Genomic DNA, 115343 nt, shown 5'->3' on the forward strand with positions numbered 1-115343 from the left:
TGATACTAGGCGGTGACGGCGACGACTTTATCCACGGCGGCGCCGGTGATGACATCCTCTACGGTGGGCTGGGTAATGATACCTACCTGTACGAGCTGGGCGGCGGCCACGACACCATTATTGAAACTCGTGGGGATTCCGGTACAGATACCTTGCAGTTTAGCGAGGGCATTCGCCCTGGCGATATCAGCATCAGCAAGGACGGCAATAACCTGCTCTTTCGAATCGGCAGCACGGGCAGTATCAGCATTGCCAACTGGTTCAATAGCCTGAATGACGAGGCGCACCGTCTGGATGTTGTCCGCTTTGCCGATGGTCGTTCCTTTAACCTGGCTGATCTGCAGTTGGCCACCGGTGAAACGGCAACGCTGGAAAGCCTGCTGGGCAACGGGATATTGATTGGCGATGCTGCTGAGAACACCCTGCTGGGCAGTGACGGGGACGACTGGCTGGATGGCGGTAGCAACAACGACATCATGCAGGGCGGCAAGGGTGACGATACCTACGTGGTTGATTCCGTTGACGACGTGGTGATCGAACACGCCGATGAAGGGATTGATACGGTTGAAAGCAACGTCAGCTACACCCTGGGTGACAACGTCGAAAACCTGACGTTGCTGGGGCCTCAAAACCTGTCCGGTACGGGCAACGAGCTCGACAACATCATTCGTGGCAACTCGGGCGACAACTATCTGGACGGCGGCACGGGTGAAGACACGCTCATTGGCGGGCGCGGCAATGACACCTATGTGGTGAACAGTGCGGGTGACCAAGTGATTGAAAAGCCCAATGAGGGTTTTGATACGGTTATCTCTTCAATTGACTATACGCTGGGCGACAACCTGGAAGCCTTGACGCTGGTGGGCGATGCTCGGGTGGGCAAGGGTAATGAAGCCAATAATGTCCTGACCGGTAATGAGCTGGACAACGAGCTGTACGGCTACGATGGGGATGACATCCTGGATGGTGGAAAAGGTGCTGACCTTATGGTTGGTGGTGCGGGTGATGATACCTATATCGTTGATAATGCAGGAGACTTGGTTGTAGAACTGGCCAATGAAGGCATTGATACAGTCAAGTCATCTATTAATTATCAACTGACGGATCATGTTGAAAACCTGACCCTAACAGGACAAGGCAATCTGACCGGTGAAGGCAACGAGCTGGATAACGTCATCATTGGTAACTCGGGCGATAACACGCTCTATGGTTATGATGGCGATGACACTCTGGATGGTGGGGCCGGCGCAGACATTCTGATCGGCGGGCGCGGTAACGATACCTACATTGTGGATAACGTCGGCGACCAGGTGATTGAACTGGCCGATGAAGGCATTGATACCGTTCAATCCTCTATTGACTATACGCTGGTGGATAACGTTGAAAACCTTACCTTGATTGGTCAAGGCAATATCAATGGCACCGGTAATGAACTGGACAACGTTATTACGGGTAACCACAGAGACAATATCTTGACCGGTGGTGCAGGCAAGGACACTTTGATCGGTGGAAGAGGCGATGACACCTACATCCTGACAGCCGACGATCGTGAAGACATTATTATCGAAAAAGCTGGCGAGGGTACGGATACGGTTATCAGTCATTTTGACTATACGCTGGGCGATAACCTGGAAAATCTGGAGTTGGCCGGTGCTGCGACTGAGGGCACGGGCAATGAGCTGGATAACAAACTGGTTGCCAACGATCTGCATGCCAGCACGCTGAAGGGCCTGCAGGGCGACGATGTGTATGTTGTCAGGCACGCGGATGACCAGGTTATCGAGGCCGAAGGCGAAGGGACTGATACGGTTATAAGCAGCCTGGACTGGACGCTGGGTGCCAACCTTGAAAACCTCACGCTGACCGGTACAGAAGACTTGCAGGGTGAAGGTAATGAGCTGGACAATATCATCATTGGCAATGATGGCGACAACACGCTTTATGGTTATGACGGCGATGACAGGCTGGACGGCGGCGGCGGTGTCGATACCTTAATTGGCGGAACAGGGGATGATACCTATGTTGTCAACCATGTGGATGACCGGGTTGTCGAGCTGGAAAACGAAGGGATTGACACGGTCGAGGCCTCTGTAAGCTATAGCCTGTCCGACAATGTGGAAAACCTTGTTCTGACCGGGGAAAACGCCATTGATGGTACAGGTAATGAACTCGACAATATCATTACCGGCAATGATGCAGACAACGTACTGGATGGCGGCGCCGGCAACGACCAGCTGTTTGGCGGCAAAGGCAATGACACTCTGTATGGTGGTGCCGGTGATGACCTGCTGGATGGCGGCGAAGGCGCGGACTTTATGGCCGGAGGCACCGGAGACGATACGTACATTGTTGATGATGAAAATGATGTGGTCGTTGAAGAGGCGGGTGAGGGTACGGATACTGTTATTGCGTCGGTTTCCTACCAGCTTACCGATCATGTCGAGAACCTGAGCCTGGTAGGTGATAAAGACCTGAATGCCACAGGAAATGATCTAAATAACCTGATTATAGGTAATGACGGCAACAACATCATTGATGGTGGCTTGGGTGATGACATCATGCGCGGCGGCAAGGGCGATGATACTTATATTGTCGACAGCAGTCATGATGTGGTTGAGGAAAATGCAAACGAAGGCTATGACACGGTCATTGCTTCTGTTGACTACAAGCTTTCAGACAACGTTGAAAAACTCATTCTGACGGGCACCGCAGACCTGAAAGGTAGCGGAAACGCTTTAAATAACGAGATCATTGCTAACGATGGTAATAGCCATCTGGAAGGTTTTGCAGGCAACGATATTTTAACTGGTGGCATGGGCAACGATATTCTTGATGGTGGCGAGGGTGCCGACATCATGCGTGGTGGTGCCGGTGATGATATCTATATCGTTGATGATGTGGGTGACCAGGTCATTGAATACGCCAATGAAGGTAACGATACGGTTATTGCTTCGATTGATTACGAGCTGGGTGACCATGTTGAGAATCTTGAACTGGTAGGTGACAGCCTGGTCGGAAAAGGTAATGCGCTGGATAACCAGATCAAGGGTAATGATTTGGGTAACCAGCTGTATGGCGGTGCCGGCAATGACACCCTGATTGGTGGTGCTGGTAATGACTTGCTGGATGGTGGTACCGGAGCCGATACCATGATGGGCGGTGCAGGTGATGATGTGTACATTGTTGATAACGTCAATGATGTGGTCATCGAACACGCTGACGAAGGCGTTGACCTGGTGCAGGCATCCGTTGATTACACACTGACAGATCACGTAGAAAACCTGACCCTGACTGGTAGCGGTCATATCCGTGGTACGGGCAATGAGCTGGACAACATCATTACCGGTAACAGCGGCAATAACACCTTGGAGGGCGGTGCAGGTAACGACACCCTGATTGGCGGTGCCGGTAATGACCTGCTGGATGGTGGTACGGGCGCTGACATCATGCGTGGTGGCACGGGCAACGATACCTACATCGTTGATGATGTGGGTGATCAGGTGATCGAGCTGGCGGGACAGGGGACAGATCTGGTGATGGCCTCGATTGATTACACACTGACTGCCAACGTGGAAAACCTGACCCTCATGGGTGAGGAAGATCTTAAGGGTACGGGTAACGAGCTCAACAACATCATCATCGGTAACGATGGAAACAACGTGCTGGATGGTGGCGCTGGCAACGACCAGTTGTTTGGCGGCAAGGGCAATGACACCCTGATAGGCGGTGCCGGTAATGACCGCCTGGATGGTGGCGAGGGTGCTGACCTGATGATGGGCGGTACTGGTAATGATACCTATGTAGTTGACCATGTTGACGATGTGGTGGTGGAGCATGAGGGCGAAGGCATTGACCTTGTCGAATCTTCAATTACTTACCAACTCACGGATCATGTAGAAAACCTGACCCTCACCGGCACAGCCAATATTGACGGAACTGGCAACGAACTGGACAACATCATCCGGGGGAACAGCGGTCACAACATTCTGGATGGTGGTGCCGGAGATGACCAGCTATATGGCGGGGCCGGCAATGACACCCTGATTGGCGGGGCTGGTAATGACTTGCTGGATGGTGGTACGGGCGCTGACATCATGCGTGGTGGCACGGGCAACGATACCTACATCGTTGATGATGTGGGTGATCAGGTGATCGAGCTGGCGGGACAGGGGACAGATCTGGTGATGGCCTCGATTGATTACACACTGACTGCCAACGTGGAAAACCTGACCCTCACTGGCACAGCTGATATCGACGGAACGGGCAACGAACTGGACAACATCATCCGGGGGAACAGCGGTGACAACATTCTGGATGGTGGTGACGGAGATGACCAGCTATATGGCGGTGCCGGCAATGACACCCTGATTGGCGGTGCTGGTAATGACTTGCTGGATGGTGGTACCGGAGCTGATACCATGATGGGCGGTGCAGGTGATGATGTGTACATTGTTGATAACGTCAATGATGTGGTCATCGAACACGCTGACGAAGGCGTTGACCTGGTGCAGGCATCCGTTGATTACACACTGACAGATCACGTAGAAAACCTGACCCTGACTGGTAGCGGTCATATCCGTGGTACGGGCAATGAGCTGGACAACATCATTACCGGTAACAGCGGCAATAACATCTTGGAGGGCGGTGCAGGTAACGACACCCTGATTGGCGGTGCCGGTAATGACCTGCTGGATGGTGGTACGGGCGCTGACATCATGCGTGGTGGCATGGGCAACGATACCTACATCGTTGATGATGTGGGTGATCAGGTAATCGAGCTGGCGGGACAGGGGACAGACCTGGTGATGGCCTCGATTGATTACACACTGACTGCCAACGTAGAAAACCTGACCCTCACGGGTGAAGAGGACCTTCAAGGTACGGGTAACGAGCTCAACAACATCATCATCGGTAACGATGGAAGCAACGTACTGGATGGTGGATTGGGTGCAGATACACTTATCGGTGGTTTGGGTGATGATATTTACTTCGTCGATAATATATATGACGTGGTGATAGAAAATGCCGATGAGGGTATTGATACAGTTATTTCTACTGTCAGTTACCAGCTGTCGGACTACGTTGAGAATTTGACCTTGTCCGGAAGCGATAATATTAACGGAACAGGAAATGAGCTGGATAATATTATTGTAGGAAACTCGGGTGACAATACCCTAGACGGAGGAGCGGGTAACGATACGTTTGTTTACCATAAAAATGGTGGTCACGACCGTATCATAGATAATCAAGGATATGACACGCTGATCTTTAAAGATGACATTAAGATTACCGATGTTGAAGGAGTTCGGGTTGGTAATGATCTATTGATTAGTCTTGATGACAGTAGTGGTTCAGTTCGACTGAAAAACTGGTATATCAACCAGGAAGGGGTGCGCCGCGTAGAGTTTGCTGACGGCACCATTTTGGTTGACGAACAGGTGGACTGGTTGGTTAACCAGCCTCCCATTGCTAATCCGGACGAATTAACCACCTATGAGCATGAAAAAGTTGCGTTAATCAAAACGGCTGAAGTGTTAGCCAATGATTACGATATTAATCCGCAAGATGTGCTTTCAGTAACGAATGTTTTTGAATCCAGTCTTGGCGTTAAAGTTCGGCTGGAAAATGACACGATTATTTATGACCATGAAGAGCTGTCTAAAAATTTGGCACACGGTGAAACATTGACTGACACCTTCGATTACAAGGTTGTAGACTCACGAGGGGCCTCATCAGTTGGCACTGTAACAATGACTATTATTGGTCAGAATAATGCACCTGAAGTTGGAGAACAGTTGGCTGACACCAGTCTGTATGAGCTGGCACCCTTGGTGTATGAAATTCCCAAAGGAGCCTTTACGGATAGTGACAATAACAGCAAGATTCAGCTTTCAGTAACGCTAGCTAACGGAGATAAACTCCCGGATTGGTTGACATTTAATTCGGAAACCGAAACGTTACAGGGTATTCCACCGTTTGAAGAAGCCTTGGGAATACTTGATATTAAGGTTACTGCAACAGACGAGTATGGGGACACTGCGTCACAGGAATTTGCTGTTAAGGTTAATTCTTTAATAAATCTGCCGAATGTCTTGATTGGAAGTAATCGGAGTGAGCTTCTTTTAAATATACGTAATCCCAACGGGGATAATATTATTTATGGCCTCGGTGGAAACGATACCATAATGGGCATGGGCGGAAACGATATTCTTTCTGGTGGTGCAGGTAACGATATTATCTATGGTGGAAGCGGTAATGACATCATTCATGGAGGGACGGGTAATGATATGTTATATGGAGACTCAGGTAATGACCGGTTGTATGGTGGTACTGGCAACGACTACTTAAGTGGTGGCAGTGGCGATGACTACCTGAGCGGTGGTGACGGCGATGACCTTCTGTATGGTGGCACTGGCGATGATATCCTGGATGGTGGTGCCGGTAACGATAAGCTCTTTGGAGGACTGGGGAGTGATACCTATATATTTGGCAGGGGATATGGACATGACACAATACAAGATTTTGATATAAGTTCAAAAAACAAAGACATTATCAAGTTTAAGGAAGACGTTGCTCAGTCCGATCTGTTGTTTACCAGATCTAGACAAGATTTAAAAATCAGTATAAAAAATACAAATGATGTATTAACTGTTGAAAATTGGTTTGCAAGCAAGTTTTGGCAAGTTGAAGAAATACATTTCAGTGATGGTGCTGTGATTACAAACACGCAAGTCCAGCAAATGATTAATGCAATGGCCGGTTTTTCTACACAATCTGCAGCGGATACCGCCTCATTTACAGAAACGAATGGAGATAATTTGCTTTTAACCAATATGGCCTCCAGCTATTGAGTGGATAGCTAAAGCCCTCGTACGTATTAATGTGCGAGGGCTTTTTGTTATTTTAAGTAACCTAAAGTCTTAAATGATCAAATGAAAAGTTGTTTTGAGCCGTATCAAGGCAATCTTGGGATTTACAATATAGCCAGGTGGATACGCTCTAAAAACAGTTTGCATGAACCGGAGCGGTGCGATTACCAGGTCAGTGTTCCTGTGAATCACATCTACCTTCGATAGTGCGGTGAGCTAAAAAATGTCAAACTCTACTTCGCTCCAATCGTTGTCTATTATTGCACAGTATCACGGTATATCAGTTGATACTGATGATGTTGTACACCGTTTCGGTGAAAGTGGCCAGAAGGTGCTGAGTCGTCAGTCCTGGTTACTTGCCGCAAAAGATATTGGGCTGAAGGCCAAATTAATTAAAAAAGATATTGGCCGATTAGATATGGTCGCTTTGCCAGCCGTTGTCTGGTGCGAAGATGGTGAACACTTTGTTTTAGCGAAAATAGATGATGAACGATTTTTAATTCAGGATTTAATGTTAAATAAACCATTGGTCTTGGATAGGGAGAGTTTCTCAAAAAGGTATTCGGGTGTATTGATTTGTGTTTCTTCCCGCGCTTCAATATTGGGAGAGCTGGCACGATTTGATTTTACCTGGTTTATTCCATCCTTGGTGAAATATAGAAAAATCATTGGCGAGGTTATGTTGATATCTGTTGTTGTACAGATGTTTGCACTTATTACGCCTCTGTTTTTTCAAGTAGTTATGGATAAAGTGTTGGTGCATCGAAGTTACTCAACACTTGATGTGGTAGCTATTGCGTTTGTAACGGTTACCATTTTTGATGTCGTGCTGAATGGTTTGCGTACATATATATTCTCGCACACGACCAGTCGAATTGATGTAGAGCTGGGAGCAAAGCTGTTTCGCCACATGTTGACATTGCCAATTAGTTATTTTGAAAGCAGGCGTGTAGGTGAAACGATTGCGCGTGTACGCGAGCTGGAGCAAATTAGAAACTTTCTTACAGGACAAACCTTAACATCGGTTATGGATTTGATGTTTTCATTTATATTTATTGCGGTCATGTGGTATTACAGCGGAGCATTGACGCTTATTGTGCTGGCTTCTTTGCCATGTTATGCGCTGTGGTCTGCTGCTGTAAGTCCTATTTTACGTGCAAGGCTTAATGAGAAATTTGCACGTAATGCTGACAACCAGGCGTTTTTAGTTGAATCTGTGTCTGCTATAGGGACAATTAAATCAATGGCTGTTGAGCCACAAATGACACGACGCTGGGATCAGCAGCTTGCCGCTTACGTAACATCAGGATTTAGGGTGGTACGGATTGCTACAATTGGTCAGCAAGGTGTTCAACTTATCCAAAAATTTGTCACGATAGCTATTTTGTGGCTGGGCGCTCATCTTGTTATTAAAGGGAGTTTAACGGTCGGGCAGCTCATTGCCTTTAATATGCTGGCCGGACAAGTAGCTGCGCCGATTATTCGGTTGGCACAACTCTGGCAAGACTTTCAACAAGTGGGGATTTCGGTTGCTCGTCTTGGGGATATTCTAAATACTCCAGTTGAAGCCGCTAAATCGCGTCTAACGTTGCCCCCTATTCAGGGGGATGTTGAATTTGAAAATGTTAATTTTCGTTACCGGCCAGATGGCCCGAAAATAATAAAAGATATGAATATAAAAATTGGTCGTGGAGAAGTTATCGGTATTGTTGGGCGCTCAGGTTCAGGTAAAAGTACACTTACCAAACTGGTACAGCGCTTATATATTCCTGAGTCTGGGCGAGTGAAGATTGATGGAAATGATCTGGCTTTGGTTGATCCAGTATGGTTACGTCGACAGGTGGGTGTCGTATTGCAGGAAAACATATTATTGAATACCAGTGTTCGTAATAATATTGCTTTGGTTGACACGGGACTGCCAATGGAGCGAATTATTGAAGCGGCTAAACTGTCGGGCGCACATGATTTCATTATGGAGTTAACAGAAGGCTATGATACGGAAGTTGGTGAACACGGATCAACGCTGTCTGGTGGGCAAAGACAGCGGATTGCTATAGCGCGAGCACTTATAACAAATCCACGTATTTTAATCTTTGATGAAGCCACCAGTGCTTTGGATTATGAATCTGAAAGGGCTATTATGAAAAATATGCAGCTGATTTGTCGTAATCGTACAGTGTTCATTATTGCCCATCGGCTGTCGACCGTTCGTATGGCTCATCGAATCATTGCGATGGACAAGGGTATTGTTGTGGAACAGGGAAGTCATGATGAACTACTTAAGATAGAAAACGGCTATTATCGTTATTTAAACCAGTTGCAAGCAAATTAAGGGACTGGATGATGAGTAAGGAAACCAGTCAATTGACAGCCGTTAAATTACTTCTTTTACGCTATTGGCAAGTGTTTATTAATGTGTGGGCCATACGAGACAAGCTTGATCCACCTAAACGTAAAGATGATGAGCTTGCTTTTTTACCAGCACATCTTGAGTTGGTTGAAACACCTGTTTCTGTTGCTCCAAAATGGACAGCAAGATTAATTATACTCTTTGTTTTTTTTGCTTTGATATGGTCTGTGTTCAGCGAGGTAGATGTTGTCGCTACGGGTCAGGGAAAAATCATCATTAGTGGGTATAGCAAAACTATTCAGCCATTAGAAAACTCTGTAGTAAGCGCTGTTTATGTTCGTAATGGACAGGATGTCAAGAAGGGAGAGCCGCTGATTAGATTGACAGCCATAGGGAGTGAATCAGATCTCGAACAAGCCCGTACATCACTGAAGTCTGCATATCTGGCTAAGTGGCGTGGTGAGAATCTTGTTAAGATTTTAGAGATTAAAGATATTTCAAATATCGGCACTTTTATGCATCCGAGAGACTTGGTTGTTACCAGCGATGAAATTGATGAGTCAAAAAATCTTTTACTGAATCAATTTTTAACATGGCAGTACAAAGATCAGCAGCTTGATCTTTTAATGCAACAGCGTAACGCTGAAATTAATACCATTAAAACTCAGCAACAAAAGGCAAAAAGCTTGTTGGAAATTGAACAGGGTAAACTTGAAAATCTGGGTGATCTATATGAAAGTCGATTTATCACAGAGCACAGTTACTTGGAACAAAAGGCTACTGTGCTGCAGCTAGAGGCTGATGTAAAAACTAACTATTCAAAAGTTACTGAAATAGAGAAGTCGATAGCTCAAACCCACGAAGAACGTATGACTAACACGCAAGCATTGATTTCTGAAACTTTAGACTCTATCCGCCAAGCTAATGAAAGTATTAACCAAGCAAGCTTTGAAGTAGAGAAAAATCAGCAGCGAAATAATTTGATGTTATTAACGAGCCCAGTTGACGGTACGGTTCAGCAGCTGGAAACACATACGATTAATGGTGTTGTGACAACGGCTCAGCCGTTAATGGTAATTGTTCCTAAAGAGGATTTTTTTGAGGTTGATGTACTAATTCAAAATAAAGATATTGGATTTGTTCGCAAAGGGCAGGGAGTGATAATTAAGCTAGATGCATTTCCTTATACTAGGCACGGCTATTTGACAGGCACGATAAAATCTATTAGTTATGATGCCATTGAGGATGAAAAAATGGGGCTGGTGTATTCATCACTTATTAGTCTTGATAAGCAACGGCTTAATGGCTCTATTAAGCTGACGGCAGGGTTGTCGGTGGTTGCGGAAATAAATACAGATAAAAGAACAGTTATTGACTACTTGCTTAGTCCGTTGAAAACTAAAATAGATACTAGTTTTAGAGAGCGTTAATGTGCGTAGTGTTCTAGTTCTTCTGAGTGTGGTATGGGCTAACTGTTGTTTTGGCTCTGAGCTAATACAGGCTTGGGAGTATGCTTTAAGTAACTCATCAGAAATACAGGCTGCGTCTGAAAAACGCAATGCCGATTATGAAGCGAAAGCACAGTCATTGGCGCATTTGCTACCATCATTGCGAGGAAATACTTATTACCAGGAACAGCCGCAAAACAATGCTGACGACTCTGCGATGCAAGGCTGGGGTATTGAGCTAACTCAGGCATTGTTGAATGTGACCAAGTGGCATCAATATAAAAAAGGCACAACCCGCTCTATGATTGCAGACCTTGAGTTACAAGATCATCGTCATCAGCTTTTAACCAAAGTGACGCAAGTATATTTTGATACACTGCAGTCAAAAAAAGATCTGGAGCTAATAAAAAAAACAAGAGAATCGATGGCGGCCCAAGTTGTACAAACTGAAGCTTTGTACAAAAAAGGAGCGGGCACAATTATTGATTTTTATGATGCGCAGTCAGCTTACGAAGCAATTTGTGCCGAAGAAATTGCAATACATAATAAACTTAAAATCGGCCTTGGACAGTTATCTAGCATGACAGGGTTTCCGTATAGAACGTTACAGCAAGGCAATATCGTTATGAGGGCTGTGGATGTGTCAACTTTTGAGTATTGGAAACAAAAAGTATTAAGTGGAAACTTTGCTCTCCAAGTAAAGATGGAACTTGTTAAAGAGGCGGATTACGATGTTAAAGCTGTTAAATCTCAACACTTGCCTACTATTGACTTGAATCTTGGCTATCGGGATAACATACATAAACGAAATGTCGCTGGCTCAGGGGGAGTAAGGTATTCTACTCGTGGAAATTATATTGATGTTCGTATGACTGTTCCTTTGTTTAATGGTGGCGCAATGACAAGTCAAACACGGCAATCCGTTGCTTCACGAGAATTCTTGCGTCATGAGTATGATAATGCGATTGAAAATACTCTGCTGGATATGGAAAGACTGTTTCTTGATGTCAAGAGCAGTCAGTATCAAGCTAAAGCATTTACACAGCTTTGTGAAACAAACAATACCAAACTTGAAGCAACTAGAATTGGATTAACTGCTGGGGTGAGAACGCAGATTGACCTTATTAATGCTGAAAGAGACTATTTGGAGGCACAGCGTAAGCTGGCAGAAGCGCAATACCAATTTGCTTCAAGTTATGTCACTCTTCAGATTCTGTCTGGCGAAATTGAACTGTTGAAAATACAAAGCATTATGAATTAATTTAGAGCTGATTACGTGTTATGCGAGCCATTTGGCGCTGGACTGCTCGCTTATATCTATACGAGCAAATTTCGTACAGGCCGTTTTGTTACAAAGTTTTTTGAGGGTAAAAAGCATGGTATCAGATGGCAAACGAATGCTGCTCGATACCGGTTTCATCCAGTTGCAGATACCAGCCGTGGCTATCCCAGTCGCCAAGCACAATGCGCGTGCCGGTCGGTAGGTTATGAGTAGCTGGACGGTGAGTGTGCCCGTGAATCAGGGTGCGCACGCCATGACGCTGCATGGCCTGTTCAACTGCTGCCGCATTGACATCGGTTATCTCGGCGGCCTTCATGCGGGTCTGGCTGCGGCTTTTGGCGCGCAGGTCGCCGGCCAGTTTTCGTCGGGTTTTCAGTGGCAAGTGGCGCAGGATGAAGAGGCTCAGCGGGTTGCGCAGGATGCGTTTCATGCGCTGGTAGTCATGGTCGTCGGTGCACAGGCTGTCGCCGTGCATCAGCAAAATGGACTCACCGTTGTGCTGGAGCAGGGCCGGGTCCTTGAGCAGCTGGCAGCCGGCTTGCAGGCAGAATGCGTTGCCGATCAAAAAGTCGCGGTTGCCGTGCATCAGGTAAATGCGCGTGCCGCTGTCGGCCAGCTGTTTTAGCGCAGTGGCAACTTGTTGCTGGAACGGGCTGATGGCGTCGTCGCCAATCCACACCTCAAAAAAATCACCCAGAATATAGAGGGCGTCGGCCTGTGGTGCGGTTTCCTGCAAGAAACGGAAAAACGCCCGGGCAATGTCCGGGCGTTGTTCGTGCAGATGCAGATCGGAGATCAGCAGGATCATCCGGGCTTAGCCCTCGACCACTTCGGCCTTTTCGATGATCACGTCTTCGGCAGGCACGTCCTGGTGGCCGGCACGGTTGGTGGTCTTCACTTCCTTGATGGCGTTGACCACGTCCATGCCGTCAACCACTTCACCGAACACGGTGTAGCCCCAGCCCTGCAGGGTAGGGGCGGTGTGGTCCAGGAAGTTGTTGTCCTTCACGTTGATGAAAAACTGGGCGCTGGCAGAGTGCGGCTCCATGGTGCGGGCCATGGCAATGGTGCCGGTCTTGTTGGACAGGCCGTTGTTGGCTTCGTTCTTGATCGGTGCGCGAGTGCTCTTCTGCTCCATGCCGGGCTCGAAACCGCCGCCCTGGATCATGAAGTTGCTGATCACGCGATGGAAGATGGTGTTGTTGTAGTGACCGTCCTTGACGTACTGGGTGAAGTTGGCCACGGTTTCCGGAGCCTTGTCAGCAAACAGCTTGAGGGTGATTACGCCATGGTTGGTGTGCAGTTTGATCATCGTCGGGTTCCATCAATCATAAAAACGAACGGGCTGTCGGAAGAATGACAGTTTTGCGCTATGATAAGCCCTTTGTACATTTTAGCCTACCCCTGTGCGCAGCCAGCGGGGGTTCACCTGTTTAAGGACATCATGAGCAAGCCAGAATCTTCGGTCACTGTTGCCGCCAACTTTCTTCGCACCATCATCCAGGAGGACCTTGAGTCCGGCAAACACGGCAGTGTTGTCACCCGTTTCCCGCCGGAACCCAATGGTTATCTGCACATCGGTCACGCCAAATCCATCTGCCTGAACTTCGGCATGGCCAAGGAATTTGGCGGCGTTTGTCATTTGCGCTTTGACGACACCAACCCGGAAAAGGAAGAGCAGGAATACATCGACTCCATCAAGGACGACATCCACTGGCTGGGCTTCGACTGGGATGGTCCGGTGCGTTACGCCTCCGACTACTTTGAACAGCTGTATGACTGGGCGATTCACCTGATTAAAACTGGCAAGGCGTTTGTGTGTGATTTGTCGCCAGAAGAAGGCCGTGAATACCGTGGCAGCCTGACCGAGCCGGGCAAAAACAGCCCGTTCCGCGAGCGCAGCATCGAGGAAAACCTCGACCTGTTCCAGCGCATGCGTGCCGGCGAGTTTGCCGAAGGCGAGCGTTCGCTGCGTGCCAAGATCGACATGACCTCGCCGAACATGAACATGCGTGACCCGGTGCTGTACCGCATTCGCCATGCCGAACACCACCAGACCGGTAACAAGTGGTGCATCTACCCGAGCTACGACTTCACCCATGGCCAGTCCGATGCCATCGAACTGATCACACACTCCATGTGTACGTTGGAATTTGAAGACCACCGCCCGCTGTACGAGTGGTTCCTGGACAACCTGCCGGTACCGGCCAAGCCGCGCCAGTACGAGTTTGCCCGCCTCAACCTGAACTACACCGTGACCAGCAAGCGCAAGCTCAAGCAGCTGGTGGACGAAAACCATGTGTCCGCCTGGGACGACCCGCGCATGTCCACCATCAGCGGCTTCCGTCGCCGTGGCTATACCCCTGCGTCCATCCGCAATTTCTGCGACATGATTGGCGTCAACCGTGCCGGCGGCATTGTCGATCTGAGCATGCTGGAGTTTTGCATCCGCGAGGATCTGGACGCCAACGCCAGCCGCGCCATGTGCGTACTCAACCCGGTCAGGGTGGTGATTACCAACTATCCCGAAGGCCAAACCGAGCAACTGGAACTGCCGCGTCACCCGAAAACCGATATGGGCACGCGCACGCTGCCGTTCTCACGTGAAATCTATATTGATGCCAGCGACTATGAAGACGAGCCGCCCAAGGGCTACAAGCGCCTGTCGCCCGGCGTCGAAGTGCGTCTGCGTGGCAGTTACGTGATCCGCGCCGACGAAGCGATCCGTGATACCGACGGCACGCTGCTCGAACTGCGTTGCAGCTATGACCCCGACACCCTGGGCAAGAACCCGGAAGGCCGCAAGGTCAAGGGCGTGATTCACTGGGTGCCGGCCGCCGAGAGCGTCGAGTGCGAAGTGCGTCTGTACGACCGCCTGTTCAAAGAGCCGAATCCAGACAAAAACGCCGAGGGCGAAGACGTGCACTTCCTGGAAAACGTCAACCCGGACTCGCTGGTGGTGCTCAAGGGCTGCCGCGCCGAGCCGTCGCTGGCTGATGCTCAAGCAGGTGAAGGCTTCCAGTTCGAGCGCGAAGGCTATTTCTGCCTGGACAGCAAGGACAGCCAGCCCGGTGCACTGGTGTTCAACCGCACCGTGACCCTGCGTGATTCCTGGGGAGCCAAATGACACAATACATCTACAACACCCTGAGCAAGCAGAAAGAACCGCTCAGGCCGCTGGTTGACGGTCAGGTACGCATGTACGTCTGCGGCATGACCGTGTACGACTACTGCCATATCGGCCATGCCCGGGTGATGGTGGCCTTTGACGTGGTTACCCGCTGGCTGCGCCGCAGCGGCTACGATGTCACCTATGTACGCAACATCACCGACATCGACGACAAGATCATCAACCGTGCCAACGAAAACGGCGAGCCGTTTACCGCACTGGTCGAGCGCATGATCGCCGCCATGCACGAGGACGAAGCCCGCCTCAATGTGCTGCGCCCGGATATCGAGCCGCGTGCCACCGGCCATATCGACGGCATGTTCACGATGATCCAGTCCCTGATCGACAAGGGCTATGCCTACGCACCCGGCAATGGTGACGTCTATTACCGCGTCGGCAAATTTGCCGAATACGGCAAGCTGTCGCGCATCAAGCTGGACGACCTGCGCTCCGGCGCCCGGGTCGAGGTCGGCGAAGCCAAGGAAGACCCGCTCGATTTCGTGCTGTGGAAAGCCGCCAAGCCCGGCGAGCCAAGCTGGACGTCGCCCTGGGGCGAAGGCCGTCCCGGCTGGCACATCGAGTGTTCGGTAATGTCCACCTGCTGTCTGGGTGACACCTTCGACATTCATGGCGGCGGCCCGGACCTGGTGTTCCCGCACCACGAAAACGAGATCGCCCAGAGCGAGGCGGCCACCGGCCAGACCTATGCCGAAACCTGGATGCACGCCGGTGCCGTGCGGGTCGATGGCGAGAAGATGTCCAAGTCACTGGGCAACTTCTTCACCATCCGCGAGGTGCTGGAAAAATACCCCGCCGAGGTGGTGCGCTACCTGCTGGTGTCCAGCCATTACCGCAGCCCGATCAACTATTCCGAAGACAGCCTGAAAGAAGCCAAGGGTGCGCTGGAACGTTTCTATCTGGCGCTGAAAGGGCTGGAGCGGGTCGAGCCGGCCGGTGGTGAAGCCTTTGTCGAGCGCTTTGCTGCGGCGATGAATGACGACTTCAACACTCCCGAGGCTTGTGCCGTGCTGTTCGACATGGTGCGCGAGGTCAACCGCCTCAAGACCAGCGACATGCAGGCTGCAGCCGGTCTGGCCGCGCAGCTGCGCAAACTGGCCGAGGTGCTGGGTGTGCTGCAACTGGAAGCCGACGAATTCTTGCTGGCCGGCAGTGCAGATAAACTGGCACCGGCCGATATCGAGAGCATGATCGCGCAGCGTCTGGCCGCCCGTGAAGCAAAGGACTGGGCCGAATCCGACCGCATCCGCGATGAACTGGCGGAGCAGGGCGTGATTCTGGAAGACAGCAAGGGCGTGACCACCTGGCGCTATGCCTGATCCTGCAGGAATGGGCTTAGCCTGATCAGTAGCGATTAACCCGGGATTAGCCCCTGACAGACAATTATCAGGGGCAAGCCCTTCGTACAGTGCTGCGGTTCGCGCGTATTTGGTACGGTTGAGCAACAAGAAAAACCAAGAAGGAATAACCATGCGTTCGTTGATTACAACAGGCGTTGCCGGCCTTTCACTGGCAGCCTGCCTGGCCTGGAGCCCGACATTGCTTGCTGACGAGAACTGGCAGAGCGATGACTGGAAGTACATCAGTGCAGAAGACCCCTGGGAAAACTGGAACCGCAAGGTATTCAGGTTCAACGACACCCTGGATACCTATGCCCTGAAACCGGTGGCTAAAGGCTACCAGAAGATCACGCCCAAACCGGTACGCCGCAGCGTGCGCAATTTCTTCGGTAACCTGGGCGAAGGCAAAAATCTGGTCAACAACCTGTTGCAGGCCAAGTTCCATGATGCCGGTGTGGATACCGCGCGCTTTTTGTTCAACACCACGTTCGGGGTGCTGGGCATCTTTGACGTGGCCAGCAAAATGGGACTGCAACGCAATGACGAAGACTTTGGTCAGACCCTGGGCAAGTGGGGTGTGGGCAGCGGGCCTTATGTAATGCTGCCGCTGCTTGGCCCGAGCACATTGCGTGACGCGCCGGCACTGGTGCCGGATGCCTACAGCACAGTGTATCCGTATATCAGACAGGACCGTCCACGCTATGGCCTGGCTGCCGCCGATGTGGTCAGCAAGCGGGAGAGCCTGCTCAGTGCCGAAGAGCTGGTATCCGGCGACAAATATGTCTTTATGCGTAATGCCTGGCTGCAGAACCGCGAGTTCCGGGTCAGGGATGGCAATGTGGTCGACGACTTCTAGTCCTCTTGCCGGCTGACTGCGGTTGCCGCACTCAGCCGGTTCCCGGGTGCAGCTGTTCTGCCAGCCTCAAACGACCCTTTGCTTTCGTGCGCGAGCGCAGGGCTCGTCGCGTCGGTCACTCTGTGATTGTGCAAGAATGACCAACTGCAACAACTTGACCGGTTAAAGCATCTTCTCGATGTGCAACCCGAGGACATGCTCATTGCCGTCAGCCGGTTCGCAGCGCACTACCGTGGCGGTGGCTTTGAGGCCGCTAAGCGAGCTGTGCTGCGAACCGATCTCCACCTCGACCTGCTGACCGGCGGCAAGCTGGCAGGCCGCGCGCAACTGCATGCCGGTACTGGACAGGTCGATGCAAACGGCAGGGATACTTTGGCCGTTAACGTACAACACTGCCTCGCTGTTCAGGTTCATGCGGATGAAATCACGTTTTTCGTCATAATCACGCAAGCGTTCACTCATGTCTGGCTCCGGAGCTGGGCAAAACGGTGCAGTATTTTCCGCTTGTCGGCAGAGCGAAAGCCGTTGACGTAGCGGTTGAATCCTGCGGTTGATAGGAGTACCTTTGCCGCATCTTAAAGCAATGAGCGGTTCATGACAAAAACCAGCATAGCAACCTGCACTGCAGACACGGCCATGCCGGCCGGGCTCACCCTGGATGTCCTGCTGGAAGACCAGAGGGCGGGGCGCTCTCTGCAGGAACATATACGTCCACGCAGCGGCAGCGTGCTGAGCGGCATCAGGTTTGACCACAGCATCATGCCGGCGCTCTACATGAGCGGTGATGCGGTGGATTTCTTCAGCCTGCCCGACGGGCGCATTTTGGCCTATCTGCTGGATGTATCCGGGCATGGCACGGCAGCTGCCTTGCTCAGCATGTTCATCAAGAGCACCGTGCGCTACAGCCTGGCCATGCAGCCGGGTGCCACCGCCGCTTCCGTGTTGTCTGATGTCAACCAGGCCTTGCTGGACGCCGACATGCGCAAGTATGGCACCATGCTGTGCATGATTTTTTCACCCCGCGACAACAGCCTGCAATGGAGTCACGCCGGGCATACGCCCCGGCCGGTACTCTGGACTCGGGAAGCTGCACAGCTGCTGCCGGGGCAGGGCCAGCCGGTCGGGCTGTTTGCCGGAGCAGACTATGCAAACCAGCAGCTGGAACTGTCACAGGAGTTTGCCCTGTGCCTGTTCAGTGACGGAATTCTGGATGCCCTGGCTGGTGATGATCTGGCCAGCAGGGAAACATCACTGGTAAGCTGTGTAACCCGGCATGGTGGCGACTTCACACAGTTGTGCAACGAATTGCTGACCAGTGACATGCACCCCGATGACCGTTCCGTTTTTGTTATCAGCAGGCCAGGACATGAGTAGCGGAAAAATCAGGTATGCCGTGCAGGATGGCAGTTTCATCCTGAAATGCAGTGGCGATGTGCGCCTGACGTATTGTTCCGTTCTGAACGATACCATCGAACAAAAATTCACCCGTGGGCGCTTTCAGTCCGTCATCATTGACCTGACCGAAGTGGACAGCATCGACAGTACCACTCTGGGGCTGCTGGCCAAGCTGTCGATCCTGTCGCGGGAAAACTTCGGCATGCTGCCAACCCTGGCCAGCACCAATCCGGACATCAGCCAGCAGCTGGAGGCCATGGGCATGTGTCGGGTGTTCAATATCGTACACACGCCGACGCCCTGTCCCGAATGCCTGACCGACCTGCCGGAACAACCCCAGGACCAGGCTGTGGTACGTGAACGGGTGCTGGAAGCGCACCATATCCTGATGGCGCTGAACGAGTCCAATCGTGAAGAGTTCCGCGATCTGGTCAGCATTCTGGAAGGCACCGGCAAGAACTGCTCAAACGCCTGAGCCGGTATTTATAACCTTCCATGCCAATCACCTGTTTCTGCCTGTACGAATAAATTCGTACCTACAGGTGTTGTCACGCCACATGCATTTCCGTAGGTGCGAATTCATTCGCACACGTATTTCCGGGCCTGGTCATGCCGGGTTTGTCCGGATAAATCCGGACCTACAGTAGCACCCCGTAGGTGCGAATTCATTCGCACATTAAAACCTCAAGTAATCAGGCAAACAGTGCTTCCAGCTTGCGCTGGTCCACGGCAAAGGCGCGGATGCCTTCGGCCAGTTTTTCGGTAGCCATGGCGTCTTCGTTGTGCGCCCAGCGGAAAGCGGCTTCGTTCAGCTCGATGCGTGCCTCGCCAGCCTGTTCCGCTGACAGCAGGCGCGGCAACGGGCCATCCAGTGCCGCCAGCTGACTGATCAGCTCGGGGCTGATGGTCAGGCGGTCACAGCCGGCCAGCGCCTCGATCTGGCCCAGATTGCGGAAGCTGGCACCCATCACCACGGTGTTGAAACCGTTGCTCTTGTAATAGCGGTAAATGCGTGACACCGACTGCACACCGGGATCGTCCAGCCCGCTGTAATCCTGACCGGTGGATTTTTTGTACCAGTCATAGATGCGGCCAACAAAGGGCGAAATCAGAAATACCCCGGCATCGGCACAGGCTGCAGCCTGTGCAAAGGAGAACAGCAGCGTCAGGTTGGTCTGGATGCCCTGTTTTTCCAGGCGCTCGGCCGCGCGGATGCCTTCCCAGGTGGAGGCGATCTTGATCAGGATGCGCTCCTTGCCCAGCCCTTTGGCCTCGTATGCCCCGATCAGCTGAAGGGCAGCGGCGTAGGTGGCTTCTTCATCAAACGACAATCGTGCATCGACCTCGGTGGAGATGCGACCCGGAATCAGCCGGCTGATTTCCAGCCCTACAGCCACGGCAAAAGCGGTGGCTGCCTGCCCGGCATCACCCTCGTGCCCGTTGCGTGCCTGCTGCAACAGGCCGGCATACTGCTCCTGCTGCGCCGCCTTCAGCAGCAGCGACGGATTGGTGGTGGCGTCCTGCGGTTTGAGGCTGGCAATCAGGCTGACATCGCCGGTGTCGGCAACCAGGGTGGTGTATTGCTTGAGCTGTTCGAGTCTGGAGGTCATGGCGGTTGATCTTCTGGTCGGGTCAAAAATTGCCCGACAGATTAGCAGCTGGACCGGCCTCGCGCCATAGCGCCCGGAGTCGCAATGATGACGTGGTCAACGTCCCTGCAACACCTCGATGGCCTGATCGAATACCAGCAGCGGGTTGTCGGTGCGGTGGATATCTGCAGACAGCAACTGGCGAAAACGGCGGGCACCGGGAAAACCCTGTGCAATGCCCAGCAGGTGACGGGTGACATGCACCACCTTGCCGCCGTTGCTGCAATGACGCTCGATGTAGTCGCGCATGGCCAGAAGCACCTCGGTACGGGTTTGCGGACTGTGACCGGGCAGACCGTACAGGCGTTCGTCCACCTCGCGCATCAGCCAGGGGTTGGCGTACACCTCACGGCCCAGCATCACGCCATCGAAGTGCTCAAGGTGCTGCTCGCACTCATCCAGCGTCTTGATGCCGCCGTTAAGGCTGAACTGCAGGGCGGGGAAGTCTTCACGCAGCTGGCGGGCAATGTCGTAGCGCAGCGGCGGCACATCGCGGTTAGCCTTGGGTGACAGGCCTTCAAGGATGGCAATGCGCGCATGCACGATGAAGTGCTTGCAGCCGGCCTCGGCCACAGTGCCGACAAAATCCACCAGCTCTTCATAGCTGTCACGGCCATTGATGCCGATGCGGTGCTTTACGGTAACCGGAATGTCTACCGTATCGCGCATGGCTTTCACGCCATCAGCCACAAGTTGCGGATGGCCCATCAGACAGGCACCGATCATGTTGTTCTGCACCCGGTCGCTGGGGCAGCCGACGTTGAGGTTGATCTCGCTGTAGCCCCATTGCTCGCCCATCCTGGCGCACTGTGCCAGCTCCTGCGCATTGCTGCCGCCCAGCTGCAGCACCAGCGGGTTTTCGCTGGCATCAAAATCCAGATGGCGCGGCGCATCACCGTGGATCAGCGCACCGGTGGTGACCATCTCGCTGTACAGCGTGGCATGCTTGCTCAGCAGGCGCAGAAAGTACCTGCAGTGACGGTCTGTCCAGTCCAGCATGGGGGCAACGGCAAAACGGCCGGGAAAAGGGGAGTCTTGAGTCATGACAACAAAAACATCAAAGATGGAAAGGTGCGGATTGTAGCACTGTTAGGGTTTTCAGCAGACTGACAGCACGCTCAATGCTCGGAAGTCCGCATGGCTTAGCTTCGTTTGAACGGTTGATTTGTTTTTAAAGGGTGTTCTTTTGCATAAGTTGCTGGCACAAAAAAGCCCGTGCGGGACGGGCTTTTGAGAAAGGGTTGCTGACTTTAGAATTTGCTGTTGGCAGCCTCAAGAACGGCACACTGACGCCGAGAAGCAGCGGCAATAACCTTGCTGTACACCTTCTTCTTGTCTTTTGACTTGGTGTTGCGGAGGAAATCAGAAAGTGGGGACGACGAAGCCAGCTGTTCTTTGGAACCAAACAGTTTCATGCTCGACACTCCATGGATTAGGGTAGTTGAAGCGTAAGGGCTTCAAGGGTATAGCGCTCAGGGACGTGATGATCAATCGAGTCCACGTTGCCCTGGTAGAATTGCAGGCCATTGTCCATATTTTTGACGACCAGGTCCACAGTTATTTGGCTTCCGAAGTTTGCTTTCAGGCAGTTAACCGCTTCCCTTGCTGCAAAATACTGTTCGATGAAATGTTCTTTCAGGATTCGTCTCCCTTCCATGGCCTCACGGGCCTGGACAAACTGCCAGGCCAGAAAAGGGTCTTGATAGACATATAGAATAAGCACTTCGCGGCCTCTGCCCAGGCAGCGTTCGATGTTGTGGGAAGCCTTCTGGAAGTTGCTAAGGGTGCCATCCAGAATAAAGCTCTGCTTCTGTTTCAGGGCCAGGTCGAATACCTTTTCAACCAACACACTAACTGCCGGCTGAAAGATCCAGGAGTTAGAGCCATCGTAGCTTTCAAACCGGGTTCTGTATTGGTCAGGATCGACCAGTAGAACACTATCCCCTTTGTCTTGGGCCAGTATCTCCGCCAAAGACTCGGATACTTCCGTTTTTCCTGCGCCGGGTGAGCCAGCCATGAAGATGGTTACCGGCTTTTTCTCAGGTGGAAATTTTTCCCTGTTCGTTTGAGCACGGCCAAAAGACTTCTTGTTGCGGCGCGCCCATGCCAGTGCTTCTTGCTGGAGCCTAGTTTCGTCTGTGGTCATCATGAGTCCTTCCTGGATATTTTTCCTTGTGCGTTCAGCAAAGCCAAGCTATGGCTATGGACGAAATAGCTGGCTATGCCGGGATGATAGCAAAAGACAGCAAATACTAGTGGCTGTCAGTTCCAGCCAAACAGCCGTTGCAGGTTGGCACTGGTCTGGCGTGCCAGCTGCTTGGCTGGCATATCCAGCAGCTCATCTGCCAGCAGGCGGCACAGCTGTGGCAAGTGCTCGGGGCTGTTGCGCTGGTTGGCGGCGAAGGCGGGGGCCATGTCGGGGCTGTCGGTTTCCAGCACCAGCTGTTCCAGCGGCAGACGGGGCAGCAGGGCGCGCAGCTTGCGGGCGATGGGCCAGCTGTAGGCACCGCCAATGCCGAGCAGAAAGCCCAGCTTGCGATACTCCAGCGCCTGCTCATGGCTGCCGTTGAAGGCGTGGATGATGCCACCACGGGCTACCGGAATGCGTTTGAGGGTGGCAATCACCTCGGCATGGGCCTTGCGTACATGCAGGATCACCGGCAGCTCGAACTCTTGTGCCAGCTTCAGTTGTTCCTCGAAGTAGAACTGCTGTTGCTCTCGGTCGAGATCGGTCAGTTGCCAGTCCAGTCCGATTTCACCGACGGCGCACAATCTGGGGTGCTGGCGGCGTTGCTGCAGTTGTTCACGCAGTGCATCCAGGTCTTCCGGCTGGTGATCGGTCAGAAAGTAGGGATGCAGTCCAAGCGTGCCGTAGCAGTCGTCATGCTGTTCGACCACCTGCCACAGTCTTGGCCAGTATTCACGACTGATGGCGGCCAGCACAAAGCCCTGCACACCTGCCGCCCGGGCACGGGCCAGCACTTCGTTGCGGTCGGCATCAAAGTCGGGAAAGTCCAGGTGGCAATGGCTGTCGATCAGGTTCATGGGATTGTTACTTTTTGATGTCAGGTTGAATGATGGTCACAGCAGCAATGAAAATGGTTCCAAGCACGACAGCACCAACGGTTAGAGCGCCATCGGCAGCTACAGTAACAGGGGTCAGGGCAACACGACCAGCCAGGGATGTGCGGCGATATGAGCTGACAGTGACCGGAATTTCGTAAGCAGTTTCAAAACGGGTAGCGGCGCTGTTTACTTCTTCACTTGCCTGGTAAATCTTGCCGTCAAGCTGGAGTTTGAGGTGAGCGGGGGATGCTTCGCCCTCAGTCTGGTGCTTCAGTGCCTGTTGCAGGGCGATGATGTTGTTTCTCAGGTCACGACGGCTGGATGGAGACGGTGTGGCATCGGGGTTGGCCAGGGTTTCGCTGGCGATGTCGTGCAACTCCTGGAACAGCACGGTATCGCTGCCGGCCGGGTCAAGCTGCATGTGAATTGTGACTCTTGTCGTGGCCTTGTCACCGTTGATCGAGGCGCTGTCAGCACTGTACTGGATGTTTTTGTCTCCGGTGTAACGGAAGGCGTGCACAAACAGGGGGTCGGCCTTGAAAATGTAATGATAGTTTTGAGCGATAAAAACCAGAGAGGCATCATCTTCAGTGATGAAGATACCGTTGACGGTTTCGGTAAGGCTTTCAAATCTGGTTTTTCCGTTCCATAGGTCACTGGTGGTTTGAGTGCAGGCGCTGCACGACAGCACGATCAGCATTAACAGGGCGATTGTCTTTTTCACGGGAGCACATCCTTTTGCGTAATGAGCTTTTGATAACCGGGGTTTGCCGGCTGATGATAAGGAAAAACAACACGGCAGGGTATTGCAGCTTCAGTTCCATGATCACAGGCCGATATAGTGCCAGTAGCCTAAATTCCTGCAGGAGGGCATAACCATGTTGAATCCCGTATCCCGTCCAGTCATGCCTGAAGTCGGCAGCATCAAGCGTGACCAGGCTGTTGCGCCAGCCACTGGCAACGAAGAAGCGCAAAAGGCCGCTGCCAGCAGCCGCGAAGGCCAGAAGGCACAGCTCAGCGCACAGATCATGCAGGCGTCGATGGATGTATCGATCAGCTCCGGCAACAACTCGCTGGCGTTGCTGTACCGCAGCGCGATCGACAGCATCAACGAGCACCTGGCGCCGGCGCTGGGGCCTAATGCCATCCAGAATGCCATGGGCCAGGATAACAGCCCCGAGGGCACGGCCGGCCGCATCCTGTCGATGTCCACCGGTTTTTACGAGGCCTATGCGGCGCAGCGTCCGAACGATGATCCTGAAGAAGTGCTGCGGGACTTTGTTGATGTCATTCGTGGCGGCTTCGAGAAAGGCTACAACGAAGCCGTCGGCATCCTGCAGGGGCTGGGCGTGATGGGTGAGGGCAGTTTTGTCGCCGAGGAAATCGGCAAGACCTTCACGCTGGTGCAACAGGGCTACGATGATTTCCTCGAAAGCATGCTGGCCAGACTAAAGCCCGCTGAAGCTGAAGGCTCGCAAGAACCCGCCGGCGCTTGATGCAGTCAATCAGGAGTCGGCAAACCTTTCATTGAGCTCTTTGGCCGGTGTGCCCTGACCCAGGGCGTCAAACCGGCCCTGCTCGGCAATCTGCCGTGCCGCCTGTAAAAAACCATTCCAGGCGGCGCGTGCCAGGGCACCGCCGACACTGATGCGGCGCACGCCCAGACTTTCCAGCTCTGCCACTGACAGGTCGGAGTCCCAGCCGATCAGTACATTAACCGGCTTGGGCGCTACTGCCCCGATGACGGCGGTGATCTGTTCGCGGGTACGGATGCCGGGAGCGTACAGGCAGTCGGCACCGGCTTTTGCATAGGCTTGCAAACGGTGCAGGCAATCATCCAGGTCGGGCATACCGACAAAGAAATGTTCGGCGCGACCGGTCAACAGTACCTTGCTGCCCGAGGCATCAATGGCTTCGCGGGCGGCCTGCAAGCGTTCCAGTGACTCTTCCAGCGGACGCAGCGGCGCATCCGGGTTGCCGGTGGAGTCCTCGATGGACAGACCGGCCACGCCGGTTTCCGTGGCGCGCAATACGTTGCGGTAAACGCCTTCGGCGTTGTCGGCAAAGCCGCTTTCAAAATCCGCATTGACCGGCAATGAGGTGAAGGCTGCCAGTTGTTGCAGGTGTTCCAGTGTCTGTTCCAGTCCCAGATGGCCGTCGGCGTGGCCGCGGCTCCAGCACAGCCCGGCGCTGGTGCTGGCCAGTGCCTTGAAGCCCATCTGCTCAAGCGCCCGGGCGCTGCCCTGGTCCCAGGGGTTGGGCATGACAAAGCAGCCGCTCTGGTGCAGGGCATGGAAGGCGTTACGTTTTTCCTGTGTGTTTTTCATCGGATTTCCCGTTTTTATTGTTGTCGGAATAATCGCATGATGGCACAAACAGGCCGCTTTGCCTGCCTGGCATGCTCAGGGCGACAAGCGTGCCATATTTGATCGAAAGAAAAGCCGCTCCGGAATATCTCGATGGCCGCGTACCCCTCAGAGCATGACAGCGCCGGAGCTGGCCACCTGTAGCTGCCGGGGTGCGACTCAGCCCTGCTGGTGATTGGCCACGCCAAACGGGATATGCACCATCGGAATGACCGCCTGGCCGGCTTCCAGATGGCTGAGCTGATCGTCAAAAAAGATGTGCGGCTTGAGCACCTGCAAAATGCGCAGCTTTTCCATGCCGCCGAGAAAAAACGCCTCGTCCGTCTCCACACCCCAGTCACGCAGGGTGGTCAGCACCCGCTCGTGGGCCGGAGCGCTACGGGCGGTGACAATGGATACGTTGAGTATCTTCTTCCCGCCGGGGTTGGCGCTCAACAGCTCGCGCTCCAGCCGTTGCAGATGCGACAGTTTGAGAAACAGGTCCGCGAGCGGGCCGGGCGAGTGGGGGATGGCCCGTTTTTGCTGCTCATGGGCCTGAAAACCGGCCAGATCACTGCCTTTATAGACTGCCTCCGACTCGTCATCGGCAATCACGCCGTCAAAGTCGAACGCCACGCGCAGCTGGTGATCGTTCTCGTCATCCTCGATGGTGCCCGGCAGCACCAGCCCGGCCGGGAAGTTGCTGGCAATCGCCTGTTGCACGTCCGGCTGGTGCGCACTCAGGAACAGCGAGGCATTGAAGGCGTTGATGAACTCGTGCGGCGAGCCGCCACCCATGAAGGCGGCGCGGGTGATGTCCAGCCCGTAATGCTCGATGGAGCGGAACACGCGCAAACCGGTTTCCGGCGAGTTGCGTGACAGCAATACCACCTCCACCGGCAGCAGCTCGGGAAACACCTGGTTGATCGACAGAAAACGGCGGATGAAAGGGAAGGCCACGCCTCTTGGTAGCGGATCATCAATGTGTGCCTGCTGGTGCTCACGATAGGCGGTCACACCCTGACGCTCGAAAATCCGGTTGGACTCCGACAGGTCGAACAAGGCGCTGGAGGCAACGCCAACAACCAGTTTTTCTTCGATGGGATAACTCATGGTGGCTCCTGTCGGGCAGTGGGCGTGCAGGATGTGCGGACGCATTGGCTTTCGAGCGGTCAGGTGCGACAACAATACCAAAGGCGGCAATTAAAAGCGCTTGACTTTTCGCTGTCAGGAGCAGTACCAGAATCATGTTGTGCACAAGGCTGGCAAAGTGTCCGGTTTTATGCTTGCCGGTAGCGCAAGCATAACATTTTTGTGACAAATAAATCGTAAGTCATTGATAACAGGTTTGAAATTTTTATTGGCTATTTTTTGAGCAATCTATACTGAGTCCTTGTCTGGCAGCCTTTGGCAACATCTGCCGCCAGCTTGTTCACAGGTTTATCCACAGGCGTTGTGGATGAACCTTCCGGGCCCGGATGCCACGGGGCATTGTGGATATCCGGGCCTGCCGAAGTGCCTCAATCAAGAAGATTTTTTGGCCGCGTGGCGGACTAACACCAGGCATTTGTCTCAAGAAAGCCGGCTTACACAAACCTGTAACATGAAAATGGCAAAGTGGGCACGAAAGTCGGAGGGCCTGTCAGCAAGGAACCTGCAAACAGGAAGTTTACCGGGAGCGGGCAGCAACACGTCGGGGCGACTGGCAAGAGGCGTCAGACAAAATATCTACTCTGAGCATATAAAAAGGCAACAAGGTGTCCATCATCGCTACCTTTAATACTCCAGCCAGCACCTGTGCAGAGCTTTGGCCGGTGACCAGAAAAATCCTGGCCAAATTGATGTTGGCCAACACTCCCGTAGAACATATAGAGCCTCGTAACCCGGCTGATTTGTCGGGTGGCGACCGCATTTGGTATGCGCGGCAAAACCGGGCAGACCAGCTGGTTGGTGGTCTTTATATGCTTGTGGAGCCCATCGGCAAACGTATGGCAGTGAGCCTGCATGAAATCGACCAGGTTGGCAAACCAGTCATGCTGACCAACTTTCTATACCTTGATGATACGGCCAGGGACGCACAGCGTGCGGCCTTGCTGTACATCACCTTTATAAATGATGAAGAGGATTTACCGGCATGAACGTCGTAACCCCCAAGTCTGCGCGGTCATTTATAGATGAATCCCTGTTTTCAGGGGAGTTTCACAATAAAAAATCGAAAATCTCCTGGTTCAAGGCAGGGCGGCGAAAAAAATTAAATTCAAGCGTGGTTGCAGAAATACTGGACAGGGCCGCATCCGGGTTTTGCAGTGAGCAGCCTGCTTGCAGTGAAGCGTTCGCTCAGGCGATGCGTGCAGGTGTTGTGTTGCTGGCACATACAGGCGGTTCCTGGGCTGTTTACGCCTGGAAGGATCAGCTAAGTGACCCCCGCTGCGAAGCGCCCGGAGCTGTAGCCGTGGATGTGCTTGGCAATATCTGGCAGGCAACCGGCGGCAATGAATATGAAGGGGCAGAAGCCTGGGAAGTGTTGCGCACCGCTGCCTGAGGCAAGGCATCAGCGCCACGGGTGTGAGAGTAAATTCGCACCTGCACAAAGAAGGGCAAACCTTGTTCCGTGTGTTACGGATTACACCCCTGTAGGTGCGAATTTATTCGCACAAAGCAGCCGCTGGCGTCGAGGGTGCTGCCCCTGTTGCCAGCGGTCGATAAAGGCGGTGGTCTGTTCCGGGCTGTAGGTCCAGCTGTCCATGTAGGGGTGTCCTTGTGTGCTGTGCGGTTAAAGGACTGGATTGTGCCATGTTTGTGGCATTTGGGTAAGGAAGCCGGCCCGTGATGCGGCGTGCTTTATATGGCTCAGGCAGCGCTGCCGGAGCAGTGCCTGCATTTTGCCTTATACGACCTTGGTGGTAAGATTGTTAACAATCTATGCGACCAGTGTTGACAGGCTAGCGGTGTTTCCGTAGCTTTGGGCCTAAATAAACGCCCAGGTGTTAACAATATGCAGCCAGCTGCTTCAGAAACTGTCGACAACCTTGCCGGGGAGAGCCATACCCTGTCCGAGCAGGTGTTTCGTACCGTGCAGGCGGCGATCGTCAAGGGCGATATTCCGCCGGGCAGCAAGATTTCCGAGCCGGAGCTGGCGCGTACCTATGGCATCAGCCGGGGGCCGCTGCGCGAGGCGATTCACCGGCTGGAAGGCCAGCGCCTGCTGGTGCGGGTGCCGCATGTCGGGGCGCGGGTGGTTTCGCTGTCACACCGGGAGCTGATCGAGCTGTACCAGATCCGCGAGTCGCTGGAAGGGCTGGCGTGCCGTCTGGCAGCGGAGAACATGACCGCGCAGGAAGTGGCCGAGCTGCGCGAAATCCTGGCCACGCACGAGCGTGATGCAGCGTTCCAGGCCGGCATCGACTACTTCCAGCAGGAAGGCGATTACGATTTTCATTACAAGATCATTCGCGGCAGCCGCAACCAGATGCTGGCCAAGCTGCTGACCGAAGAGCTGTACCAGCTGGTACGCATGTACCGCCTGCAGTACTCGGCCACACCGAACCGGCCACAGCAGGCGTTCAAGGAACACCACCGCATTCTTGATGCCATTGCCGATGGCGATGGCGAACTGGCCGAGCTGCTGATGCGCCGGCATATCGCAACATCCAGACGCAATGTCGAGCGACATTATCAGGCCAGCAATGGCACTCCATTATCTGTACGAGGTAAATCATGAGCCGTAAAACTCCAGGTCAACTATTCCGTGACGCCGTAGCCGAAGAACATCCGTTGCAGGTGGTGGGTGCGATCAACGCCAACCACGCGCTGCTGGCCAAGCGTGCCGGCTTCAAGGCCATCTATCTGTCTGGCGGCGGCGTTGCCGCCGGTTCGCTGGGCCTGCCGGATCTGGGTATTTCTACTCTGGACGACGTGCTGACCGACGTGCGCCGCATCACCGACGTGTGCGATCTGCCGCTGCTGGTGGACGTGGATACCGGTTTCGGTTCGTCCGCGTTCAACGTGGCGCGTACCGTCAAGTCCATGATCAAGTTTGGCGCTGCTGCCATTCACATCGAGGACCAGGTGGGTGCCAAGCGCTGTGGCCATCGTCCAAACAAGGAAATCGTTTCCCAGCAGGAAATGGTCGACCGCATCAAAGCGGCAGTCGATGCGCGTACCGATGACAGCTTCGTGATCATGGCGCGTACCGATGCGCTGGCCGTTGAAGGCCTGAACGCCGCGCTGGATCGTGCTGCTGCCTGTGTTGAAGCCGGTGCCGACATGGTCTTCCCGGAAGCCATCACCGAGCTGGACATGTACAAGGTGTTTGCCGACCGCGTGAAAGCGCCGATTCTGGCCAACATCACCGAGTTTGGTGCCACTCCGCTGTACACCACCGAGCAACTGGCCTCCGTGGATGTATCACTGGTGCTGTACCCGCTGTCTGCATTTCGCGCCATGAACAAGGCGGCGGAAAACGTCTACACCGCTATCCGTCGTGACGGCAGCCAGCAGAACGTGGTGGACACCATGCAGACCCGCATGGAGTTGTACGACCGTATCAACTACCACGCCTTCGAGCAGAGCCTGGATGCGCTGTTTGCGCAGAAGAAAGGTAACTGAGTTGCGTCATCACCCGGCCTGGCCGGGTGACCTCCAGCTGGCCTGATCGCCACGCTGGAAACCGGAACAGGCAGGGGCAGGGTGCTGCTCCTGCAAACCGAAGTTGTTCTACGGAACACACAATGAAGTAGTAAGCATCATTATAAAAATCTAGAGGATTACACTCATGGCTGAAGAGAAAAAGAAAGTACTGACCGGTGCCGGTCTGCGCGGGCAAATTGCTGGCCAAACCTCACTGTGCACCGTGGGCAAGGAAGGCGCTGGTCTGACTTATCGTGGTTATGACGTGCGTGACCTGGCCAAGAACTGCAAGAGCTTTGAAGAAGTTGCCTACCTGCTGTGGTACGGCAAGCTGCCCAACCAGGCCGAGCTGGACGCCTATGTCGAGCGCCTGAAAGGCATGCGCGATCTGCCGCAGGCTCTGAAGGAAGTGCTGGAGCGCATTCCTGCCGACGCCCACCCGATGGACGTGATGCGTACCGGCGTATCCGTACTGGGCACCCTGGAGCCGGAGCTGAGCTTCGACCAGCAACTGGATGTGGCCGACCGCCTGCTGGCGTCCATGCCGGCCATGCTGCTGTACTGGTACCACTTCAGCCACAACGGCAAGCGCATCGACTGCATGACCGACGAGCCGGATCTGGCAGGCCACTTCCTGGCGCTGCTGCACGGCAAGTCACCAAGCGACCTACACCGCGAAGTAATGAACGTGTCTCTGACCCTGTACGCAGAGCACGAGTTCAATGCTTCTACCTTTACTGGCCGTGTGTGTGCTTCCACTTTGTCTGACCTGTACTCCTGTGTAACCGGTGCCATTGGTTCGCTGCGTGGCCCGCTGCACGGTGGTGCCAACGAAGCGGCTATGGATCTGATCGACCGCTTCCAGACTCCAGACGAAGCCGTTGCCGAGCTGAAAGCCATGATGGAGCGCAAAGAGCTAATTATGGGCTTTGGCCACGCGATCTACCGCGAGTCCGACCCGCGCAACGAGGTGATCAAGGGCTACTCCGAGAAGCTGGCTGACGAAGTGGGTGACAAGGTGATCTACCCTGTGTCCTGCGCCATCGAGAAGCTGATGTGGGACGAGAAGAAGCTGTTCCCGAACGCCGACTTCTTCCATGCTTCCGCCTACCGCTTCATGGGCATTCCGACGCCCCTGTTCACGCCGATCTTCGTGTGCTCACGGGTGACTGGCTGGGCTGCGCACGTGTTCGAGCAGCGGGCCAATAACCGTATCATCCGTCCGAGCGCGGATTACATCGGTGAAGAGCAGCGTCCGGTGCCACCTATTTCCGAGCGTTGATGGGTGGTGATTGAGGCTGCCTTTGTTGAGTAGGTGTGTGTATGTGCGGCGGTTCATGTTCCGCAAAGTCGCCGCAAGTACGTCCATGTAGGCTCTCCGGCGACATCCATGTCGCCGAAGCTTTGCTCCACATGAACCGCCGCACTGAAACATAGTGCAAGCGGCAGCCTCAATCTTGTGGAAAGAGTAGGGCGGGCGTTGCCCGCCTGAATTCCTGGCAGGAATTCTTTTTGTGACATCCGCGTGGATGTCAGACAAAGAGTTCTTTGACAGGCCTTGCGTAAATAAATCAGGCCTGCAAACGACAGTCACACCTTTTGTGCACTTGTTAGAAACGTCATCCCGCGCGGAATGACAGTGGAGCATGCTTTGAGCGTGCGAACTGCACAAGGTTTGTGGTGTGGGGTGGCAAGTGGAGCAAAGCCTCGGCGACATGGACGTCGCCGGGGAGCCTACATGGATGTATTCACGGCGTCTTTGCGTAACTTGCCACCACACACCTGACTCGAAATTTGAATCACCCTCGCTGGAAGTAAAAACATGACTATGAATACCCAATACCGTAAAAACCTGCCCGGCAGTGTGCTGGATTTTTTTGATACCCGTGAGGCTGTCAACGCCATCGAGCCGGGTGCCTATGAGAAGCTGCCTTACACCTCGCGCATTCTGGCCGAACAGCTGGTGCGTCGCTGCGAGCCGGCGGCGCTGACTGATTCGCTCAGGCAGCTGATCGAACGTCGCCGTGACCTGGACTTTCCATGGTATCCGGCGCGTGTGGTTACCCATGACATTCTCGGCCTGACCGCGCTGGTCGACCTGGCCGGCCTGCGGGACGCCATTGCCGCCAAGGGTGGTGACCCGTCCAAGGTCAACCCTGTGGTGCAGACCCAGCTGATCGTTGACCACTCGCTGGCCGTCGAGTGCGGCGGTTTTGATCCGGATGCCTTCCAGAAGAACCGTGACATCGAAGAGCGCCGCAACGAGGACCGTTTCCACTTCATCGAATGGACCAAGACCGCGTTCGACAATGTCGATGTGATCCCGGCCGGTAACGGCATCATGCACCAGATCAACCTTGAAAAGATGTCACCGGTAGTGCAGGTCAAGGATGGCGTGGCCTTCCCTGACACCTGCGTCGGTACCGACAGCCACACCCCGCACGTGGATTCGCTGGGCGTGATTTCCGTCGGCGTGGGCGGCCTGGAAGCTGAAACCGTGATGCTCGGCCATCCGTCCATGATGCGCCTGCCGGATATCGTCGGTGTCGAGCTGACCGGCAAGCGTCAGCCGGGCATTACCGCCACCGACATCGTGCTGGCCTTGACCGAGTTTCTGCGCAAGGAGCGTGTGGTCGGTGCTTACGTCGAGTTCTTCGGTGAAGGTGCCGATAGCCTGTCGATCGGCGACCGTGCCACCATTTCCAACATGACTCCGGAATACGGCGCGACTGCCGCCATGTTCTACATCGACCAGCAAACCATCGACTACCTGAAACTGACCGGACGCGAGCCGAAGCAGGTCGAGCTGGTTGAACAGTACGCCAAGCACACCGGCCTGTGGGCGGATAGCCTGAAAACCGCCGAGTACGAGCGCGTGCTGCGCTTTGACCTGTCCACCGTTGGCCGCAACATTGCCGGTCCATCCAACCCGCACGCCCGTGTTTCCACCAGCGATCTGGCAGCCAAGGGTATTGCCGGTAATCTGGACGCAGCCCGTGCGCAGGAAGCCGAAGGCCTGATGCCGGATGGCGCAGTGATTATTGCTGCCATTACCTCCTGTACCAACACCTCCAACCCGCGCAATGTGGTGGCGGCTGGCCTGTTGGCGAAAAAAGCCAACGAGCTGGGGCTGACCCGCAAACCATGGGTTAAATCATCTTTTGCACCCGGCTCCAAGGTGGCAGAACTGTATCTGAAAGAGTCCAACCTGTTGGGAGATATGGAAAAGCTGGGCTTTGGTATCGTCGGCTTTGCCTGCACCACCTGTAACGGCATGAGCGGTGCGCTGGACCCGGTGATCCAGAAAGAAATCATCGACCGCGACCTGTACGCCACCGCTGTGCTGTCCGGTAACCGCAACTTTGACGGGCGTATCCACCCGTATGCCAAGCAGGCGTTCCTGGCTTCGCCACCGCTGGTGGTAGCCTACGCCATTGCCGGTACCATCCGCTTCGACATTGAGCAGGATGTGCTGGGCGTGGTCGACGGCAAGGAAATCCGCCTGAAGGACATCTGGCCGAGCGACGAGGAAATCGACGCCATCGTGGCCAAGTACGTCAAGCCGGAGCAGTTCAACCAGATCTATATCCCGATGTTCGACATGGAAGCTGCCGAGAAAGCGCCAAGCCCCCTGTACGACTGGCGTCCGATGAGCACCTATGTGCGTCGCCCCCCATATTGGGAAGGTGCTTTGGCCGCACCGCGCACCATGAAGGGCATGCGTCCGCTGGCGCTGTTGCCGGACAACATCACCACCGACCACCTGTCGCCGTCCAACGCGATCATGATGAACTCGGCGGCCGGTGAATACCTGCACAAAATGGGCCTGCCGGAAGAGGACTTCAACTCCTACGCGACCCACCGTGGTGATCACCTGACCGCCCAGCGTGCGACGCTGGCCAACCCGAAACTGCTCAACGAAATGGTGCGCAACGAGGACGGCAGCGTGAAGCAGGGCTCGCTGGCCCGTGTCGAGCCGGAAGGCCAGGTCATGCGCATGTGGGAGGCCATCGAAACCTACATGAACCGCAAGCAGCCGCTGATCATCATCGCCGGTGCCGACTACGGTCAGGGCTCGTCCCGTGACTGGGCCGCCAAGGGCGTGCGTCTGGCCGGTGTGGAAGTGATCGTGGCCGAGGGCTTTGAGCGTATCCACCGGACCAACCTGGTCGGCATGGGTGTGCTGCCGCTGGAGTTTAAAGAAGGTGTTAATCGTTTGACTTTGAAGCTGGACGGCACCGAGACCTATGACGTGGAAGGCACACCGGCACCGCTGGCCGACCTGACGCTGGTAATCAATCGTGCCAATGGTGAAACAGAGCGCGTGACCGTGACCTGCCGACTGGATACTGCCGATGAAGTACAGGTGTATGAGGCGGGTGGGGTGTTGCAGAAGTTTGCCAAGGATTTTTTGGGGGAGTGATTTTTTAGCTTTGGTGCTGGGGTGACTGGCGTGACACTACGCAAGGCTGACGCTGTCAGTTTTGAGCAAGCTCAATCCTGCCAGCTGATGCCTTGCTCCGGTCACGCCAGTCACCCAAATTCGCACCGCGCTGATGGGGAGGAGGTGGCACGGCGCTGCCGTGCTGCTGTCGCAAGTTGGGTTTGCACTGCGGTGTTGGGAGCACGGGTTAGACGCTCCGCAAGCTGACGCTGCCAGTCTTGAACAAGTTCAATCCTGACAGCAAGGCTTGCTACGGTCTAACCCGAACTCCAATACACACCTTGCGCGCGGGAGGGAGTGTGGCACGGCTGCGCCGTGCTGCTGTTGCGTGTTCTGGTTGAGGTTTTTGTGTTGTGTGCTTGTCATTGTGAGGCGCATAACACAAGCGAACTGGCAGACAAGTATGGAGTTTCGGTGTCTGGCATGACCGGAGCAAGCATCAGCTGCCGCGTCGAAGCTTGCTTCGGCGTGGTAGCGTCAGCTTGCGGAGTGTCATGCCAGACACAAGCTCTCTCTTCCCCCTCCACCCCGAAAATTGCGTCTTGCACAAAATTCGCGGGGCGGGCCGGGTGAGGCTGTAGCAAGCATCAGCAACAGGCTTGAGCTTGCTCAAGACTGGCAGCGTCAGCTTGCGGAAGCCTTAACCGGCCATCAGCCCCAAACACAAATCTCCAACCAGCAATTGCACGGAAAAATAATCATGTCTTTTGTACCTCAAGTTAAAGTTCCTGCCACTTATATGCGTGGTGGCACCAGCAAGGGTGTATTCCTGCGTGTACAGGATCTGCCCGAAGCAGCTCAACAACCCGGTGCAGCACGCGATAATCTGCTGCTGCGCATCATCGGCAGCCCCGACCCCTACGGCAAGCAGATCGACGGACTAGGCAACGGCAGCTCCAGCACCAGCAAAAGCGTATTGCTGAGCAAGAGCAGCCAGCCAGGGCACGATGTCGACTACCTGTTTGGCCAGGTCTCCATCGACAAGCCCTTTGTTGACTGGAGCGGCAACTGCGGCAACCTGACGGCTGCGGTGGGCTCCTTTGCCATCAGCAATGGTCTGGTCGATGCCGACAAGATTCCCGACAACGGCATCTGCACCGTGCATATCTGGCAGGTCAATATCCAGAAAACCATCATTGCCCATGTGCCGATCACCAATGGCCAGGTGCAGGAAACCGGTGACTTCGAGCTGGACGGCGTGACCTTTCCTGCGGCCGAAGTGCAAATCGAGTTTCTCGATCCGGCTGATGGCGAAGGCTCGATGTTCCCCACCGGTAATCTGGTGGACGAACTGGAAGTGCCCGGTGTCGGCACCCTGCAGGCGACCCTGATCAATGCCGGCATTCCGACCATTTTCGTCAATGCGGCAGACATCGGTTACACCGGTACCGAGCTGCAAAGCGACATCAACAGCGATAACGCGGCGCTGGCCAAGTTCGAGCTGATCCGCTCCTACGGCGCGGTGAAGATGGGGCTGATCAAGGATGTGTCCGAAGCGGTTGGCCGCCAGCATACGCCGAAAGTGGCCTTTGTCGCCCCGCCAGCCACCTACACCTCATCCAGCGGCAAGGAAGTGAAAGCCGAAGATATCGACGTGCTGGCCCGTGCCCTGTCCATGGGGCAGTTGCATCATGCCATGATGGGCACCGCAGCGGTGGCCATTGGTACGGCGGCGGCGATTCCCGGCACGCTGGTCAACCTGGCGGCCGGTGGCGGTGAGCGTAATGCGGTGCGTTTCGGTCACCCGTCCGGAACCCTGCGCGTCGGTGCCGAAGCCATTGAGGAAAACGGCCAGTGGCTTGCCAAAAAAGCCATCATGAGCCGTAGTGCCCGCGTGCTGATGAGCGGCTGGGTGCATGCGCCCGGCGACTGCTTCTGAGTGAATTCCGGTCAGGGATGACCGGTTTCAGGTCTTGAAGGCCCGGGCCAGTCGCACACTGGCCCGGGCCTTCTGTCTTTTGTCTGCGGCGACAGCTTACAGCAGCGCCGGCAACAGCCCGTTGGCCAGGGCAACACAGGTGCCGGTACCGGCCAGCACACTGAGAAACAGGTTGTGTTTCCACAAGTGAACGGCAACCGTTACCAGCGTGGCGATGACTTGTGCGCCAGCCAGCCGGCTGTCAGCCGGGTCGATCATCGACAGGCAATACACCACCAGAATCACCATGATGCCGAGCGGCATCCAGCTGTTCAGCGCGAGCAGCAGGGGTGAGTCCTTGATGGCGTTTTTCAGGATGAAGGGCAACGCACGCAGCAGAAAGGTGATTGCCAGGGCCACGCCCACAGCCAGAAAGATATAACCCGTACTAGGCATCAGGCTGCTCCACCGGCTGTGTGCGGCGCTTGTTCCATTGATGACGCAGTAACATGAAAGCGGTAAATGCGCTCATGGCCAGCACCAGCATGCTGTCGCCTGCCAGCAACGCAGCGATGATGCCGAAGACGGCTGCGGACACCAGGGTAACGCGGTCAGGCCGGTGCCGGTAGGCATCCATGGCCAGTGCGATGAACAGCGCGGTGAGAATGAAATCCAGCCCCTTGACGTTTTGCAGCAGGGTAGCGCCAACAATGGCTCCGGAGAGCGAGCCGGACATCCACGACAGTTGCAGCCCCAGCTGGGTCCATAGAATCCAGCCATGGCTGAGCCGGCGCGGGTCGCGGGGGGCGGCCAGGGCATAGGCTTCGTCGGTCAGGGCAAAGACGCTGTACAGCTTGCTCATGCCGCGTACCCGGTGCAACGGAAACGACAGCCCGTAAAACAGGTGCCGCGAGTTGACCAGCAGCGTGGTCATGGCAATGGCCGACAGCGGCGCGCTGGCCACCAGCAGGCCGACCAGCAGAAACTCGACCGAGCCGGCATATACACCACCCGACAGCAGCGGAGCCACCCACCAGGGCAGCCCGCTGCTGGTGACCATCACACCCAGGCCGATGCCCAGCACAAACATGCTGAGCCAGACCATGCCGGTTTCACGCACCGCGCGTAGCAGGGAAAGAGGCATCACCGGCCTAGCTGCCGCGCTTGAGCTGGTCTTTGAGCTGGGTCGGCAGCTGGCGGATGATCAGCATGTCGCGCTGCTCGTCGTATTCCACGCGCGAGCCGAGCAGATGTGCCTCGAAGCTGATGGAGATGCCTTCGGCACGGCCGGTAAAACGCTGAAACTGGTTGATGGTCTTGCGGTCGGTCGGCACATAATCGCTCAGGCCGTAATCCAGATTGCGGATGTGCTCGTAGAAGGCGCGCGGATTCTCTTCGTCGAGCGCTTCGGACAGTCCTTCCAGCGCGACCGGCTCGCCCTTGCGCTGCTGCTCCTTGGTGTACTGCACCAGTGCCTTGGTTTTCTCCTGCACCGGCTCCTCTTCCAGCCCGGTGGTGTCGATGTAGTCGCTGAAGGCGCGCAGCAATGTGCGGGTATCGGCCGGGGCATCGCCGTGCTCCTCGGCGTGCAGCAACTCGAGAAAAGCATCAGCCAGCTTCTTGCCGCCCTTGCCCTTGAGCAGGGAAATGTAATGGCGCGAGGCAGCGTTGTTGCGCCATTCGCTCAGGTTGATGCGGCAGGCCAGTTGCAGCTGGCCCAGATCCAGGTGCTGAATGTCTTCCGGTTGCAGCGCGTCGCTGATGCGCAGACCACGGCGCTGTGGCAGCAGGGCGACCACGCAGTAGTCGGCCATGTTGAACTGGTACAGCATCAGGCACAGGTGTGCGCTCTGGTACAGCTGGTGCTCATCGAGCAGCTTTTGCCAGTGTTGTGCCAGCTGCAGGCCGAGCGCATGAAACTCCAGCTCGCCGGCATGCAGGGCCTTGAGTCCGGCCGGCAGGGCCAGTTCGTCATCAACAAAACAGGCCCAGCTTTTGCCCTGTTTGGCATTGTAGTTGTCGTTGAAGTCGACCAGCAGGTCTTCCAGCTCGCTGGTGATTTCCAGCGGGGCCGCGCCAGCCTGCAACACGGCGGGGCTGTCGTCGGGTTTCTTGTCCAGATGGTGAATGACGCAATGTTGGATGGGCATGTTTAACCTGTAAATTCCGGGGTGTCGCTGCGGCCTTCTTTCAGCTCTTGCAGACGGCGAATGACGAAGCGTACGTGCAGGTGCAGTTCATAAAGTTCGTGGGTGTAGGACAGGGGAACCTCGACCTTGGCCAGTTCGTTTTGCAGGGCCTGCAGGCGGCCGATTTCCTCGTTCAGCTGTTCAGGCAAGGTGTTGCGGTTGAACTTCTTGTCGATGTCACGCAGGTATTTGTACCAGCGGTAAATGCGGGCGCGGATGCGCCAGCGGTAAACCGGGCCGGCAATCTTGAACAGCGGGAACAGCACCACCAGCAGTGGAATGACCAGAATGATGTAACGGTCGGCCAGTGAGGCGATGCGGAATGGCAGGTAGCGCTGCAGCAACGGCGGGCCCTTGCGGTGGAAATAGTCGGCTNTAGCTTGGCAATGGTTTTGAACAGGGGACTTTGGGTATTCATCTTGTAGTCCTTTACAAGAAAACATCGATGCGGAAATAAACCGGTCTTTCCTTGCGTTCAAGGGCATCCGGGCGGGACAGGCTGCGGGCACTGGTGACGGACAGCGCCAGGTGTTCGCCCTGTGCGCTGAATTCAAAGGCATGGCTGGCCATGCGGCCACTGCTTTCATGGTTGTAGGTGTCGCCACGGATGGCGCCCAGATCGTAGGCGGCCAGCAGGCTGTATTGCTGCAGCAAGGGTTGCAGCCAGTGCCAGGTGATCGGGCGGTTCCAGCGCAACTGGTTGCGCCAGTAGTAGCCGCTGTCGCCGGTCAGGCTCTGGTCTTTATAGCCACGAATGGAATACAAACCGCCCAGGCTGAAACGCTGCGGGCTGTAGAGCACGTCTTCACTACGTTGGGCACTCAACAGGCTGTCGAAGCTGAAGCGCTCGCCGGCCAGCTGGAAGGGTTGCAGGTAGCTGGCGGTCAGGGAGTATTTGTTATAGCGGGCCACTGGCTGGCCGCCTTTGGGTGAGCCTTTGCGCTGGGCATCCAGTGCGCCGCTGCCGCGTTGCCAGCCCAGGTCGACGTTGACAAAGGCGCTGCCCACCCGCCGGCCATGGTTGAAACCCAGTTGATATTCAGTCAGGCGCTGGCTCGATACATCCAGCAAATAATTGTCCAGATAGTTGCGGCTGCGCAGGTGGCTGATGCCAATATTTACGGCTGTCTTACTGGTGCTGTCACGGTGGATGACACGCTCGGCGGTGAGTGCCTGAGTGGTGCTAACGCCATCCAGCACAAAGGAGAAGCCCTGCCCCTGCGTGCGGGTACGGTAATAACTGTGGTTGTAATGGTAGTTGAAGGTCCACCAGCCATAGGGCAGCTGGTAGCTCAGGCCATGACTGGCCGAGTGGCGATAACGATCGCTGACGGCATCCTTGCTGCCCCGGACACTGAGCTGGTCAGCCAGCCCCAGTGGGCTGTCCCAGCTCAGCCAGGTGCTCCACTGTTGTTCACCGGTGCTGCGCTGGCCGTCGTTGTGACGGCTCAGGCCGGCACGCCAGGGTTTGCTGCGCTCNCAAAGGCTTGCGGGTCGGCCCTGGGCCAGTCGCCGGGGGCTTCAAGCAGGCTGCCGTCGGCCATGACTTTTTGCGCGGTAGCCAAGATCAGCGGGGCAATCGCCGGGTGGAACTGGTTATTGACCACCAGCAGGGCCTGGGCACCCAGGGTCTGCATGTCGTGCGCCGGCTGGTCGTTGGGCAGGCTGAGCAGGCCACGGCTGACATCAATACCTTGCACAAAAGGCAGGCGGTGTTCATAGGCGTTGACGCGGGCAATGGGAAACAGCCGCACTTCCGGATGGGCGGCCAGCTGCTGAATGAGGTCGCTTTCGGCCGGAGCCATGAAAAAAGCGCCATCCAGCTCGGCAGCCAGCAGTTGTTCGGCGGCTTTCTTGCCGGTGAAGGGTTGCCAGTTGCCGCCAAGACTGTCGGTATCGATGCCGATTGACTGCAGCAGCGGCTCAAGCAGCAGGCGCAGTCCGCCGGCGGGGCTGCCAATGGCAATCCGGCGTTCGGTCAGGTCTTGCAGGGTATCAGCTTGCAGGTGACGGCGTACAAACAGCCACAGCGGTTCCTGATAGACCGCGCCCAGGCTGTGCAGGGACTGGCGCTGCTGTTCGTCCAGTTCGCGTTCCTGGCCGCTTTGCAGCAGGGCGAGATTGATGCCCGAGTCCTTGTCCAGCAGGCGTTCGGCATTCTGGACCGAGCCGCTGCTTTCAACCAGTTTCAGCTCGAAGTGTTCACGGGCGAGTTCTTCCTGCAGGCGCAGGGCGAAGGCATGATAGCCGCCACCGGCCGCGCCGGTGCTCATGGTTGCCGACATCGGTGGCGGCGGAGCGACAAAGTAGAACAGGGCGGCAACCAGCGCACCCAGTACCGGCACCAACCAGAGGTTGGCGCGGATCATGATGGACAGGTCCTGGAAAAAACGACTCATGTGTGTGCTATCCGGTTATATAAAACGGTTGGTCATTATACGCAGACCGCTAGGGGTTGGCTTGGCGGGGATGATGTTTACACCTGTTTGCCGAGAGTACGATCTTTATAGCAGCGTTGGGGTATGGGTGGAGCAAACCCCGTGCCGCCATCCCTGGCGGCACGGAGCCTACATGGACGTACTTGCGGCGTGTTTGCGAATCCATACCCCAACGCTGCAGACACAGAACTTGTCAGCCTCTAACGCTCGTCTTCAGCCTCTGTCCCGGCCTTGCGGCGTGGAATACCCATGCGCTGGCGGCGTTCCCACAGGGACTTGCGGCTGATGCCGAGGCGGCTGGCCAGCTCGGTTTCGGTCATGCTGTCCTGGTGCTCCAGCACAAACTGCTGAAAGTAATCCTCCAGGGATTGTCCGGTCTGTTCTTGCGGGGCCTTGGCATGGGCGGCAGGCTGCTCCAGGTCGACATCAATACCGAGCAGATCAAGAGTGACGCGGTTGCCCTCGCACAGGATGACCGCCCGCTCGATGGCGTTTTCCAGCTCGCGCACATTGCCCGGCCAGTGATAGTGGTGCATGCCCTTGAGGCATTCATCGGTGAAATGCATCGGCTCGGTACGTTTGGCTTTCAGGCGCTGGCGTTCCAGCAGGGCGGTGGCGATTTCGCTGATGTCGTCACCACGCTCGCGTAGCGCCGGCAAGGTCAGGGCGATCACATGCAGGCGATAGAACAGGTCTTCGCGGAACTTGCCCTCTTTGGCCAGCGCCTTGAGATCCCGGTGGGTGGCGGCAATCAGGCGGATGTTGACCTTCTGTGACTGGGTCGAGCCGACCCGGCGGATTTCGCTTTCCTGCAACACGCGCAGCAGGCGGGCCTGGGCTTCCAGCGGCAACTCGCCGATTTCGTCGAGAAACAGGGTACCGCCATCGGCGGCCTCGACCAGCCCGGCACGCGCCTTGTCGGCTCCGGTAAAGGCACCCCGCTCATGGCCGAACAGCTCGGACTCGATCAGGGTTTCGGGAATGGCAGCACAGTTGACGGAGATCATCGGGGCACCGGCCCGGTCGGACAGGTTGTGCAGGGCGCGGGCGACCAGCTCCTTGCCGGTACCGGATTCGCCATGAATCAGTACGTTGGCATCAGCGGGAGCGACCTTGCGGATCTTGACAAACAGTGCCTGCATGGCCGGGCTGCTGCCGATGATGCCGATATCGCTATTGTCGCTGGCTGCCGGCTGCCCGCCGACCGGAGCCTGATCGCCCGGCGTTTCTTCGTCAGTTGTCGCGCGGGCATGTTCCTGTAGAATCCGGGCGATGGTGGCCAGCATGTCCTGGTGGTCAAACGGTTTGGCAATGTAGTCCATGGCGCCCAGTTTCATGCTGTCCACCGCCGAGCGCAGGCTGGCGTAGCTGGTCATGATCAGCACCGGCGTGGTGCCGGCATGCTGGATGATTTCCGTACCCGGAGCACCGGGCAGACGCAGGTCACTGATGATCAGGTCGTAGGCGCCGGGACTGAAACCGTCCAGGGCTTCCTGTACCGAGCCGGCCTCGCTCACCTGGTAGCCGTTGCGCTCCAGCAGGCGCTTGAGGGCTGAGCGGATGATGGGCTCGTCTTCAACAATGAGGATGTGGGACATTGATACTCTCTCTACTTGTGAATGCTGGCGTGATGCTGTTGCGGGTAACCTGTAATGCTTGCTGGTCAGATTAGCCCGGAGTGTCCGGAGCCGGCAGGCTGCGGGGCAGGCGGATACAGAATCTTGTGCCGCCGGGCGTGTCAGGCAGGGGGCTGGTGACGCGGATGTCGCCCTGATGTTCCCTGACGATGGAGTAGGCCATGGCCAGACCAAGCCCGGTGCCTTCGCCCGGGTCCTTGGTGGTGAAAAACGGCTCGAACAGCTGACTCTGGTGCTCGGGTGCGATACCGCTACCCTGGTCGGTGATGCTCAGCTCGACCCAGTCGCGGCCGGCCCGGGTTGCCATCAGGATCAGTCCGCCGGGCGGGCTGGCATCGCGGGCATTGCCGAGCAGGTTGACCACCACCTGGCTCAGGCGCTGGGGATCGCCCTTGATCCAGTGGTCGGGCTGGCACAGGTTACGAAACTCCACACTCTGCGCATCGGTGTTCAACGATAAGAGGTTCACCGCATCTTTGCAAACTTCCAGCCAGCACAGTGCCTCGTGGCTGTTGTCGTGCGGCTGGCCGCTGCGGGAAAAGCCCATCATGGACTGTACGATGCGGGTGATGCGCCGGGTCTGCTCGATGATCTGGCCGCTGATTTCCTGCAGTTCCTCATCGCTGGTACGCTCTTCCTGGATGATCTGGGCCAGGCAGGCGATGCCGGTCACCGGGTTGCCGATTTCATGGGCGACGCCGGCGGCCAGACGCCCCAGCGAAGCCAGCCGCTGGGCGTGAATCAGCTGGTCTTCCAGCTGACGGTTTTCGGTGATGTCTTCAACCAGCAGCACCATGCCGCTGTCACCGGGTGCGCCGGGTTCGGCAATGGCGGCCTTATGCAGGTTGAGCCAGCGCGACTGGAAACTGCTGTGCAGGCGTTTTTTGTGCAGCCGGTTTTCCGTGCCCTGGCTGAAGCTCACCAGCAGGTCACGCCAGGGGGCATCGATACTCTCCAGCGGCGAGCCGAGCACACGGGCCGCACCGATGCCGGTCAGGTTTTCCATGGCCAGGTTCCACAGGGTGATTTCCGCTTCCCGTGACAGGGCGCAGACACCCAGCGGCAGGTTGTGCAGCGTTTGCCGGTGGTGGCGGCGGACTGCGTCCAGCTCGGCGGCCAGGCCGGTCAGGCGCGAGCGGTAGTCTTCCAGGCGGTTTTCGATGAAGTGGATGTCTTCGGTGACATAGTTGGCGGCAGCGTTTTGATAAGGCAGAAAGCTGGACACCAGATCCCGGGCCACGCCCGGCCCGAGCAGCCCGGACAGGTTGGCCTCGATCCGGTCACGCAGGCGGCGCAGGGCAAAGGGCCGGCTCTCGTCCATGGGCAGTTGCAGGTCGCTCAGGGCACGCTGCACTTCGCGCTGGGCGGTGATGCTGCCCAGCGGCTTGGACAGGGCAAAGGCAAACTCGTGGGGCGAGCCGGCCTGCAAGCGGCGGCTTTCCGGCAGCCGTGAGCGGTTGACCAGGCAGGTCTGGCGGCTGATCTGCTCTTCTTGCCGGGTGCTGCTGAGCAGGGATACCAGGGCAAATACCAAGCTGTTGGCAATGATGGCAAGAGCGGTCGCCTGCTGCCAGCTGTCTTCGGCAGACAGGTAGTCGAGCCCGAGGTCGGACAGGGGCAGGCGGGTAGCCAGGCCAAGGGTCGGCAGCAGCATGCTGTAGGCCCAGATCAGCAGGCCGGTGAGGGTGCCGGCCATGAAACCATTGCGGTTGGCCTTCGGCCAGTACAGCAGGGCCATCACACCGGGCAGAAACTGCAGGCCACCGGCAAAGGAAACCACGCCCAGGCTTGACAGCTGGTGTGTCGAGCCAAGCAGCAGGTAGACAACAAAGCTGGCCAGGATGATGGCGGCGATCAGCAGGCGGCGGGTCCACTTGAGCCAGCCGTAGATGTTGCCGGTGGCCGGCGGTTGATAGACAGGCAGGATCAGATGGTTGAGCACCATGCCGGACAGGGCGATGGTGCAAACGATGATCACCCCGCTGGCCGCCGACATGCCGCCCATGAACGACAGCAGGGCCAGTGTTTCGTTGTTCAGGGCCAGCCCCAGGCCAATGGCGAAATACTGCGGCTCGGTGGTCACGCCCAGTTTCAGGCCGGCCCACAGGATGAGTGGAATGGGCAGGCTCAGCAACAGCAGGAACAGCGGCAGGCCCCAGCTGGCACTGACCAGCGAGCGTGGCTTGAGGTTTTCGGTGAAGGCCATGTGGAACATGTGTGGCATGACGATCACGGCGGCAAAAAACAGCAGCAACAGCACGCGCCACTGGCCGTCCTGCATGGGTTGTTGTAGTTGCTGCAGTATGGCCTTGTTGTCGCTCAGCCATTGCTGCAGGCCGGCGGGGCCGTCAAACAGCTGGTACAGCAGCCAGCCGGCCACTGCCAGAATGGCCAGCAGCTTGAGCAGTGACTCGAACGCCATGGCGAAGACCACGCCCTGGTGCTTTTCCCGGGTGGCGATGTGGCGGGCACCAAACAGGATCGAGAACAGGGTGATGATCAGGCAGAAAACCAGTGCGATGTTTTCCTGCACCGGCGAGCCGGTCAGCAGCTGGGCGGTATCAGCCACCGCCTGGATTTGCAGCGCCAGCAAGGGCAGGGTGCACAACAGCAAACCCAGGGTGGTCAGGGTGCCGGCTGCGGTGCTGCGGAAACGAAAGGCAAACAGGTCGGCCAGCGATGCCAGCTGGTGGGTGCGGGTCAGCTCCAGTAGCGGGTAAAGCAACACCGGCGCAAGCAGGAAGGCACCGGAAATACCCAGATAGATGGCCAGAAAACCATAGCCGTACTGATGGGCCAGCCCGACCGAACCGTAGAATGCCCATGCGCTGGCGTATACGCCCAGCGACAGGGTGTAGATCAGCGGATGCCGCACCAGCTGGCGCGGCAGCAGGTTTTTTTCTGCCAGCCAGGCGGTGGCAAACAACGTCAGCAGATAGCCGATGGCCAAGCCGGTCAGATGGATTACGCTGATGGTCATGGGCGGCCACCAGCCGGAGGAATGCAGGCAAGGTCTTGCATGCTAACAGGACTCGCCATCACGCTTGCCCTGCAAAAGAAAGGTGAGCACGATCAGCAGTAGCCAGAGCAGATAAGGGCGATACCAGAGGTCGTTGTTGGCCGTCCACCAGTCCATGATGGCGGGTGAAAACAGGTAAATGCCGACAACCAGCAACAGGATCAGGCGGTAGATGTACATGAAAGCGCTTCACTGACAACAGGTGTTACCGATGGTAACCCGTGGTTGTCATGCCTGCCAGCCGGACAGCCCCTTCTTTAGGTGTAGGCTCGGGGCTGGATGTTTCAGCAGCCATTCTGCCGGAGGGTAACTCCTTCCGGCAAGGCGAGGCTGGAGCAAACCGCTTCGTCCACAGGGCGGTTACTGTGCGTTCAGCGCCTGGCCGTTGACTCCCTTGCTGTCCGGGCCAAGCAGATACAGGTACACCGGCATAATGTCTTCCGGCGCAGGGTTGCTGTTCGGGTGTTCGCCCGGATAGGCGGCGGCACGCATGGAGGTGCGGGTGGCACCGGGGTTGACACTGTTGGCACGCACATGGGTTTCATCCAGTTCGTCGGCCAGCACCTGCATCAGCCCCTCGGTGGCGAACTTGGACACCGCGTAGGCACCCCAGTAGGCACGGCCCTTGCGGCCAACGCCGCTGGAGGTGAAAACCACGGAAGCATCCTCCGACAGCTGGAGCAGCGGCAGCAGGGCGCGGGTCAGGCCGAAGGTGGCCTGCACGTTGACCTGCATGACCTCGGCAAACTTGTCATCGGGAATTTGTTGCATGGGCATGCGCGGGCCGAGAATCGAGGCATTGTTGAGCAAGCCGTCCAGCCGGCCGAATTCCTGCTCGATCATTGCGCCCAGCTCATCGAACTGGGCGGTGGTGGCGGTTTTCAGGTCCAGCGGGATCACTACCGGCTCCGGGTGGCCGGCGGCACAGATCTCGTCATACACCAGATTCAGGTTTTTCTCGGTCTTGCCCAGCAGCAATACCGTTGCGCCACGGGCGGCGCAGGCCCTTGCGGCGGCGGCACCAATGCCGCGGCCGGCACCACTGATCAGGATGATGCGCCCTTTGAGCAGGTCGGGCGCGGCAGTGTAATCAAACATGGTTCAGTCTCTTGACGGGTTCGGATAATCGGCTTGCAGCAGCGCCAGTATGGCGCCGGCCAGCTGTGTGGAATGGGTGACATGGTGGGTGGCGCCCCAGCCCGGCGGGTTGTCCTGCGGGCCGTGATAGCCGTAACCGACCGACATCGACGGCATGCCCGCCGCCTCCGCCGCCTGGATGTCCCGCAGGTCATCGCCGACATACAGGGCGTGCTGCGGAAGCACATCCAGCTGCCGGCAGGCCAGCAGCAGCATGTCGGGGGCGGGCTTGGGCTGGCTGACCTGTTCGGGGCAGACCAGTACGGCAGCCCGTTGCTCCAGTTGCAGGGCATGCAGGATCGGGCGGGCAAAACGTTCCGGCTTGTTGGTGGCAACTCCCCAGGGAATTTGCCGCTGCTCCAGCAGCTGCAGCAGTTCGGCCAGCCCGGCAAACAGGCGGCTGTGCGCACAGGGATTGGCATGGTAGCGTTGCAGGAAATCATCCTTGAGTGCATCAAAGCCGGCCTGTTCCGGTGCGGTTTCCAGCGCCAGAGCGACCATCGCGGCGGCACCGGCCGATACCCGCTGGCGGATCAGCTGTTCGTCCATGGCGGGCAGGCCGCGCCCGGCCCGCATCTGCTGCAGGATCGCGATGAAGTCCCGTGCGCTGTCCAGCAGGGTACCGTCCAGATCAAACAAAACCGCCCGGATGCACATGATTACAGGGGCTTGCTGCAATGCATCATGTAATTGACGTCGACGTCGTTTTCCAGCTTGTAGCGTTTGAGCAGCGGATTGTAGGTCAGGCCGACGAGATCGTGGATTTCCAGTTCGGCCTGGCGTGCCCAGGCACCCAGCTCGGAGGGTTTGATGAATTTCTTGAAGTCGTGGGTGCCGCGCGGCAGCATGTTGAGCACGTATTCAGCCCCCACCACCGCCAGCAGATACGCCTTGGGGTTGCGGTTGATGGTGGAGAAAAACACCTGGCCACCGGGTTTGACCAGTTTCTGGCAGGCGGCAATGATGGAGGACGGCTCGGGGACGTGCTCCAGCATTTCCAGACAGGTGACCACGTCGAATTGGCCGGGCATCTCTTCGGCCAGCTGTTCGGCAGTAATCTGGCGGTAATCGATGTTCAGGCCGCTTTCCAGCTGGTGCAGTTTGGCCACCGACAGCGGAGCTTCGCCCATGTCGATGCCGGTCACCTCGGCCCCGCGCTGGGCCATGGCTTCGGCCAGAATGCCGCCGCCGCAGCCCACGTCCAATACCTTTTTACCCGCCAGCGGGGCACGCTCGTCGATCCAGTTGACCCGCAGCGGGTTGATGTCGTGCAGGGGCTTGAACTCGCTTTCACGGTCCCACCAGCGATGGGCCAGTGCTTCGAATTTGGCGATTTCCAGAGGGTCAACGTTGCTCATGCGGGGTTCCTGTCAGGTGGATGCCGGCGCAAGCGGGGCCAGGCGGAGCTTGCGCATTCAAATGCGGCACATGATGCCAGTTTTCGCCGGCGTTTGCTGTAATGCTGGTCAAGAAAGCGGATAAGACAACTCAGCCGGCCTGAATCCGCTGGCACCATTCGGTAGCACGGGCACGAAGGGCGGCGGTGTCCATGCGCAGCAGCTGCCGGCTGGCGACCAGTTGCTTGCCGCCCACCCAGACATGCTCCACGGCATCGCTACTGCAGGCATACACCAGTTGCGAAACCGGGTCATACACCGGCTGCACCGCCGGGGCGGACAGGTTGATGCTGACCAGATCGGCCAGCTTGCCGACTTCCAGCGAGCCGGTCCGCTCCTGCAGGCCCAGCGCACGTGCGCCATTGAGGGTGGCCATGCGCAGCGCCTGATGGGCATTGAGTGCGCTGGCATTGCGGCTGACCGCCTTGGCCAGCAAGGCAGCGGTGCGCATTTCTTCCAGCAGGCTGAGATTGTTGTTGCTGGCCGCGCCATCGGTACCCAACGCCACATTGATGCCGGCCTGCCACAGGCGCTCGACCGGGCAAAACCCGCTGGCCAGTTTCAGGTTGGAGCGGGGGCAGTGCACCAGGCTGCAGTTGTGGGTCAGCAGCAGGTCGATGTCGGAGCGCTCGACCTGTGTCATGTGCACCGCCTGGAAATTCGGCCCGAGCAGGCCGTGCCCGGCAATGCGCTCCAGCGGCCGCTGGCCATGAAGTTTCAGGCTTTCTTCCACTTCGTGGGCGGTTTCGTGCAGGTGCATCTGTACATTGATGTCCAGCTGGTTGAGCAGCGTGGCCAGCTTGCGCAGGTTGTCATCGTTCAGGGTATAGGGCGCATGCGGACCAAAGGCGATGTCGATGCGCGGGTGCTGCTTGAAATCGTCAAACAGCTCCAGCCCCCGGCGCATGGCATCATCGGCACTGCGGATGCCGGGCATGGGGAAATCGGCCACCGGCATGCAGATCTGCGCGCGGATGCCGCTGTGATGCACCTGCTGACAGGCCGTTTCCGGATAAAAATACATGTCCGAGTAGCAGGTCACGCCAGCCAGCAGCTGCTCGGCGATGGCCAGATCGGTGCCATCACGCACAAAATCCTCGTTGACCCAGCGTGCTTCCGCCGGCCAGATGTGCTCCTGCAGCCAGGTTTGCAACGGCAGGTCATCGGCCATGCCGCGAAACAGGGTCATGGCGGCATGGCCATGGGCGTTGACCAGCCCGGGAATCAGCAGGCTGTCGGGCAGCTCCAGTATCTGGCCGTAGTTGTGTCGCAGCGCCTGCTCGCGTGGCGCGATCAGCGCGATGCGGTCGCCGGCAATGGCCAGGCCGTAATCCTCCAGCACCACGCCGGCCGGCTCGACCGGTACCAGCCAGCGCGGGAGTAGCAGGGTGTCGTAGCGGTTGGGCGTGTTCATGGTGATTCCGTTCCGGGTAGATTGTGTGATGCAAATGTACCTGATGCGGCCAGGGTTTTGTGCTGTCTGTGGCTGGTTATTTTTTGCAACAAGGTGCGGCTTTATCCGCACATCTCCGTTTGTTGTGTGTTCGAATAAATTCGAACCTGCAGGTCTGTACAGCTATACTCCGGCGCGGTATGGGTTGGAGGTGTGCAGATGCGTGAACAGTTGATCAGGGCCGAGCAAATCAAGCCGCTGGAATGGCGTGGTGGTGTGTTGCGCCTGCTGGACCAGCGCGTGCTGCCGTTGCAGCAGGCATGGCTGGAGTGTCGCGATGCAGCACAGACCGCAGCGGCGATCCGTGACATGGTGGTGCGCGGCGCACCGGCCATCGGCATTGCGGCTGCCTATGGCGTGGCGCTGGCGGCGCGGCAACGCCATGCCGAAAGCGCTACCGGCTGGCGAGCAGCTCTGGCAGAGGATATGCAGCTGCTGGCGGCTTCACGGCCGACAGCGGTCAACCTGTTCTGGGCGCTGGAGCGCATGCAGCAGGTGCTGGATGCCCATGCCGGACAAGACTGTCCGCTGGCGCAACTGGATGCGGCGGCGATTGCCATTCACGAAGCCGACCGCGAAGCCAACCTGTGCATGGCGCAGCTGGGCATGGAGGTCATCCGCCACTATTGCGAAGCACCGCAACACCTGCTGACCCACTGCAATGCCGGCGCGCTGGCCACCGGTGGCTTTGGCACCGCGCTGGGCGTGATCCGAGCCGCCCATCTGGCCGGGCTGGTGGAGCATGTGCACGCCGACGAAACCCGGCCCTGGCTGCAGGGCTCGCGACTGACCGCATGGGAGCTGGCCTGTGATGGCGTGCCGGTGTCGGTGAATGCCGACTCGGCGGCGGCGCACCTGCTGCGCGAGGGCGATATCACCTGGGTGATTGTCGGGGCTGACCGCATCACCGCCAACGGCGATGTGGCCAACAAGATAGGTACTTACCAGCTGGCGGTGCTGGCACGCTTTCATGATGTGCGCCTGATGGTGGTCGCGCCCAGTTCAACCATCGACATGCAGCTGGCCAGCGGGGCCGACATTCCCATCGAACAACGCAGCGCCGATGAGCTGCTGCGGGTCGCCGGCCAGCCGGTGACCACGGAACTGCCGGCGTTCAATCCGGTATTCGACGTTACACCGGCCAGTCTGGTGGACGTGATTGTCACCGAGCGCGGCGTGGTCGAGCAGCCTACAGCAGAAAAGATGCGCCAGCTGATGCAAGAGGGGGCGTTGCACTAAGCTTGCCGGATGCAAAAGGGTTTCCGGCCAATCAACCCCTACATTGTAGTAGAAGGATGAACTGCAGATGTATACAATATGCGAAACAACGATTTTCAACAGGTACTATCGCGACTACTGGTCCGATGAAGAATACAGCGACTTCAAGGTATTTCTTGCCACGAACCCGGAAGCGGGTGTCGTCGAACCGGGGGCCGGAGGCATCCGTAAAATACGCTGGTATTCCGGCCAGAGCGGAAAACGTGGTGGCGTCAGGGTGATCTATTACAACAGGCTGGCCAGCGGGCAAATCTGGCTGCTGACCATTTATGGCAAATCTGCCGTTGATCAGCTCGACAAGAAGCTGCTGCGCCAATATGTGGAGGCACTCAATGAATCACTTGAAACGCATTGAACAACGGGATGCGGCACGCGACATCCAGGCCGAATTGCTGGAGGGCCTGCAAGAAATGGCTGCCGATATGCCTGCGGCCTCTCACCGGATCACTCAAACAGATGTCGCTCTTGCCAGGCAGAAAGCACAGATGAGCCAGGCCAGCTTTGCAAAAACTCTGGGGGTATCCGTTCGCACCCTGGAAAGCTGGGAGCAGGGCGCTCGCCGACCTTCCGGAGCAGCCCGCTCCCTGATCAAACTGTTTATCAAGCATCCAGAATTTGTACGGGAAGCGTTGAGCTGAGCTGATTTTTCAGTGCTGTTCTGCCGTGCGTGTCGGTGCAAAATCCCGGCTGCTCCGGCAAGGGCTTTTATGCTATACTCCGGCGATTGTGGAAATGGCCAGACGGGCCGTTTCAAGCACCTTGACTGAGAAAGGAACACAGCTTCCATGGGTGAACTCGCCAAAGAAATCCTGCCGATCAGCATTGAAGACGAAATGCGCCAGTCCTATCTCGATTACGCCATGAGCGTGATTGTGGGCCGTGCGCTCCCCGATGCCCGGGACGGGCTGAAACCGGTACACCGCCGCGTGCTCTTCGCCATGAAAGAGCTCGGCAACGACTGGAACAAGCCGTACAAGAAGTCCGCCCGTGTGGTCGGTGACGTCATCGGTAAGTATCACCCGCATGGTGACAGAGCCGTTTACGACACCATCGTGCGCATGGCGCAGCCGTTCTCGCTGCGCTATATGCTGGTGGACGGGCAGGGCAACTTTGGTTCGGTCGATGGCGACAACGCCGCCGCCATGCGATACACCGAAGTGCGCATGGCAAAACTCGCCCATGAGCTGCTGGCCGACCTGGAAAAGGAAACCGTCGACTGGGTGCCCAACTATGACGGCACCGAGCAGATTCCCGAGGTGTTGCCGAGCAAGGTGCCCAACCTGCTGGTCAACGGCTCGTCCGGTATTGCCGTGGGTATGGCCACCAACATTCCGCCGCACAACCTGAATGAAGTGATTGACGGCTGTCTGGCGCTGATCGCCAATCCCGACATGTCGGTCGACGAGCTGATGCAGCACATCCCCGGCCCGGATTTTCCGACCCACGGCATCATCAACGGCCGTGCCGGCATCATCGAGGCTTACCGCACCGGCCGAGGCCGGGTGCATATCCGTGCCCGCGCCGAGATCGAAGACATCGACAAGGCTGGTGGCCGCGAGCAGATCGTGGTTACCGAAATTCCTTACCAGGTCAACAAGGCAAAACTGATCGAGAAGATTGCCGAACTGGTCAAGGAAAAGAAAATCGAGGGCATCAGCGAGCTGCGTGACGAGTCCGACAAGGACGGCATGCGCATTGTGATCGAGCTGCGCCGTGGCGAAGTGGCCGAGGTGGTGCTCAACAACCTCTATGCCCAGACCCAGATGCAGACCGTGTTCGGCATCAACAACGTGGCGCTGGTCGATGGCCAGCCACGCCTGCTCAACCTCAAGGACATGCTTGAGGTGTTCGTGCGTCACCGCCGCGAAGTGGTGACCCGCCGCACCGTTTACGAGTTGCGCAAGGCCCGCGAGCGCGGCCACATCCTGGAAGGCCAGGCAGTGGCGCTGTCCAACATCGACCCGGTAATCGAGCTGATCAAGAACTCGCCGACTCCGGCCGAGGCCAAGGAACGCCTGATCGCTACCGCCTGGGAATCCAGCGCTGTGGCGGCCATGGTCGAGCGCGCCGGAGCCGAGTCCTGCCGTCCCGAGGAACTGGACGAACAGTACGGCATGCGTGACGGCTTCTATCACCTGTCACCCGAGCAGGCCCAGGCCATTCTGGAGCTGCGCCTGCACCGCCTGACCGGTCTTGAGCACGAAAAGCTGCTGGCCGAATACCAGGAGATTCTGCAACTGATCGGCGAGCTGCTGGAAATCCTCGGCAGTGAAGAGCGCCTACTGGAAGTGATCTGCGAAGAGCTGCAACAGGTCAAGGAAGGTTTTGGCGATGCCCGCCGTACCGAGATCGTCGCCTCCCAGGTGGACCTGACGATTGCCGACCTGATCCCCGAAGAAGAGCGCGTGGTCACCATTTCCCATGGCGGCTACGCCAAGAGCCAGCCGCTGGAAACCTATCAGGCCCAGCGCCGTGGCGGTCGCGGCCGTTCGGCCACCGGCGTCAAGGACGAGGACTACGTCGAACACCTGCTGGTGGCCAACAGCCATGCCACGCTGTTGCTGTTCTCGAGCAAGGGCAAGGTGTACTGGCTACGCACTTTCGAGATTCCCGAAGCATCGCGTGCCTCCCGTGGCCGGCCAATGGTCAACCTGTTGCCGCTGGAAGAGGGCGAGCGCATCACCGCGATGCTGGAAATCGACCTGGAAGCACTCAATGCCCAGGCCGAGGCCGAAGGTCTCAACGATGACGACATGCCCGAGCTGGCCGATATTGCCGAAGATGTGGACAGCGACGATGGCGACGATGGCCTGGAATATGACGAAGCTGACGGTGCTTACATCTTCATGGCCACCGCCAAGGGCACGGTGAAAAAGACCCCGCTGACCCAGTTCAGCCGTCCGCGCAGCTCCGGCCTGATCGCGCTGCGTCTGGAAGAGGGCGACACCCTGATTGCCGCCGCCATTACCGACGGTTCCAAACACGTGATGCTGTTCTCCGACGGTGGCAAGGTGATCCGCTTCAAGGAAAGCAAGGTACGCCAGATGGGCCGTACCGCCCGTGGCGTGCGCGGCATGCGCATCAGCGACGAGCAGCAGCTGATTTCCATGCTGATCCCCGAGCCGGGCGCCTACATTCTGACCGCTTCCGAAAACGGTTATGGCAAACGTACCGCCCTCGACGAATTCCCGCTGCGTGGCCGTGGTGGCCAGGGCGTGATCGCCCAGGTGCAGAACGAGCGTAACGGCTGTCTGGTCGGCGCGGTCCAGGTCCAGGACGGTGAGGAAATCATGCTGATCACCGATCAGGGCACGCTGGTGCGTACCCGTGTCGATGAAGTTTCCAGCCAGTCGCGCAACACCCAGGGTGTGACCCTGATCCGTCTGACCAAGGGCGAGCTGCTGGTCGGCATCGAGCGGGTGCAGGAGCCTTCAGGCGGTGATGATGAAGAAGAATTTGACGCAGACGTGGCTGACAGCAACGAAAGCGCCGCTGACACAACCGAAAACCAGGAATAAGCATCCATGACCACAAGAGCTTACAATTTTTGTGCAGGGCCGGCAGCACTGCCGGAAGAGGTACTGAAGCAGGCGCAGGCCGAACTGCTGGACTGGCAGGGTCGTGGCCTGTCGGTCATGGAGATGAGCCACCGCAGTGACGAGTTTGTCGCCATTGCCGAAACTGCCGAACAGGACCTGCGCGACCTGATGCAGGTGCCAGACAACTACAAAGTGCTGTTCGTGCAGGGCGGTGCCAGCCAGCAGTTTGCCCAGATTCCGCTCAACTTCCTGCCCGAAGATGGCGTCGCCGACTATGTCGACACCGGCATCTGGTCAAAGAAAGCCATTGATGAGGCCCGTCGTTTCGGCAACATCAATGTCGCCGCCAGCGCCAGGGCGCAGGATTATTTTGCCATTCCCGGCCAGAACGACTGGCAGCTGAGCAAGGGGGCCGCCTACCTGCATTACTGCACCAACGAAACCATTGGCGGCCTGCAGTTTGACTGGGTTCCGCAGACCGGCGATGTTCCCCTGATTACCGACATGTCGTCCGATATCCTGTCGCGTCCGGTTGATGTCAGCCAGTTCGGCATGATCTACGCCGGCGCACAGAAAAATATCGGCCCCAGCGGCCTGGTGGTGGTGATCGTGCGCGAGGACCTGCTCGGCCGGGCCCGCAGCAGCTGTCCGACCATGCTCGATTACAAGGTGGCGGCCGACAACGGTTCCATGTTCAACACCCCGGCGTGCTTTTCCTGGTACCTGTCCGGGCTGGTGTTCAAGTGGCTGAAAGCGCAGGGCGGTGTCGAGGCCATGGCCAGGGTCAACCATGAAAAACAGCGCCGCCTGTATGAGTACATCGACAGCAGCGAACTGTACAACAACCCGGTCAGCCGCAGCGCCCGCTCCTGGATGAACGTGCCTTTCACCCTTGCCGATGCTGCACTGGACAAGGTGTTTCTGAGCGGTGCCGAAGAGCGTCGCCTGCTTAACCTGAAGGGCCACCGCTCGGTCGGCGGCATGCGTGCTTCCATCTACAATGCGGTACCGCTGGAAGCCATCGACGCACTGATTGACTACATGAAAGCATTCGAGAAGGAGCACGGCTGATGAGCGAGCAGGAATTGCAGGCGCTGCGGGTACGCATTGACTCACTGGATCACAAGATTCTTGAACTGATCAGCGAACGCGCCCGCTGCGCCCAAGAAGTGGGCCGGGTGAAGATGGCCGAACTGGCCGAAGGCGAAACCGCTGTTTTCTACCGCCCGGAGCGTGAAGCCCAGGTGCTCAAGCGTATCATGGACCTCAATCAGGGCCCGCTGGACAACGAAGAGATGGCACGGCTGTTCCGCGAAATCATGTCCGCTTGCCTGGCGCTGGAGCAGCCACTGAAGGTCGCCTATCTGGGGCCGGAAGGAACCTTCTCCCACGCGGCGGCGCTCAAGCATTTTGGCCAGTCGGTACACGCCCGCTCAATGGCGGCGATTGACGAGATCTTCCGTGAAGTGGCCGCCGGCGCGGTGAGCTATGGCGTGGTGCCGGTGGAAAACTCCACCGAAGGTGCCATCAACCACACGCTGGACAGCTTCCTCGAGCACGACATCGTGATCTGCGGTGAGGTCGAGCTGCGCATTCACCACCACTTGCTGGTCGGTGACAACACCAAGACCGAGCATATCACCCGCATCTATTCTCATGCCCAGTCGCTGGCCCAGTGCCGCAAGTGGCTGGATGCCTACTACCCCAACGCCGAGCGTGTGGCAGTGGCGAGCAACGCCGAGGCGGCCAAACGCGTCAAGGGCGAGTGGAGCAGTGCGGCGATTGCCGGAGACATGGCAGCCAGCCTGTACGGCCTGACCATCCATGCCGAAAAGATCGAGGACCGTCCCGACAACTCGACCCGCTTCCTGATCATCGGCAGCCGCCCCGTTCCGGCCTCCGGCGACGACAAGACCTCGATCATCGTGTCGGTCAGCAACAAGCCGGGCGCATTGCACGAGCTGCTGATTCCGTTTCACGACAACGGTGTCGACCTGACCCGCATCGAGACCCGGCCGTCACGCAGCGGCAAGTGGTCCTATGTGTTCTTCATCGACTTCATGGGCCATCAGGATGATCCGCTGGTCAAGGACGTGCTGGAAAAAATCGTCAGCCAGTCCACCGGGGTCAAGGTGTTGGGCTCCTATCCTAAAGCTGTACTTTAAATTATTGAGCTGTAATCAAGCGGGAGTTGAATTTGCATGAGCTGTGATTTCTTGCAACTGGCACGCACGCCGGTGCAACAGCTGTCACCCTATGTGCCCGGCAAACCGGTCGAGGAGCTGGCACGCGAGCTGGACCTGAACCCGGCCGACATCATCAAGCTGGCCAGTAACGAAAACCCGCTGGGGCCGAGCCCGAAAGTGCTGGAAGCGATTGAAAAGGCACTGCCGGAGCTGACCCGCTATCCCGACGGCAACGGCTTTGCGCTCAAGCAGGCGCTGGCCGCCCATTACGGGCTGGACATGGCCCAGATCACCCTGGGCAACGGCTCCAACGATGTGCTGGAGCTGGTGGCCAAGGCCTGGCTGGAACCGGGCCACAACGCCGTATTCAGCCAGTACGCCTTTGCCGTGTACCCGATTGCCACACTGGCAGCCGGCGCCGAGTGCCGCGAAGTACCGGCCAAAGACCATGGCCACGATCTGGATGCGATGCTGGCCGCGATTGATGCCGACACCCGAGTCGTGTTCATTGCCAACCCGAACAATCCGACCGGAACCTGGTTTGATATCAGCGCTCTGGAAGCTTTTCTTGACGCAGTACCTGAACAGGTGCTGGTGGTACTGGACGAAGCCTATATCGAATATGCCTCGGGCAGCGAGTTGCCAAATGGCGTGAAATATCTATCGCGCTATCCGAACCTGATCGTCTCGCGGACCTTTTCCAAGGCCTATGGCCTGGCCGCCTTGCGCGTTGGCTACGCACTGTCCTCGCCCCGTGTGGCGGAAGTGCTCAACCGGGTGCGCCAGCCGTTCAACGTCAACAGCCTGGCGCTGGCAGCCGCTTGCGCCGCGCTGGAAGACGAGGACTACCTGTTCCGCAGCCGGCTGGCCAATGACCAGGGCATGGAACAGCTGGAAACCGGGCTGGAAGCGCTGGGGCTGGAGTGGATTGCCTCGAAGGGCAACTTCATTGCCGTGCGCTTCGGGCCGGATGCGGCCGCCATCAACCAGGCACTGCTGGAAAAAGGGGTCATTGTCAGGCCGGTTGCCGGCTATGGCATGCCCGAATACCTGCGGGTTTCGATCGGCACGCATGAAGAAAACGCACGCTTTCTCGGTGTTCTAAAGCAGGTGCTGGTCAATGATGCCTGAGGCAAAGACCGCCCCGCTGACAGGCAAGCTGACGGTTGTCGGACTGGGCCTGATCGGGGCTTCTTTTGCCAGGGCAGCACGCGAACTGGGGCTGTGCCGCGAAGTGGTCGGAGTCGATAGCGATCCGTCCACCTGCCAGGCGGCACTGGACATGGGCGTGATTGACAGTGGCCATACCAGCCTGCTGGAGGGCTGCCGCGATGCCGAAGTGATCCTGCTGGCCGTACCGGTACTGGCCGCAGGGCCGATTCTGCAGCAGCTGGCGGACGACGCACACACCCGCAACGCGATCATTACCGATGTCGGCAGCGTCAAGGGTGCATTTGTCAGGGCGGCAGAACAGGCGTTTGGCCGGCTGCCGGCCGGGCTGGTACCGGGACACCCGATTGCCGGCTCCGAGCGCAGTGGCGTGACGGCGGCCGATGCCGGGCTGTTTCGCCAGCACAAGGTGATCCTGACGCCCCATGCCGGCACTGAACCGCATGCCCTGGCGCTGGTCAGCCAGTTGTGGCAGCGCATGGGTGCCGACGTCGAACAGATGAGTATCGAACAGCACGACCTGGTGCTGGCGGCGACCAGCCATCTGCCGCATCTGCTGGCCTTCGGTCTGGTCGATTCGCTGGCGCAGCGCGACGAGAATCTGGATATCTTCCGTTATGCGGCAGGCGGTTTTCGCGATTTCACCCGCATTGCCGCCAGTGATCCACAAATGTGGCATGACATCTTCCTGTCCAACCGCGATGCCGTCCTGCAGCAACTGGACACGCTGAACGCCAACCTGCAGGCCTTGCGCCAGGCGGTGGCGGACAGCGACGGACATTACCTGATGGGGGTGTTCACCCGGGCCCGGGTGGCACGTGAACACTTTAGTACGATTTTGGCTCAACGGGCATATATGCAAACCATGGATAAAGAACTCATTTTCGTAGCGCAACCCGGTGGCAGCGCCAATGGCAGCATCCGCGTGCCGGGTGACAAGTCAATTTCCCACCGCACCATCATGCTGGGTTCGCTGGCGGTCGGCACCACCGAGGTGGATGGTTTTCTGGAAGGTGAAGACGCGCTGGCCACCATCCAGGCGTTCCGCGACATGGGGGTGGTCATTGAAGGGCCGGTCGAGGGCAGGGTGGTGATCCACGGTGTCGGCCTGCATGGCCTGCAGCCCCCGCCCGGACCGATCTACGTTGGCAATTCGGGTACCACCATGCGCCTGCTGTCCGGCATTCTGGCCGGGCAGGCATTTGACACCACGCTGACCGGCGATGCCTCACTGAGCAAGCGCCCGATGAACCGTGTCGCCAATCCATTACGCGAGATGGGCGCAGTGATCGAAACCGCCGCCGAAGGCCGTCCGCCACTGACCATCCGTGGTGGCCACAAACTGACCGGCATGCACTATGACATGCCAATGGCCAGCGCCCAGGTCAAGTCCTGCCTGCTGCTGGCTGGCCTGTATGCTTCCGGCAGCACCTCGGTGACCGAACCGGCACCGACCCGTGACCACTCCGAGCGCATGTTGCAGGGTTTCGGTTATCCGGTTGAAGTCCATGATTCGACCGTCAGGATCGAGAGCGGTCACGAACTGTCGGCGACCTATATCGAGGTCCCGGCTGATATCTCTTCTGCGGCTTTCTTCATGGTGGCCGCCTGTATCGCCGAAAATGCCGATGTCATGCTGGAGCACGTCGGCATCAACCCAACCCGTACCGGTGTCATCGACATCCTCAAACTGATGGGTGCCGACATCAGCATCGAGCGGGTACGTGTAGTGGGCGGCGAGCGCGTGGCCGACATCCGTATGCGCAGCTCGAAGCTGAAGGGCATCGAGATCCCGCAGGAGCTGGTACCACTGGCGATTGACGAGTTCCCGGTACTGTTCATTGCCGCTGCCTGTGCCGAAGGCCGTACCATCCTGCGTGGTGCCGAAGAGCTGCGTGTCAAGGAATGTGACCGCATCGAGGTGATGGCCGACGGCCTGCGCACTCTTGGCGTACAGGTGGAAACCCTGCCTGACGGCATCATCATTGATGGCGGCCCGATGGGCGGCGGCGAAGTCTGGGCCCACGGTGATCACCGCATTGCCATGTCCTTCAGCGTCGCCTCGCTGCGCGCCGCCCAGCCGATCCGCATCCACGGCAGCCAGCATGTGGCAACATCCTTCCCCAACTTTCTACAACTCTGTGCCCGTCTGGGCATGCGCGTGAGCGCGGAGGTCGGCGCATGAGCCAGATACCTGTAATCACTATTGACGGCCCCAGCGGCTCGGGCAAGGGAACCGTCACCGGGCTGGTGGCACGCCAGCTCGGCTGGCATGTGCTGGATTCCGGTGCGATCTACCGTGTGCTGGCGCTGGCAGCCGAACAGTCCGGCATTGCGCCGACCAGCGAAGCGGCATTGCGCACCATGGCGCTGCAACTGCAGGTGGAATTTGTCGATGGCAAGACCCTGCTCGGTGGCGCCGATGTCGGACGCGCCATCCGTACCGAATCCGTCGGCAGCTACGCCTCACAGATCGCCTCGCTGGAAGGCGTCCGTGAAGGGCTGTTGCAGCGTCAACGGGATTTCCGTCAGGAACCCGGCCTGGTTGCCGATGGCCGTGACATGGGCACTGTGGTTTTTACCGACGCACCACTGAAGATCTTTCTCACTGCCAGCGCCGAGGAACGTGCCCGCCGCCGCTATTTGCAGTTGAAGGAGGCCGGGCATTCTGTTAATCTCCCGGCCCTTGTGGAAGAAATTCGTGCGCGCGACGAGCGTGACACCAATCGTGAAGTGGCTCCGCTCAAGCCTGCCGATGATGCCATCGTGCTTGACTCGACCACCTTGACGATTGAACAGGTTGTAGAACGCGTCCTGGCCGAAGCCACCACCCGTGGGCTCGGCAGCTAGCGTTCTATAAGCAAGGCTGGTAGCGGCCCAGACAGCGCCGCCCCGGTCTTTTTATTCATAAACCCGCATTGTCTGGAATGTGGACGGGTCAGTCCGACCCTTAAAAGCAGGATTAAACATGAGCGAAAGCTTTGCAGAACTTTTTGAAGAAAGCCTTAAATCCCTGGACATGCAGCCGGGCTCCATCATCACCGGTATCGTGGTTGATATCGACGGTGACTGGGTAACCGTACACGCCGGCCTGAAGTCCGAGGGCGTCATCCCCGTAGAGCAGTTCTACAACGAGCAAGGTGAACTGACCATTGCCGTGGGTGACGAAGTCAGCGTCGCGCTGGACGCGGTTGAAGATGGCTGGGGTGAAACCAAGCTGTCCCGCGAAAAAGCCAAGCGTGCCGAGTCCTGGCTGGTTCTGGAAGCCTCTTTCAACGCCGAGGAAGTGGTTAAGGGTATTATCAATGGCAAGGTCAAGGGTGGTTTCACTGTTGACGTCAATGGTATCCGTGCGTTCCTGCCAGATTCTCTGGTAGACGTGCGCCCTGTGCGTGACACCACTCACCTGGAAGGTAAAGAGCTGGAATTCAAGGTCATCAAGCTGGACCAGAAGCGCAACAACGTGGTGGTTTCCCGCCGCAGCGTTCTGGAAGCTGAAAACAGTGCCGAGCGCGAACAGCTGCTGGAAAACCTGCAGGAAGGCCAGCAGGTCAAGGGCATTGTCAAGAACCTCACCGACTACGGTGCCTTCGTCGACCTGGGCGGCGTAGACGGTCTGCTGCACATCACCGACATGGCCTGGAAGCGCATCAAGCACCCAAGCGAAATTGTCAACGTTGGCGACGAGATCGACGTCAAGGTGCTGAAGTTCGACCGCGAGCGCAACCGCGTTTCCCTGGGTCTGAAGCAGCTGGGTGAAGATCCGTGGGTAGCCATCAAGGCGCGTTACCCGGAAGGTACCCGCGTACAGGCCAAAGTGACCAACCTGACCGACTACGGCTGTTTCGCCGAGCTGGAAGAGGGCGTCGAAGGCCTAGTTCACGTCTCCGAAATGGACTGGACCAACAAGAACATCCACCCATCCAAAGTGGTACAGGTTGGTGACGAAGTTGAAGTCCAGATTCTGGACATCGACGAAGAGCGCCGCCGTATTTCCCTTGGCATCAAGCAGTGCAAAGCCAACCCCTGGGAAGAGTTCTCCGGCCAGTACAACAAGGGCGACAAGATCTCCGGCACCATCAAGTCCATCACCGACTTCGGTATCTTCATTGGTCTGGATGGCGGCATCGACGGTCTGGTTCACCTGTCCGACATCAGCTGGCACGAAGCCGGTGAAGAAGCCGTTCGCAACTACAAGAAAGGCGACGAGCTGGAAACTGTCATCCTGTCCGTTGACCCTGAGCGCGAGCGCATCTCCCTGGGCATCAAGCAGCTGGAAGACGATCCGTTCTCCAACTACGCTTCACTGAACGAGAAGGGCAGCATTGTCCGCGGTACCGTGAAGGAAGTTGACGCCAAGGGTGCCATCGTGGTTCTGAGCGACGACGTTGAAGCCGTACTGAAAGCCTCCGAAATCAGCCGTGACCGTGTTGAAGACGCGCGCAACGTGCTGAAGGAAGGCGACGAAGTCGAGGCCAAGATCATCAACATCGACCGCAAGTCACGCGTCATCAACCTGTCCATCAAGTCCAAGGACGTTGAGGACGAGAAAGACGCGATGAAAGAACTGCGCAAGCAGGAAGTGGAAGCTGCCGGTCCGACCACCATCGGTGATCTGATCCGCCAGCAGATGGAAGGCCAGAACTGATTCTGGGCGACCATTAGAAAAAGGGGATGCTTGCATCCCCTTTTTTGTGTCTGTCAGAAGGTGAAATGATGCTTGAATGTCGTTTGTACAGCACCCTGGGCTGTCATCTGTGCGAAGAGGCGGAAAAGGTACTGCAGCCGTTGTTGACGGTGTTGCCATTGCAAATCGAATGGGTGGATATTGTCGAGCGGGAAGACTGGGTGGAGCGTTACGGCGTGCATATCCCGGTGTTTGCCCGGCTCGATACCGGGGCTGAGTTGTTTTGGCCTTTTACCACGCAGCAGGCGTGGGAGTTTTGTACCGGGTGATGTTTTTTCCTTCGGTGTTTTTGGTGTGTTCGGTGTGGCAGGGTGGCAGGGTGGCAGGGCGGTAGAGGCGCTACGCCAGGCTGACGCTGCCAGTGCCGAAGCGGAGCTTCGTCCCTGTTGCTAATGCCTGGCTTCGGCCTCTGCCACCCTGCTGATACACCCAGGTGTTGGGGAGGGGGTGGCCCGGCTGTGCCGGGCTGCTGTCGCTGTGTAGGTCTCTGCATCCCGTGTGTACCTGTAGGTCCGAATTTATTCGGACATGTGCGGAATTGATGAATGGAGACGGGAAAGGATGCGTGAGTTCATTTGTACATGAGCCCCATGTCCTGGCAGGGTCGGGCTGCTGTTGTTGTGTACGTCTCTGTATCCCGTGTGTACCTGTAGGCCCGAATTTATTCGGACATGTGCGGAATTGATGAATGGAGACGGGAAAGGATGCGTGAGTTCATTTGTACATGAGCCCCATGTCCTGGCAGGGTCGGGCTGCTGTTGTTGTGTACGTCTCTGTATCCCGTGTGTACCTGTAGGCCCGAATTTATTCGGACATGTGCGGTATTGATGAATGGAGACGGGAAAGGATGCCTGAGTTCATTTGTACATGAGCCCCATGTCCTGGCAGGGTCGGGCTGCTGTTGTTGTGTAGGTCTCTGTATCCCGTGTGTACCTGTAGGTCCGAATTTATTCGGACATGTTCAGTAATGGTGAGTGGTGGCAGGAAAGGATACGTGAGTTCATTTGGGCATGAGCCCCATGGCCCGGCAAAGTCGGGCTTTGTCTGGATAAATCCGGACCTACAACAGTGCAAGGGTACGAGCTGTTCTTGCTTAAAATCAAAGTTGATCAGGCTGACAGATACACCAGCGTCAGCATGCCGTGGCCGTAAGGGGTCCACAGGCAGGGGAATTCCATGCCGCTGTGGTACGTATCCGACAGGTCGCGCAGCAGTTGCAGGGTCAGCCAGCCGTCCTGTGCGTATTCGGTGATCCGGGCATCCTGGAAGCCGAAATATGTTCTGGTGAGCGGGTTGATGGCCTTGTACAGGCTTTCCTTGGCGGAGAAGATCAGTGTCAGTCGCCGGGCGGCTTCATCTTCGCTTAAATCATGCAACCAGTGTTGTTCGTCGGGGGTCAGGATTGCATCGCACAGGCGCAGGGCGCGCTTTGGGCTGATGAGCCGCTCGATGTCCAGTCCCAGCCCGCTCCATTGTGTTGTGGGGCCGGCAATGGCTGCCGCCAGGCCATGACTGTGGGTAATGGAGCCACACCAGCCATCAGGCCAGACCGGCAAGCCCGTATCACTGTCGCGCGTCGGTAACGAGGCGCATTGTCCGTTCTGGCCAAGCGCCTGTGCGGCGCAGAGGCGGCCGGCCAGGAATTCGCCTTGCCGTTTGCGGTTGCTGCCAGAGGGTTGCAAGCCGTGATCAAGCAGATCCTGTTCACGGGAGGCAGCCGGATCAAAGCATGCCGTCACCAGTTGGCAACCTGGCAGACTGACCGTGAAAGGCCAGTTGCACGCCAGTGTTTGAATAAAACCGGGACGAATAGGGGATGAAGGCATGATCGTGCTTGGCTGGAATGACTTTTCGTTATAAGATTGTCTTTTTTGAACAGCTATTATTATAAGAGCGCTGTATTATAACAATCCCGAGGCAACCATGAAATTACAACAGCTGCGTTATATCTGGGAAGTGTCCCGCAACGGATTGAATGTATCAGCAACCGCACAGGTGCTGTATACCTCCCAGCCAGGCATCAGCAAGCAAATCCGCCTGCTGGAGGACGAGCTGGGCGTGGAGATCTTTGCCCGCAGTGGCAAACACCTTTCGCATATCACTGCCGCTGGTGAACAGGTCATTGCCGTGGCCGGCGAGATTTTACGCAAATGCGAACAGATCAAGCAGATTGCCAACGAATTTTCCAACGAGCGGGAAGGGGTGCTGGCGGTTGCCACCACTCATACCCAGGCGCGTTATGCATTGCCACCGGTGATCAGCAGCTTCATGCAGGATTATCCGGAAGTGTCCCTGCACATGAACCAGGGCACACCGGCGCAAATTGCCGAGATGGCTGCCGATGGTGCGGTGGACTTTGCCATTGCCACCGAAGGGCTGGAGGCGTTCCCCGAACTGATCACCATGCCCTGTTACCGCTGGAACCGCTGTGTGGTGGTACCAAAGAATCATCCGCTGGCCGGTGTAGAGAAGATTACCCTTGAGCAGCTGGCCGAGCATCCAATCGTGACCTACGTGTTCGGCTTTACCGGACGCTCCAAACTGGACGAAGCGTTCAGCCTGAAGGGTCTGACGCCCAAGGTGGTATTCACTGCTGCCGATGCCGACGTGATCAAGACCTATGTGCGCCTTGGCCTGGGGGTCGGTATCGTTGCCGGCATGGCGGTGGACCCGCGTCAGGACAGTGACCTGGTGGTGCTGGATGCCAGCCACCTGTTCGAGTCCAGCGTGACCAGAATTGCTTTCCGTCGCGGCACCTTTTTACGCGGCTACATGTCGGCCTTCATCGAACAGTTCGCCCCCCATCTGACGGTGCGCATCCAGCAGGAAGCCATCCAGTGCCGTGACCAAAAGGAGCGTGACGAGCTGTTTGCCGACATGGAGCTGCCCGTCTACTAGGTGGCTGAAACCGACCGGCCAGAGCGCAATAAAAAACGCAGCCCGGAGCTGCGTTTTTTATACCCGTGCTGCTGTTAGCCGGGGAACAGTTCGTTCAGCTTCATGGCCAGCATCATGTCGCCTTCGGTGCGCAGCTTGCCCATCATGAAGGCCTGCATGCCATCGGTCTCGCCACTGGCCAGACCCTGAAAGGTCTCTGCATCCATGATCAGGGTTACGTTGGCGTCGGCGTTGTCACCTTCCTGCACATTACAGGCGCCATCCTTGACGGTCAGGTTGTAATTGCCGGCGTCTTCGATGTTGAACTGGAACACCAGATCCAGGCCAGCAGCAGCAGCAGCGTTGAAACGCTCGGTATAGGTCTTGATGTGATCAGCAACTGAGCTCATTTTATTTTCCTTTCTCGAAGTTGCGCCTGGGCGCCAAGGGTAGATGCCGCGGGTTTGCGGCGTTTGACAGGGCAAGGTTAGGGGCTGGTATCGCGGCTGTCAAACAATTTCATACGATTGTTTGAAATCTTGTCCGCAAGGGCTTCCGCAACATGGCAGGCCCCCGCTTTTTCTCCATTGCAGGTACAATCATGCTCTTTGATTGATATTGCAGGCTGGGGGTCAAGTGGATTTTTTACTGGATTATGCGGGTTTTCTGCTGCGTGCTGCGACTGTGCTTATTGTTCTTGTAGTGCTCCTGATTACTGTCGCCGGGCTCAAGGGCCGGCAGCGCAGCAAGGAGGGCGAGCTTGAAGTGCGCTCGATCAACGAACGCCTCGATGACATCAGGGAGGGCATGCAAGCCGCAGTGCTGGACAAGGCCGAGTTGAAAAAGCTGGCCAAACAGCGCAAGCAGCAAGAGAAACATGACAAGAAAAACCCGGTCAGCAAACCCAGGGTGTTTGTGCTGGATTTTGACGGCGATATCCGCGCCTCGGCCACCGACAGCCTGCGCCAGGAAGTCACCGCAGTACTGAGTCTGGCCGGCAAGGATGACGAGGTGGTGCTCCGCCTGGAAAGCGGTGGCGGCATGGTGCACAGCTATGGTCTGGCATCCTCGCAACTGGCCCGTATCCGCGATGCCCAGATTCCTTTGACGGTCTGTGTCGACAAGGTGGCCGCCAGCGGCGGCTACATGATGGCCTGTATCGGCAACAAGATCCTCAGCGCACCCTTTGCCGTGCTCGGTTCGATCGGCGTGGTGGCACAGATGCCCAACATTCATCGCCTGCTAAAGAAGAACGATATCGACGTGGAGGTACTGACTGCGGGTGAGTACAAGCGCACGCTGACCTTCATGGGCGAGAACACCGAACAGGGCCGGGCCAAATTTTTGCAGGACCTGCAAACCACCCACGACCTGTTCAAGAATTTTGTTGCCCGCTACCGGCCACAACTGGACATGGCCACGGTGGCAACGGGGGAGGTCTGGCTGGGCACTGACGCGCTGGCCAAACAGCTAGTAGACGAAATCAGCACCAGCGACCAATATCTGGTGCAACGTGCCCGGGAAGCCAGCGTGTTCCAGGTCAGCTATAGCTTCCGGAAGAACCTGCAGGAGCGCATCGGCCTGGCTGCCGCCAGCACCGCCGATAATGTCGCAACACGACTCTGGCAGCGCTTGCAACAGGGCTTCTGGCATTAAAGAACAATACAAGAGGTAAAGCGAATGACAACTTATCGTGCATTGTGGGTCACTGAAGAGCCGCAGTTCAAACAGCAGGTCATCCGGCGTGATCTGGACGAGTTGCCGGCAGGCGAGGTGCTGGTGCGTGTGCATTATTCATCCCTGAACTACAAGGATGCCCTGTCGGCCACCGGCAATCGCGGTGTGACCAGAAACTTTCCGCATACGCCGGGAATTGATGCCGCCGGAGTAGTCGAACATTCGACAGCGGAAGGCTTTGTGCCCGGTGACGAAGTCATCGTCACCGGCTATGACCTGGGCATGAACACCTATGGTGGCCTGGCTGATTACATTCGTGTTCCGGCCAGCTGGCTGATCAAGCGCCCTGCCGGGCTGAGCCTGCGCGAGGCGATGATTCTGGGCACGGCCGGCTTCACGGCCGGGCTTTGTGTGTACAAGCTGGTACGTGCCGGCTTGCAGACCGGTGATGGCGATGTGCTGGTTACCGGTGCCACCGGCGGGGTTGGCTCGGTTGCGGTGAAACTGCTGTCACAGCTGGGTTATCGGGTGGTCGCGGCAACCGGCAAGGCAGACCAGATTCCATTTTTGCAGGAACTCGGCGCTGCCGAGGTGATCGACCGTGCCGAACTGGGCGAGGGCACCGACCGGCCAATGCTGAAAAGCCGCTGGGCCGCCGCGGTGGATACGGTTGGCGGGGATGTCCTGTTCAATGTGGTCAAGTCACTCAACTATGGTGGCAGTGTGGCCTGTTGCGGGCTGACCGCCGGTACGCACTTTAACGGTAATGTCTTTCCGTTCATCCTGCGGGGCGCCAACCTGCTCGGCGTCGATTCGGTCGAGTTGCCGCTGGTGGCCAAGGCGTCGATGTGGGACATGCTGTCGCTGCAATGGAAGATGGATCTTGAGCCCCTGGTTGACGAGATCAGCCTGGAAGACACGCCACAGGCCATTGCCAGGATCCTGGCAGGACATCAGAAGGGCAGGGTGCTGGTGAATGTCATAGGTTAGGGCAAACATCTGGCGCCTGCTGCATCGGGGCAACCAATGTTATCCATCCATAAAAAATCCCGCTGCATGCAGCGGGATTTTTGTTCGGGTGAAGACCGCAATCAGCCTTCGTAACGCTTCAGTACCAGTGTGGCGTTGGTGCCGCCAAAGCCGAAGCTGTTGCTCATGATGGTGTCGAGCTTCACGCCTTCTTCGGTTTTGGTGACAATCGGCAAGCCCTGGGCGGCTTCATCCAGCTCGTCCACGTTGACGGAACCGGCAATGAAGTCGTTTTCCATCATCAGCAGGGAGTAGATGGCTTCCTGTACGCCGGTGGCACCCAGGGAGTGGCCGGTCAGGCTCTTGGTTGAGCTGATTTTCGGTGCCTTGTCGCCAAACACGGCGCGGATGGCTTTCAGCTCGGCGACGTCACCGACCGGGGTGGAGGTGCCGTGGGTATTGATGTAGTCGATAGGAGCGTCAATGCCGGCCATGGCCTGCTGCATGCAGCGCTCGGCACCTTCACCGCTCGGGGCAACCATGTCATAACCATCGGAGGTGGCACCGTAGCCAACGATTTCGGCATAGATCTTGGCGCCGCGCTTCAGGGCGTGCTCCAGCTCTTCGACCACCACCATGCCGCCACCGCCGGCAATGACAAAACCGTCACGGTTGGCGTCGTAGGCACGGGAAGCTTTGTCCGGGGTTTCGTTGTACTGGGTGGACAGGGCACCCATGGCGTCGAACAGGCAGCTCTGGCTCCAGTGTTCTTCTTCACCGCCACCGGCGAAGACAACATCTTGTTTACCCAGCTGAATTTGTTCAACTGCCTGGCCAATACAATGGGCACTGGTGGCACAGGCCGAGGATACGGAGTAGTTGACGCCCTTGATTTTGAAAGGGGTGGCCAGACAGGCGGAAACGGTGCTGCCCATGGTGCGGGTGACACGGTAGGGGCCGACACGCTTGACGCCTTTTTCACGCAAGGTGTCTATGGCTTCCATCTGGTTCTGGGTGGAGGCACCGCCGGAGCCGGCAATCAGGCCGGTACGCGGGTTGGATACCTGCTCTTCGCTCAGGCCACTGTCTTCGATGGCCTGCTGCATGGACAAATAGGCAAATGCGGCGGCATCACCCATGAAGCGCAACACTTTGCGGTCAATCAGCTCTTCGAGGTTGATATCGACCGAACCGGAAACCTGACTGCGCAGGCCGGCTTCGGCATAGGATGGATTGAAACGGATACCGGAGCGCCCGGTACGCAGGCTTTCAATGACTGTGGCCTTGTCGGTACCGATGCAGGAGACAATGCCAATACCGGTGATAACTGCACGACGCATACTCTCTATCCCTTAAAAAGAATCGGTGGAGGTGAACAGGCCCACACGCAGGCCTTCAGCGCTGTAGATTTCACGGCCATCCACGCTGACCGTGCCATCGGCAATGGCCAGGATCAGCGAGCGGTTGATGGTGCGCTTGATGTGAATGTTGTAGGTGACTTTCTTTGCGGTGGGCAGCACCTGGCCAAAGAACTTGACTTCACCCGAGCCCAGGGCGCGGCCGCGGCCGGGGTTGCCCTGCCAGCCGAGGTAAAAACCGACCAGCTGCCACATGGCATCCAGGCCCAGACAGCCGGGCATGACGGGGTCGCCTTCGAAGTGGCAACCGAAGAACCACAAGTCAGGGTTGATATCCAGCTCGGCAACGATCTCGCCCTTGCCGAATTTGCCGCCGGTGTCACAGATGTGGCTGATGCGGTCAATCATGAGCATGTTCGGCGCAGGCAGCTGTGCATTACCCGGACCGAAGAGTTCGCCACGACTGCATTGAAGCAGCTCTTCGTAGGTAAATGAATTCTGTTTGCTCATGCTTGCTCCTCGTTATGCGCCTTGCAAATATTGGGTGTTTCGGTTGCCATCAGGCAGGTTTCAGTTTGATAACTGCGCCATGGTAGCGGTAAAACCATGAAAAAATCCATAGAACTTAAGGTGCCTGCGGCTGCTTGCAGCAGTAACGCGGCCGCTTTGTTCCCCTGTACTGAACAACATAGACAGCCACTCCGGGTTCCGGGTCACATCAGATTTGCGCTATTCATGGACAGGGCTTGCCGGAAGCATCTGTCTGCAGGCAGGATGGCAAGCGTTACCGGCCTGCCATGATGCCGGCCCGATCACGCACCTGAACACGGAAGCACCATGCACAACGTCCTGTATCCCTTGTGGCCCATTTTCGCCCTGATCCTGTTTGGCTATTTGCTGCGCAGGGGGCGCTTTCTGGAGCAGGGGTTCTGGAATGGCGCGGAACGACTGAACTATTTCATCTTGTTTCCGGCGTTGCTGGTCAACAGCATGGTGAAAGCCCCGTTTTCCAGCCCTGACTTGCCGAAAATCGCCTTGCTGGCACTGCTTTGCACCGGCGGCATCTGGTGCCTGTTGTTGCTGTTACGCTGTTATCGGCACTGGCCCGCCGCACGCTTTGGCGTACTGGTACAGGGTGCCTTGCGTTTCAATACCTACCTTGGGTTGGCCATGGTCAGTGCCTTTTATGGCGCGGAAGGGCTGGCGATTGCCGCCATCATCATGGCGGTGAAAATTCCGGTGCTGAACTTCCTGTCAGTCTGGGCACTGGCATCCGGGCAGGGACTGAGCCCCTGGCACATGGCGAGGCCAATCCTGAAGAACCCGCTGATCCAGGCATGCCTGCTGGGGATTGCGCTCAATCTGTCCGGAATCGGCATGCCACTGGGCAGTGACAACCTGATGGGCATGCTCGGGGCCGGCAGCCTGCCACTAGGACTGCTGTGCGTGGGCGCGGCCTTGCAGCCCGCCGGCTTGCTTGGCGAGCGTTCGGCCATGCTGGTCAATAGCCTGGCCCGGCTGTTGCTGGTACCGGCAGCCTGCGGAATGCTGGGCTGGCTTTTGGGGGTTCCAGCCCAGGCGGCAGCACTGATGGTGATCTTTTTTGCCCTGCCGACAGCACCTACCGCTTACATACTGACCCGCCAGATGGACGGGGACAGCGAACTGATGGCCGGCATCATCACCATGCAAACGCTGCTGGCAGCGGTCACTTTGCCGCTGGTGCTGAGTTTGTTGCCGGGTTGAGGGCCATGTGCGTCACTGTAGGTCCGGATTTATCCGGACAAGGCCCGGCATCGCCGGGCCTTGGGCCTTGTGCAAATGAATTTACACATCCTTTCCTGCCACGACTCACCCAATACCGTATATGTCCGAATAAATTCGGACATATAGATGGTCGTGGCCTGGATGTGATGATTGCCTTATGACACCGCACTCTGCCTGGCACTGCGCCAATTCCAGGCGGCTACCAGTGCCACCACGATGATGCCGGCGATATCTGTATAGGTTTCCGGGATGATCATCATCAACGCACCGGCTGCCAGGATCAGGCGCACCAGGGGTGACAGCGGTGTTTTCAGGTAGCCTTCCACTGCCGCCCCGAGAGCAATGATGCCGACAATCGAGGTGAAACTGATGGAAATGATGTCCCACACCGGTGGCAGCGGGAACTCGCGGGCATTCATCGGCAGGCCGGTGACGTCGATCATCATCATCGCCGGGTTGTAGACGAACAGGAAGGGCACGATGAAACCGGCCAGTGCCAGACGCAGCGAAATGAAGCCGGTACGCATGGGGTCACCACCGGCAATGCCGGCACCGGCAAAGGCGGCCAGCGCTACCGGCGGAGTGATGTTGGCAAACAGGCCGAAGTAGAACACGAACATGTGGGCAACCAGCACCGGTACGTCGAAGTTGGCCAGCGCCGGAGCGGCCATGGTGGCGGTGATGATATAGGCCGGAATGGACGGCAGGCCCATACCGAGAATCATCGAGGCCAGCATGGTGAATACCAGGGTCAGCATCAGCGAGCCTGCACCGATGCTCATGATGGACGAGGTCATCACGCTGCCGAAACTGGTCAGGCTGACCACGCCGATGATGATACCCACCACGGCACAGGCCACCATCACCGACAGCGACTGACGCGCACCGTCGGCCATGGCTTCGAAGATGTCGCTGATCGACATGCGGGTACTCTTGCGCAGGCTGCTGATAATGATGGTGATGATGATGGTGTAGAAGGCGGCAAAGCTGACTGGCACCGACTTGAACAGCAGCACCACCAGCGCAACGATGGGGATCAGCAGGTGGCCGCGCTCCTTGAGCACTTCCATCACTCGTGGCAGGTCGGCCTTGGGGATACCCTTGAGGTTTTCCCGGCCGGCACAGAAGTGCACCTGGGCGATCACGCCGAGATAATAGAGCAGGGCGGGCAGCAGGGCGGCCAGCGCGATGCTGCCGTAGCTGACGCCGGTGGTTTCGGCCATGATGAAGGCGCTGGCTCCCATGATCGGCGGCAGGATCTGGCCACCGACCGAGGCGCTGGCCTCCACCGCGCCGGCAAAGTTCTTGTCGTAACCGATCTTCTTCATCAGCGGAATGGTGAAAGCACCGGTGCCCACCACGTTGGCTACGGCAGTGCCGTTGATGCTGCCCATGAAACCGCTGGAGATCACCGCCACCTTGGCCGGACCACCCTGCTTGTGGCCGGCCAGTGCCATGGCCAGGTCGTTGAACAGCTGACCCATGCCGGACTTGGCGAGGAAGGCGCCAAACAGGATGAACAGGAAGATGAATGTCACCGATGCTCCGATGGCGGTCGAGTACAGGCCCTCGGTTTTCAGGTACATCTGGCCGAAGATGTCGCCCATGTCAAAGGCGCGGGTCAGCAGGCGGTCCGGCATGAAGTCGAAATGGCTGATGAAGGGATAGGCCAGAAACACCAAAGCCAGAATGGGCAGCATCCAGCCCATGATGCGGCGGGTGCCCTCGATCACCAGTACCACGGTAAGAATGGAAAAGGCGATGTCCAGGGTATTGGGAATGCCGCCCCGGGTAGTCATGATGGCCTGATATTCCAGTGCCAGATAACCGAAACTGGCAGCGCTGGCCAGTACCAGTAGCCAGTCGACCAGACTGACGCGGCTACGGCTGGTGCTCTGACGCGCCGGATACAGAAAGAAGATCAGGCACAGGCCGATTGCCACGTGGGCGCTACGCTGCAGCAGCTCCGGCATCGGGTTGTAGGTGATATAGAGGTGAAATGCCGAGTAGGCCACCGACAGCCAGAAAACCAGCCAGGCCACCGGTTTGCTGCTGATATTTCGCAGCACCGAGGCGCGGTCAAATTTTTCCAGCAATTCCTGTTCGGTATTAGCCGGGGTTATGTCCTTGTCTGAAGAGGTCATGACATGAATCCATCAGTAAAATTTGCCCAAAAGGGGTCCGCCTGACCCTGAAGCCAAGCACGGTATAGTCATCAAACCAGGCATGTACCGGCCATGCCTGCTGGTTTATCCAGAGTGTGGATTGCACGTTACCCGATACAACCCAGTCAAGTTCGTTCAGCAGCCGGTTGACCTGATAGTCGACCAGCCCGCTGCTCCCGCCATGCAGGTTGCCGTCACTGGGCGTGCCGGCACCGTAGGTCTTGAAGCGGCTGCGGGTCAGAAGCAGCTTGCTGCCGCTGCGGCGATAATCCTCGCGCCAGTCTTCCTTTTCCACCGAATGTTGCCACTGCAGGGCAAAGCCGCTGTCCGGCAGGCGACACGTTTGTCCGGCCACCGACAGCCCGATGCTGTCGACTGGCCATAACAGGGCTGCCAGAACAAAAAGGCCGGACAATCCTGTGAGGATGCCCGGCCATTTTTTGCTGTGCCGGGAATCAGTCCGCCGCCAGCTCGTCATAGTATTGCTGTGCACCTGGGTGCAATGGAGCAACCAGCCCCTGCTGGGCTGTCTCGACGGAAACATCGTTCATCGCCTGGTGCGAGTTACGCAACTGGGGCAGGCTCTCGAAGAAAGTCTTGGTCAGTTTGTAGACGTCTTCCTGCGACAGGTCCGAGCGTACGGCCAGCGCGTTCATGATCGCGGCAGTGGCTACCGGCTCGTCGTTGCCGTAGGTACCGGCAGGAATTTCCAGCGAGACAAAATAGCTCTTGTCCTCGGCAATACGGGCGATGTTTTCCGGCTTGATGCTGACCATTTGCAGGTCGAAGCTCTGTTCCAGCTCTAGCAGGGATGCATTGGGCAGGCCGCTGGTGAGGAAGGCTGCGTCCAGCTTGCCGGCTTTCAGGGCATCGGCCGCTTCGGCATAGCCCAGATAGTCGACCCTCAGGTCGCCATAGGCGATATCGTGGCCGTTCAGCAGGTTGCGTGCGTTCACTTCCACGCCGGAGTTCTGCGCGCCAACAGCTACACGCTTCCCGCGCAGGTCCTCCAGCGTCTTGATGCCGCTTTTCTTCGAGGTGACGATCTGTACATAGTTCGGATACAGGGCTGCAATCTGCTGCACGTTGGTGACCGGTGCCTGGAAGCTGCCTTCACCGGCCAGCGCATCGCTGAGCACGTCGCTCATCAGGAAGGCCAGTTCGACCTTGTTCTGCGCCATCAGGTTAACGTTTTCCACTGAGGCACCAGTGGTCTGGGTTTTTGAGTTGACACCATAGGTCTTGTTGAAAATTTCACCCATGGTGGTGGCAATGATGTTATAGGGACCGGAAGCACCGCCAGTGGCGATGGTGGCAAAACGGGTTTCAAGCTTGTTGTCGGCTGCCGGGGCGGCAGCCGTACCGGTGCTGGCCGGCGCGGCTGCGCTCTGGGCCTGTTTGCTGCCGGAGTCGTCGGAACAGGCCGTGATCAGGCCGGCCAGGGCGAGCATGCCAATGCTGGTACGCAGAGTTTTTTTCATGTTGTTTCACCTTGTATGCAAAGTCGGGATTGTACAGCCGGCATGGGATGACAACAGGTACTTGCGGTTGTCCGCACGCCTTTGTGATTATTGGTACACATTCAGTGACAAAATGACTTTAGCACAACAGGCCGGCAGGGTAGGACTGTTTATCACAGTTTTGCCGGCTATTCGTGGGTCAACAGCTTTTCCAGGTCGAGGATGCAGATCTGCCGGCCTTCCAGCAGCAGCAGGCCTTTGCGCTCCAGCTGGTTGAGGACGCGCGATAGCGTTTCCGGCTGGATTGACAACTGGCTGGCAATCAGCCGCTTGGTCGCGGGCAGCTCAAACTTTGGTGCCATGCAGCGGCTGCATGAACTGAGGGCACGGCCGACCAGGTAGCGGACCACGCGGTCAATGGATTTCTTGAACGACAATATTTCCAGGGTTTCCAGACTGTCCTGCTCCATCTGGGCCAGCGTGGAGAGCAGGGCAAGGCTCAGCTCGCTGTTGCCCAGGATGACCTCGCGATACTCTTCCAGCGGAAACAGCAGGACCTCGGTATTTTCAACCGCCATGGCTGTAAAGTGGTAAATGGCATGGATGGAGAACAGCATGCCTTCGGCCAGCTGATCACCGGTATTGAGGATCCTGAAAACCTTTTCCTGGCCATCCTGGGTCAGGCGGTACAGCTTGAGCGAACCGGACAGAACAAAGCCAAAGTACCGGGCGACATCACCCTGCTGGTAGATGTAGTCTCCCCGGGCAAGGCTGAGTATTTCCGCACGCTCTTTAAGCCTGTCTTGTTCTTCAGCAGTCAGCTGGCTGAACAGGGGATTGCCATGCAACTGGACATAGCGCGAGGAAAAACCCATGTGGAATCCTTGAGTTGTAACGTAACTTTGTGCGAATGAAACAATATGATCGTGCAAGTTTAGCATGAAGCCGGCATGAGGTTACAAAGCCACAGACAGCCCGGTGACGGGTAAACTTGTTGGTTATGGGGAAGTGTGACCCTATAATGCCTGCACATTGCCAGGGGTAAAGAGAGGAATGGAATGACAGTCAAACAACCCGTAGCCGTTCTGGGTGGCGGAAGCTTTGGCACGGCAGTAGCAAGCTTGCTTGCTGCCAACGGCTATCCGGTCATGCTGTGGATGCGGGACGCCGCGCAGGCGGCGGCGATCCGGGAAAGCGGACGAAACCCGCGCTACCTGAAGGATCTCGACCTCGGCCCGTACGTCCAGCCGACCACCGACCTTGCCAGCGTGTTGCAAAGGTGCGAGCTGGTGTTCGTTGCCTTGCCGTCCATGGCACTGCGCTCGGTGCTCGCACCCTGCAGCGGGCAGCTGGCCGGCAAGATGCTGGTCAGCACTACCAAGGGCATCGAGGCTGACACCTTTCTGCTGATGAGCCAGATTCTTGAACAGGTGGCACCACAGGCACTGATCGGTGTACTGTCGGGCCCCAATCTGGCCCGTGAAATTGCCGATCGCGCCCTGACCGCCACGGTGGTCGCCAGCGAACACGAGGAGCTGTGCAGCCGCGTGCAGCAGGTGCTGCACGGCGATACGTTCAGGGTATATGCCAGCAAGGACCGTTTTGGTGTCGAACTGGGCGGCGCACTGAAGAACGTCTACGCGATCATTGCCGGCATGGCTGCCGCCATGGGCATGGGTGAAAACACCAAGAGCATGCTGATTACCCGGGCGCTGGCCGAAATGACCCGGTTTGCCATGAAAATGGGGGCCAACCCGATGACCTTCCTCGGGCTGTCGGGCGTTGGCGACCTGATTGCCACTTGCACTTCGTCAAAAAGCCGCAACTATCAGGTTGGTTTTGCGCTGGGGCAGGGCGTGCCGCTGGAGCAGGCGGTCGAGCAACTGGGCGAGGTGGCCGAGGGGGTCAACACCCTGCGTGTGCTGAAGCAGAAGGCCGCCGATCTGGAGGTCTACATGCCGCTGGTCAACGGTCTGCACGCCATCCTGTTTGAGGGCTACCCGCTACAGAAAATCATTGGCGGCCTGATGAGTGGCGAACCAAAGACCGATATCGATTTCATTTCACCTGATGGATTTGCGGAGTAATCATGGCGTCTGCTGCAAAAAAACTGGAACGTGAGGCGCTGGCTATCCGGCTGGCGTGGATGCTGCTGTACGGACTGGCGTGGCAATTGGCCGTTCCCTTACTGATGCTGGTTGTCGTGTTACAGCTGGTTTACCGGCTGTTCAAGGGCAAACCCCATGACGGACTGGCCAGGCTTGGCGGCGGCCTTGGCGGCTTCCTGGCACAGATTGCCCGCTTTGCCAGCTTTCAGGTCGATGACAAGCCATGGCCAGTGGCCGACTGGCCGGAACCGCAGCCCGGGGCAAATCCGGATAACGGGCCTGCAACATGAAGATCTGGCTATTGCGACATGGAGAAGCTGCACCTGCACGCGGTCGTGATGCCGAGCGGGAGCTGACCGAGCATGGTCGTCAACAGGTAAGGGACATGGCCTGCCACTTGGCAGGGCAATCTCTGTCCCGGATCATTTGCAGCCCCTATGTGCGGGCAAGACAGACAACAGATGTCCTGCTTGAGGCGCTCGGTTGCGGAACCACTCCACTGGTCGTTCCCTGGCTGGTACCTGACGAGCCGGTACAAAGCGTAGTACGGCAGCTGGATAGCCTGCCGGGCGCAGACATGCTGCTGGTCAGCCACCAGCCACTGGTGGGCTTGCTTGGCAGCTGGCTATGTGACGGCACTCTGGCTCACCCGCTGCCACTGGGCACGGCCAGCCTTGCCTGCCTGGAGGGCGACTTTGTCATCGCCGGCCTGATGCGCTTGCAGGCCATGCACCACCCACAAGTGCGAACGTGAGAATCAAGAAGCCCAGGTGCATCTGAATGTTCCCGGGCTCAAAAGCGATGCTGCATCGCCGTGTCATACCCAATACAAATATAAAAAAGGAAAACGCATGTTCCAGGTAGAAGAAATCCGCATCCAGCTCCCCCACATCGATCTGGCCGCCCGCGTCTATGGCCCCGAAAACGGCAAGCCGGTGCTCGCCCTGCACGGCTGGCTGGATAACGCCATGACGTTCGAACTGCTGGCACCGCGCCTGCAGGGATTGCGCATTGTCGCCATGGACATGGCCGGGCACGGCCACTCCGGCCGGCGCGGCCCCGGGGCCGGTTATCAGCTCTGGGACTACGCGCTGGACGCCCTGATGGCTGCACATCAGCTTGGCTGGCAGCGCTTCTCCCTGCTGGGCCATTCACTGGGCGGTATCATTTCGGTACTGATTGCCGGCGCCGTACCCGAGCGCATTGAGCGCCTGGCACTGATTGACGGGCTGGTTCCCGATACCGGCGAAGCCGCACACTCGCCCAAAAAACTCGGCGAAGCGCTGCTGGCGCAAATTGCGCTGGCCGACAAAAAGAAAACCGTATACAGCACTATCGAACAGGCGGTCGAGGCCCGCAAGCGCGGCCTGATCGCGGTCAGTCAGCAGGCGGCGGAGCTGCTGGCCTCACGCGGACTGAGCCCGGTGGCCGGCGGCTACAGCTGGAATACCGACCAGCGCCTGACGCTGCCCTCGCCACTGCGCCTGACCAACGCCCATGCCCTGGCCTTTGTAAATGCGTTAGAGTGTCCGGTGTCACTGGTACTGGCAGAGCAGGGGTTGCTGTTGAATATTCCTGAATTCGTGTACTTCCTCGACCATCTGGGCAAACCGAACATCCAGGTGGAGCGGATGCCGGGCGGGCATCACCTGCATGTCAATGACGAGCAGGGTGCACAGGCAGTGGCCGATTGTTTCAATGGTTTTTTTGCCGGGTGACAGCCGTCACGGCAAATTTTCATCTACGGAGTATTGTTGAATTGACGATCCGAATTGGCTTCTTGTTTGCTGTTGTCAGCACTCTTTATGCCGGTCCGCTGGCAGCCGCGCAGACCGTACTGGACGCCGTCAGTCAGCTGCCATCGCTGGTGGACTCCCGCTTGCTGGAGCAGACTGCCGGACAGCCGGCAGAAAAAATCTACCCGCTGGGTTCGGTACGTAGAATCAGCGGCCAATTGCGCTTTTCCGACGAGCTGACGGTGCGTGGCGAACGTCACCGCGCGACCTGGCAACTGTCTGCCGTACATGCTGCCGATAGCGCCTTTACCCAGGGGCGCGAACTGTTGCAGGCTGCAGGGGCACGGCTGCTGTACTGGTGCCAGGGACGCGACTGCGGCCCGAGCAACCTGTGGGCCAACGCGGTCTTTGACAACGCCCGGCTCTACGGGCCGGATGAACGCCAGCTGTATGCCTTGCTGGCCGGTGCCAGCGGGCAGGAGCTGTTTGCCCTATACGCGGTGACCCGCGGCAACGGCCGTGGCATGTTGCATGTTGAACAATTCATGACTGATGAGCTGCCTGACGGACTCTATCCGGCCGCGGCAACGCTTTTGCTGCAACTGCAAACCGACCAGCGCCTCGAACTAACCGGCAACCAGGGTGAAATCCGTGCCGAAATTCCCCAGCTGGCTCGCGCACTGAACCGGGATAGCTCCCTGCGCGTGGTCCTGAGTGGTGCCCAGGCAGCCAGCTGGCGCGAACAACTGGTCAGTGCCGGAGTTCGTGCGACACGCATGGAGCTGGGCGAAGAAACCGGAGCAGCCACACGGATGGACGTACTGCCCTGACGCCCCGGCTTTCCGGCACCATGAACACAACACCGGCAGGCTCTTTACACCAGGCCCGTTACAACAGGACCCGCACATGAAAACAAGCGACCGCCTGATAGCACAGCTACTGATCCTTGGGCTTCTGGTCGCCTGCCTGTGGGTGCTAACGCCGTTTCTCTCCGCCCTGTTCTGGGCGGCGGTACTGGCCTTCGCCACCTGGCCGGTGATGCTCACCCTGACCCGGCTGCTGCATGGCAACAGCACTCTGGCCGCCGCCCTGCTGACCGGCATCTGGGTGCTGCTGGTCGCCATTCCGCTGGTCTGGCTGGGCCTGAACATTGCCGATTACATCCGTGACGGCATGGAGCTGATGAAGGATTTCGGCACCAGCGGCATGCCCAGCGAACCGCAATGGCTGGCACGCATTCCGCTGGTGGGCGAGCGGCTGCATGATCTCTGGAACACACTTGACGCGCAGGGCGAGGTGTATTTCGCAACGATCAAACCCTATCTGGGGCAATTCGGCAACTGGCTGCTCGGGCGTAGTGCCGTCATGGCCGGTGGCATGCTGGAGCTGGCGCTGAGCCTGCTGCTGGTGTTTTTCTTCTATCGTGACGGCAGGCGCCTGGCCGGTTTCATGCGCAGCCTGGTGCGGCCCATCATGCGCAAGCGCACCGACCATTACATAGAGTTGGTGGCCGATACGGTCCGGCGTGTTGTCAATGGCGTCATCGGCACGGCCATGGCCCAAGCGATCGTGGCCTTTATCGGCTTCAGCATTGCCGGGGTTCCCGGTGCCTTCCTGCTCTCGATCTTCACCTTCGGTCTCAGCATCATCCCGATGGGGCCGCCACTGGTGTGGGCACCGGCCACAGCCTGGCTATTCTTCCAGGAAAGCTACGGCATGGGCATCTTCATGCTGCTCTGGGGCTTTGTGGTGATCAGCAGCGTTGACAACTTCCTCAAACCCTACCTGATCAGCCGCGGCGGTAACCTGCCACTGATTGTGGTACTGATGGGCGTATTTGGTGGCATCATAGCCTTCGGCTTCATGGGGATATTTCTTGGCCCGGTACTGTTGGCGGTAGCCTACAGCCTGGTCAGTGACTGGATTCATCTCAGCCAGCCGGAACAACAACTGCAACTGCCGGAACGGGTCGACATGGAAACCGGCAGGGAGGACAGACAGACATGAAACAGACAGGACTCCTGGCGCTGGTTGCAGCCGGCGTGCTGCTCGCCGGCTGTGCCGGCAAAACCCATAACCGTGCGGCCTGCGCCAGCGAACTGGACGCCGCCTGGAACGAGCTTAGCCTGGCCAAGGCCGAAGGCTTTGCCGGTACGGTAAGCTATTCAAAGGCGCTGACCCTGATCACCGGTGCCAAGACACAGCAACAGTTCGAGGGGTATGCCGGCTGCCGGCGCAAGGCACAAAAAGCCCGTTTCTACATACGCGAGTCCAGGGCAGGGCGCTGACCGGCTCTTACGGAACCGGCCGGCCCACTGGGGTGATGCCAGCGTGCCCGCAGGTGATCCCTTTTACAGTAACCCGTGGCCGGCCGCTTTTGCGGCGGGCATTTTTTGGCGAGGGAGTGAACCGAGTGGCTTTACAACAACTGGAAAAAGCACTGGCAGCAGTCAACCAGGTGGTACTGGGCAAGGAAACCGCCGTGCGCATGGCGCTGGCCTGCCTGCTGGCCCGGGGCCATTTGCTGCTGGAAGATTTGCCCGGCATGGGTAAAACCACGCTCAGCCATGCGCTAGCGCGAGTACTGGGTTTGCAATATCAGCGCATCCAGTTCACATCCGACCTGCTGCCCGGAGACATCCTCGGCACCACCGTCTTCGAGCGCGACAGCAGCAGTTTCGTCTTTCACCCGGGGCCTGTATTCACCGAGCTGTTGCTGGCCGATGAAATCAACCGGGCCACACCCAAGAGCCAGAGCGCTCTGCTTGAGGCCATGGAAGAGAGGCAGGTAACGATAGAAGGTACCAGTCACAGGCTGCCTGAGCCGTTTTTCGTGATTGCCACCCAAAATCCCGTGTCACAGGGTGGTACGTTCAGCCTGCCCGAATCGCAGCTGGACCGCTTCCTCATGCGGCTGTCGCTGGGCTACCCCGACAGCCGGGCCGAGCATGCCCTGCTCGGCGGCAGTGGCGGGCGCAACCAGGCCATCAGCCCCGAAGCGCTACTGGACAAGCAACAGCTGCTGGCAGCACAGCAGCAGGTGGCCACGGTCAGGGCCAGTGATGCCCTGATTGCCTATGTCCTGCGCCTGGCCGAAGCCAGCCGCAACCACCCGCAACTGGGCTATGGCCTGTCGCCCCGTGGCAGCCTTGCGTTACTGGCAGCGGCGCGGGCCTGGGCTTTTCTGGCCGGTCGCGACTATGTCATTCCGGAAGACATACAGGCACTGGCTCCGGCAGTGATCAGCCACCGGCTGGGACATGCGCAGGGCGCCAGCCATGGTCGCAGTGCCGATGCCATTGTCCATGACCTGCTGGACACAGTGCCGGCGCTGTGAAAACCGGAATGCAACAATGGCTCCGGCGCTGGTGGCAGCGACGGCTGCCACCGCTATCACAGATCCGCCTGAGTCAGCGGCAGGTCTTCATCGTGCCGACGGTGACCGGTGCGGCTTTTGCCGTCGCGCTGCTGCTGATGCTGCTGGTAGCCATCAACTACCAGAACAGCCTGGCCTATGCACTGGCCTTTCTGCTGGGATCGCTGGGGTTGCTCACCGCACTGCATACCTGGCGTAACCTGGCCGGGCTGGAATTGCAGGCCCGTACCCCTGAACCCTGCTTCGTCGGTGAGCAGGCGCAATTCGCGGTACAGCTGCCGGGCGGAGCTTACCGTCGGCCCGGCATCGCGCTGGGCTGGCGCATGCCGCTGGCCGTGCAAACGGATGTCGACACAAGCCGGGATGTACTGGTCAAGTTGTATCTGCCGGCCAGCCAGCGTGGCTGGCTACGGGCGCCGCGCCTGCGTGTTGAAACCCGCTTTCCGCTCGGCATCTGGGTGGCCTGGAGCCAGCCGGACCTGAACATGCGTGTTCTGGTATACCCGCGTCCGCTAGAGGCCGGCCTGCCACTGGCTGCAGCACACAGTGACGACCAACGTGAAGACGGTTTGCTGGAGATGCGCCACGGCGTCGATGACTACCAGGGGCTGGAAAGCTGGCAACTCGGCGATTCATTACGCCGGATTGACTGGAAAGCCTGGTCCCGGGGGCAGGGCTTGTGGGTCAAACAGTTCAACGAGCTGCAGGGCAGCGACACCTTGCTGGATTACGACGGGTTGCAGGGCGACAGCGAATACCGGCTGTCTGTGCTGTGCTTTCATGTGCTGCGGCTGGATGCGGAATCACGCCCTTATTTGCTGCGCCTGCCGGACCGGCTGCTGGGACCGGATAGCGGAGCTGGTCACCGCGATGCCTGTCTGGTCGCCCTGGCGCTGTTTGGCAAGGAGCCGGAATGAGTAGCTCGCCGTTGCTGCATGCCATTCCACGCAATGCACTCTTGTGGTTGCTGATTGCCCAGGCACTGGTGATTGCCCCGCACCTGTTCCACATTCCGCCATGGATCGCCGGGCTCTGGCTGTTTTGTGCGCTGTGGCGGGTACAGGTGTACCGCAGCCGCTGGAGCCTGCCACGGGCCATCGTCAAACTGGCGATGATGGTCAGTGCCGCTTTTGCGGTCTATGTGAGCCGTGGCAGCTTGGTGGGGCTGGATGCCGGAGTAGCCTTGCTGATTACCGCCTTCACCCTGAAACTGGTGGAATTGCGCAGCCGGCGTGATGCACTGGTGCTGGTGTTTCTCGGCTTTTTTGCCGTGGTCACCGGTTACCTGTATGACGACAGCCTGCTGGCAGCGCTGTATTCATTGTTGCCGGTTGCCGCGTTGCTGACGGCATGGGCCGGTTTGCAGCAGGCAGCCGGCAGCCGGCAGAGTCCCCGCATCAGTCTTGGGCTGTCCCTGCGCCTGCTGGGGCAAGCGATTCCGCTGGCGTTGCTGTTGTTTGTGTTTTTTCCGCGCCTTGAGCCTTTGTGGAGCCTGCCGCAGCCAGCGGAGAAAGGCCGTACCGGCCTGTCCGGCCAGATGTCTCCCGGCGACATCGCCGAACTCAGCCAGTCGACCGAACTGGCTTTTCGCGCCACCTTCGACGGCGAGATACCGGCCAAGAACCAGCTGTACTGGCGTGCGCTGACCTTGCCGCTGTTTGATGGACGCAGCTGGCGCATGGCCAGTTTCGGTACCGACTTGCTGCCCGGACAGTGGCGCAAACAGGGGGCATCGCAGGCTTACAGCGTGATCATGCAACCCAGCCGGCAGCCCTGGCTGTTCAGCCTGGATATCAGTGAATCCACTCAAGCCGATGTGCGCATGCTGGGTGATTTCCGCCTGCAGCGAAACCGTCCGGTAGCCCGCACCTACCTGTACCAGGCCGAAGCCTGGCCACAGGCAGTGGCCGAGCCGTTGCTGTCGGCTGCCGGTCGTCGCCACAACCTGCAACTGCCGCGTCCGGGCAACCCGCGCACTCGCGAATGGGCCCGCCAGCTGCGCGAGCAATATGCTGATGACCGGCAGCTGGTCGCCGCAATGCTGGCGCATTTCAACCAGCAACCCTACCACTACACACTGAAGCCGCCACTACTGGGCGAAAACAGTATCGACGAGTTCATGTTCGATACCCGGCGCGGTTTTTGTGAGCATTATTCCAGCGCCATGACTTTCGCCCTGCGTGTGGCCGGCATACCGGCGCGGGTCGTCACCGGTTATCAGGGAGGGGAAATCAATACTGCCGGCAACTATGTGCAGGTCAGGCAAATGGATGCCCACGCCTGGGTCGAGTACTGGCTGCCGGGCAGCGGCTGGCAGCGGGCCGACCCGACCTTCCAGGTAGCACCGGAGCGGATCGAACTGGGCCTGCAGGACGCGCTGGGCGATGAGGTGGCTGCACTGGACAACAGCCTGTTCTCTCCGGTCCGTTATCGACATGTCGCCTGGCTCAACAAGTTGCGCATGGGCTGGGAAAACCTCAATCATGGCTGGCAGAGCAAGGTATTGGGCTATCAGAGAGAGAGGCAGCACGCCTGGCTGCGGCAACTGTTCGGCGAGGTCAACTGGCAGCGAATAGGCATTGGCATGGTGGCCGCCATGGCGCTGTTACTGGGGCTGCTGGCTCTTTTCATTATCCGGCCATGGCAACAGAGACCGGCCCCGGCCCAGCGTCTGTTGCAAGACTATGACCGCCTGATGCGGCGACGTCGACTGGCGCGCAGTCCGCAGGAAGGCATGCAAAGCCATGCGCAGCGTATCGCCAGCCAACTGGATGCTCTGCAGTTACAGGCACTGGAAGACTTTGTTACCGTCTATCAGCAGCTGCAGTATTCCGGTGATGGCAACCTGCAGCAGGCCCGTTACGCCTTGCGGCAGTTGTGGCGCAGCATGTCGCCCCGATACCTGCGCAAGCGCTAGGGCGGCGGTGATTTCCGGTAATTCCATACCAGCAAGAAAATGCCGGCCAAGGCGATGCCAGTCCAGTTGGCAAGAATATCGGCCCAGCTGAAGACCCTGGTTTCGGGATACAGCCAGTTTTGCAGCAGCTCGGAGGCAGGCGCAAGCAAACAGAGCAGGACCCAGAGCAGCCAACGGGGCAGTCGAGTGAAGGCCAATGCTGCAAGCAGGGCAAAGCCGCCAAATGCAGCAATATGCAGGAGTTTGTCCGAACCTGAAAAAGGTGAAGGTGGCGAGGCCGACCGAAAGAGTCCGTAAGTGAGCAGCAAGCCATAGAAAATGAAAATTGCCAGTCTTGCCGATTTGTTGCGTTTGATCCCTGACACCCTGATCCCTGCCAGCCTGAAATGAATGCGCATGATACGGTAACGAGAACCTGATTTCATCCGCAGTACCGCAAGGTTGCCACACCGGCTGGTTTGTCGCTGCTCTTGCAAAACAAGCGGGCTGCCAACATAATGATATTTAATTTTATAGATTATCTATCCGGAGATCATTGGTGAGCAGATTTCTTGCAGCCTTTTTATGCCTGTCGGTTTTTCTGGCTGGCAGCCCGACCATGGCGCAAACACCAGCCCTGGCCAAGGTACAGAGCCTGTCGGCAACCCGCAGCGCAGCCTACGACGGCCAGATCGAGGCGGTGACGCAAACCCGCATGGCGGCCCAGGTACCGGGATTGATCAAGCAGGTACTGGTCAAGGCCGGAGACCAGGTCAGCAAGGGGCAGTTATTGCTGGAAATCGACGACAGCCAGGCACGGCAACAGCAGGCCGCGATGCAGGCCCAGGCTGCTGCCACCCGCGCACAGCTGCAAGCCCTGACCAGCGAGTTGCAGCGCCAGCAGCAGCTGTTCGAAAGAAACTACATCAGCAAGGGCGCACTTGAACGTATCGAGGCCGAACAGCGGGCCACCCGTGCCCAGCTCAATGCCCAGCAGGCCCAGGCCAGCGCTGCGGCTGTACAAACCGGCTTTTTCCGCATCACCGCACCCTATGACGGCATCCTGATCGATGTGCCTGTGGAGCAGGGCGACATGGCCATGCCGGGCATGCCGTTGCTGTCGCTGTTCGATCCTGCTGCGCTGCGGGTTGGCGTGTCCGTGCCTGTTGCCGCCCTGGCTGGCGGCCTTCCCGATACCTCACAGATTCTGGTTTCCCACGGCCAGCAGCAACTGGCCGTCAGTGCAGTGGAGCAACTGCCCACTGCCGATGCCGGCTCGCAAACCAGACGCCTGCGGTTGAATCTTGAATCCGGGGCCAATGCCGTTCCCGGCCAGTCGGTCAAGGTGCGTCTGCAACGCTCCGCTGCCGGGGAACAGCAGCGGCTGTTCATTCCTGCTGCTGCCGTGGTGCGCCGTGCCGAACTGACTGCCGTCTATGTGCAGAGCGCAACCACGGGCAAGGCGCTGCTGCGCCAGGTGCGCCTTGGTGCTAATGAGGGCGAGCTGGTGGAAGTGCTCAGTGGCCTGGCCGAGGGCGAGCAGGTCCATCTGGATCCGCACGCGGCAAACAGGGAGTAAGGCATGCAACCTCTGGGTATTTCCGGCCGCATTGCCGCGGCTTTCCAAGCCTCTCCAATCACACCCTTGCTGGCGTTGCTGGCACTGCTGATGGGCCTATTTGCAGTCATCGTCACGCCGCAGGAAGAAGAGCCGCAGATCAACGTCACCATGGCCAACGTCATCATTCCGTTTCCTGGCGCAGCAGTGCGTGATGTGGAAAACATGGTGGCCACTCCGGCCGAGCAGGTGCTGTCACAGATGGCCGGCGTCGAGCATGTGATGTCGGCATCCCAGCCCGGTGTTGCCGTGATCACCGTGCAGTTCGAGGTCGGCGTGACCCGCAACGATGCACTGGTCAAACTGCATGACACCCTACGCTCCAACGAGGACTGGCTGCCACGTGATCTTGGTGTGCTGGAGCCAATCACCAGACCCATGGGCATTGATGATGTGCCCATCGCTGCAGTCACCCTGTACAACCGCAATCCTGATGTCGGCGCTTATGATCTTGAGCGCATTGCCCACAGCATCGAGGTGGAGCTCAAGCGTGTGCCCGGCACCCGTGAAGTGAAAACCATCGGTGGCCCGGGCCGGGTGGTACGGGTGGATCTGGAGCCGGAGCGGCTGGCCGCCGTCGGCCTGACCGTCAATGACCTGCGCATGGCGCTGAAGTCGGCCAATCTGGGCTTGCCCAGCGGCGAACTGATCAGTGGCAACCGTGCGATCCAGATCGAGGCCGGCCGTTTCCTCAACAACGCCCGTGAAGTCGCCGAACTGGTGGTTGGCGTGCATGAGGGCAGGGCGGTCTATCTGGGCGATGTCGCCGCTGTCAGCGAAGGCCCGCTGCCGGCACGCAACTATGTGCGCTTTGGTACTGCTGGCGAGAATGCCGAGAACCATCCGGCGATCACGCTCACGGTCACCAAAAAGCCAGGCGAGAACGCCATCGATGTCTCCGAAGGGGTGATGGCACGCATGGCCGAGCTGCAGAACACCTTGATTCCCCATGACGTCGAGGTGGTGGAAACCCGTGACTACGGTGCTACCGCCAACGAAAAGGCCCGCCAGCTGATCCAGAAACTGATCTTTGCCACCTTGTCGGTGGTGGCGCTGGTGTTCTTTGCGCTGGGCCGGCGCGAAGCGGCGATTCTTGGCGTGGCTGTCGGGCTGACCCTGGCAGCCACCCTGTTTGCCTCCTGGGCCTGGGGCTTCACCCTGAACCGGGTCTCGCTGTTTGCGCTGATTTTTTCCATCGGCATTCTGGTGGATGACGCCATTGTGGTGGTGGAAAACATTCACCGCCACATGCAGCTCAATCCGGGCAAGAAGCTGACCGAACTGATTCCACCGGCGGTCGACGAAGTCGGTGGCCCGACCATCCTCGCCACCTTCACCGTGATTGCCGCATTGTTGCCGATGGCCTTTGTCAGCGGCCTGATGGGGCCCTACATGAGTCCGATCCCGATCAATGCCAGCATGGGCATGGTGCTGTCACTGGCGATTGCCTTCACATTGACGCCATGGCTGGCAAGGCTGTGGCTGAAGCCGCATAACACCGGCAAGCAGCAAGACAGCACTGCACAGCAGCAGAAAAAGGGTCGCCTGCCGGCCTTCCTGACCCGCCTGTTCACTGCCATCTTCCGCCCCTTTCTCGATGCGAAAAAGGGTGTGCGTAACCGCTTCTTCCTTAGCCTTGGTGTCATGGGGCTGATCGGCATGTCCATGGCCTTGCCGGTGACCGGACTGGTCCTGCTGAAAATGCTGCCCTTTGACAACAAGTCCGAGTTTCAGGTGATAGTGGACATGCCTGCAGGCACACCGCTGGAGCAGACCCAGGCCGTGCTCGACGAGCTGGGCGCTTATCTGGCCACAGTGCCGGAAGTGACCAACTACCAGAGCTACGCCGGCACCGCCTCGCCGATCAACTTCAACGGTCTGGTGCGTCAGTATTACCTGCGCAGTGCCAGCGAGAGCGGCGATATCCAGGTCAATCTGGTCGACAAGTCGGAGCGCAAGCAGCAAAGCCATGCCATCGCCACCCGTGTGCGCCCTGAATTGCAGCGTATCGGCCTGGCCCATGGTGCCAACGTCAAGGTGGTGGAGGTACCGCCGGGGCCGCCGGTGCAGGCGCCGATCGTGGCCGAGATTTACGGCCCGACCTTCGAAGGCCGCAAGGCAGTGGGCGATGCGGTACTGGCCGCGCTGCAGAATGTCGACGGGGTAGTCGATATTGACGACAGCGCCATTGCCGAAGCGCCACGCAAACTGCTGGTAATCGACCGCAGCAAGGCCAGCCAGCTGGGGGTGGCCCAGGCCGACATTGTTGCCACCCTGCGGGCCGGCCTGCACGGTGAGGATGCCGCCTGGCTGCATGATGGCAGCAAGTATCCGGCCTCGGCCTACCTGCAGCTGCGTCCCGAACTGCATGGCGACCTCAACGCCCTGCTGCAACTGAAAGTGCGCAGCATCAGCGGTACGCTGATCGCCATCGAGGAGCTGGTCAGCATCAGCGACAGCCTGCGCGAGCAGCCGGTATTCCACAAGGACCTGTTGCCGGTGCACTTTGTCATGGCCGACATGGCAGGGAAGGTGGACAGCCCGCTGTATGGCATGTTCTGGGCCCGCAGCGAAATCGGCCAGATCATCACCCCGGCCGGCACGCCGATCGATGAATACTTCATCAGCCAGCCCAGCGACCCCTGGCGCAACTATGCGCTGAAATGGGATGGCGAATGGCAGATCACCTATGAAACCTTCCGCGACATGGGCGCCGCCTATGCGGTGGGCATCCTGCTGATCTACCTGCTGGTGGTGGCGCACTTCTCGTCCTACCTGACACCATTGGTGATCATGGCACCCATTCCCTTGACCATCATCGGTGTGATGCCGGGCCATGCCATTCTGGGCCAGCAGTTCACCGCCACCAGCATGATCGGCATGATCGCGCTGGCCGGCATCATAGTGCGCAACTCCATTTTGCTGGTGGACTTCATCAACCTTGAGCTGAAAGCGGGCCAGCGTTTCGAGCAGGCGGTGGTCAACTCGGCCATCACCCGTGCCCAACCCATTGTACTGACCGGTCTGGCGGCGATGCTGGGGGCGCTGTTCATTCTTGATGATCCCATTTTCAACGGCCTGGCCATTTCCCTGATCTTTGGCGTGCTGGTGTCCACGGTACTCACCCTGGTGGTGATTCCACTGCTGTACTACGCCGCCTACCGCAACAAACTACACAAAATCATTCCACAAGGAGAAACATCATGACTTCATGGCAACTGGTCCGCGTGATCGCCGGAATCTTCATCATGCTCAGCCTGGCACTGGGCGCACCGTCTAGTCCCTGGTTCGTCAACGAGTGGTTCCTGGCCTTCACCCTGTTTGTTGGTGCCAACATCTTCCAGAGCGGCCTGACCCGCTGGTGCCTGATGGAAACCATCCTGCGCAAGCTGGGCCTGAAACCAGGGTGCTGATTGTAGGTGCGAATTCATTCGCACAAAAAACGGCCGGCGTTGTGCGAATGAATTCGCACCTACAAAGACTGACAGGTAACAGAATGAGCTTTTTCAAACACTCCCTGACCGCGCTGACGTTGTCCATCGGCATGACGGCGGGCATGCTGCAGGCTCAGCCGCTGGATCTGCTGCAAACCTGGCAGCTGGCCACGGAGCATGATCCTGAATACCGTGCCCGCAAGGCGCAGGCCAACGCCGGTGCAACACAGGACCAGCAGGCACGCAGCCTCTGGTTGCCGACCCTTGGTGCCAGTGCCACGGCAGGGCGGGGTGGTCACAAGAGTTCCAGCCAGGGCGCCAATTTCAAGACGCCCAACATGGGCTCCGAAGACCGGGTTGAATTCAACAACTCCATTACCGGCGGTGATTTGCGTGCCTACGAGATCGGTCTGAAACAGCCGATCCTGAGCCGTGAGCGACTGGCACAAAGTCGTCAGCTGCGCATGGGCAGCGAACTGGCCGAACTGGAATGGCAGCATGCACAGCAACAGCTGATGCTGCGGGCGGCCGAACGCTACTTTGCTGTGCTGGTCAGCCGCCAGGCTGCACAGTTGCTGGAGCAACAGTACGAACAGGCGGTGCGTGCCGAACAGGAAACCCGCACCCGCTTCGAGCTGGGCGATCGCCCCGTGACCGATACCCATGAAGCCACCGCCCAGGCGCGCAGCCTGCAGGCCATGCTGCTCAATGCCCAGATGCAACAGCAGCTGGCCGAGGCGGCCTATGGCGACCTGACCGGCCAGCCAGCAGGACAGCTGTTGAGTTTGCCGCTGACGGCCGGGATGACCGCTCCCGAGCTGGACAGCCTGGCGCAATGGCTGAGCGATGCGGCTCAGCTGAACGCGGCCGTGCAGATGCAGGACAAGGGTGCCGATATTGCCCTGGAAAGCATCGCGCAGTATTCCAGCTGGAAAAGCCCGACGCTGGACCTGGTCGGTCGCTTGGCCCATGAGAAGCTGGACGGCAGTGGCCGCTACGGCTCCGCCCTGAACAAGGCGGATGACTGGATGCTGGGTGTACAGATCAATGTGCCGATCTTCACTGGCGGCTATCGCAGCGCCAAGCGCAGGGAAGCCCTGCATACTCACGAGCAACGGATTGCCGAAGCCGAGGCCATGCGCCAGCAGGTACGCCAGCAAACCCGTAGTGCCTGGCATGCGGTCCAGGTCAGTAGCCAGCAGGTCGATGCCCTGCAACAGGCACTTGAGGCCAGTCGCCTGCGTGCCGATTCCACCCGATTGGGCGTAGAGCTAGGCGACAAGACCATGCTGGAAAAGCTGGATGCCGACAATCAGCACACCAGGGTGCAAATCGACCTGCTCAACGCCAAGGTGGCGCTGATCATGCACCAGCTGCAGCTGGCTGCACTGGTTGGCAGCCTTGATCGGCAGCATCTGCAGCAGGCCAATCTGTATCTGCAATAAGCTCCCATCTGTCAAAAACGTCAGTCTTTGACAGGCAAAAAGCCGGCAGGATGCATGCTCCGGACTTTCTGGTATAAGATACGTGGTCATTTTTACCGGATTCATCCATGCAGTTCACCCTGATCCTTTCCTCTTCGCCGCAAGACCCGGCCTCGCGCCGGGCCCTGTGCTTTGCCAGGGCGGTGATTGCCGCCGGCCACCAGCTGCAGCGCATCTTCTTTTATCAGGATGCCGTGCACCTGGCGTCGCGCCTGCTGGTGGTGCCGCAGGACGAGCAGGATCTGGCCGCACAATGGCAGGAATTCGTCCGCGAAAACCGGCTGGATGCCGTGGTCTGCATTGCTGCCGCCCTGCGTCGCGGCGTGCTGGACGAAGCCGAAGCGCGGCGCTACGAAAAAGACGCCGACAACCTGGCCGCAGGCTTTGAGCTGTCCGGTCTGGGCCAGCTGCATGAAGCCATGCAAAGTGCCAATCGCGTGGTGCACTTCAAGGGGGATGCATGAAGTCCTTGCTGCTGATTGCCAGCCATGCCCCCTGGTCGGGCCTGGCGGCCCGCGAAACCCTGGATATCGCCCTGGCCGGCGGTGCCTTTGACTTGCCCGTCAGCATGCTGTGGCAGGGCGAGGGCGTGTATCAGCTGCTGGCCGGTCAGCAACCGGACATCCTGCAGCAGAAAAACCTGCAGTCCCAGCTGTCGGGCCTGCCACTGTTCGGCATTGAACAGCTATATGTCTGCAGTGAAAGCCTGCAACAGCGCAATCTGCTACCCGAACAGCTTGCACTGGAGGTGCAGCTGGTGAGCAAGAGCGAAATCCGCCAGCTGCTGGCCACTCACGCACAGACTCTGGTGCTCTGAATATGACAACCCTTTATCTGGTGAACCGCCGCGACGCTGCCGGCCAGCTATGTGACTTGCTGTCTGCCGGTGATGCCCTGGTGCTCTGCGGTGATGCTGTGCTGTGTTGGCAACGCGCATGGCCACAAAAGGTCCAACTGCATGTGCTGGCCGAGGATGCCATTGCCCGAAACCTGCAGCTGCCGGCCAACTTGCCAGCTATCGATTATCCGGAGCTGGTGCGGCTTTGCGAAAGCCATGCGCGGGTGGTGGCATGGTGAGCGTAGTTGAAGTCGATGGCCGTCGCATCGAGCTGGATGAAGACCTCTGCCTCAGGCATCTGGATGACTGGAGCGAGCAAGTCGCGGCTTTTCTGGCGCAGGAAGAGGGTATCGAGCTGACTGCCGAACACTGGGAAATCCTGCATCTGGTGCGCCGCTTCTATCAGGAATTCGACCTGGCGCCAGCCAATCGGGCGCTGGTGCGCTATGTGCGCCAGCAGCTTGGAGAAGAGAAGGGCAACAGCCTTTACCTGAATACGCTATTTGCCGGCCGTCCGGCCAGGATTGCCAGCCGTCTGGCCGGCCTGCCAAAACCTGCCAACTGTTTTTGATCTGCTATTGAATAAGGGTTATCCATGACTACAGGCGAACATCCGTTTGCACAATACATCCGCATCCTGGGCAAGGGGAAAAAGGGTTCCCGTGAACTGACCGGTGATGAGGCATACGTCGCCATGGGCATGCTGCTTGATGGTGAAATCGAGGATGTGCAGCTGGGCGCCTTCCTGATGCTGCTGCGCTACAAGGAAGAAACCGCCGAGGAGCTGGCCGGCTTTGCCCGTGCCGTGCAGGAGCGGGTACAGGCACCGGCAATCAAGGTCGATCTGGACTGGCCCACCTATGCCGGCAAACGCCGCCAGCTGCCCTGGTACTTGCTGGCGATCAAGACCCTGGCCCGGTCGGGCGTGCGCATCCTGCTGCACGGTGGCGGACAGCATACCGACGGCCGCCTGTATACCGAAGACCTGCTGGAGGCGCTGGATATTCCGCGCTGCAGCGACTGGGAGCAGGTGGCGCAGGCGCTGGATCAGCATAACCTGGCCTATATCGGCCTTGGCCAATGGATGCCGCGACTGCAACGCTGTATCGATCTGCGTGACACCATGGGCTTGCGCTCGCCGGTACACTCGCTGGCCCGCCTGCTCAATCCGCTCAGTGCGCACTGCGTGCTGCAAAGCATCTTTCACCCGGGCTATCAGCCGATCCACCAGCAGGCCAACGTGCTGCTGGGCCAGCATGCACTGGTGATCAAGGGCGACGGCGGTGAAATCGAAGTGCGCCCGGATACCGGTGGCACATTGCTCGGTGCGGCAAGCGGAGAAGCCTGGGAGGAATCATGGCCCGCGCAAATCAGCCGCCAGGTGAAAGCGCCAACCCTGCAGCCGGAACGCTTGCTGAGTGTATGGAAAGGAGAGGAGGGCGACCTGTATGGCGAGCAGGCAATCATTGCCACCATTGCCCTGGGGTTGCGTGGACTGGGACGTATACGTGAAGAAGCAATGGTCGAGGCGGCCAGACTGTGGCAGGAGCGTCACAATCCCTGACGCTTGTCCGGCATGAATTGAGGACAGGGGAGCAAGCTCCGGCCCGGTCGGGACCGGAGTGCAGAAGAACTCGTACCGCGCCCGCTGCACTTGCGATCTGCCAAAGCTTTCCGCAAGCATGACGCGGGTGGAGAGTCAGTCGTTATGCTGCTCCAGATCGTAGGCAATCAGGGCCAGCAGGGCGTTTTGCTGACGCTGGGTCAGCTGGCGAAAGCGCTGTAGCAACTCACGCTCATGGACGGTTATCTCGTTTTCGTCCAGCGCAACCGGGTTGTTATAGTCCATGACCTGATCCTGTTTCAGGCTGGTTTCCAGGCGGGCGACAATTTCCGAGTTCATGCTGCGATGGTTGTGTTTCGCAACTTCGGCAATGCGGTCGCGCATGTCATCAGGGAAGCGCACAACAAACTTGTCGGCACTACGTGAACTGGTAAATGTTGCTTTCTTGGCTGTGCTCATTATTTAACCATGCGAAATGTGGTGACAGGAATCCGGGTGAAATCTGTACAGTTGATAAAACCTGCTCATGCCGGCAGTGGGCCGCTACAAACACCTTTGACTCGCTCCATCCGCTAGCGGTTGTCGTTCAGACCGTTCCGGCACTCGCCAGAGCTGATCAGGGTATTGAACCCGGCACCGGAGGCAGACCCGGTTTGCATTCAGAGACCTCTGAATTGGCCACGGGTTCAGTTCGCGCACGCCGGCTTTGATGTAGCGCACAAGTTTGTTTTTGCCTCGAACGCTGGCTATCCAATGCGCAAGACAGGGTGTAGACTTGGGCCAGTTTGCAGTCATCGTGCTGATGCTATCATGACTGCAGATGGATAGTGTTCAAAATTACAAACTTTCGAGGTGGAATGTGGTACGTCTAGCATTGGTTGCAAGCCTGGTTGCCCTCATCAGCGGTTGTGCCGGCAATACGGCTACAACAGACCGACAGGATGCTGCCGTATCCGCACTGTCAGCTGCCGAATGGTCGCAGGTCCAGCAGGAAAAACTGCAGGTCGTGCTGGACGGCACACCCTATGTGCTTACGGAAGTCAGCGGTGGCTGGCTGATCCGCATTGCCGAGAAGGACACATTCAATCCGCATCGTCCGGAATTGCTGTTACCGGCAGCGCTGGGCAATATCGGCCAGATCACCCGTCACCTGGCGCAAGACCCTGACGTTGCCGTGATGGTGGTCGGCATTGCCACCGGGCAGTACAAGCTCAAGTCGAAAGAGCAGGTCAGCCATGAGCGCGCCCAGTCGGTTGCATCCATTTTCCGCCTGAACCGCGTCCCCGGCCACCGCCTGAAAACGCTGGGCGTGAGCCATGGCGAGGATATTGACGGGCGGCTTGGCGTTGCCTTGCTGGTTGTGCCCGAACAGGAACTGCATCACCGGGTATCAAAAGACCACACCCAGGTGGTTGCCATGCTGACCCGCCGTTAACCGCCATCCGGGCAGGAACAGATCATGCACACAGCAGAGCAGCTGGCGCACATGCGCCGCAACTATGTTCGCGACGGCCTGCTTGAAGGCAACAGCCCCGCCAACCCGATGCAGCTGTTCGGGCAGTGGCTGGAGCATGCGGTGCAAACGGAAAAACCGCCCAGCGAAGCCAATGCGATGCTGCTGTCCACAGCGGATGCAAGTGGCCAGCCCCATGCGCGAATCATGCTGCTCAAGGGTATGGACGAGCGGGGCTTTGTTTTTTTCAGTAACTACCAAAGCGCCAAGGGACTGCAAATGGAGGACAATCCATTGGCAGCCCTGACATTTTTCTGGCCGGTACTGGAACGCCAGGTGCGTATCGAAGGCCGGGTGGAGCGGGTAAGCGCGGATGAATCAGACGCCTATTATGCCGTGCGGCCACTGGGCAGCCGACTGGGCGCCTGGGCATCACCGCAGAGCCAGCCGATCGGCGGCCGTGAGCAGCTCGCAGAGCGCCTGGCTGCAGTCAACCAGCGCTTTGCCGACAATGACAATCCTGCACGCCCGCCACACTGGGGCGGTTACCGGGTGCTGCCGCAACGCATCGAATTCTGGCAGGGCCGCCCGGACCGCCTGCATGATCGGCTGGATTACCGGCTCCAGCCAGACAGCGGGGACTGGAGCATGACCCGCCTGGCACCCTGATACCTGATCCGACTACTTCTGGCTGTAAGCGCCTGCAGCTGCCCGCAGCCAGTCCGGCAGATCTTTTTTGGCAATCTTCAGCCTTTCCGCCTCGAGCAGTTTGTCCAACATGTATTGACGCATGTCCGGGTCAGCCGTTGCCATCGACAATGCCAGGTCGCGATTGACCCAGCGCTTGATACGCACATACAACCACCAGTGAAAATAAAAACCGGATACGCTCACCACGACAATGATGGCGATGCTCATGAAATCCATTACACATCCTTTACATTTTGCTTGCACGAAGGCGTGTATAATAGTTTCAAATCCACTCAAGGAGAACATCATGCGTAAAGTCATAGTATTTGCTGCCGCGCTGAGCGCTGTCAGCCTGGTCACCGGCTGTGCCTCGAGCCTGACTGGCGACAGCTACTCTAGAAGTGATGCGCGCCAGGTGCAAACTGTGCGCATGGGTACCATTGAATCCCTGCGTCCGGTACGCATTGAAGGCACCAAAACGCCTATCGGGGCCGGGGCCGGAGCTGCTGTCGGCGGCATTGCCGGCAGCACCATTGGCGGCGGTCGCGGCAGCGCGGTTGCCGCAGTGATCGGTGCCGTGGCAGGCGGCCTGGCCGGAGCCGCTGCAGAAGAGGGCATCACCCGTACCCAGGGCGTTGAAATCACCGTACGCGAAGACAATGGCGCACTGCGCGCCTATGTGCAGGCCGTCAACCCGAATGAAATCTTCCGGGTCGGCGAGCGTGTCCGCATCACCACCGTCAACGGTACCTCCCGCGTATCACACTGACACACAGGGGCGGCTGATGCCGCCCCTGCCATATCAAAGCCCTCATCCTGCCTGGTGCAACAAGCACGCGGGCTGTGCGACACACCCGCTTTCCCACATCAACCCCCCTCTTGCTTGATCTGCCCGGCCAGCCGGGCATGTCTATTGGTCGTACTGACTTCCTTACCTTGCTTACTGTATAACTTGATGCAGTTCTTGATGTATAACAAGAAAAACCAACAGGAATCCGGGGTCCAAGATGACAGTATTGCTGGCCTTGCCTTTTCTATGCGCCTTTCTGGTGCTGCTGTTTGCCCGTAGCGGACGCAACACGTTGGCCTGTCTGACAGCGCTTGCGCCGGTAGCCGGGCTGCTGTTGCTGGCCACCTTCCTGCCGGCAGTGCTGGCCCACGAGGTGATCAGCCTGCAGCAAGCCTGGCTGCCCACACTTGGGCTGAATTTCAGCCTGCATCTGGATGGTCTGAGCTTCCTGTTTGCCCTGCTGATTCTGGGCGTCGGCTTGCTGGTGATCGTCTACGCCCGCTACTACCTGGGCGAGCACGAAGACCTGCCGCGCTTCTTTGCCAGCCTGCTGCTGTTCATGGGGGCCATGCTGGGCCTGGTCCTGGCCGGCAACCTGCTGCTGATGCTGATGTTCTGGGAACTGACCAGCCTGGCGTCATTTCTGCTGATCGGCTACTGGCGTCATCGTGACGAAGCGCGTACCGGCGCTCGCATGGCGCTGGCCGTCACCGGCGGCGGCGGGCTGGCCTTGCTCGCCGGCATCATCCTGATCGGTCAGGTGGTGGGCAGCTACGAGCTGACTGACGTACTGGCGGCTGGTGACCAGTTGCGTGCACATGCCCTTTACCCGGTGATGCTGGTGCTGGTGTTGCTAGGTGTATTCACCAAGTCGGCACAGTTCCCGTTTCATTTCTGGTTGCCCCACGCCATGGCCGCACCTACTCCGGTGTCGGCCTACCTGCACTCGGCAACCATGGTCAAGGCCGGCGTTTTTCTGCTGGCCCGGCTGTATCCGGCGCTGTCCGGCACCGACTGGTGGTTCTATCTGGTGACCTTTGCCGGCCTGGCAACCCTGCTGGTCGGTGCCATTACCGCAGTGTTCCAGCATGATCTGAAAGGGCTGCTGGCCTATTCCACTGTCAGCCATCTGGGGCTGATCACCATGCTGTTCGGGCTCGGCTCGGACCTGGCTCCAGTGGCAGCGATTTTCCATATCATCAACCATGCCACCTTCAAGGCGTCACTGTTCATGGCCGCCGGTATCATCGACCACGAAACCGGCAGCCGAGACATGCGGCGCATCAACGGGCTGTGGAAGTACATGCCGCACACGGCGGTGCTGGCGATGGTGGCGTCCTCGGCGATGGCCGGCGTGCCGCTGCTCAATGGTTTCCTGAGCAAGGAAATGTTCTTTGCCGAAACCCTGCACCAGCAGTTGCTGGGCAGCTTCAGCGCCCTGATTCCGGGGCTGGCGACACTGGCGGCGGTATTTTCCGTAGCCTATTCGCTGCGCTTCATCCATGACGTATTCTTCAATGGAGAGCCGGTCAATCTGCCCAAATTTCCGCCGCACGAGCCGCCGCGCTCAATGAAAATTCCGGTCGAGATTCTGGTTTTTCTTTGCGTACTGGTGGGTACTTTTCCGGCCTTTAGCGTTTCCGGTCTGCTGGCCAGTGCAGCACAGGCCAGCCTTGGCCATGCACTGCCCGAGTACAGCCTGGGGATCTGGCACGGTTTCAACCTGCCGCTGCTGATGAGCGTCATCGCACTGCTGGGCGGTATCGCGCTATACAGCCTGCGCCGCCCCCTGTACCGCTGGTATGACGGCCTGCCGGACCTCAATGCACTGGAAACCTTTGGTCAAACCCTGAAACACGCCTATACCCGTACCTCCCGGGCCATGGCGGTGGTGCAGGCGGTATCCCTGCAGCGTTACCTTGCCGTGATGCTGCTGGCCCTGGTACTGGTGGTCGGCTGGACGCTGTGGCCGATGACATCGCTGGGAGGGCCGGTTGCCCTGACGCCGGTTGACCCGCTGACACTGATCGGGCTGCTGGCCATGGCACTGGTTGCCTTGCTGACAGTGCTGTTCCATCGTGAACGTTTGCGGGCACTGGTCACGCTCGGGCTGGTCGGCCTGATTGTTTCCATGCTGTTCGCCCGTTTCTCCGCACCGGACCTGGCGCTGACCCAGCTGGTAGTCGAAGTGGTCACCATCCTGCTGATGCTGCTGGTACTGAATTTCATGCCGGCCACAACCCCGCAAGAGAGCAGCAGCCTGCGCCGCCTGCGCGACCTTTGTGTGGCTGCCGCCGGCGGCGGCCTGTTTGCAGTACTCAGCTATGCGGTCCTGACCCGGCCCTACGACAACAGCATCGCCCGTTACTACCTGGACAATAGCGTCCCGGGCGGTGGTGGTACCAACGTGGTCAACGTGGTCCTGGTGGATTTCCGTGGTTTTGACACGCTCGGTGAAATCAGCGTCCTGGCGATTACCGCCATCGCCATTCTGGCACTGCTGGGCGGCACCAAACTGCCCAGACCACGCACCGACCGCCAGGGCCGCCTGTGGACTGCGGCGCGTGAGTACATGATGTTGCGGTTGCTGGCACGGCTTCTTTTGCCGCTGGCATTGCTGGTGTCGGTGTTCATTTTCCTGCGTGGCCATAACGAGCCGGGCGGCGGCTTCATTGCCGGGCTGGTCACCTCGGTGGCGCTGGTATTGCTGCACGTCAGCTCCGGCCAGCAGTGGGTGGAGCAACGGCTGAAACTCGATTATCGCAAGCTGGCCGCCAGCGGCATCCTGGTTGCCGGTCTGACCGGTCTGGCCAGCCTGTTGTTTGGCTATCCCCTGTTGACCTCGGCTCACGGTCATGTCGCGATACCGCTGCTGGGCGAGCTGGAGCTGGCTTCAGCCATGCTGTTTGACCTGGGCGTCTACTTTGCCGTTGTTGGCGGTACCCTGCTGATTCTTGGCCAGCTGGGGCACCTGGGGTATAGCGCACACCTGCCGGAGGATAAATAATGGAGCTCTGGCTTTCCTGTGCCATCGGCTTTCTGGTGTTTTGCGGCATCTACCTGCTTCTGCGGGCGCGGACCTTTCCCGTTGCCCTTGGCCTGACGCTGCTGTCCTATGCCATCAACCTGTTCCTGTTCTCCATGGGCCGGCTGCACACCGGCATGCCGGCGGTGATCGGCAGCGCCGCCGACTACACCGACCCGGTGCCGCAAGCACTGGTGCTGACCGCCATCGTGATCGGCTTTGCCATGACCGCCTTCGTGCTGGTGCTGGCCTTGCGTGCCCATGTGCTGCTGGGCAGTGACCATGTCGATGGCCACGAGAAAAAAACGGAGGAGGGCGCATGAACCACTGGATCATGATTCCGGTCATTCTGCCCCTGCTGCTGGGTGCGGTGCTGGCCTGGCTCAGTGACGAGCGGGCCACCCTGCAACGCCGGCTGAGCCTGGCCGGCAGTCTGGCATTGTTGGCTGTGAGCCTGTTGCTGATGCAGACGGCCAACCAGGAACAGGTACAAATCTACAGTCTGGGCAACTGGTCGGCACCATTTGGTATCGTGCTGGTGCTGGACCGGCTCAGCGCCCTGATGGTTCTGACCACCGCAGTGCTGGCCGCACTGGTCAACGGCTATGCCTGCGCCGGTGACGACAAGCGCGGACGCTACTTTCATGCGCTGTTCCAGTTCCAGATTGCCGGCATTTGCGGCGCCTTCCTGACCGGCGACCTGTTCAACCTGTTCGTGTTTTTCGAGATCCTGCTGATTGCCTCCTATGCGCTGTTGCTGCATGGCGGCGGCAGCCAGCGGCTACGCTCGGCGGTGCATTATGTGGTGCTCAACCTGGTCGGCTCGACGCTGTTCCTGCTCGGCGCCGGACTGGTCTACGGCATCAGCGGCACCCTGAACATGGCCGATATCGCCCGTTTTGTGCAGCAGGCGGAAGGCGACAGCCTGTACCTGATGCATGCTGCCGGCTGGATCCTGATACTGGTATTCGGGCTGAAGGCGGCCCTGCTGCCCCTGCATTTCTGGCTGCCCCGGGCTTACGCCAGCGCCACTGCACCGGTGGCGGCGCTGTTTGCCGTAATGACCAAGGTGGGGCTCTATGCCATTTTGCGCTTTGTCACCCTGATCTATGCTGCCGAAGCCGATGCAGCCAGCGCCTTCGACCTTGACCTGCTGTTTGCCATTGCCTTGCTGACACTGCTGCTGGGAGCGCTGGGGGCCTTTGCCGCCGACACCCTGCACAGCATGCTGGCCTGGCTGGTGCTGGTATCGGTCGGCACACTGCTGGCCGGCATCAGCCTGGCCAGCGAGCAGTCGATTGCCGCCAGCCTGTACTACCTGTTGCACAGTACCTGGGGCATCGCCGGCATGTTCCTGCTCGCCGACCTGATTGCCCGCCAGCGCGGCAAGCTGGCCGCCCGACTGCGTACCGGACCACCTCTGCTGACCCCCGCACGGCTCGGGGCACTATTCTTTGTTGGTGCGATTGCCACCGCCGGTTTGCCGCCGTTTTCGGGTTTCATCGGCAAGCTGTCACTGCTGCAGTCGGCCAGCGGCCCGTATGCAGCCTGGCTGTGGCCGGCGTTGTTGCTGGCCGGTTTTGTGGTGATCGTGGCGCTGAGCCGTGCCGGCAGTCAGTTGTTCTGGCAGCAGGGCAGTCCGCTGCCGGAGCCGGTCGAGCCGCTGCAGCCGGTGCGCTTTGCCACTGCCTTGCTGCTGACCGGCAGCGCAGTGCTGTTGCTGGTGGCTGCCGGCCCGGTGCTGGATTATTGCCTGACAACGGCGCAGCAACTGCTGCAACCGGAGCTTTATCTGAAACAGCTGGAAGGAGGCTAGGCCATGGCAAAAAAAGTCTGGTTGCCGCACCCCCTGCTCAGCCTGGTACTGCTGGCTGGCTGGCTGTTGCTGGTGGATGATTTCACATTGGTCGGACACTGGGTGTTTGCGGCCGTACTGGCCCTGTGCATTCCGCACCTGATCGGGCACTGGTGGCCACCGCTGCCACGGATTGCCGACTGGCAGGCACTGGCCGTATTTGTCGGTCGCAGCCTGACCGACATCATCATGGGCAACCTGCAGGTGGCCCGGATGGCGCTGGGTTCGCAGACGGGGCTGCAACCGGTGTTTGTCCGCTTCGAAACCCGGCTGGACAACGACCTGGCCATTTTCATGCTGATGAGCGCGATTTCGCTGGCACCGGGCTCGGTCTCTACCCGTTTTGACGAAGAGACACGTGAAGTGGAAGTGCACGCACTGCACTGTACCGACGAGGCCGAACTGGTGGCCGAGATCCGCCAGCGTTACGAACAGCTCCTGCAGAGGGTATTTGCATGTTGAACATCGTCATCTGGATCAGCATGGCCATGATCGGTATGGCCTTCTGCCTCAACCTGGTGCGGCTGATCCGTGGCCCGTCGATTGCCGACCGGGTACTGGCACTGGATACGTTGTATATCAACGGACTGGCGATTCTGGTGATCTTCGGCATTGCCATCGACAGCAGGGTGTTTTTTGAAGCCGCCTTGCTGATCGCACTGTTCGGCTTCTTCAGTACGGTCGTGATCAGCAAGTACCTGCTTCGCGGCGATGTCATCGAGTAGGAGGCTGTATGTCGTTCGGATTGCAACTGGTGGTGGCGTTCTTTCTGCTGACCGGCAGTTTTTTCGCCCTGATGGGTTCCATCGGATTGTGGCGCTTCGGTGACTTCTACATGCGCCTGCACGGCCCGGCCAAGGCCACCACGCTGGGAGTGGGCGGCGTACTGATCGCCTCCATGCTGTACTTCACTTTTACCACCGGCAGCCTGCGTCTGCACGAACTGCTGGTCACCCTGTTTCTGATCATCAGCGCGCCGGTTTCTGCCTATATGCTGTCACTCGCGGCAAAGAAGGAAGCCAGCCGCGAGCGCGGCCAGCGCCATTGACATGAGCATCTGCTGATGGACGGATACTGAGTGCGCGCGTTGCAGCATCAGGGCTCGCTTCTGCGCATATCCGGCAGCATGAAAGCCACCAGTCCGAGCAGTGGCAGCAGGGCGCACAGGCGATATACCGTTTCTATGCTGTAAAAGTCGGCCAGCGCACCAATCGCTGCGGCACCAATCCCGGCGATGCCGAAAGACAAACCGAAGAACAATCCGGAGATCGCCCCGGTCTTGCCCGGCACCAGCTCCTGCCCGTAGACCACAATGGCGGGAAATGCCGAGGCGATGATGAAGCCGACAATGAATACCAGCACCAGCGTCAGCGGCAGACTGACAAAGGGCAGGGCAAGGCTGAACGGTGCCGCGCCCAGAATCGAGCCGAGAATCACCTTTTTGCGTCCGAAGCGGTCACCCAGCGGGCCGCCGGCAATGGTGCCCAGTGCCGAGCCGAACATGAAGATGAACAGGCTGTACTGGGCCTGTTGAATGCCCAGGCCAAAATTGTCGATCAGGTAAAAGGTGAAGTAGCTGTTCAGGCTGGCCAGATAGACAAACTTGGAAAACATCAGGATCAACAACAACGTCAGTGCCAGACGCACCTTGCCGTTGGCCGGCAGCTCTCCGCCCGGTTTGAGGGCACGACGGCCGCGAACTCCGTTAATGTTGGCTGCATGCCAGCGGCTGATACCGGTCAGGACAATCACGCCGACCAAAGCCAACAAGGCCACCCAGGCCACACTGGGCTGGCCAAAGGGCACGATAAAGGCCGCGGCCAGCAAGGGGCCGACCGCCGACCCCATGGTGCCGCCAACCTGAAAGATCGACTGGGCCAGGCCATGCTTGCCGGCAGAGGCCATGCGGGCGATACGCGAGGATTCCGGATGAAACACCGCCGAACCGACCCCGATCAGTGCCGCCGCCAGCAGAATCAGCGGATAGCTGTCCGCCCGGGACAGCAGAATCAGCCCGCCCACGGTAAAGCCCATGCCGGCCGGCAACAGCCAGGGCATGGGGTGTTTGTCGGTGTACAGACCAATTAACGGTTGCAGCAGCGAAGCGGAACACTGGAAGGCCACGGTGATCAGGCCGATCTGGACGAAGCTCAGGCTGTAGCTGCCCTGCAACAGCGGATACAGGGCCAGCAGTACCGATTGCATCATGTCGTTGATCAGGTGAGTGCTGCTGATGGCAAGCAGAATGCCAAAGGAAACGCCAAGACCGGCGCCGGGTAATGCAGGGCTGCTGGATGTGTTCACGACTGTCACTGCCAGAAAGTTGATCGACAGGCCATGCTACCCCCAAACGTGAACTGGCGCACGTTTCTTCTTCCTGTGCATCCCGGCCCTTCAGGCGTACAATCGTGCCATTTCATTGATTGTTGAGCGAGCCCCAATGTCCGAACCCGTCCGCCTCACCCAGTACAGCCATGGCGCTGGCTGCGGCTGCAAAATCGCCCCCAACGTCCTCAGCACCATTCTGGCCGGCAGCGGCGACCAGTTTCAGGACCCGCGCCTGTGGGTCGGCAACCACTCGCGGGATGATGCTGCCGTGTACGGTCTGGATGACGAGCGTGCGGTGGTGTCCACCACCGACTTTTTCATGCCGATTGTCGACGACCCCTTTGATTTCGGCCGCATTGCCGCCACCAATGCCATCAGCGACATCTACGCCATGGGCGGTACACCGCTGGTGGCGATTGCCATTCTGGGCTGGCCGGTCAATGTGCTGGCCCCCGAAATAGCCGCCGAGGTGATCCGTGGCGGTCGTACCGTCTGTGACGCTGCCGGCATTCCTCTGGCTGGCGGACACTCGATCGATGCGCCGGAGCCGATTTTTGGCCTTGCAGTCACCGGCGAGGTACGCCGTCAGCAACTCAAGCGCAACGACACGGCAACTGCCGGCTGCCGGCTATACCTGACCAAGCCGCTGGGCATCGGCATCTACACCACCGCAGAAAAGAAGGGCGTCCTGGAGGCTGCCGACCGGCACGTGGCACGCGACCTGATGGTACAACTGAACCGCCCCGGCCAGCATTTTGCGCACCTGCCGCAGGTGACCGCCATGACCGACGTCACCGGCTTCGGCCTGCTTGGCCATCTGGTGGAAATGGCCGACGGCGCGGGCCTGACCGCCCGCCTCGACAAGAATGCCGTACCCCGGCTGTCCCGGGTTGGGCACTACCTTGACCTGGGCTGCATTCCCGGTGGCACATTGCGCAACTTTGCCAGCTATGGCCAGCGCATCGCGCCCATCGAGGAACAGGACCGCCACTGGCTGTGCGACCCGCAAACCAGTGGCGGCTTGCTGGTGGCAGTGACACCGGCCGGCGAAGCGGAGTTTCTCGCCGTTGCCCGCCAGCAGGGCCTGGAGCTGAGCCCGATTGGCGAGCTGGTGAAACAGGATGCCTGGGCGGTCGAGGTATACTGATGACTGACCATGCTGATTACCGGCAGATATTCCTGCAGAACCTGCCGCTGATCGATACCCGTGCGCCGATAGAATTTGCCAAGGGCGCATTTCCGCAGGCGGTCAACCTGCCGCTGATGACGGACAGCGAGCGGCAGAAGGTCGGTACCTGCTACAAGCAGAAAGGCCAGCAAGCGGCAATTGAGCTGGGCCATCAGCTGGTCTGTGGTGCAGTCAAAGACCAGCGGGTTCAAGCCTGGGCCGATTTTGCCCGCACCCACCCGCAAGGGCTGCTGTATTGCTTCCGTGGCGGCCTGCGCTCGCAGATCAGCCAGCAGTGGCTGCGCGAGGCAGGAGTGGACTATCCCAGGGTTGCCGGCGGCTACAAGGCCCTGCGCAACTTCCTGATCGATACCACCCGTCAGGCGGTTGAAGAGTGTGCCTTTACCGTCATTGACGGTCTGACCGGCACCGGCAAGACCGATGTACTGGCGCCGCTATCCAGTGCGCTGGACCTTGAAGGCCACGCCAATCACCGGGGCTCCAGCTTCGGCAAACATGCCACCGCGCAGCCAGGCCAGATCGACTTTGAAAACCGCCTGGCCATCGACCTGCTGAAAAAGCGCGATATCGGCATAGGGCATTTTGTTGTGGAAAATGAAGCCCGTATCGTCGGCTCCTGTTCGGTACCGCTGGAGCTGTACCGGCGCATGCAGGAGGCACCGATTGTGTTGCTAGAGGACAGCGTTGACAACCGGGTCGAACGCATCCTGCGTGACTACGTAACCGGCCTGCGCCAGGAATTCCGCCAGTTGCACGGAGCGCAGCAGGGTGACGAACAGTTTGCCGAACGCCTGCGCGACAGCATGCAGCGTATCCACAAGCGTCTGGGTGGGGCCCTCTATCAGGAACTGGCACAGCTGCTGGAGCTGGCATTGCACGCGCAGCTGCAACAGGACGACCACAGCCTGCACCGCCTGTGGATCAGCCGCTTGCTGCAGGATTACTACGATCCCATGTATCGTTATCAGCATGACAAGGTCAAAGAGCGGGTGGTCTTTCGGGGCGAGCGGGCAGCAGTGCTGCAATTCCTGCAGGCACACAGCCGGGTACTCGACTAAAACACTATGCTATGGCCGCAATGTCCGGAGTAGCATGGGCTCGTCAGTATTTTAAAAGGAACCTGTCATGAGCAACGAGCAACTGGCGGAGTGGATTCTCGAACAGACCAGCGATGCGCTGATCTACGCCGACACTGAAGGCAATATCCGGCGCTGGAATGCCGCATCCTGCCAGGTTTTCGGTTTTTCTGCCGAAGATGCACTGGGGCAAAGTCTGGACCTGATCATCCCCAAGCACCTGCGTGAAGCACATTGGCGCGGTTTTGATGCCGCCATGCAGAGCCGCCAGCTAAAACTGTCCGGCAAGCCAACCCTGACCCGTGCACTGCACAAGGAAGGGCACAAGCTGTATGTGGAAATGACCTTCGCTCTGGTCAAGGACCCGCACGGAGTGGTGCAGGGCAGTGTTTCCATGGCCCGGGACGTGACCGCTCGGGTCGAAGCGGAAAAAGCAGCCCGGCAGGCAGGCGGCTGATCAACCCAGCTGACGTACCATTGCTGCCACCAGAATGCCTGCAGCAATGGCCAGCAGCTGCTTTCTGGTCAGCAGAATCACCACCAGGGTAGTCAGCAGCGCCAGTCGTGCTGCCATGTCACCCTCCAGCGCCATCGGCGCGATGATCGCAATCAGTACCGAGCCGGACATTGCCTGGATGAACAGCCGGACCCGGTAGCCCAGCGGCACGAAAGACATGACGAACACGCCACCCCAGCGGGTGGCCAGCGTCACCAATGCCATCGCGGCAATGATGATGACCAGTCCCGTACCCGATGTCTCAACGTTCATGAGCTGGTCTCCCGAGCAATACACCGGTCAGGCCACCGGCCAGGGCACCGACAATCACATGACTGTTTTCCGGCAGGAAACGATAGGCCAGCAATGCGCTGATGCCGGCCACCGCCCAGATCGCCAGGGTGCGCAGTGTTTTTTCTCCTCCGGCCACCATCGCCAGCAAGAAGCAGCCCAGCACCATATCCAGTCCGAGGCCATCGGGATCACTGATGGCGTGACCAAAATGGATGCCCAGCCATGTTCCCAGCAGCCAGAACAGCCACAGCGACAAGCCGCCGCCAAATAACAGCCCGAAACCGGGCTTGTCGCAGCTGAATGCCTGCAGGGACATCGCCCAGTTGGCATCACTGGCCACCAACATGACACCGTAGCGTCTGGCCGGCGGTAACCGGGCCAGCCAGGGATACAGGGAAGCACCCATCAGCAAATGCCGGGCATTGATGGCAAACACAGTCATCAGCAAAGGCACCAGGGGAACTTGCTCACCCCACAGCTCCAGTGCCGCAAACTGTGAAGCCCCGGCAAATACCAGCGCGCTCATCGCCAGGATAGTGGTTTGGTCAAGGCCGCTCTGGGCAGCTGCCAGGCCGAACGCCAGAGCAAACACCAGCACAAACAGGGAAATAGGCACCAGTTGCCTGAAACCATCCATGACCAGAGCTCTGTTCAGGCGGTACAAAGAGGCCGGAATATCGTTCACGCCATGCTCCATACAAACAAAAAGCCCCGCTGTCAGGCGGGGCTTGGTAACAGCAGACAATCAGTCGTTGTTGGCTACACCCAGAATCTGCAGCAAGCTGAGAAACAGGTTGTAAATCGATACATACAGGTTGATGGTCGCCATGATGTAGTTGGTTTCGCCGCCGTTGATCAGCTCGCTGGTCTGGTACAGGATGATGGCTGACGAGAACAGTACAAAACCGGCACTGATCGCCAGCTGGAAGGCAGACAGGTCAAAGATCAGGCTGGCAACAATTGCTGCCAGCAGCACAAAAAAGCCGGCAGTGATGAAGCCGCGCAGGAAGCTCATGTCCTTGCGGGTGATCAGCACAAAAGCGGACAGGCCGCCAAATACCAGTGCGGTCATGGTGAACGCCGAGGAAATGACCTGTGCACCGTTATGCATGCCCAGGTACATGTTCAGGATCGGGCCCAGGGTATAGCCCATGAAGCCGGTCAGGGCAAAGGTGGTAACCAGCCCCCAGCCCGAGTTGCGCAGGCGTACCGTGGCGAACATCAGGCCATAGAAGCCAATCAGGGTAGGCAGCAGGCCGGGGTGGGGCAGGCCCATTTGCTGGGATACAAAGGCGACCAGGCCACTGAAAGCCAGTGTCAGGGCCAGCAGGCCATAGGTGTTGCGCAACACCGAATTGCCGGCGCGCTCGATGGCCACCTCATGGGTATTGAAACGTTGCATGCTGTTGATTCTCCTTGTTGGTATGTACCACAGCGGGTTTGCAGGTTGCAGCAAGAATAGCAGAAGCCCGTGCCCGCTGCATACAGCTTGAAATTCGCTGCCACTATTGACCAAACTGCCGGCCAAAAGTGCCCAACATGGTCACATCTGAATTCCAGGCAAAAAAAATCCCTGTAAAAACAGGGATTTAAAAGAAAATATGGCGGAGGAGGTGAGATTCGAACTCACGGAAAGTTGCCCTTCGGCGGTTTTCAAGACCGCTGCCTTCAGCCGCTCGGCCACTCCTCCATATTGCGGCGGTGATTCTACAGTATAGAAAACATCTGTCAAACAGATTTTTCATGCAATCCGGATCATGCCGGTTTCGGGTGAAAAGGTGGGCTATCAGCAAAATAGAAGCTGCCAGGGCACACTCCGACAGTTCTCCAGTCCGTATCAGCCCCGCCACCCTGCAACAGCACCGCTAAATGGAAAATACCCCGAAAAAGAAAAAGATGCAGGCCAGACAGAACATGGCCACAAAACCGACCGGTATGCCAAGTAGATGTGGAAACAGCGAATCCATGCCTTTCAATGTGTGTACGGTATACCACCAGCCACCAAAAAAGGCGGCAATAACCAGAAGAATCGCGATGATAGTCAAGTTCCTGTCTCCTTGCAGCAGGCTTTGCGAACCCGCCAATGGTCTACCGGCTGGCTACGCCCGTCAACTCCACAGATCAACAAACAAATGTCCCTGTCGGGCTTTTGCTATACTTTTGTTTTGCCTAATTTGCCGGGGATCAACATGAATTACGATTTTGACTTGTTCGTTATTGGTGCCGGATCAGGCGGTGTGCGTGCTTCGCGCTTTGCTGCCGGCTTCGGTGCCAGGGTGGCTGTTGCCGAAAGCCGCTATCTGGGCGGCACCTGCGTCAACGTTGGTTGTGTACCGAAAAAGCTGATGTCCTATGCCGCCCACAGCAGCGAAGACATCGAACTGAGCCGCAGCTTCGGCTGGGATGCATCGGCCACCAGCTTCGACTGGCCGACGCTGATTGCCAACAAGAACCGGGAAATAGGGCGCCTGAACGGCATTTACGCTCGCCTGCTGGAAAACAGCGGGGTGACTCTGCTCAACGGCCATGCGCGCATCACCGGCCCGCACCAGGTCGAAGTGAATGGCCAGACTCATACAGCGCAACACATCCTGCTGGCTACCGGCGGCTGGCCGGTGCTGCCGGACATCCCCGGCAAGGAGCTGATGATCGACTCCAACCAGGTGTTCTTTCTCGAGCGGCAACCGAAACGGGTACTGGTAATCGGCGGCGGTTACATTGCGCTGGAATTCGCCTCCATCTTCAATGGCCTGGGCAGTGAAACCCATGTGTCCTACCGCGGTGACCTGTTCCTGCGTCACTTTGACCACGAGGTGCGCGAGCACATGCGTGACAGCATGCAGGCCAAGGGCGTAAAGCTTCACTTTAATAGCAACGTGCAATCCATTGAAAAAACAGGACATGGCGACGAACTTAAAGTGACACTTGAAGAAGGCGGCAGCCTGCTGGTGGACTGCGTGTTCTGTGCCACCGGTCGTCGCCCGATGCTGGACAGCCTCGGGCTGGAAAACGTCAATGTCGAGCTCGACAGTCATGGACTGGTCAAGGTCAACGCTGAGTATGAGACCTCGGAGCCGGGCATTCTGGCCATTGGCGACCTGATTGCAGGCCCGCAACTAACCCCGGTGGCACTGGCCGAAGGCATGGCTGTGGCACGTCGCCTGTTCAAGCCGGAAGAGTACAAACCGGTCAGTTATGACTGCATTGCAACGGCCGTATTCACACTGCCAAACATCGCCACTGTCGGCCTGACGGAAGAGCAGGCCAGAGCGGCAGGGCATGACGTCAGCATTTTCACCAGCAGCTTCCGGCCAATGAAACTAAGCTTTACCGACAGCAGCGAGCGCATCTTCATGAAGCTTGTGGTCGATAAGCAGAGCGATCGGGTGCTGGGTTGCCATATGCTGGGCCCGGATGCCGGCGAGCTGATCCAGGGGCTGGCCGTGGCACTGAAAGCGGGGGCGACCAAGTCGGTGTTTGATGACACCATCGGCATTCACCCGACGGCGGCGGAAGAATTCGTCACCATGCGCACACCGGCGCGCTAAGCCGGCCCGACAACAACACCCGGCAGCAGCCGGGTGATCCGGCTTTCATACTTTCATACATAGCCACTGGTGGCTGCTAGTGGCCTGAACGGCTAGTTCGTTAACTCAAGTTCGGATGGCTGGGGATTCGGGGCAAGGCGCTGTGACGAGTCATAGCGGGGCTATGGCGAGGAGCAGCAACGCAGCATCGGAGCCTCAGACGCCGAAATTGACTAATGGAATTAGCCGTACAGGCCACTAGGCAGCACCTGCCTCAGTGATGGGCGTGTTGTGAATGTTCAGCTCCGGTACCGGCATCCATGCTCCTGACTTCGGCTTCCAGCTCGACACTGCCGCTTGCTGCAAAATCCAGCCGGACAGGGAAGCGCATGCCTTCCCGCAGGGGTTCGCGCAGGCCGATCAGCATGATGTGGTAGCTGCCGGGAGCCAGCTCCAGCGTGCCACCGGCCGGTACTTCGACCTGTTCCACCTGTTGCATCTTCATCAGGCCGTCTGCGTGCACGTGAGTGTGCAATTCCACCGTATCGGCAATCTCCGCATGGGCGGCGACCAGAAAATCCTGTGCACCCTGGTTACGAATGCTGACAAACAGCGCTCCTGTATGCGCAGTAGGCGGCACGGCACGCGACCAGGGCGTGGTGATGCCAAGATTGCCCTGTGTAGCCGCATAGGCGCCTTTGGCCGCTTCGGCTAAGTGCACCTCGGCAGCCATGCCATGGGTCAGTGACAAGGAACAGCCCAGTGCAGCGGCAAGCACGAAGGATTTGGCAATGTTTTTTCCCATGAACAAGAACTCCAGCAAGTAATGACGACGGAAAGGATGAAAGCCTAGCAAGAAATGAAAGCAGTAACGCAAATACCTGCGTGCGATTTATCGTCGCACACTCAATTTAACATAATATCCATTATGGCTCTCATGTGCTGTTATCAATTTCCAGGCTCAGCCAAACCGGATTGTTCCTTGTCAGTCTCTGTCGAGACATCAAGATCTTCAAAATCGGTTTTCAGGTTGCTTTCCATTTTTTCCAGCTCGGCCAGCAAATGACTGAAGCTCAACTCCTGCACCGGTGTGTCTTCAGCACGGCCATCTTCATCATCCCGATTCCGTGTTCCTGCTTCTGCGGGAACGGCAACATCACCGAGCCGGCTGTCCTGCAGACGCTCGAAGGCAGCACTCAGGTCCCGCACTTCGCGCAGCGGCGGCAACTCGTCAAGTCCACGCAGGTTGAAATAATCCAGAAAGGCCCTGGTGGTGGCGAACAGTGCCGGCCGGCCCGGCACTTCCTTGTGGCCAACCACCTTGATCCAGTCGCGCTCCTGCAGGGTTTTGATGATATGACTGCTGACCATGACACCGCGCACGTCCTCGATTTCGCCACGGGTCACCGGCTGCCGGTAAGCCACCAGCGCCAGGGTTTCCAGCAAGGCCCGCGAATAACGTTGTGGCCGTTCTTCCCACAGGCGCTCGATATATGGTGTGTAGCTGCCACAAATTTGCAGACGGTAGCCGCTGGCAACCCTGACCAGACGCAAAGGACTGGTATTGGTCAGACTGCTTTCCAGCTGCTCCAGCGCTGCCAAAATTTCCGCGCCATCCAGTTGTTCCGGCTCCAGCAGCTCCTGAATTTGCTGCAGGGACAACGGCTTGCGCCAGGCCAACAGCAATGCCTGGATGATATGGGGCAAACTGACAGGCGGGCGGTTCATGACTGGCTGATCCGTACGTGAATTTCGGCATAGGGCTCGTTTTGTATCAATTCCACCAGACTTTCCTTGACCAGCTCCAGAATGGCCATGAATGTCACCACCACACCCAGCCGGCCTTCTTCCGGAGTGAAAAAACGCCGAAAAGGCACAAAACCGCTATCACGCAACCGCTCAAGAATAATGCCCATGCGCTCACGGGTCGACAGGGTTTCACGACTGACCTGATGGCTTTCATACATGTCGGCGCGACGCAAAACCTCGGCCAGTGCCTGCAGCAATTCCTGCATATCCACGGCCGGGGGGGTGTTTGCACTGCGCATGGCTTCAACCTGCAGCACCGGCAGAAAAATATCCCGCCCTACCCTTGGCAGCTCGTCCAGTTTTTCCGACACTTCCTTGAAGCGCTCGTACTCCTGCAGCCGGCGTACCAGCTCGGCGCGCGGATCGTCTTCTTCGTCATCACCGGCCTGTTGCCGCGGCAGCAGCATGCGTGATTTGATTTCGGCCAGCATCGCCGCCATGACCAGATACTCTGCCGCCAATTCCAGTCGGGCCGTACGCATCAGCTCGACATATTGCATGTACTGACGGGTGATGTCGGCCACCGGAATATCCAGAATGTCGATGTTCTGTTTGCGGATCAGGTACAGCAACAAGTCAAGCGGGCCTTCGAAGGCGTCCAGGATCACCTCCAGCGCATCCGGCGGGATGTACAGATCCTGTGGCAGGCTGCTCAGGGCCTCGCCATACACCAGCGCCAGCGGCAGCTGCTCGTGCAACTGGGCCTCAAGCTGCCCGGCCGCCACTATCAGGCATCCTCGAAAGCACTGGCATCACCGCTGCCATAACGGATGATTTCCGGCTGCTCGCCCACCAGGCTGACTACGGTCGAAGCCTCATAAGTGCCGTAACCGCCATCAATGATCAGGTCTACCAGGTGCTCCAGCCGGTCACGGATTTCATAAGGATCGCTCATTGGCTCCTTTTCTCCGGGCATGATCAGGCTCACGCTCATCAGCGGTTCGCCCAGCTCCTGCAGCAAAGCCTGCGCTATCGGGTTGGCCGGTACGCGCAGGCCGATGGTACGGCGCTTTGGATGCATCAGCATGCGCGGCACCTCACGGGTTGCATCCAGAATGAAGGTATAGGGCCCGGGCAGATGCGCCTTGAGCAAGCGGAACGCACTGGTACCCACCTTGGCATACAGGCCCAGCTCGGACAGGTCGCGGCACATCAGGGTAAAGTTGTGCTTGTCATCCAGCCGGCGAATCTGACGGATGCGGTCCAGCGCGGCCTTTTCACCAACTCCGCAACCCATTGCATAGGATGAGTCCGCCGGATAAATGACAACCCCGCCCTTGCGAATGACATCCACGGCCTGGAGAACCAGCCGGGGCTGGGGGTTTTCTGAGTGAATCTGGAAAAATTTCATGGTAAAACTCCAATCTCCGGTTCCCGCAGGGAATCCGGTACTGCAAAACTATGCCATAACGGCGTCAAATCACTTGCCGGAGCCCGGTACAGGCCAAGCTCGGACCAGTTGCGCGGCATATGGAAATCACTGCCGGCGGTGACTTTCAAACCGAACTCGCGGGCCATGACAGCCAGCGTGCCCACCTGCTCGGGCGGCTGAGGACCGTTGCTGACCTCCAGCGCATGCCCTCCCCGCTCGGCAAAATCCGCCACCAGCCGCCGGCGCTTGCTGCGGGTAAAGCTGTAGTGATAGGGGTGCGCCAGGCTGGTGAAGGCCTGTGCCTCACCCAGCACCTGCATGACTTCGGCAAACTCCGGCCAAAACTGTTTCACGTCACCGAGCTTGCCCGCCCCCAGCCACTTGTCAAAGGCTTCAGCGTGATCCCTGGCGTATCCGGCCTGCACCATGTAGGCGGCAAAATGCGGGCGGGCCGGCGGCTGCTCCTGCTCGCCCAGCCCGGCCTGTATCGCCCTGGCACCTTCCAGACAGCCCGGCATGCCTTTGGCCGCCAGGCGCTGGCTGATCTTTTCCGCCCGCTGCCAGCGTCCGTCCTGCAAGCGCCTGATCAATGCATTGAGCGGAATCGAGTCCAGCGCAAAGTCATACCCCAGCACATGAATGGTGGTCGCCGCCCAGGTGCAGGACAGTTCGATGCCGTTGACCAGATGCATGCCCAGCGCATCACAGGCCTGCCGGGCCTCGCCGATGCCCTTGAGGGTGTCATGATCGGTCAGGGCCAGGATGCGGATGCCGCGTTCATGGGCACGCTGCACCAGTGCGGTCGGTGTCAGAGCACCGTCGGATGCTGTACTGTGACAATGCAGGTCGATGGAAAAGGGGCTGCGCTGAACGTCAGTGCTGCTTGAAGTATTGATTTGCAGGGCTCCGGTTAAAGAAAAGGTCTGGGTTTGCTATATTATGCCCCTTCTCATAAAGGTTGGCCGACATTGTGAAACAATTTATCGATTTTATCCCTTTGCTGCTGTTTTTCATCGTGTTCAAGCTGGAGCCACGGGAGCTGGAGTTGCTGGGCCTGCACTGGACACTGGGTGGAATTTTCAGCGCCACCGCAGTGCTGATTGCCAGCTCGCTACTGGTTTATGGTGCGCTGTTTGTAGCACAAAGACGGCTCGAAAAAAGCCAGTGGCTGACACTGGCCGGCTGCCTGGTATTTGGCAGCCTGACGCTGGCCTTTCATAGCGAAACCTTCCTCAAGTGGAAAGCGCCTGTCGTCAACTGGCTG

108 protein-coding genes, 1 tRNA gene and 3 pseudogenes (1 of these 112 running past the window's edge) are annotated in these 115343 nt (G+C 58.3%); 66 read left to right on the plus strand and 46 right to left on the minus strand.

Going from position 1 to position 115343, the window contains the following annotated elements; translation table 11 throughout:
- Positions 1–2: 2 nt before the first annotated feature.
- The 5 genes and pseudogenes from AR306_RS13720 to AR306_RS05905 form a co-directional block, all read left to right on the plus strand.
- Positions 3–71, plus strand: a pseudogene (locus tag AR306_RS13720) (hypothetical protein); the annotation flags it as partial.
- Between the two features lie 81 nt (positions 72–152).
- Positions 153–6851 (plus strand): calcium-binding protein, encoded by a 6699-nt coding sequence (locus AR306_RS13615; protein ID WP_276307456.1) that lies wholly within the window; start codon positions 153–155, stop codon positions 6849–6851.
- Between the two features lie 241 nt (positions 6852–7092).
- Entirely contained in the window at positions 7093–9201 is a 2109-nt protein-coding gene (locus AR306_RS05895; RefSeq protein ID WP_101496641.1) for a type I secretion system permease/ATPase, read from the plus strand.
- A gap of 11 nt (positions 9202–9212) precedes the next feature.
- Entirely contained in the window at positions 9213–10649 is a 1437-nt protein-coding gene (locus AR306_RS05900) for an HlyD family type I secretion periplasmic adaptor subunit (protein ID WP_166627806.1), read from the plus strand.
- A gap of 1 nt (position 10650) precedes the next feature.
- Entirely contained in the window at positions 10651–11928 is a 1278-nt protein-coding gene (locus AR306_RS05905) for a TolC family protein (protein ID WP_101496643.1), read from the plus strand.
- 121 nt (positions 11929–12049) lie between these two features.
- Here the strand turns inward: AR306_RS05905 and AR306_RS05910 are convergent, their stop codons facing one another.
- Complete coding sequence (locus AR306_RS05910; protein WP_101496644.1) at positions 12050–12757, minus strand: UDP-2,3-diacylglucosamine diphosphatase; 708 nt, start codon at positions 12755–12757, stop codon at positions 12050–12052.
- Positions 12758–12763: 6 nt separating this feature from the next.
- On the minus strand, positions 12764–13261 hold the full coding sequence (locus tag AR306_RS05915; protein ID WP_101496645.1) for a peptidylprolyl isomerase: 498 nt from the start codon (positions 13259–13261) through the stop codon (positions 12764–12766).
- Positions 13262–13393: 132 nt separating this feature from the next.
- On the opposite strand from AR306_RS05915, the gene AR306_RS05920 reads away from it, so the two are divergent.
- The 3 genes from AR306_RS05920 (at position 13394) to AR306_RS05930 (ending at position 17332) form a co-directional block, all read left to right on the plus strand.
- Positions 13394–15076: a glutamine--tRNA ligase/YqeY domain fusion protein gene (locus AR306_RS05920; protein WP_101496646.1), complete on the plus strand. Its 1683-nt coding sequence runs from the start codon at positions 13394–13396 to the stop codon at positions 15074–15076.
- Positions 15073–16455 carry a cysteine--tRNA ligase gene (cysS, locus tag AR306_RS05925; RefSeq protein ID WP_101496647.1) on the plus strand — a complete coding sequence of 461 codons (1383 nt, stop codon included), beginning with the start codon at positions 15073–15075 and terminating at the stop codon, positions 16453–16455. The genes AR306_RS05920 and cysS overlap by 4 nt, the downstream gene beginning before the upstream one ends.
- A 151-nt stretch (positions 16456–16606) precedes the next feature.
- Positions 16607–17332 carry an MlaA family lipoprotein gene (locus AR306_RS05930; RefSeq protein WP_101496648.1) on the plus strand — a complete coding sequence of 242 codons (726 nt, stop codon included), beginning with the start codon at positions 16607–16609 and terminating at the stop codon, positions 17330–17332.
- Between the two features lie 162 nt (positions 17333–17494).
- Here the strand turns inward: AR306_RS05930 and AR306_RS05935 are convergent, their stop codons facing one another.
- Positions 17495–17794 (minus strand): PilZ domain-containing protein, encoded by a 300-nt coding sequence (locus AR306_RS05935; RefSeq protein WP_101496649.1) that lies wholly within the window; start codon positions 17792–17794, stop codon positions 17495–17497.
- A gap of 132 nt (positions 17795–17926) precedes the next feature.
- On the opposite strand from AR306_RS05935, the gene AR306_RS05940 reads away from it, so the two are divergent.
- Positions 17927–18706, plus strand: a complete 780-nt coding sequence (locus AR306_RS05940) for a PP2C family protein-serine/threonine phosphatase (protein ID WP_101496650.1) — start codon at positions 17927–17929, stop codon at positions 18704–18706.
- Positions 18699–19202, plus strand: a complete 504-nt coding sequence (locus tag AR306_RS05945) for an STAS domain-containing protein (protein ID WP_101496651.1) — start codon at positions 18699–18701, stop codon at positions 19200–19202. Before AR306_RS05940 ends, AR306_RS05945 begins: the two co-directional genes overlap by 8 nt.
- A gap of 217 nt (positions 19203–19419) precedes the next feature.
- Here the strand turns inward: AR306_RS05945 and tal are convergent, their stop codons facing one another.
- The 6 genes from tal to AR306_RS05970 form a co-directional block, all read right to left on the minus strand.
- A complete protein-coding gene (gene tal / locus AR306_RS05950; protein ID WP_101496652.1) occupies positions 19420–20337 on the minus strand; it encodes a transaldolase in 918 nt (305 codons plus the stop codon).
- A 96-nt stretch (positions 20338–20433) separates the two neighbouring features.
- Complete coding sequence (gene dusA / locus AR306_RS05955) at positions 20434–21420, minus strand: tRNA dihydrouridine(20/20a) synthase DusA (protein ID WP_101496653.1); 987 nt, start codon at positions 21418–21420, stop codon at positions 20434–20436.
- A gap of 206 nt (positions 21421–21626) precedes the next feature.
- A complete protein-coding gene (locus AR306_RS13365) occupies positions 21627–21791 on the minus strand; it encodes a hypothetical protein (RefSeq protein WP_166627807.1) in 165 nt (54 codons plus the stop codon).
- 17 nt (positions 21792–21808) lie between these two features.
- Positions 21809–22525: a zeta toxin family protein gene (locus AR306_RS05960; protein WP_338066589.1), complete on the minus strand. Its 717-nt coding sequence runs from the start codon at positions 22523–22525 to the stop codon at positions 21809–21811.
- Positions 22526–22638: 113 nt separating this feature from the next.
- Positions 22639–23421 (minus strand): TatD family hydrolase, encoded by a 783-nt coding sequence (locus tag AR306_RS05965; protein WP_101496654.1) that lies wholly within the window; start codon positions 23419–23421, stop codon positions 22639–22641.
- 7 nt (positions 23422–23428) lie between these two features.
- Positions 23429–24166, minus strand: coding sequence for a hypothetical protein (locus AR306_RS05970; protein ID WP_133539572.1), 738 nt, complete (start codon positions 24164–24166; stop codon positions 23429–23431).
- Positions 24167–24320: 154 nt separating this feature from the next.
- Between AR306_RS05970 and AR306_RS05975 the strand changes: the two genes are divergently transcribed.
- Positions 24321–24938: a DUF5610 domain-containing protein gene (locus AR306_RS05975; protein WP_101496656.1), complete on the plus strand. Its 618-nt coding sequence runs from the start codon at positions 24321–24323 to the stop codon at positions 24936–24938.
- Positions 24939–24947: 9 nt separating this feature from the next.
- On the opposite strand, the gene AR306_RS05980 is transcribed toward AR306_RS05975, so the two are convergent.
- Together AR306_RS05980 and AR306_RS05985 are read right to left on the minus strand one after the other, a co-directional pair.
- Entirely contained in the window at positions 24948–25769 is an 822-nt protein-coding gene (locus AR306_RS05980; protein ID WP_101496657.1) for an isocitrate lyase/PEP mutase family protein, read from the minus strand.
- A gap of 198 nt (positions 25770–25967) precedes the next feature.
- Entirely contained in the window at positions 25968–26900 is a 933-nt protein-coding gene (locus tag AR306_RS05985; protein ID WP_101496658.1) for a 5'-nucleotidase, read from the minus strand.
- 644 nt (positions 26901–27544) lie between these two features.
- On the opposite strand from AR306_RS05985, the gene AR306_RS05990 reads away from it, so the two are divergent.
- The 7 genes from AR306_RS05990 to prpF all read left to right on the plus strand — a co-directional run bounded on the left by AR306_RS05990 (position 27545) and on the right by prpF (position 36739).
- Positions 27545–27925, plus strand: a complete 381-nt coding sequence (locus AR306_RS05990; RefSeq protein ID WP_101496659.1) for a hypothetical protein — start codon at positions 27545–27547, stop codon at positions 27923–27925.
- Complete coding sequence (locus tag AR306_RS13545; RefSeq protein WP_240622498.1) at positions 27922–28329, plus strand: hypothetical protein; 408 nt, start codon at positions 27922–27924, stop codon at positions 28327–28329. The genes AR306_RS05990 and AR306_RS13545 overlap by 4 nt, the downstream gene beginning before the upstream one ends.
- A gap of 453 nt (positions 28330–28782) precedes the next feature.
- Positions 28783–29508, plus strand: a complete 726-nt coding sequence (locus tag AR306_RS06000; RefSeq protein ID WP_101496661.1) for a GntR family transcriptional regulator — start codon at positions 28783–28785, stop codon at positions 29506–29508.
- Entirely contained in the window at positions 29505–30395 is an 891-nt protein-coding gene (gene prpB, locus AR306_RS06005) for a methylisocitrate lyase (protein WP_101496662.1), read from the plus strand. Before AR306_RS06000 ends, prpB begins: the two co-directional genes overlap by 4 nt.
- 166 nt (positions 30396–30561) lie before the next feature.
- On the plus strand, positions 30562–31698 hold the full coding sequence (gene prpC / locus AR306_RS06010; protein WP_101496663.1) for a bifunctional 2-methylcitrate synthase/citrate synthase: 1137 nt from the start codon (positions 30562–30564) through the stop codon (positions 31696–31698).
- A 546-nt stretch (positions 31699–32244) separates the two neighbouring features.
- Complete coding sequence (acnD, locus tag AR306_RS06015; protein WP_101496664.1) at positions 32245–34839, plus strand: Fe/S-dependent 2-methylisocitrate dehydratase AcnD; 2595 nt, start codon at positions 32245–32247, stop codon at positions 34837–34839.
- A gap of 721 nt (positions 34840–35560) precedes the next feature.
- Entirely contained in the window at positions 35561–36739 is a 1179-nt protein-coding gene (gene prpF / locus AR306_RS06020; protein WP_101496665.1) for a 2-methylaconitate cis-trans isomerase PrpF, read from the plus strand.
- A 96-nt stretch (positions 36740–36835) separates the two neighbouring features.
- Here prpF and AR306_RS06025 read toward each other — a convergent pair whose 3' ends face one another.
- The 13 genes and pseudogenes from AR306_RS06025 to AR306_RS06085 form a co-directional block, all read right to left on the minus strand.
- Positions 36836–37174, minus strand: coding sequence for a branched-chain amino acid transporter permease (locus AR306_RS06025; RefSeq protein WP_101496666.1), 339 nt, complete (start codon positions 37172–37174; stop codon positions 36836–36838).
- The gene (locus tag AR306_RS06030; protein WP_206167973.1) at positions 37167–37862 is read right to left on the minus strand and encodes an AzlC family ABC transporter permease; all 696 of its coding nucleotides are present in this window, start codon (positions 37860–37862) and stop codon (positions 37167–37169) included. The genes AR306_RS06025 and AR306_RS06030 overlap by 8 nt, the downstream gene beginning before the upstream one ends.
- 7 nt (positions 37863–37869) lie before the next feature.
- On the minus strand, positions 37870–38868 hold the full coding sequence (yejK, locus tag AR306_RS06035; RefSeq protein WP_101496667.1) for a nucleoid-associated protein YejK: 999 nt from the start codon (positions 38866–38868) through the stop codon (positions 37870–37872).
- A gap of 2 nt (positions 38869–38870) precedes the next feature.
- Positions 38871–39281: pseudogene (locus tag AR306_RS06040) on the minus strand (TAXI family TRAP transporter solute-binding subunit); the annotation flags it as partial.
- A 55-nt stretch (positions 39282–39336) separates the two neighbouring features.
- A pseudogene (locus AR306_RS06045) lies at positions 39337–40386 on the minus strand (ShlB/FhaC/HecB family hemolysin secretion/activation protein); the annotation flags it as partial.
- Positions 40356–41306 carry a TAXI family TRAP transporter solute-binding subunit gene (locus AR306_RS06050; protein ID WP_101496670.1) on the minus strand — a complete coding sequence of 317 codons (951 nt, stop codon included), beginning with the start codon at positions 41304–41306 and terminating at the stop codon, positions 40356–40358. The pseudogene AR306_RS06045 and the gene AR306_RS06050, both read right to left, overlap by 31 nt.
- Before the next feature lie 239 nt (positions 41307–41545).
- Positions 41546–42943: a sigma-54-dependent transcriptional regulator gene (locus AR306_RS06055; protein WP_101496671.1), complete on the minus strand. Its 1398-nt coding sequence runs from the start codon at positions 42941–42943 to the stop codon at positions 41546–41548.
- A 70-nt stretch (positions 42944–43013) separates the two neighbouring features.
- Positions 43014–45962 carry an ATP-binding protein gene (locus AR306_RS06060; protein WP_101496672.1) on the minus strand — a complete coding sequence of 983 codons (2949 nt, stop codon included), beginning with the start codon at positions 45960–45962 and terminating at the stop codon, positions 43014–43016.
- A gap of 42 nt (positions 45963–46004) precedes the next feature.
- The gene (locus AR306_RS06065) at positions 46005–46181 is read right to left on the minus strand and encodes a hypothetical protein (protein ID WP_101496673.1); all 177 of its coding nucleotides are present in this window, start codon (positions 46179–46181) and stop codon (positions 46005–46007) included.
- Positions 46182–46361: 180 nt separating this feature from the next.
- Entirely contained in the window at positions 46362–47099 is a 738-nt protein-coding gene (locus AR306_RS06070) for a YciK family oxidoreductase (protein WP_101496674.1), read from the minus strand.
- Between the two features lie 3 nt (positions 47100–47102).
- A complete protein-coding gene (locus AR306_RS06075; RefSeq protein WP_101496675.1) occupies positions 47103–47795 on the minus strand; it encodes an HAD-IA family hydrolase in 693 nt (230 codons plus the stop codon).
- A 2-nt stretch (positions 47796–47797) separates the two neighbouring features.
- Positions 47798–48496 (minus strand): bifunctional 2-polyprenyl-6-hydroxyphenol methylase/3-demethylubiquinol 3-O-methyltransferase UbiG, encoded by a 699-nt coding sequence (ubiG, locus tag AR306_RS06080; protein ID WP_101496676.1) that lies wholly within the window; start codon positions 48494–48496, stop codon positions 47798–47800.
- Positions 48497–48626: 130 nt separating this feature from the next.
- A complete protein-coding gene (locus AR306_RS06085; protein WP_101496677.1) occupies positions 48627–49949 on the minus strand; it encodes a TRZ/ATZ family hydrolase in 1323 nt (440 codons plus the stop codon).
- A 198-nt stretch (positions 49950–50147) separates the two neighbouring features.
- Here AR306_RS06085 and mtnA point away from each other — a divergent pair, with 198 nt between their 5' ends.
- The 11 genes from mtnA to AR306_RS06140 all read left to right on the plus strand — a co-directional run bounded on the left by mtnA (position 50148) and on the right by AR306_RS06140 (position 63117).
- Positions 50148–51227 carry an S-methyl-5-thioribose-1-phosphate isomerase gene (gene mtnA / locus AR306_RS06090; RefSeq protein WP_101496678.1) on the plus strand — a complete coding sequence of 360 codons (1080 nt, stop codon included), beginning with the start codon at positions 50148–50150 and terminating at the stop codon, positions 51225–51227.
- Positions 51228–51294: 67 nt separating this feature from the next.
- On the plus strand, positions 51295–51621 hold the full coding sequence (locus AR306_RS06095) for a transcriptional regulator (protein WP_101496679.1): 327 nt from the start codon (positions 51295–51297) through the stop codon (positions 51619–51621).
- Positions 51599–51904 (plus strand): helix-turn-helix domain-containing protein, encoded by a 306-nt coding sequence (locus AR306_RS06100; RefSeq protein WP_101496680.1) that lies wholly within the window; start codon positions 51599–51601, stop codon positions 51902–51904. The genes AR306_RS06095 and AR306_RS06100 overlap by 23 nt, the downstream gene beginning before the upstream one ends.
- A gap of 147 nt (positions 51905–52051) precedes the next feature.
- Entirely contained in the window at positions 52052–54784 is a 2733-nt protein-coding gene (gene gyrA / locus AR306_RS06105) for a DNA gyrase subunit A (RefSeq protein WP_101496681.1), read from the plus strand.
- A 6-nt stretch (positions 54785–54790) separates the two neighbouring features.
- On the plus strand, positions 54791–55876 hold the full coding sequence (gene serC, locus AR306_RS06110; protein WP_101496682.1) for a 3-phosphoserine/phosphohydroxythreonine transaminase: 1086 nt from the start codon (positions 54791–54793) through the stop codon (positions 55874–55876).
- The gene (pheA, locus tag AR306_RS06115; RefSeq protein WP_101496683.1) at positions 55876–56970 is read left to right on the plus strand and encodes a prephenate dehydratase; all 1095 of its coding nucleotides are present in this window, start codon (positions 55876–55878) and stop codon (positions 56968–56970) included. Before serC ends, pheA begins: the two co-directional genes overlap by 1 nt.
- A 36-nt stretch (positions 56971–57006) precedes the next feature.
- Positions 57007–58122 (plus strand): histidinol-phosphate transaminase, encoded by a 1116-nt coding sequence (gene hisC, locus AR306_RS06120; protein ID WP_101496684.1) that lies wholly within the window; start codon positions 57007–57009, stop codon positions 58120–58122.
- Positions 58115–60346, plus strand: coding sequence for a bifunctional prephenate dehydrogenase/3-phosphoshikimate 1-carboxyvinyltransferase (locus tag AR306_RS06125; RefSeq protein ID WP_407071190.1), 2232 nt, complete (start codon positions 58115–58117; stop codon positions 60344–60346). Before hisC ends, AR306_RS06125 begins: the two co-directional genes overlap by 8 nt.
- Positions 60343–61011: a (d)CMP kinase gene (gene cmk, locus AR306_RS06130; RefSeq protein WP_101496686.1), complete on the plus strand. Its 669-nt coding sequence runs from the start codon at positions 60343–60345 to the stop codon at positions 61009–61011. Before AR306_RS06125 ends, cmk begins: the two co-directional genes overlap by 4 nt.
- Positions 61012–61129: 118 nt before the next feature.
- On the plus strand, positions 61130–62809 hold the full coding sequence (gene rpsA, locus AR306_RS06135; RefSeq protein ID WP_101496687.1) for a 30S ribosomal protein S1: 1680 nt from the start codon (positions 61130–61132) through the stop codon (positions 62807–62809).
- Between the two features lie 65 nt (positions 62810–62874).
- Positions 62875–63117, plus strand: coding sequence for a glutaredoxin family protein (locus tag AR306_RS06140; protein ID WP_101496688.1), 243 nt, complete (start codon positions 62875–62877; stop codon positions 63115–63117).
- Positions 63118–63957: 840 nt separating this feature from the next.
- On the opposite strand, the gene AR306_RS06145 is transcribed toward AR306_RS06140, so the two are convergent.
- The gene (locus AR306_RS06145) at positions 63958–64674 is read right to left on the minus strand and encodes a 4'-phosphopantetheinyl transferase family protein (protein ID WP_101496689.1); all 717 of its coding nucleotides are present in this window, start codon (positions 64672–64674) and stop codon (positions 63958–63960) included.
- A gap of 97 nt (positions 64675–64771) precedes the next feature.
- Here AR306_RS06145 and cysB point away from each other — a divergent pair, with 97 nt between their 5' ends.
- Positions 64772–65746: an HTH-type transcriptional regulator CysB gene (gene cysB, locus AR306_RS06150; RefSeq protein WP_101496690.1), complete on the plus strand. Its 975-nt coding sequence runs from the start codon at positions 64772–64774 to the stop codon at positions 65744–65746.
- A 74-nt stretch (positions 65747–65820) separates the two neighbouring features.
- Here cysB and AR306_RS06155 read toward each other — a convergent pair whose 3' ends face one another.
- Positions 65821–66135 (minus strand): SCP2 sterol-binding domain-containing protein, encoded by a 315-nt coding sequence (locus AR306_RS06155; RefSeq protein ID WP_101496691.1) that lies wholly within the window; start codon positions 66133–66135, stop codon positions 65821–65823.
- 226 nt (positions 66136–66361) lie between these two features.
- On the opposite strand from AR306_RS06155, the gene sohB reads away from it, so the two are divergent.
- Positions 66362–67381 (plus strand): protease SohB, encoded by a 1020-nt coding sequence (sohB, locus tag AR306_RS06160; protein ID WP_101496692.1) that lies wholly within the window; start codon positions 66362–66364, stop codon positions 67379–67381.
- A gap of 24 nt (positions 67382–67405) precedes the next feature.
- Positions 67406–68392, plus strand: coding sequence for a YhdH/YhfP family quinone oxidoreductase (locus AR306_RS06165; RefSeq protein ID WP_101496693.1), 987 nt, complete (start codon positions 67406–67408; stop codon positions 68390–68392).
- A 101-nt stretch (positions 68393–68493) separates the two neighbouring features.
- Here the strand turns inward: AR306_RS06165 and fabB are convergent, their stop codons facing one another.
- Both fabB and fabA read right to left on the minus strand, forming a co-directional pair.
- Positions 68494–69711, minus strand: coding sequence for a beta-ketoacyl-ACP synthase I (gene fabB / locus AR306_RS06170; RefSeq protein ID WP_101496694.1), 1218 nt, complete (start codon positions 69709–69711; stop codon positions 68494–68496).
- A gap of 12 nt (positions 69712–69723) precedes the next feature.
- Positions 69724–70239, minus strand: coding sequence for a 3-hydroxyacyl-[acyl-carrier-protein] dehydratase FabA (fabA, locus tag AR306_RS06175; RefSeq protein WP_101496695.1), 516 nt, complete (start codon positions 70237–70239; stop codon positions 69724–69726).
- A gap of 327 nt (positions 70240–70566) precedes the next feature.
- Here fabA and AR306_RS06180 point away from each other — a divergent pair, with 327 nt between their 5' ends.
- Positions 70567–71475 carry an AEC family transporter gene (locus AR306_RS06180; protein ID WP_101496696.1) on the plus strand — a complete coding sequence of 303 codons (909 nt, stop codon included), beginning with the start codon at positions 70567–70569 and terminating at the stop codon, positions 71473–71475.
- Between the two features lie 176 nt (positions 71476–71651).
- Here the strand turns inward: AR306_RS06180 and AR306_RS06185 are convergent, their stop codons facing one another.
- The 4 genes from AR306_RS06185 to AR306_RS06200 form a co-directional block, all read right to left on the minus strand.
- Positions 71652–73640: a TRAP transporter permease gene (locus AR306_RS06185; protein ID WP_101496697.1), complete on the minus strand. Its 1989-nt coding sequence runs from the start codon at positions 73638–73640 to the stop codon at positions 71652–71654.
- Positions 73606–74076, minus strand: a complete 471-nt coding sequence (locus AR306_RS06190) for a DUF1850 domain-containing protein (protein ID WP_166627808.1) — start codon at positions 74074–74076, stop codon at positions 73606–73608. Before AR306_RS06190 ends, AR306_RS06185 begins: the two co-directional genes overlap by 35 nt.
- Positions 74077–74116: 40 nt before the next feature.
- Positions 74117–75142 (minus strand): TAXI family TRAP transporter solute-binding subunit, encoded by a 1026-nt coding sequence (locus tag AR306_RS06195; protein WP_101496699.1) that lies wholly within the window; start codon positions 75140–75142, stop codon positions 74117–74119.
- A gap of 167 nt (positions 75143–75309) precedes the next feature.
- Positions 75310–75996, minus strand: coding sequence for a Crp/Fnr family transcriptional regulator (locus tag AR306_RS06200; protein ID WP_166627809.1), 687 nt, complete (start codon positions 75994–75996; stop codon positions 75310–75312).
- A gap of 183 nt (positions 75997–76179) precedes the next feature.
- Between AR306_RS06200 and AR306_RS06205 the strand changes: the two genes are divergently transcribed.
- The 10 genes from AR306_RS06205 to AR306_RS06250 all read left to right on the plus strand — a co-directional run bounded on the left by AR306_RS06205 (position 76180) and on the right by AR306_RS06250 (position 85258).
- Positions 76180–77208, plus strand: a complete 1029-nt coding sequence (locus tag AR306_RS06205) for an NAD(P)H-dependent glycerol-3-phosphate dehydrogenase (protein ID WP_101496701.1) — start codon at positions 76180–76182, stop codon at positions 77206–77208.
- A gap of 2 nt (positions 77209–77210) precedes the next feature.
- Positions 77211–77519, plus strand: coding sequence for a DUF4389 domain-containing protein (locus AR306_RS06210; RefSeq protein WP_101496702.1), 309 nt, complete (start codon positions 77211–77213; stop codon positions 77517–77519).
- Positions 77516–77983 carry a phosphohistidine phosphatase SixA gene (sixA, locus tag AR306_RS06215; protein WP_101496703.1) on the plus strand — a complete coding sequence of 156 codons (468 nt, stop codon included), beginning with the start codon at positions 77516–77518 and terminating at the stop codon, positions 77981–77983. Before AR306_RS06210 ends, sixA begins: the two co-directional genes overlap by 4 nt.
- A gap of 97 nt (positions 77984–78080) precedes the next feature.
- Entirely contained in the window at positions 78081–78947 is an 867-nt protein-coding gene (locus AR306_RS06220) for an alpha/beta fold hydrolase (RefSeq protein WP_101496704.1), read from the plus strand.
- 41 nt (positions 78948–78988) lie between these two features.
- Positions 78989–79795 (plus strand): DUF4892 domain-containing protein, encoded by an 807-nt coding sequence (locus AR306_RS06225; RefSeq protein ID WP_166627810.1) that lies wholly within the window; start codon positions 78989–78991, stop codon positions 79793–79795.
- A gap of 76 nt (positions 79796–79871) precedes the next feature.
- Entirely contained in the window at positions 79872–80972 is a 1101-nt protein-coding gene (locus tag AR306_RS06230; protein WP_101496706.1) for an AI-2E family transporter, read from the plus strand.
- Entirely contained in the window at positions 80969–81253 is a 285-nt protein-coding gene (locus AR306_RS06235; RefSeq protein WP_101496707.1) for a hypothetical protein, read from the plus strand. Before AR306_RS06230 ends, AR306_RS06235 begins: the two co-directional genes overlap by 4 nt.
- A gap of 125 nt (positions 81254–81378) precedes the next feature.
- Entirely contained in the window at positions 81379–82302 is a 924-nt protein-coding gene (locus AR306_RS06240) for an AAA family ATPase (protein WP_407071185.1), read from the plus strand.
- Positions 82303–82310: 8 nt separating this feature from the next.
- Positions 82311–83258, plus strand: coding sequence for a DUF58 domain-containing protein (locus tag AR306_RS06245; RefSeq protein WP_101496709.1), 948 nt, complete (start codon positions 82311–82313; stop codon positions 83256–83258).
- On the plus strand, positions 83255–85258 hold the full coding sequence (locus tag AR306_RS06250) for a transglutaminase family protein (RefSeq protein WP_101496710.1): 2004 nt from the start codon (positions 83255–83257) through the stop codon (positions 85256–85258). Before AR306_RS06245 ends, AR306_RS06250 begins: the two co-directional genes overlap by 4 nt.
- Here AR306_RS06250 and AR306_RS06255 read toward each other — a convergent pair.
- Positions 85255–85683: a VanZ family protein gene (locus tag AR306_RS06255; protein ID WP_133539574.1), complete on the minus strand. Its 429-nt coding sequence runs from the start codon at positions 85681–85683 to the stop codon at positions 85255–85257. The two genes, AR306_RS06250 and AR306_RS06255, sit on opposite strands and share 4 nt — an antisense overlap.
- A 113-nt stretch (positions 85684–85796) precedes the next feature.
- On the opposite strand from AR306_RS06255, the gene AR306_RS06260 reads away from it, so the two are divergent.
- The 9 genes from AR306_RS06260 to AR306_RS06300 all read left to right on the plus strand — a co-directional run bounded on the left by AR306_RS06260 (position 85797) and on the right by AR306_RS06300 (position 94175).
- Entirely contained in the window at positions 85797–86816 is a 1020-nt protein-coding gene (locus tag AR306_RS06260; RefSeq protein WP_101496712.1) for an efflux RND transporter periplasmic adaptor subunit, read from the plus strand.
- A gap of 3 nt (positions 86817–86819) precedes the next feature.
- A complete protein-coding gene (locus tag AR306_RS06265) occupies positions 86820–90062 on the plus strand; it encodes an efflux RND transporter permease subunit (RefSeq protein WP_101496713.1) in 3243 nt (1080 codons plus the stop codon).
- The gene (locus AR306_RS06270; protein WP_101496714.1) at positions 90059–90268 is read left to right on the plus strand and encodes a YgaP family membrane protein; all 210 of its coding nucleotides are present in this window, start codon (positions 90059–90061) and stop codon (positions 90266–90268) included. The genes AR306_RS06265 and AR306_RS06270 overlap by 4 nt, the downstream gene beginning before the upstream one ends.
- An 83-nt stretch (positions 90269–90351) precedes the next feature.
- Complete coding sequence (locus tag AR306_RS06275) at positions 90352–91734, plus strand: TolC family protein (RefSeq protein WP_166627811.1); 1383 nt, start codon at positions 90352–90354, stop codon at positions 91732–91734.
- Positions 91735–91841: 107 nt separating this feature from the next.
- The gene (gene tusD / locus AR306_RS06280; RefSeq protein WP_101496716.1) at positions 91842–92237 is read left to right on the plus strand and encodes a sulfurtransferase complex subunit TusD; all 396 of its coding nucleotides are present in this window, start codon (positions 91842–91844) and stop codon (positions 92235–92237) included.
- Entirely contained in the window at positions 92234–92590 is a 357-nt protein-coding gene (gene tusC, locus AR306_RS06285; RefSeq protein ID WP_101496717.1) for a sulfurtransferase complex subunit TusC, read from the plus strand. The genes tusD and tusC overlap by 4 nt, the downstream gene beginning before the upstream one ends.
- A 2-nt stretch (positions 92591–92592) precedes the next feature.
- Entirely contained in the window at positions 92593–92850 is a 258-nt protein-coding gene (locus AR306_RS06290; protein ID WP_101496718.1) for a DsrH/TusB family sulfur relay protein, read from the plus strand.
- On the plus strand, positions 92847–93182 hold the full coding sequence (locus AR306_RS06295) for a TusE/DsrC/DsvC family sulfur relay protein (RefSeq protein WP_101496977.1): 336 nt from the start codon (positions 92847–92849) through the stop codon (positions 93180–93182). The genes AR306_RS06290 and AR306_RS06295 overlap by 4 nt, the downstream gene beginning before the upstream one ends.
- A 24-nt stretch (positions 93183–93206) precedes the next feature.
- On the plus strand, positions 93207–94175 hold the full coding sequence (locus AR306_RS06300) for a glycosyl transferase family protein (RefSeq protein WP_101496719.1): 969 nt from the start codon (positions 93207–93209) through the stop codon (positions 94173–94175).
- A 135-nt stretch (positions 94176–94310) separates the two neighbouring features.
- On the opposite strand, the gene AR306_RS06305 is transcribed toward AR306_RS06300, so the two are convergent.
- Positions 94311–94634 carry an Arc family DNA-binding protein gene (locus tag AR306_RS06305; RefSeq protein WP_101496720.1) on the minus strand — a complete coding sequence of 108 codons (324 nt, stop codon included), beginning with the start codon at positions 94632–94634 and terminating at the stop codon, positions 94311–94313.
- A gap of 400 nt (positions 94635–95034) precedes the next feature.
- Here AR306_RS06305 and AR306_RS06310 point away from each other — a divergent pair, with 400 nt between their 5' ends.
- Positions 95035–95610, plus strand: a complete 576-nt coding sequence (locus tag AR306_RS06310) for an OmpA family protein (RefSeq protein WP_133539576.1) — start codon at positions 95035–95037, stop codon at positions 95608–95610.
- Positions 95611–95634: 24 nt separating this feature from the next.
- Positions 95635–96297 carry a pyridoxamine 5'-phosphate oxidase gene (gene pdxH, locus AR306_RS06315; RefSeq protein WP_101496722.1) on the plus strand — a complete coding sequence of 221 codons (663 nt, stop codon included), beginning with the start codon at positions 95635–95637 and terminating at the stop codon, positions 96295–96297.
- 12 nt (positions 96298–96309) lie between these two features.
- On the opposite strand, the gene AR306_RS06320 is transcribed toward pdxH, so the two are convergent.
- Complete coding sequence (locus tag AR306_RS06320) at positions 96310–96546, minus strand: hypothetical protein (RefSeq protein ID WP_101496978.1); 237 nt, start codon at positions 96544–96546, stop codon at positions 96310–96312.
- 79 nt (positions 96547–96625) lie between these two features.
- Here AR306_RS06320 and AR306_RS06325 point away from each other — a divergent pair, with 79 nt between their 5' ends.
- From AR306_RS06325 to AR306_RS06355, 7 genes are all read left to right on the plus strand, one after another.
- Positions 96626–97087: an outer membrane lipoprotein gene (locus tag AR306_RS06325; RefSeq protein ID WP_101496723.1), complete on the plus strand. Its 462-nt coding sequence runs from the start codon at positions 96626–96628 to the stop codon at positions 97085–97087.
- A 238-nt stretch (positions 97088–97325) separates the two neighbouring features.
- Positions 97326–100115, plus strand: coding sequence for a monovalent cation/H+ antiporter subunit A (locus AR306_RS06330; RefSeq protein ID WP_101496724.1), 2790 nt, complete (start codon positions 97326–97328; stop codon positions 100113–100115).
- Positions 100115–100456, plus strand: coding sequence for a Na+/H+ antiporter subunit C (locus AR306_RS06335; protein WP_101496725.1), 342 nt, complete (start codon positions 100115–100117; stop codon positions 100454–100456). The genes AR306_RS06330 and AR306_RS06335 overlap by 1 nt, the downstream gene beginning before the upstream one ends.
- Positions 100453–101949 carry a monovalent cation/H+ antiporter subunit D gene (locus AR306_RS06340; protein WP_101496726.1) on the plus strand — a complete coding sequence of 499 codons (1497 nt, stop codon included), beginning with the start codon at positions 100453–100455 and terminating at the stop codon, positions 101947–101949. The genes AR306_RS06335 and AR306_RS06340 overlap by 4 nt, the downstream gene beginning before the upstream one ends.
- Positions 101950–101952: 3 nt before the next feature.
- Positions 101953–102450, plus strand: a complete 498-nt coding sequence (locus AR306_RS06345) for a Na+/H+ antiporter subunit E (protein ID WP_101496727.1) — start codon at positions 101953–101955, stop codon at positions 102448–102450.
- Positions 102444–102713, plus strand: coding sequence for a K+/H+ antiporter subunit F (locus AR306_RS06350; RefSeq protein ID WP_101496728.1), 270 nt, complete (start codon positions 102444–102446; stop codon positions 102711–102713). Before AR306_RS06345 ends, AR306_RS06350 begins: the two co-directional genes overlap by 7 nt.
- An 8-nt stretch (positions 102714–102721) precedes the next feature.
- Positions 102722–103036 (plus strand): Na+/H+ antiporter subunit G, encoded by a 315-nt coding sequence (locus AR306_RS06355; protein ID WP_101496729.1) that lies wholly within the window; start codon positions 102722–102724, stop codon positions 103034–103036.
- 47 nt (positions 103037–103083) lie between these two features.
- Here the strand turns inward: AR306_RS06355 and AR306_RS06360 are convergent, their stop codons facing one another.
- A complete protein-coding gene (locus AR306_RS06360) occupies positions 103084–104307 on the minus strand; it encodes an MFS transporter (protein ID WP_206167980.1) in 1224 nt (407 codons plus the stop codon).
- 121 nt (positions 104308–104428) lie between these two features.
- Between AR306_RS06360 and selD the strand changes: the two genes are divergently transcribed.
- The 3 genes from selD to AR306_RS06375 all read left to right on the plus strand — a co-directional run bounded on the left by selD (position 104429) and on the right by AR306_RS06375 (position 107038).
- Positions 104429–105463 (plus strand): selenide, water dikinase SelD, encoded by a 1035-nt coding sequence (selD, locus tag AR306_RS06365; protein ID WP_101496731.1) that lies wholly within the window; start codon positions 104429–104431, stop codon positions 105461–105463.
- On the plus strand, positions 105460–106563 hold the full coding sequence (mnmH, locus tag AR306_RS06370) for a tRNA 2-selenouridine(34) synthase MnmH (RefSeq protein WP_101496979.1): 1104 nt from the start codon (positions 105460–105462) through the stop codon (positions 106561–106563). The genes selD and mnmH overlap by 4 nt, the downstream gene beginning before the upstream one ends.
- Before the next feature lie 67 nt (positions 106564–106630).
- Positions 106631–107038, plus strand: a complete 408-nt coding sequence (locus AR306_RS06375) for a PAS domain-containing protein (protein WP_101496732.1) — start codon at positions 106631–106633, stop codon at positions 107036–107038.
- On the opposite strand, the gene AR306_RS06380 is transcribed toward AR306_RS06375, so the two are convergent.
- The 5 genes from AR306_RS06380 to AR306_RS06400 form a co-directional block, all read right to left on the minus strand.
- Positions 107039–107350: an AzlD family protein gene (locus AR306_RS06380; protein ID WP_101496733.1), complete on the minus strand. Its 312-nt coding sequence runs from the start codon at positions 107348–107350 to the stop codon at positions 107039–107041. It lies immediately after the preceding gene.
- On the minus strand, positions 107340–108008 hold the full coding sequence (locus AR306_RS06385) for an AzlC family ABC transporter permease (RefSeq protein ID WP_407071191.1): 669 nt from the start codon (positions 108006–108008) through the stop codon (positions 107340–107342). Before AR306_RS06385 ends, AR306_RS06380 begins: the two co-directional genes overlap by 11 nt.
- Before the next feature lie 108 nt (positions 108009–108116).
- Positions 108117–108773, minus strand: coding sequence for a Bax inhibitor-1/YccA family protein (locus AR306_RS06390; protein ID WP_101496735.1), 657 nt, complete (start codon positions 108771–108773; stop codon positions 108117–108119).
- A 200-nt stretch (positions 108774–108973) separates the two neighbouring features.
- Positions 108974–109061: transfer RNA gene (locus AR306_RS06395), tRNA-Ser, on the minus strand.
- A gap of 175 nt (positions 109062–109236) precedes the next feature.
- Positions 109237–109416, minus strand: coding sequence for a hypothetical protein (locus tag AR306_RS06400; protein WP_101496736.1), 180 nt, complete (start codon positions 109414–109416; stop codon positions 109237–109239).
- A 144-nt stretch (positions 109417–109560) separates the two neighbouring features.
- Between AR306_RS06400 and gorA the strand changes: the two genes are divergently transcribed.
- The gene (gene gorA, locus AR306_RS06405; RefSeq protein ID WP_101496980.1) at positions 109561–110919 is read left to right on the plus strand and encodes a glutathione-disulfide reductase; all 1359 of its coding nucleotides are present in this window, start codon (positions 109561–109563) and stop codon (positions 110917–110919) included.
- A 253-nt stretch (positions 110920–111172) separates the two neighbouring features.
- Here the strand turns inward: gorA and AR306_RS06410 are convergent, their stop codons facing one another.
- The 5 genes from AR306_RS06410 to AR306_RS06430 all read right to left on the minus strand — a co-directional run bounded on the left by AR306_RS06410 (position 111173) and on the right by AR306_RS06430 (position 114975).
- Positions 111173–111703 carry a copper chaperone PCu(A)C gene (locus AR306_RS06410; RefSeq protein WP_101496737.1) on the minus strand — a complete coding sequence of 177 codons (531 nt, stop codon included), beginning with the start codon at positions 111701–111703 and terminating at the stop codon, positions 111173–111175.
- 143 nt (positions 111704–111846) lie between these two features.
- Complete coding sequence (scpB, locus tag AR306_RS06415; RefSeq protein ID WP_101496738.1) at positions 111847–112626, minus strand: SMC-Scp complex subunit ScpB; 780 nt, start codon at positions 112624–112626, stop codon at positions 111847–111849.
- Positions 112623–113435 (minus strand): segregation and condensation protein A, encoded by an 813-nt coding sequence (locus AR306_RS06420; protein ID WP_407071192.1) that lies wholly within the window; start codon positions 113433–113435, stop codon positions 112623–112625. Before AR306_RS06420 ends, scpB begins: the two co-directional genes overlap by 4 nt.
- Positions 113435–114058 carry an L-threonylcarbamoyladenylate synthase gene (locus AR306_RS06425; RefSeq protein ID WP_101496740.1) on the minus strand — a complete coding sequence of 208 codons (624 nt, stop codon included), beginning with the start codon at positions 114056–114058 and terminating at the stop codon, positions 113435–113437. The genes AR306_RS06420 and AR306_RS06425 overlap by 1 nt, the downstream gene beginning before the upstream one ends.
- Positions 114055–114975, minus strand: coding sequence for a PHP domain-containing protein (locus AR306_RS06430; protein ID WP_240622514.1), 921 nt, complete (start codon positions 114973–114975; stop codon positions 114055–114057). Before AR306_RS06430 ends, AR306_RS06425 begins: the two co-directional genes overlap by 4 nt.
- Before the next feature lie 74 nt (positions 114976–115049).
- On the opposite strand from AR306_RS06430, the gene AR306_RS06435 reads away from it, so the two are divergent.
- Positions 115050–115343 carry the 5' portion of a septation protein A gene (locus AR306_RS06435; protein WP_101496981.1) on the plus strand. 300 nt of this gene lie beyond the right edge of the window, so the window shows 294 of its 594 coding nt (coding positions 1–294); its start codon is at positions 115050–115052; its stop codon lies beyond the right edge, outside the window.

Origin of the sequence: Thiopseudomonas denitrificans (genome assembly GCF_002866065.1) — a bacterium.
Classification (GTDB): Bacteria; Pseudomonadota; Gammaproteobacteria; order Pseudomonadales; family Pseudomonadaceae; genus Thiopseudomonas; species Thiopseudomonas denitrificans.

Excerpts from the sequence above, each read along its gene's own strand:
- AR306_RS05895 (WP_101496641.1), top strand. The coding sequence starts at position 7,093 with ATGTCAAACTCTACTTCGCTCCAATCGTTGTCTATTATTGCACAGTAT.
- AR306_RS05900 (WP_166627806.1), top strand. The coding sequence starts at position 9,213 with ATGAGTAAGGAAACCAGTCAATTGACAGCCGTTAAATTACTTCTTTTA.
- AR306_RS05910 (WP_101496644.1), bottom strand. The coding sequence starts at position 12,757 with ATGATCCTGCTGATCTCCGATCTGCATCTGCACGAACAACGCCCGGAC.
- AR306_RS05915 (WP_101496645.1), bottom strand. The coding sequence starts at position 13,261 with ATGATCAAACTGCACACCAACCATGGCGTAATCACCCTCAAGCTGTTT.
- AR306_RS05920 (WP_101496646.1), top strand. The coding sequence starts at position 13,394 with ATGAGCAAGCCAGAATCTTCGGTCACTGTTGCCGCCAACTTTCTTCGC.
- cysS (WP_101496647.1), top strand. The coding sequence starts at position 15,073 with ATGACACAATACATCTACAACACCCTGAGCAAGCAGAAAGAACCGCTC.
- AR306_RS05930 (WP_101496648.1), top strand. The coding sequence starts at position 16,607 with ATGCGTTCGTTGATTACAACAGGCGTTGCCGGCCTTTCACTGGCAGCC.
- AR306_RS05935 (WP_101496649.1), bottom strand. The coding sequence starts at position 17,794 with ATGAGTGAACGCTTGCGTGATTATGACGAAAAACGTGATTTCATCCGC.
- AR306_RS05940 (WP_101496650.1), top strand. The coding sequence starts at position 17,927 with ATGACAAAAACCAGCATAGCAACCTGCACTGCAGACACGGCCATGCCG.
- AR306_RS05945 (WP_101496651.1), top strand. The coding sequence starts at position 18,699 with ATGAGTAGCGGAAAAATCAGGTATGCCGTGCAGGATGGCAGTTTCATC.
- tal (WP_101496652.1), bottom strand. The coding sequence starts at position 20,337 with ATGACCTCCAGACTCGAACAGCTCAAGCAATACACCACCCTGGTTGCC.
- dusA (WP_101496653.1), bottom strand. The coding sequence starts at position 21,420 with ATGACTCAAGACTCCCCTTTTCCCGGCCGTTTTGCCGTTGCCCCCATG.
- AR306_RS13365 (WP_166627807.1), bottom strand. The coding sequence starts at position 21,791 with ATGAAACTGTTTGGTTCCAAAGAACAGCTGGCTTCGTCGTCCCCACTT.
- AR306_RS05960 (WP_338066589.1), bottom strand. The coding sequence starts at position 22,525 with ATGATGACCACAGACGAAACTAGGCTCCAGCAAGAAGCACTGGCATGG.
- AR306_RS05965 (WP_101496654.1), bottom strand. The coding sequence starts at position 23,421 with ATGAACCTGATCGACAGCCATTGCCACCTGGACTTTCCCGACTTTGAT.
- AR306_RS05975 (WP_101496656.1), top strand. The coding sequence starts at position 24,321 with ATGTTGAATCCCGTATCCCGTCCAGTCATGCCTGAAGTCGGCAGCATC.
- AR306_RS05980 (WP_101496657.1), bottom strand. The coding sequence starts at position 25,769 with ATGAAAAACACACAGGAAAAACGTAACGCCTTCCATGCCCTGCACCAG.
- AR306_RS05985 (WP_101496658.1), bottom strand. The coding sequence starts at position 26,900 with ATGAGTTATCCCATCGAAGAAAAACTGGTTGTTGGCGTTGCCTCCAGC.
- AR306_RS13545 (WP_240622498.1), top strand. The coding sequence starts at position 27,922 with ATGAACGTCGTAACCCCCAAGTCTGCGCGGTCATTTATAGATGAATCC.
- AR306_RS06000 (WP_101496661.1), top strand. The coding sequence starts at position 28,783 with ATGCAGCCAGCTGCTTCAGAAACTGTCGACAACCTTGCCGGGGAGAGC.
- prpB (WP_101496662.1), top strand. The coding sequence starts at position 29,505 with ATGAGCCGTAAAACTCCAGGTCAACTATTCCGTGACGCCGTAGCCGAA.
- prpC (WP_101496663.1), top strand. The coding sequence starts at position 30,562 with ATGGCTGAAGAGAAAAAGAAAGTACTGACCGGTGCCGGTCTGCGCGGG.
- acnD (WP_101496664.1), top strand. The coding sequence starts at position 32,245 with ATGAATACCCAATACCGTAAAAACCTGCCCGGCAGTGTGCTGGATTTT.
- prpF (WP_101496665.1), top strand. The coding sequence starts at position 35,561 with ATGTCTTTTGTACCTCAAGTTAAAGTTCCTGCCACTTATATGCGTGGT.
- AR306_RS06025 (WP_101496666.1), bottom strand. The coding sequence starts at position 37,174 with ATGCCTAGTACGGGTTATATCTTTCTGGCTGTGGGCGTGGCCCTGGCA.
- AR306_RS06030 (WP_206167973.1), bottom strand. The coding sequence starts at position 37,862 with ATGCCTCTTTCCCTGCTACGCGCGGTGCGTGAAACCGGCATGGTCTGG.
- yejK (WP_101496667.1), bottom strand. The coding sequence starts at position 38,868 with ATGCCCATCCAACATTGCGTCATTCACCATCTGGACAAGAAACCCGAC.
- AR306_RS06055 (WP_101496671.1), bottom strand. The coding sequence starts at position 42,943 with ATGTCCCACATCCTCATTGTTGAAGACGAGCCCATCATCCGCTCAGCC.
- AR306_RS06060 (WP_101496672.1), bottom strand. The coding sequence starts at position 45,962 with ATGACCATCAGCGTAATCCATCTGACCGGCTTGGCCATCGGCTATCTG.
- AR306_RS06065 (WP_101496673.1), bottom strand. The coding sequence starts at position 46,181 with ATGTACATCTACCGCCTGATCCTGTTGCTGGTTGTCGGCATTTACCTG.
- AR306_RS06070 (WP_101496674.1), bottom strand. The coding sequence starts at position 47,099 with ATGTTTGATTACACTGCCGCGCCCGACCTGCTCAAAGGGCGCATCATC.
- AR306_RS06075 (WP_101496675.1), bottom strand. The coding sequence starts at position 47,795 with ATGTGCATCCGGGCGGTTTTGTTTGATCTGGACGGTACCCTGCTGGAC.
- ubiG (WP_101496676.1), bottom strand. The coding sequence starts at position 48,496 with ATGAGCAACGTTGACCCTCTGGAAATCGCCAAATTCGAAGCACTGGCC.
- AR306_RS06085 (WP_101496677.1), bottom strand. The coding sequence starts at position 49,949 with ATGAACACGCCCAACCGCTACGACACCCTGCTACTCCCGCGCTGGCTG.
- mtnA (WP_101496678.1), top strand. The coding sequence starts at position 50,148 with ATGCGTGAACAGTTGATCAGGGCCGAGCAAATCAAGCCGCTGGAATGG.
- AR306_RS06095 (WP_101496679.1), top strand. The coding sequence starts at position 51,295 with ATGTATACAATATGCGAAACAACGATTTTCAACAGGTACTATCGCGAC.
- AR306_RS06100 (WP_101496680.1), top strand. The coding sequence starts at position 51,599 with ATGAATCACTTGAAACGCATTGAACAACGGGATGCGGCACGCGACATC.
- gyrA (WP_101496681.1), top strand. The coding sequence starts at position 52,052 with ATGGGTGAACTCGCCAAAGAAATCCTGCCGATCAGCATTGAAGACGAA.
- serC (WP_101496682.1), top strand. The coding sequence starts at position 54,791 with ATGACCACAAGAGCTTACAATTTTTGTGCAGGGCCGGCAGCACTGCCG.
- pheA (WP_101496683.1), top strand. The coding sequence starts at position 55,876 with ATGAGCGAGCAGGAATTGCAGGCGCTGCGGGTACGCATTGACTCACTG.
- hisC (WP_101496684.1), top strand. The coding sequence starts at position 57,007 with ATGAGCTGTGATTTCTTGCAACTGGCACGCACGCCGGTGCAACAGCTG.
- AR306_RS06125 (WP_407071190.1), top strand. The coding sequence starts at position 58,115 with ATGCCTGAGGCAAAGACCGCCCCGCTGACAGGCAAGCTGACGGTTGTC.
- cmk (WP_101496686.1), top strand. The coding sequence starts at position 60,343 with ATGAGCCAGATACCTGTAATCACTATTGACGGCCCCAGCGGCTCGGGC.
- rpsA (WP_101496687.1), top strand. The coding sequence starts at position 61,130 with ATGAGCGAAAGCTTTGCAGAACTTTTTGAAGAAAGCCTTAAATCCCTG.
- AR306_RS06140 (WP_101496688.1), top strand. The coding sequence starts at position 62,875 with ATGATGCTTGAATGTCGTTTGTACAGCACCCTGGGCTGTCATCTGTGC.
- AR306_RS06145 (WP_101496689.1), bottom strand. The coding sequence starts at position 64,674 with ATGCCTTCATCCCCTATTCGTCCCGGTTTTATTCAAACACTGGCGTGC.
- cysB (WP_101496690.1), top strand. The coding sequence starts at position 64,772 with ATGAAATTACAACAGCTGCGTTATATCTGGGAAGTGTCCCGCAACGGA.
- AR306_RS06155 (WP_101496691.1), bottom strand. The coding sequence starts at position 66,135 with ATGAGCTCAGTTGCTGATCACATCAAGACCTATACCGAGCGTTTCAAC.
- AR306_RS06165 (WP_101496693.1), top strand. The coding sequence starts at position 67,406 with ATGACAACTTATCGTGCATTGTGGGTCACTGAAGAGCCGCAGTTCAAA.
- fabB (WP_101496694.1), bottom strand. The coding sequence starts at position 69,711 with ATGCGTCGTGCAGTTATCACCGGTATTGGCATTGTCTCCTGCATCGGT.
- fabA (WP_101496695.1), bottom strand. The coding sequence starts at position 70,239 with ATGAGCAAACAGAATTCATTTACCTACGAAGAGCTGCTTCAATGCAGT.
- AR306_RS06180 (WP_101496696.1), top strand. The coding sequence starts at position 70,567 with ATGCACAACGTCCTGTATCCCTTGTGGCCCATTTTCGCCCTGATCCTG.
- AR306_RS06185 (WP_101496697.1), bottom strand. The coding sequence starts at position 73,640 with ATGACCTCTTCAGACAAGGACATAACCCCGGCTAATACCGAACAGGAA.
- AR306_RS06195 (WP_101496699.1), bottom strand. The coding sequence starts at position 75,142 with ATGAAAAAAACTCTGCGTACCAGCATTGGCATGCTCGCCCTGGCCGGC.
- AR306_RS06200 (WP_166627809.1), bottom strand. The coding sequence starts at position 75,996 with ATGGGTTTTTCCTCGCGCTATGTCCAGTTGCATGGCAATCCCCTGTTC.
- AR306_RS06205 (WP_101496701.1), top strand. The coding sequence starts at position 76,180 with ATGACAGTCAAACAACCCGTAGCCGTTCTGGGTGGCGGAAGCTTTGGC.
- AR306_RS06210 (WP_101496702.1), top strand. The coding sequence starts at position 77,211 with ATGGCGTCTGCTGCAAAAAAACTGGAACGTGAGGCGCTGGCTATCCGG.
- sixA (WP_101496703.1), top strand. The coding sequence starts at position 77,516 with ATGAAGATCTGGCTATTGCGACATGGAGAAGCTGCACCTGCACGCGGT.
- AR306_RS06220 (WP_101496704.1), top strand. The coding sequence starts at position 78,081 with ATGTTCCAGGTAGAAGAAATCCGCATCCAGCTCCCCCACATCGATCTG.
- AR306_RS06230 (WP_101496706.1), top strand. The coding sequence starts at position 79,872 with ATGAAAACAAGCGACCGCCTGATAGCACAGCTACTGATCCTTGGGCTT.
- AR306_RS06235 (WP_101496707.1), top strand. The coding sequence starts at position 80,969 with ATGAAACAGACAGGACTCCTGGCGCTGGTTGCAGCCGGCGTGCTGCTC.
- AR306_RS06245 (WP_101496709.1), top strand. The coding sequence starts at position 82,311 with ATGCAACAATGGCTCCGGCGCTGGTGGCAGCGACGGCTGCCACCGCTA.
- AR306_RS06250 (WP_101496710.1), top strand. The coding sequence starts at position 83,255 with ATGAGTAGCTCGCCGTTGCTGCATGCCATTCCACGCAATGCACTCTTG.
- AR306_RS06255 (WP_133539574.1), bottom strand. The coding sequence starts at position 85,683 with ATGAAATCAGGTTCTCGTTACCGTATCATGCGCATTCATTTCAGGCTG.
- AR306_RS06265 (WP_101496713.1), top strand. The coding sequence starts at position 86,820 with ATGCAACCTCTGGGTATTTCCGGCCGCATTGCCGCGGCTTTCCAAGCC.
- AR306_RS06270 (WP_101496714.1), top strand. The coding sequence starts at position 90,059 with ATGACTTCATGGCAACTGGTCCGCGTGATCGCCGGAATCTTCATCATG.
- AR306_RS06275 (WP_166627811.1), top strand. The coding sequence starts at position 90,352 with ATGAGCTTTTTCAAACACTCCCTGACCGCGCTGACGTTGTCCATCGGC.
- tusD (WP_101496716.1), top strand. The coding sequence starts at position 91,842 with ATGCAGTTCACCCTGATCCTTTCCTCTTCGCCGCAAGACCCGGCCTCG.
- tusC (WP_101496717.1), top strand. The coding sequence starts at position 92,234 with ATGAAGTCCTTGCTGCTGATTGCCAGCCATGCCCCCTGGTCGGGCCTG.
- AR306_RS06290 (WP_101496718.1), top strand. The coding sequence starts at position 92,593 with ATGACAACCCTTTATCTGGTGAACCGCCGCGACGCTGCCGGCCAGCTA.
- AR306_RS06300 (WP_101496719.1), top strand. The coding sequence starts at position 93,207 with ATGACTACAGGCGAACATCCGTTTGCACAATACATCCGCATCCTGGGC.
- AR306_RS06305 (WP_101496720.1), bottom strand. The coding sequence starts at position 94,634 with ATGAGCACAGCCAAGAAAGCAACATTTACCAGTTCACGTAGTGCCGAC.
- pdxH (WP_101496722.1), top strand. The coding sequence starts at position 95,635 with ATGCACACAGCAGAGCAGCTGGCGCACATGCGCCGCAACTATGTTCGC.
- AR306_RS06320 (WP_101496978.1), bottom strand. The coding sequence starts at position 96,546 with ATGAGCATCGCCATCATTGTCGTGGTGAGCGTATCCGGTTTTTATTTT.
- AR306_RS06325 (WP_101496723.1), top strand. The coding sequence starts at position 96,626 with ATGCGTAAAGTCATAGTATTTGCTGCCGCGCTGAGCGCTGTCAGCCTG.
- AR306_RS06330 (WP_101496724.1), top strand. The coding sequence starts at position 97,326 with ATGACAGTATTGCTGGCCTTGCCTTTTCTATGCGCCTTTCTGGTGCTG.
- AR306_RS06335 (WP_101496725.1), top strand. The coding sequence starts at position 100,115 with ATGGAGCTCTGGCTTTCCTGTGCCATCGGCTTTCTGGTGTTTTGCGGC.
- AR306_RS06340 (WP_101496726.1), top strand. The coding sequence starts at position 100,453 with ATGAACCACTGGATCATGATTCCGGTCATTCTGCCCCTGCTGCTGGGT.
- AR306_RS06345 (WP_101496727.1), top strand. The coding sequence starts at position 101,953 with ATGGCAAAAAAAGTCTGGTTGCCGCACCCCCTGCTCAGCCTGGTACTG.
- AR306_RS06350 (WP_101496728.1), top strand. The coding sequence starts at position 102,444 with ATGTTGAACATCGTCATCTGGATCAGCATGGCCATGATCGGTATGGCC.
- AR306_RS06355 (WP_101496729.1), top strand. The coding sequence starts at position 102,722 with ATGTCGTTCGGATTGCAACTGGTGGTGGCGTTCTTTCTGCTGACCGGC.
- selD (WP_101496731.1), top strand. The coding sequence starts at position 104,429 with ATGTCCGAACCCGTCCGCCTCACCCAGTACAGCCATGGCGCTGGCTGC.
- AR306_RS06375 (WP_101496732.1), top strand. The coding sequence starts at position 106,631 with ATGAGCAACGAGCAACTGGCGGAGTGGATTCTCGAACAGACCAGCGAT.
- AR306_RS06380 (WP_101496733.1), bottom strand. The coding sequence starts at position 107,350 with ATGAACGTTGAGACATCGGGTACGGGACTGGTCATCATCATTGCCGCG.
- AR306_RS06385 (WP_407071191.1), bottom strand. The coding sequence starts at position 108,008 with ATGGATGGTTTCAGGCAACTGGTGCCTATTTCCCTGTTTGTGCTGGTG.
- AR306_RS06390 (WP_101496735.1), bottom strand. The coding sequence starts at position 108,773 with ATGCAACGTTTCAATACCCATGAGGTGGCCATCGAGCGCGCCGGCAAT.
- gorA (WP_101496980.1), top strand. The coding sequence starts at position 109,561 with ATGAATTACGATTTTGACTTGTTCGTTATTGGTGCCGGATCAGGCGGT.
- AR306_RS06410 (WP_101496737.1), bottom strand. The coding sequence starts at position 111,703 with ATGGGAAAAAACATTGCCAAATCCTTCGTGCTTGCCGCTGCACTGGGC.
- scpB (WP_101496738.1), bottom strand. The coding sequence starts at position 112,626 with ATGAACCGCCCGCCTGTCAGTTTGCCCCATATCATCCAGGCATTGCTG.
- AR306_RS06425 (WP_101496740.1), bottom strand. The coding sequence starts at position 114,058 with ATGAAATTTTTCCAGATTCACTCAGAAAACCCCCAGCCCCGGCTGGTT.